Origin of the sequence: Burkholderia paludis (assembly GCF_000732615.1) — a bacterium.
GTDB classification, from domain to species: Bacteria; Pseudomonadota; Gammaproteobacteria; order Burkholderiales; family Burkholderiaceae; genus Burkholderia; species Burkholderia paludis.
On sequence record NZ_JPGL01000043.1, the window covers coordinates 1 to 86641 of the forward strand.

The 86641-nt window shown below is 67.9% G+C and carries 78 protein-coding genes, 1 pseudogene and 1 riboswitch; of the genes and pseudogenes, 32 read left to right on the forward strand and 47 right to left on the reverse strand.

Going from position 1 to position 86641, the window contains the following annotated elements; translation table 11 throughout:
* Positions 1 to 142 precede the first annotated feature (142 nt).
* The 4 genes from GQ56_RS0124025 (at position 143) to GQ56_RS0124040 (ending at position 4224) form a co-directional block, all read left to right on the forward strand.
* Positions 143 to 1210 (forward strand): LacI family DNA-binding transcriptional regulator, encoded by a 1068-nt coding sequence (locus GQ56_RS0124025; protein ID WP_031401063.1) that lies wholly within the window; start codon positions 143 to 145, stop codon positions 1208 to 1210.
* A 245-nt stretch (positions 1211 to 1455) separates the two neighbouring features.
* Complete coding sequence (locus GQ56_RS0124030; RefSeq protein ID WP_031401064.1) at positions 1456 to 2283, forward strand: TIM barrel protein; 828 nt, start codon at positions 1456 to 1458, stop codon at positions 2281 to 2283.
* A gap of 68 nt (positions 2284 to 2351) precedes the next feature.
* On the forward strand, positions 2352 to 3338 hold the full coding sequence (gene iolG / locus GQ56_RS0124035; RefSeq protein WP_031401065.1) for an inositol 2-dehydrogenase: 987 nt from the start codon (positions 2352 to 2354) through the stop codon (positions 3336 to 3338).
* A 199-nt stretch (positions 3339 to 3537) separates the two neighbouring features.
* The gene (locus GQ56_RS0124040; RefSeq protein WP_031401066.1) at positions 3538 to 4224 is read left to right on the forward strand and encodes an HAD family hydrolase; all 687 of its coding nucleotides are present in this window, start codon (positions 3538 to 3540) and stop codon (positions 4222 to 4224) included.
* Positions 4225 to 4322: 98 nt separating this feature from the next.
* Here the strand turns inward: GQ56_RS0124040 and GQ56_RS0124045 are convergent, their stop codons facing one another.
* The 4 genes from GQ56_RS0124045 to GQ56_RS0124060 all read right to left on the reverse strand — a co-directional run bounded on the left by GQ56_RS0124045 (position 4323) and on the right by GQ56_RS0124060 (position 7975).
* Positions 4323 to 4547: a hypothetical protein gene (locus GQ56_RS0124045; protein WP_031401067.1), complete on the reverse strand. Its 225-nt coding sequence runs from the start codon at positions 4545 to 4547 to the stop codon at positions 4323 to 4325.
* A gap of 164 nt (positions 4548 to 4711) precedes the next feature.
* On the reverse strand, positions 4712 to 5425 hold the full coding sequence (ribB, locus tag GQ56_RS0124050; protein ID WP_031401068.1) for a 3,4-dihydroxy-2-butanone-4-phosphate synthase: 714 nt from the start codon (positions 5423 to 5425) through the stop codon (positions 4712 to 4714).
* 118 nt (positions 5426 to 5543) lie between these two features.
* Positions 5544 to 5692: riboswitch (FMN riboswitch) on the reverse strand.
* A 184-nt stretch (positions 5693 to 5876) separates the two neighbouring features.
* Positions 5877 to 6563 carry a helix-turn-helix domain-containing protein gene (locus GQ56_RS0124055; protein ID WP_031401069.1) on the reverse strand — a complete coding sequence of 229 codons (687 nt, stop codon included), beginning with the start codon at positions 6561 to 6563 and terminating at the stop codon, positions 5877 to 5879.
* A 236-nt stretch (positions 6564 to 6799) separates the two neighbouring features.
* Positions 6800 to 7975: an MFS transporter gene (locus tag GQ56_RS0124060; protein ID WP_031401070.1), complete on the reverse strand. Its 1176-nt coding sequence runs from the start codon at positions 7973 to 7975 to the stop codon at positions 6800 to 6802.
* A gap of 143 nt (positions 7976 to 8118) precedes the next feature.
* On the opposite strand from GQ56_RS0124060, the gene GQ56_RS0124065 reads away from it, so the two are divergent.
* The 8 genes from GQ56_RS0124065 (at position 8119) to lnt (ending at position 16389) form a co-directional block, all read left to right on the forward strand.
* Entirely contained in the window at positions 8119 to 9051 is a 933-nt protein-coding gene (locus GQ56_RS0124065) for a LysR family transcriptional regulator (protein WP_031401071.1), read from the forward strand.
* A gap of 213 nt (positions 9052 to 9264) precedes the next feature.
* Positions 9265 to 10638, forward strand: coding sequence for a tRNA (N6-isopentenyl adenosine(37)-C2)-methylthiotransferase MiaB (gene miaB, locus GQ56_RS0124070; protein WP_031401072.1), 1374 nt, complete (start codon positions 9265 to 9267; stop codon positions 10636 to 10638).
* Positions 10639 to 10663: 25 nt separating this feature from the next.
* Positions 10664 to 11710, forward strand: coding sequence for a PhoH family protein (locus GQ56_RS0124075; protein ID WP_031401073.1), 1047 nt, complete (start codon positions 10664 to 10666; stop codon positions 11708 to 11710).
* A 136-nt stretch (positions 11711 to 11846) separates the two neighbouring features.
* A complete protein-coding gene (gene ybeY, locus GQ56_RS0124080; protein ID WP_031401074.1) occupies positions 11847 to 12623 on the forward strand; it encodes an rRNA maturation RNase YbeY in 777 nt (258 codons plus the stop codon).
* A 12-nt stretch (positions 12624 to 12635) separates the two neighbouring features.
* A complete protein-coding gene (locus GQ56_RS0124085; RefSeq protein ID WP_031401075.1) occupies positions 12636 to 13268 on the forward strand; it encodes a gamma-glutamylcyclotransferase in 633 nt (210 codons plus the stop codon).
* 70 nt (positions 13269 to 13338) lie between these two features.
* Positions 13339 to 13488, forward strand: coding sequence for a hypothetical protein (locus GQ56_RS46080; protein ID WP_162836107.1), 150 nt, complete (start codon positions 13339 to 13341; stop codon positions 13486 to 13488).
* A 305-nt stretch (positions 13489 to 13793) separates the two neighbouring features.
* Positions 13794 to 14681 carry an HlyC/CorC family transporter gene (locus GQ56_RS0124095; RefSeq protein ID WP_031401076.1) on the forward strand — a complete coding sequence of 296 codons (888 nt, stop codon included), beginning with the start codon at positions 13794 to 13796 and terminating at the stop codon, positions 14679 to 14681.
* Positions 14682 to 14733: 52 nt separating this feature from the next.
* Positions 14734 to 16389 carry an apolipoprotein N-acyltransferase gene (gene lnt, locus GQ56_RS0124100; protein ID WP_031401077.1) on the forward strand — a complete coding sequence of 552 codons (1656 nt, stop codon included), beginning with the start codon at positions 14734 to 14736 and terminating at the stop codon, positions 16387 to 16389.
* Between the two features lie 203 nt (positions 16390 to 16592).
* Here lnt and GQ56_RS0124105 read toward each other — a convergent pair whose 3' ends face one another.
* Positions 16593 to 18233 (reverse strand): tetratricopeptide repeat protein, encoded by a 1641-nt coding sequence (locus GQ56_RS0124105; protein ID WP_031401078.1) that lies wholly within the window; start codon positions 18231 to 18233, stop codon positions 16593 to 16595.
* Between the two features lie 317 nt (positions 18234 to 18550).
* Between GQ56_RS0124105 and glyQ the strand changes: the two genes are divergently transcribed.
* From glyQ to GQ56_RS0124130, 5 genes are read left to right on the forward strand one after another with little or no spacing between them, the layout of a single operon-like run.
* Complete coding sequence (glyQ, locus tag GQ56_RS0124110; RefSeq protein ID WP_075123003.1) at positions 18551 to 19555, forward strand: glycine--tRNA ligase subunit alpha; 1005 nt, start codon at positions 18551 to 18553, stop codon at positions 19553 to 19555.
* Between the two features lie 22 nt (positions 19556 to 19577).
* Complete coding sequence (gene glyS, locus GQ56_RS0124115; RefSeq protein WP_031401080.1) at positions 19578 to 21677, forward strand: glycine--tRNA ligase subunit beta; 2100 nt, start codon at positions 19578 to 19580, stop codon at positions 21675 to 21677.
* A gap of 10 nt (positions 21678 to 21687) precedes the next feature.
* On the forward strand, positions 21688 to 22251 hold the full coding sequence (gene gmhB / locus GQ56_RS0124120; RefSeq protein ID WP_031401081.1) for a D-glycero-beta-D-manno-heptose 1,7-bisphosphate 7-phosphatase: 564 nt from the start codon (positions 21688 to 21690) through the stop codon (positions 22249 to 22251).
* A 43-nt stretch (positions 22252 to 22294) separates the two neighbouring features.
* A complete protein-coding gene (locus GQ56_RS0124125) occupies positions 22295 to 23059 on the forward strand; it encodes a lysophospholipid acyltransferase family protein (RefSeq protein ID WP_031401082.1) in 765 nt (254 codons plus the stop codon).
* 46 nt (positions 23060 to 23105) lie between these two features.
* The gene (locus GQ56_RS0124130) at positions 23106 to 23993 is read left to right on the forward strand and encodes a M48 family metallopeptidase (RefSeq protein ID WP_031401083.1); all 888 of its coding nucleotides are present in this window, start codon (positions 23106 to 23108) and stop codon (positions 23991 to 23993) included.
* A 101-nt stretch (positions 23994 to 24094) separates the two neighbouring features.
* On the opposite strand, the gene gloA is transcribed toward GQ56_RS0124130, so the two are convergent.
* Entirely contained in the window at positions 24095 to 24484 is a 390-nt protein-coding gene (gene gloA, locus GQ56_RS0124135; protein ID WP_031401084.1) for a lactoylglutathione lyase, read from the reverse strand.
* A gap of 326 nt (positions 24485 to 24810) precedes the next feature.
* Here gloA and GQ56_RS0124140 point away from each other — a divergent pair, with 326 nt between their 5' ends.
* The gene (locus GQ56_RS0124140; protein WP_031401085.1) at positions 24811 to 25746 is read left to right on the forward strand and encodes a DMT family transporter; all 936 of its coding nucleotides are present in this window, start codon (positions 24811 to 24813) and stop codon (positions 25744 to 25746) included.
* 76 nt (positions 25747 to 25822) lie between these two features.
* Here GQ56_RS0124140 and rsmA read toward each other — a convergent pair whose 3' ends face one another.
* Genes rsmA through GQ56_RS0124160 form a run of 4 tightly spaced genes read right to left on the reverse strand, consistent with a single transcriptional unit; the run spans position 25823 to position 31471 of the window.
* A complete protein-coding gene (gene rsmA, locus GQ56_RS0124145; RefSeq protein WP_031401086.1) occupies positions 25823 to 26650 on the reverse strand; it encodes a 16S rRNA (adenine(1518)-N(6)/adenine(1519)-N(6))-dimethyltransferase RsmA in 828 nt (275 codons plus the stop codon).
* A gap of 49 nt (positions 26651 to 26699) precedes the next feature.
* Positions 26700 to 27689 carry a 4-hydroxythreonine-4-phosphate dehydrogenase PdxA gene (gene pdxA, locus GQ56_RS0124150; protein ID WP_031401087.1) on the reverse strand — a complete coding sequence of 330 codons (990 nt, stop codon included), beginning with the start codon at positions 27687 to 27689 and terminating at the stop codon, positions 26700 to 26702.
* Positions 27690 to 27700: 11 nt separating this feature from the next.
* Positions 27701 to 29059 carry a peptidylprolyl isomerase gene (locus GQ56_RS0124155; RefSeq protein WP_031401088.1) on the reverse strand — a complete coding sequence of 453 codons (1359 nt, stop codon included), beginning with the start codon at positions 29057 to 29059 and terminating at the stop codon, positions 27701 to 27703.
* 51 nt (positions 29060 to 29110) lie between these two features.
* Positions 29111 to 31471: an LPS-assembly protein LptD gene (locus GQ56_RS0124160; protein WP_031401089.1), complete on the reverse strand. Its 2361-nt coding sequence runs from the start codon at positions 31469 to 31471 to the stop codon at positions 29111 to 29113.
* A 225-nt stretch (positions 31472 to 31696) separates the two neighbouring features.
* Between GQ56_RS0124160 and GQ56_RS0124165 the strand changes: the two genes are divergently transcribed.
* Together GQ56_RS0124165 and murU are read left to right on the forward strand one after the other, a co-directional pair.
* Complete coding sequence (locus GQ56_RS0124165) at positions 31697 to 32746, forward strand: aminoglycoside phosphotransferase family protein (protein ID WP_031401090.1); 1050 nt, start codon at positions 31697 to 31699, stop codon at positions 32744 to 32746.
* A gap of 31 nt (positions 32747 to 32777) precedes the next feature.
* Positions 32778 to 33497 carry an N-acetylmuramate alpha-1-phosphate uridylyltransferase MurU gene (gene murU, locus GQ56_RS0124170; RefSeq protein WP_031401091.1) on the forward strand — a complete coding sequence of 240 codons (720 nt, stop codon included), beginning with the start codon at positions 32778 to 32780 and terminating at the stop codon, positions 33495 to 33497.
* A 118-nt stretch (positions 33498 to 33615) separates the two neighbouring features.
* Here murU and GQ56_RS0124175 read toward each other — a convergent pair whose 3' ends face one another.
* Entirely contained in the window at positions 33616 to 35487 is a 1872-nt protein-coding gene (locus GQ56_RS0124175) for an ABCB family ABC transporter ATP-binding protein/permease (RefSeq protein WP_031401092.1), read from the reverse strand.
* A gap of 175 nt (positions 35488 to 35662) precedes the next feature.
* Between GQ56_RS0124175 and GQ56_RS0124180 the strand changes: the two genes are divergently transcribed.
* Positions 35663 to 36058 (forward strand): acyl-CoA thioesterase, encoded by a 396-nt coding sequence (locus tag GQ56_RS0124180; protein WP_031401093.1) that lies wholly within the window; start codon positions 35663 to 35665, stop codon positions 36056 to 36058.
* Positions 36059 to 36085: 27 nt separating this feature from the next.
* Here GQ56_RS0124180 and GQ56_RS0124185 read toward each other — a convergent pair whose 3' ends face one another.
* Positions 36086 to 36568: a nitrate reductase associated protein gene (locus tag GQ56_RS0124185; protein ID WP_031401094.1), complete on the reverse strand. Its 483-nt coding sequence runs from the start codon at positions 36566 to 36568 to the stop codon at positions 36086 to 36088.
* A gap of 145 nt (positions 36569 to 36713) precedes the next feature.
* Here GQ56_RS0124185 and fdhD point away from each other — a divergent pair, with 145 nt between their 5' ends.
* Positions 36714 to 37526, forward strand: a complete 813-nt coding sequence (gene fdhD / locus GQ56_RS0124190; protein ID WP_407638602.1) for a formate dehydrogenase accessory sulfurtransferase FdhD — start codon at positions 36714 to 36716, stop codon at positions 37524 to 37526.
* 45 nt (positions 37527 to 37571) lie between these two features.
* Here fdhD and GQ56_RS0124195 read toward each other — a convergent pair whose 3' ends face one another.
* The 18 genes from GQ56_RS0124195 to GQ56_RS0124280 form a co-directional block, all read right to left on the reverse strand.
* Entirely contained in the window at positions 37572 to 38339 is a 768-nt protein-coding gene (locus GQ56_RS0124195; protein ID WP_031401096.1) for an enoyl-CoA hydratase, read from the reverse strand.
* Positions 38340 to 38431: 92 nt separating this feature from the next.
* On the reverse strand, positions 38432 to 39631 hold the full coding sequence (locus GQ56_RS0124200; RefSeq protein ID WP_031401097.1) for an acetyl-CoA C-acyltransferase: 1200 nt from the start codon (positions 39629 to 39631) through the stop codon (positions 38432 to 38434).
* 70 nt (positions 39632 to 39701) lie between these two features.
* Positions 39702 to 42137 (reverse strand): 3-hydroxyacyl-CoA dehydrogenase/enoyl-CoA hydratase family protein, encoded by a 2436-nt coding sequence (locus GQ56_RS0124205; protein ID WP_031401098.1) that lies wholly within the window; start codon positions 42135 to 42137, stop codon positions 39702 to 39704.
* A gap of 113 nt (positions 42138 to 42250) precedes the next feature.
* The gene (locus GQ56_RS0124210; RefSeq protein ID WP_031401099.1) at positions 42251 to 44038 is read right to left on the reverse strand and encodes an acyl-CoA dehydrogenase C-terminal domain-containing protein; all 1788 of its coding nucleotides are present in this window, start codon (positions 44036 to 44038) and stop codon (positions 42251 to 42253) included.
* Positions 44039 to 44096: 58 nt separating this feature from the next.
* Positions 44097 to 44696, reverse strand: coding sequence for a TetR/AcrR family transcriptional regulator (locus tag GQ56_RS0124215; RefSeq protein ID WP_031401100.1), 600 nt, complete (start codon positions 44694 to 44696; stop codon positions 44097 to 44099).
* A gap of 200 nt (positions 44697 to 44896) precedes the next feature.
* The gene (gene clsB, locus GQ56_RS0124220) at positions 44897 to 46171 is read right to left on the reverse strand and encodes a cardiolipin synthase ClsB (RefSeq protein ID WP_031401101.1); all 1275 of its coding nucleotides are present in this window, start codon (positions 46169 to 46171) and stop codon (positions 44897 to 44899) included.
* The gene (gene nudB / locus GQ56_RS0124225) at positions 46168 to 46662 is read right to left on the reverse strand and encodes a dihydroneopterin triphosphate diphosphatase (RefSeq protein ID WP_031401102.1); all 495 of its coding nucleotides are present in this window, start codon (positions 46660 to 46662) and stop codon (positions 46168 to 46170) included. Before nudB ends, clsB begins: the two co-directional genes overlap by 4 nt.
* Positions 46663 to 46822: 160 nt before the next feature.
* Positions 46823 to 48625: an aspartate--tRNA ligase gene (gene aspS, locus GQ56_RS0124230; protein WP_031401103.1), complete on the reverse strand. Its 1803-nt coding sequence runs from the start codon at positions 48623 to 48625 to the stop codon at positions 46823 to 46825.
* Positions 48626 to 48692: 67 nt separating this feature from the next.
* Complete coding sequence (locus GQ56_RS0124235) at positions 48693 to 49343, reverse strand: DUF502 domain-containing protein (protein ID WP_011353157.1); 651 nt, start codon at positions 49341 to 49343, stop codon at positions 48693 to 48695.
* Positions 49344 to 49404: 61 nt separating this feature from the next.
* The gene (locus tag GQ56_RS0124240; RefSeq protein ID WP_031401104.1) at positions 49405 to 49752 is read right to left on the reverse strand and encodes an FmdB family zinc ribbon protein; all 348 of its coding nucleotides are present in this window, start codon (positions 49750 to 49752) and stop codon (positions 49405 to 49407) included.
* A gap of 95 nt (positions 49753 to 49847) precedes the next feature.
* Positions 49848 to 50474 carry a methyltransferase domain-containing protein gene (locus GQ56_RS0124245; protein ID WP_031401105.1) on the reverse strand — a complete coding sequence of 209 codons (627 nt, stop codon included), beginning with the start codon at positions 50472 to 50474 and terminating at the stop codon, positions 49848 to 49850.
* Positions 50475 to 50491: 17 nt separating this feature from the next.
* Positions 50492 to 52069 (reverse strand): ubiquinone biosynthesis regulatory protein kinase UbiB, encoded by a 1578-nt coding sequence (gene ubiB / locus GQ56_RS0124250; RefSeq protein ID WP_031401106.1) that lies wholly within the window; start codon positions 52067 to 52069, stop codon positions 50492 to 50494.
* A 12-nt stretch (positions 52070 to 52081) separates the two neighbouring features.
* The gene (locus GQ56_RS0124255; protein ID WP_031401107.1) at positions 52082 to 52708 is read right to left on the reverse strand and encodes a ubiquinone biosynthesis accessory factor UbiJ; all 627 of its coding nucleotides are present in this window, start codon (positions 52706 to 52708) and stop codon (positions 52082 to 52084) included.
* Between the two features lie 164 nt (positions 52709 to 52872).
* Positions 52873 to 53904 carry a Tim44 domain-containing protein gene (locus GQ56_RS0124260; RefSeq protein ID WP_031401108.1) on the reverse strand — a complete coding sequence of 344 codons (1032 nt, stop codon included), beginning with the start codon at positions 53902 to 53904 and terminating at the stop codon, positions 52873 to 52875.
* Positions 53905 to 53945: 41 nt separating this feature from the next.
* The gene (gene ubiE, locus GQ56_RS0124265) at positions 53946 to 54677 is read right to left on the reverse strand and encodes a bifunctional demethylmenaquinone methyltransferase/2-methoxy-6-polyprenyl-1,4-benzoquinol methylase UbiE (RefSeq protein WP_031401109.1); all 732 of its coding nucleotides are present in this window, start codon (positions 54675 to 54677) and stop codon (positions 53946 to 53948) included.
* Positions 54678 to 54729: 52 nt separating this feature from the next.
* Complete coding sequence (locus GQ56_RS0124270; protein ID WP_031401110.1) at positions 54730 to 55143, reverse strand: gamma-butyrobetaine hydroxylase-like domain-containing protein; 414 nt, start codon at positions 55141 to 55143, stop codon at positions 54730 to 54732.
* Entirely contained in the window at positions 55140 to 55583 is a 444-nt protein-coding gene (locus GQ56_RS0124275) for an HIT family protein (protein ID WP_031401111.1), read from the reverse strand. The genes GQ56_RS0124270 and GQ56_RS0124275 overlap by 4 nt, the downstream gene beginning before the upstream one ends.
* Before the next feature lie 85 nt (positions 55584 to 55668).
* Positions 55669 to 59694 (reverse strand): DUF3683 domain-containing protein, encoded by a 4026-nt coding sequence (locus tag GQ56_RS0124280; protein WP_031401112.1) that lies wholly within the window; start codon positions 59692 to 59694, stop codon positions 55669 to 55671.
* A gap of 575 nt (positions 59695 to 60269) precedes the next feature.
* Here GQ56_RS0124280 and ilvA point away from each other — a divergent pair.
* Complete coding sequence (gene ilvA, locus GQ56_RS0124285) at positions 60270 to 61793, forward strand: threonine ammonia-lyase, biosynthetic (RefSeq protein WP_031401113.1); 1524 nt, start codon at positions 60270 to 60272, stop codon at positions 61791 to 61793.
* Between the two features lie 10 nt (positions 61794 to 61803).
* Positions 61804 to 62628: an NADPH-dependent 7-cyano-7-deazaguanine reductase QueF gene (gene queF / locus GQ56_RS0124290; RefSeq protein WP_031401114.1), complete on the forward strand. Its 825-nt coding sequence runs from the start codon at positions 61804 to 61806 to the stop codon at positions 62626 to 62628.
* Between the two features lie 132 nt (positions 62629 to 62760).
* Here the strand turns inward: queF and GQ56_RS44640 are convergent, their stop codons facing one another.
* The 6 genes from GQ56_RS44640 to GQ56_RS0124310 form a co-directional block, all read right to left on the reverse strand.
* Positions 62761 to 63018, reverse strand: a complete 258-nt coding sequence (locus GQ56_RS44640; protein ID WP_152601837.1) for a hypothetical protein — start codon at positions 63016 to 63018, stop codon at positions 62761 to 62763.
* A gap of 173 nt (positions 63019 to 63191) precedes the next feature.
* Complete coding sequence (locus tag GQ56_RS41805) at positions 63192 to 63794, reverse strand: peptidoglycan recognition protein family protein (protein WP_075123005.1); 603 nt, start codon at positions 63792 to 63794, stop codon at positions 63192 to 63194.
* Between the two features lie 240 nt (positions 63795 to 64034).
* Entirely contained in the window at positions 64035 to 64229 is a 195-nt protein-coding gene (locus GQ56_RS46640) for a DUF1493 family protein (protein ID WP_235212749.1), read from the reverse strand.
* Between the two features lie 304 nt (positions 64230 to 64533).
* The gene (locus tag GQ56_RS0124300; RefSeq protein WP_006751946.1) at positions 64534 to 64920 is read right to left on the reverse strand and encodes a RidA family protein; all 387 of its coding nucleotides are present in this window, start codon (positions 64918 to 64920) and stop codon (positions 64534 to 64536) included.
* Between the two features lie 124 nt (positions 64921 to 65044).
* Positions 65045 to 66526: an N-acyl-D-amino-acid deacylase family protein gene (locus GQ56_RS0124305; protein ID WP_031401115.1), complete on the reverse strand. Its 1482-nt coding sequence runs from the start codon at positions 66524 to 66526 to the stop codon at positions 65045 to 65047.
* A gap of 2 nt (positions 66527 to 66528) precedes the next feature.
* On the reverse strand, positions 66529 to 67467 hold the full coding sequence (locus tag GQ56_RS0124310; RefSeq protein ID WP_031401116.1) for a MurR/RpiR family transcriptional regulator: 939 nt from the start codon (positions 67465 to 67467) through the stop codon (positions 66529 to 66531).
* 119 nt (positions 67468 to 67586) lie between these two features.
* Here GQ56_RS0124310 and GQ56_RS0124315 point away from each other — a divergent pair, with 119 nt between their 5' ends.
* Together GQ56_RS0124315 and GQ56_RS0124320 are read left to right on the forward strand one after the other, a co-directional pair.
* Positions 67587 to 68867, forward strand: a complete 1281-nt coding sequence (locus GQ56_RS0124315; protein WP_031401117.1) for an amino acid deaminase — start codon at positions 67587 to 67589, stop codon at positions 68865 to 68867.
* Between the two features lie 154 nt (positions 68868 to 69021).
* Positions 69022 to 69603, forward strand: a complete 582-nt coding sequence (locus tag GQ56_RS0124320) for a DJ-1/PfpI family protein (RefSeq protein WP_031401118.1) — start codon at positions 69022 to 69024, stop codon at positions 69601 to 69603.
* Between the two features lie 60 nt (positions 69604 to 69663).
* Here GQ56_RS0124320 and GQ56_RS0124325 read toward each other — a convergent pair whose 3' ends face one another.
* Together GQ56_RS0124325 and GQ56_RS0124330 are read right to left on the reverse strand one after the other, a co-directional pair.
* Positions 69664 to 70110 carry a MarR family winged helix-turn-helix transcriptional regulator gene (locus tag GQ56_RS0124325; RefSeq protein ID WP_031401119.1) on the reverse strand — a complete coding sequence of 149 codons (447 nt, stop codon included), beginning with the start codon at positions 70108 to 70110 and terminating at the stop codon, positions 69664 to 69666.
* 43 nt (positions 70111 to 70153) lie between these two features.
* Positions 70154 to 71749 carry an MDR family MFS transporter gene (locus tag GQ56_RS0124330; protein ID WP_031401120.1) on the reverse strand — a complete coding sequence of 532 codons (1596 nt, stop codon included), beginning with the start codon at positions 71747 to 71749 and terminating at the stop codon, positions 70154 to 70156.
* Between the two features lie 95 nt (positions 71750 to 71844).
* Here GQ56_RS0124330 and GQ56_RS0124335 point away from each other — a divergent pair, with 95 nt between their 5' ends.
* Positions 71845 to 72687 carry an EcsC family protein gene (locus tag GQ56_RS0124335; protein ID WP_031401121.1) on the forward strand — a complete coding sequence of 281 codons (843 nt, stop codon included), beginning with the start codon at positions 71845 to 71847 and terminating at the stop codon, positions 72685 to 72687.
* Here GQ56_RS0124335 and GQ56_RS0124340 read toward each other — a convergent pair.
* Both GQ56_RS0124340 and GQ56_RS0124345 read right to left on the reverse strand, forming a co-directional pair.
* Complete coding sequence (locus tag GQ56_RS0124340) at positions 72657 to 73619, reverse strand: alpha/beta hydrolase (RefSeq protein ID WP_031401122.1); 963 nt, start codon at positions 73617 to 73619, stop codon at positions 72657 to 72659. The two genes, GQ56_RS0124335 and GQ56_RS0124340, sit on opposite strands and share 31 nt — an antisense overlap.
* 89 nt (positions 73620 to 73708) lie before the next feature.
* Positions 73709 to 74143, reverse strand: coding sequence for a CHRD domain-containing protein (locus GQ56_RS0124345; protein WP_031401123.1), 435 nt, complete (start codon positions 74141 to 74143; stop codon positions 73709 to 73711).
* Between the two features lie 598 nt (positions 74144 to 74741).
* Between GQ56_RS0124345 and GQ56_RS0124350 the strand changes: the two genes are divergently transcribed.
* Entirely contained in the window at positions 74742 to 75707 is a 966-nt protein-coding gene (locus tag GQ56_RS0124350) for a hypothetical protein (RefSeq protein ID WP_152601839.1), read from the forward strand.
* Positions 75708 to 75728: 21 nt separating this feature from the next.
* Here the strand turns inward: GQ56_RS0124350 and GQ56_RS0124355 are convergent, their stop codons facing one another.
* The 3 genes from GQ56_RS0124355 to GQ56_RS0124365 all read right to left on the reverse strand — a co-directional run bounded on the left by GQ56_RS0124355 (position 75729) and on the right by GQ56_RS0124365 (position 79235).
* Positions 75729 to 76502 carry a class II aldolase/adducin family protein gene (locus GQ56_RS0124355; RefSeq protein WP_031401125.1) on the reverse strand — a complete coding sequence of 258 codons (774 nt, stop codon included), beginning with the start codon at positions 76500 to 76502 and terminating at the stop codon, positions 75729 to 75731.
* 147 nt (positions 76503 to 76649) lie between these two features.
* Positions 76650 to 78275 carry a phospholipase D family protein gene (locus GQ56_RS0124360; RefSeq protein WP_031401126.1) on the reverse strand — a complete coding sequence of 542 codons (1626 nt, stop codon included), beginning with the start codon at positions 78273 to 78275 and terminating at the stop codon, positions 76650 to 76652.
* A gap of 243 nt (positions 78276 to 78518) precedes the next feature.
* Positions 78519 to 79235 carry a FadR/GntR family transcriptional regulator gene (locus GQ56_RS0124365; RefSeq protein WP_031401127.1) on the reverse strand — a complete coding sequence of 239 codons (717 nt, stop codon included), beginning with the start codon at positions 79233 to 79235 and terminating at the stop codon, positions 78519 to 78521.
* A 128-nt stretch (positions 79236 to 79363) separates the two neighbouring features.
* On the opposite strand from GQ56_RS0124365, the gene GQ56_RS0124370 reads away from it, so the two are divergent.
* Genes GQ56_RS0124370 through GQ56_RS0124385 form a run of 4 tightly spaced genes read left to right on the forward strand, consistent with a single transcriptional unit; the run spans position 79364 to position 84097 of the window.
* A complete protein-coding gene (locus GQ56_RS0124370) occupies positions 79364 to 80155 on the forward strand; it encodes a (Fe-S)-binding protein (RefSeq protein ID WP_031401128.1) in 792 nt (263 codons plus the stop codon).
* Positions 80152 to 80892 carry a LutC/YkgG family protein gene (locus GQ56_RS0124375; RefSeq protein ID WP_031401129.1) on the forward strand — a complete coding sequence of 247 codons (741 nt, stop codon included), beginning with the start codon at positions 80152 to 80154 and terminating at the stop codon, positions 80890 to 80892. Before GQ56_RS0124370 ends, GQ56_RS0124375 begins: the two co-directional genes overlap by 4 nt.
* The gene (locus GQ56_RS0124380; RefSeq protein ID WP_031401130.1) at positions 80889 to 82334 is read left to right on the forward strand and encodes a LutB/LldF family L-lactate oxidation iron-sulfur protein; all 1446 of its coding nucleotides are present in this window, start codon (positions 80889 to 80891) and stop codon (positions 82332 to 82334) included. Before GQ56_RS0124375 ends, GQ56_RS0124380 begins: the two co-directional genes overlap by 4 nt.
* 56 nt (positions 82335 to 82390) lie before the next feature.
* Positions 82391 to 84097: a lactate permease LctP family transporter gene (locus GQ56_RS0124385; protein WP_031401131.1), complete on the forward strand. Its 1707-nt coding sequence runs from the start codon at positions 82391 to 82393 to the stop codon at positions 84095 to 84097.
* Between the two features lie 103 nt (positions 84098 to 84200).
* On the opposite strand, the gene loiP is transcribed toward GQ56_RS0124385, so the two are convergent.
* The 4 genes and pseudogenes from loiP to GQ56_RS41810 all read right to left on the reverse strand — a co-directional run.
* On the reverse strand, positions 84201 to 84962 hold the full coding sequence (loiP, locus tag GQ56_RS0124390; protein ID WP_031401132.1) for a metalloprotease LoiP: 762 nt from the start codon (positions 84960 to 84962) through the stop codon (positions 84201 to 84203).
* Positions 84963 to 85246: 284 nt separating this feature from the next.
* On the reverse strand, positions 85247 to 85429 hold the full coding sequence (locus tag GQ56_RS0124395) for a hypothetical protein (protein ID WP_031401133.1): 183 nt from the start codon (positions 85427 to 85429) through the stop codon (positions 85247 to 85249).
* A 108-nt stretch (positions 85430 to 85537) separates the two neighbouring features.
* On the reverse strand, positions 85538 to 86281 hold the full coding sequence (phbB, locus tag GQ56_RS0124400) for an acetoacetyl-CoA reductase (RefSeq protein WP_031401134.1): 744 nt from the start codon (positions 86279 to 86281) through the stop codon (positions 85538 to 85540).
* Positions 86282 to 86485: 204 nt separating this feature from the next.
* Positions 86486 to 86641: pseudogene (locus tag GQ56_RS41810) on the reverse strand (acetyl-CoA C-acetyltransferase); the annotation flags it as partial.

Here is an 86641-nt window from a genome sequence, read left to right on the forward strand (position 1 = left end):
CCCGCCCGCCCCGTCGTTGACGAAATCGCAGCGCGGCGCCAGCATACCGCCAGCCCTCGCCCCATCACGGCAACGCCCGCGTGTCGCACGAACGCCGGGGAACCCGCACGGGCGCCGACCTTGGCAGACAGGAGACGAGACGATGGCCGCCGACACCGGACCTCGCCGACGCAAACGCACCGCGCGCTTCGTCGAGATCGCGCAACTCGCGGGCGTCAGCACCGCGACGGTCGATCGCGTGCTGAACGAGCGCGGCAGCGTATCGGCGCACGCGCGCGAACGCGTCGTCGCGGCCGCGCAAAAGCTCGGCGTGCCGCGCCACCTGCCCGATGTCAGGCACGGACTGATTCACGTCGACGTGCTGCTCCCCGACACCGACACGCCGTTCTACCGGCGGCTGCAACAGGCGCTGCAACGCGCGGTGCAGATGCTCGACCGGCGCGTCGTGGTGCACCGGGCCATCCTCCCCGCCGCCGACGACGCGCGGCTCGCCGCGTTGATCGAACGCCCGGCCTACCGGCGCGCGGCGCTGATCGTCACGGCCGGCGACACGCCGCGCGTGCGCGAGGCGCTCGCCGGCGCGATCGCGCGCGGCGAATCGGTCGTGACGATGGTCTCCGACATCGGCGGGATCGCGCGCGCGCACTATGCCGGCATCGACAACGAACGCGCGGGCCGCACCGCCGGCTACTGCATCGGCCGCCTCGCGAAACGGGCCGGCCGCGTGCTGCTGCTCGGCGGCCGGATGGGCTATCGCGTCCACCAGGACCGGATCGCCGGCTGTCGTGCCGAACTGGCGCGCGCGTTTCCCGAACTGGCCTGCGACGACCGGGCGGCCGAAACGTTCGACGAGGACGACCGTGCATACGAGATCGTCGCGAAGGCCCTGCGCGCGCCCGGCGACGTGGTCGGCCTCTACAACAGCGGCGGCGGCTCGGCCGGCATCGAGGCCGCGCTGCACCGCTTCGGCGCGGCCGGCCGGGTGGTCTGGGTCGGTCACGAAATGCTCGACCAGCATCGCGCGTACATCGAGGCGGGCACGATGGACATCGCGATCGACCAGGATCCCGACGGACAGGCCATCTCCGCGTTGCAGCACCTGATGCACGCATGCGGCATGGTCGAACCGCCGCCACCGGTCGAGCCGGTCGAGTTTCGCGTGTTCTGCTCGGCGAACGTGAGGACGAGCCCTTACCTGCAACCGGTGTGAACGCCCGCGGGGCCGGCGGCGGGACGCGGCCGGTTCGCATCGGCGTCGCGGGCCGCGTTGCCGATTTTTCGTCAACGCAGCGCATGCGGTTGGCGCGGCGCCGTCTTACATTGGCGGCCATGCGCCGTGACGAGCGGACAGAAGGCCGGACCGATTGCCGCAAGCACCCGCACGCGGCGGCGGCACCCGGTCGCGGCGGCCGCTCGCCCGCCGTCCCGGCGTCGAACCCCGACCGAGGCCCCGTGATGACCCCACCCCTGACGTTTTCGCTGAACCGGACGAGCACCCCGCGCCTGCCGCTCGACCGCCATGTCGCACTGTGCCGGCGCCTCGGCATCGGCGCGATCGAGATCCGCAACGATCTCGACGGCGTCGAGATCGCCGACGGCACGCCCGCCGCCGCCGTACGCTCGACGGCCGAAGCCGGCGGCGTGGCGATCCTGACGATCAACGCGCTGCAACGCTTCGAGCAGTGGAACGCCGACCGTGCGCACGAGGCGACCGCGCTGGCCGACTACGCGGCGCAATGCGGCGCGCACGCGCTCGTGCTGTGCCCGACCAACAGCCGCGGCGACACGCGCGGCGCGGACGTGCGTCACACGGATCTCGTGACGGCGCTGAAGGCGCTCAAGCCGATCCTCGCAACCCGCGGCCTGCTCGGTTTCATCGAGCCGCTGGGCTTCGCGGAATGCGCGCTGCGTCGCAAGTCGGACGCGGTGAAAGGCATCTACGACGCGGCGGGCGAACAGGTCTTCAGGCTCGTGCACGACACGTTCCACCATCACCTGTCGGGCGAAGACATTTTCTTCCCGAACCTGACCGGCCTCGTGCATCTCTCCGGGGTCGAGCAGGACGACCTGCCGGTCGACCGGATGCGCGACGGCCATCGCGTGCTGGTCGGCGCCGCCGACCGGCTCGGCAACATCCGGCAGTTGCGCGAACTGCTCGCGCGCGGCTACCGCGGCGCACTCTCGTTCGAACCGTTCGCAAACGAAATCGCCGAAGCCGACGACATCGAGGACCGGCTGCGGGCGAGCATCGACTACGTGCGCGGCGCGCTGGCGAATCAATGACCCGGGCCGGGCGCGTGGCCGCCCAAAGCCGCGCCGACCGCCAACGACAGGATCGACAGGAGAACGGAATGATCGGATTCGCATTGTTCGGCGCCGGACGGATCGGCAGGATCCACGCGGCCAATCTCGCGCACCATCCGGGCGCGACACTCCGGTACGTGGTCGACCGGCATGCGCCGTCGGCCGACGCGCTGGCGCACGCGCACGGCGCGCACGTCGCCGACGTCGAGCGCGCGCTCGGCGACCCGGCCGTGCAGGCAGTCGTCATCGCGTCGAGCACCGACACGCATGCGGACCTCATCGTCGCGGCTGCGAATGCCGGCAAGAACATATTCTGCGAGAAGCCGGTCGACCTGGGCGTCGAGCGCGCACGCGCGTGCGCGGACGTCGTCCGTCGCATCGGCATCACCTGCATGATCGGCTTCCAGCGCCGCTTCGACCCGACGTTCGCCACGCTGAAGGCGCGCGTCGAACGCGGCGAGATCGGCGCGCCGGAAATGCTGGTCGTCACGAGCCGCGACCCGGGCGCACCGCCCGCCGATTACCTGCGCAGTTCGGGCGGCATCTTCAAGGACATGCTGATCCACGATTTCGACGTGTTCCGCTGGATTCTCGGCGACGAAGCGCAGACGCTGCACGCGACCGGCAGTTGCCTGACCGATCCGGCCGTACTCGCCGCGGGCGACATCGATTCGGCCGCCGTGACGATCCGCACGCGGCACGGGCTGCTGTGCCAGATCAATACGTCGCGGCGCGCCGCCTACGGCTACGACCAGCGTTTCGAACTGCTCGGCAGCGGCGGGATGCTGCAGGCCGGCAACGTGCGGCCGACCGAGGTGAGCGCGTGGCTCCCGGGCGGCATCGCGACGGACGCGCCGGAGCCGTTCTTCCTCGAGCGCTACCGGCAGGCCTACGCAGCCGAGATCGCACACTTCGTCGACGCGCTGCGCGACGGCTCGCCGGTCCGCACGACGATCGACGACGGGCTGGCCGCGCTCGAACTGGCCGAGGCCGCGCTGACGTCGTGGAAAACGGGGCGCGTGATCGTGCTGTAATGCAAGCGGCGCGGCCGCCCGACTCGCCGGCAAGGCCCCGCCCGATCGGCAGCCTGCCCGGATCCGGCGCGGCGACCGCGCGGCCACGCCGTGATGCGGCCGGTCGGGAAAATTTGCCGGACCGTCACGCGGCACGCGCGTGAAAGCACGTATGATGGCGAATTGATCTGCGTCGCCGATCTCCCGCTTTTTCACCACCATGCTCGATCACCTCATCTGCGACTGCGACGGCGTGCTCGTCGACAGCGAAGTCATCGCCGACCGCGTGCTGCTCGACACGCTGTCCGCCACGTTCCCGAACCTCGATTTCGAGGCCGCCGCGAAATCGGCGTTCGGTCAGCAGACATCTCGCTTCCTCGACGGCATCGAATCCCGCTTCGGCATCGAGATGCCGGCCAACTTCATCGAGACGATCGAGCACAACATCGAGGTCGCGCTCGCGCAATCGCTCGCGCCGATCAGCGGCGTGCGCGACGCACTGCTGAAGGTCAGCCTGCCGGCGGCCGTCGTGTCGAACAGCCGGCTCGTGCGCGTGCGCAATTCGCTGAAGCGCGCGTCGCTCACCGAGATCTTCGGCGAGCGCGTGTTCAGTTCCGAACAGGTTGCACGACCGAAGCCCTACCCCGACGTCTACCTGCATGCGGCGCAATCGCTCGGCGTCGCGCCGGCGCGCTGCGTCGTCGTCGAGGACAGCGTGTCGGGGCTGAATGCCGCGCGCTCGGCGGGAATGAAGACGATCGCGTTCGTCGGCGCGAGCCACATTCCCGACAACTACGCGGATGCGCTGCGTGCGATGGGCATCACGCGAATCATGCGCAAAATGGACGAGCTGCCGGCGCTCGTCGAAGCCGGCATGCGCGGCGAATTCGGCGACGTGCAGTCGTAAACGTCAGGCGACGGCACACCGTTGAACGACGTGCCGTCGCGAACGCAAGCCGGCCGGTCAATCGCCGAACGCGACCAGCCGGGCCGGGCTATCTGCGCTTAACGCAGCCACTCTCGCGGGATCCCGGACGTGCTGCTGCTTTCCGGGTAAAAGTAGATGAAATAGCGGCGGCGCGTACCTTCGACGACCGGCCCGGCCGGCCATGCGGCGTCCTTGCCGGCCGCGGTTGCCGGATCGGGATTGTTCGCAGCCGCCTGGGCCAGGTTCGGGACACCTGCCCCGCCGCCGACGCATGCGCGTTCCGTTGCGTTGATTGTTCGCATGATTTTCCTACCTCTGTTGACTCGTGATCGACACCCGCGCGTGACTGCCGCGGGCTCCGGTGCAAGCGCAGCGGTACCGCTGCCAAGCCCGGCCGAGTATAGGTAGCGCTCCGGAAGCCGAATATCGCCGATTCTCCAGATTTGCGGCCCGCCCGGCACCGCGTCTACGCGTCGCTCAAGCAGCCCTCGCGCGCAGCCGCCAGCGCCTCGCGAAACTCGACCAGCTCCGCGATCGTCAGCATCGGCAGCCCGTGCCGTTTCGCAAAACGCTCGACGTCGTCGCCGCGCGTCATCGTGCCGTCCGGATTCATCAGCTCGCACAGCACGCCGGCCGGCTTCAGGCCGGCAAGGATCGACAGGTCGACCGTGCCTTCCGTGTGACCGCGACGCGCCAGCACGCCGCCCGGTTGCGCCCGCAACGGAAACACGTGCCCGGGGCGCACGATGTCGTGCGGCTTCGCGCCGTCGGCGATCGCCGCGCGGATGGTCGTCACGCGATCGGCCGCCGAAACGCCCGTATGCACGCCTTCGCGCGCCTCGATCGAGACGGTGAACGCGGTGCCGTTGCGGCTCTCGTTGGTCTGCACCATCGGCGGCAGGTCGAGCGCGCGCACCGTGTCGTCGGTCAGGCACAGGCACACGATGCCGCTGCACTCGCGGATCAGCAGCGCCATCGTCTCGGGCGTGATGCGCTCGGCGGCGACGATCAGGTCGGCCTCGTTCTCGCGGTCGTGATCGTCCTGCAGCACGACGGCGCGACCCTCGCGCATCGCGTCGAGCGCGGCGGCGATGCGCGGCGGCACCGGTTCGGAATCCAGCAACGGGAGATCGGCAAAGGCGTCGGCGGGAGCCGACGAAGAAACGGACATCAAGGACATGTGAAACGCTCCTCGCAAATACGATTTGGGCGAAAAACGTTTCAGGGCATTGCAAACAGACAGAACGGCAACCCGCTTCGCACGCATCGCGAAGCGGCCCTGGCGGACATGGCTATCTGCACATCTTCTCTCATCCGGACTGTGACCGTCGGCTCTGGCATTCGACCAGATCTGCTGACCCCGCGCGGTGGCGCGGGCGCTCGCGGGCTCGCCGGCTTACGCCAGCCTACCGCCGGTGGGGAATTTCGCCCCGCCCTGAAGACGCACTGTTTGCCGGACGGGGACGCCCCGTCATCGGCGGGCCAAGCATACATCAGCTGCGCACGCGGCGCAGCAGACCACACATAAAACCTTACTGACGACTCCGTCTAACGGCATCGTCCGAATGGCCGACGGCCGCGTCGCGTCTCCGCCCGGGACAGGCGGCAACCGCCGTGCGCGGCCGCGTCGTTCAGCCGGCCGCGTGCGCGGCCGCGTCGGGCACGAGCCAGCGCGGCGGCACCTCGGGGCTCACCGTCACGCGGAACGCGCGCGCTTCGCTGTCGCCCGGGTTGCGCAGGTTGTACGGCTGGTCGGCGTCGAACACGATCGCGTCGCCGGTCGCGAGCAACTGGCGGCGGTCGTGCACGCTGACTTCGAGCGTGCCCTCGCTCACGACGAGGTTGACGGTCGTGCCCGGCGCGCGGCGCGTGCCGGGCTCCGTATGCAGCGGTGCGATCCGCAGCTCGTGGAATTCGGCCGCGGCCGGCTCGCCTTCGGGGTACAGCGCACGGGCCGAGAAGCGGCCGTTCGAGCTGACGACGCGCGACGCGCGCTCCGCCGCCAGATGCTCGAAGCCGTTCACCGCATGGCGGCGCAGAAACGCGGCAACCGACACTTTCAGCGCCGCGGCGATCTTGCAGAGCACCTTGATCGACGGCACGCTGCGCGCCGACTCGATCTGCGCGAGCATCGCGCGCGACACGCCGGACAGCCGCGCGAGCGCATCGAGCGACAATTGCCGTTCGGCGCGCAACCGCGCGAGATTCACGCCGACGACCTGTTCGAGAAGATCGAGCGACGCGGACGTCCGCGCTTCGGCGGCATTGCCGGACTCGAAAGAGGACACATCGCGCACCAGCGCCAGGGGTGAAGACATAGCATTGCCTCCGGGCCGCCACGCGGCCCTGCGTAGGGGGTAAGCCGGGATCGGAATCGGGTTGCGCCTGCAACGGCGCGTATCGAGACGCTATCACCCGGCCTGGCACGGGCAAACGAAGTTATCTTCACACCGTTATCAGCATCGCGGAGGAATGCGTTTCTCGCGAGCCTGTTCCCGCCGCTATCGCGTCGCCGTCGCGCCCGTGCGGCGGCGCCCCGTCGGCGGCGTGCCGCTCACCTCACGGCCGGCGCGGCGCCCCGCGCCGGGGCCCGCGCATCGAGCCGCATCGCGAACCACGTGACGACGAGCGCGGCGAACGTCACCGCGACGGCGACCCACGGCAGCGCATCGAGCGCGAAGCCGTGCGCGAGTGCAAGGCCGCCGAGCCACGCGCCGCCTGCGTTGCCGACGTTGAATGCGCCGATATTCAGCGTCGAGGCCAGATGCGGCGCGCTCGCGGCCTTCTCGACCACGCGCGCCTGCAGCGGCGGCACCGTCGCGAACGCGGCGATCCCCCACACGAACACGGTGACGGCCGCCGCGACCGGCAGGTGGCTCGTCTTCGCGAACACGGCCATCACGGCCATCAGCGCGACCAGGATCGCGATCAGCGACGGCATCAGCGCGCGGTCGGCCAGCCTGCCGCCGAGCGTGTTGCCGACGGTCAGGCCCGCGCCGAACAGCACCAGGATCAGCGCGACCGAGCGCGGCGAATACCCCGAAACGGTCTCGAGAATCGGCGCGATGTAGGTGAACACGACGAACACGCCGCCGAAGCCGAGCACGGTCATCAGCAGCGCGAGCCACACCTGCGGCTCCCTCAGCACGCGCACTTCGCGACCGAGGCCGACCGGCCCGCTGTCGTGGCGGTTCGGCACCAGCGCGGCAACGCCGCCGAGCGCCAGCACGCCGAGCGCGGCGACGATCCAGAACGACGCGCGCCAGCCGAGCAGCTGGCCGACGAACGTGCCGAACGGCACGCCGAGCACGTTCGCCAGCGTGAGCCCCGTGAACATCAGCGCGATCGCGCTCGCGCGCTTGTCGGCCGGCACGAGCGACGCCGCGACCACCGCGCCGATCCCGAAGAACGATCCGTGCGCGAACGACGTGACCACCCGCGCGACCATCAGCGTCGCGTAGCCGGACGCGGTCGCGCACAGGACGTTGCCGACGATGAAGATCGCCATCAGCAGCTGCAGCGCGGCCTTGCGCGGCATGCGGCTGGTCAGGACCGCGAGAAGCGGCGCCCCGGCCGCCACGCCGAGCGCGTAGCCGGTAACCAGCAGGCCGGCGGACGGCAGCGACACGGCGAGGTCGTGCGCGACTTCGGGCAGCAGGCCCATGATGACGAATTCGGTGGTGCCGATGGCGAAGGCGCTGATCGCTAGCGCCAGTAACGGGATGGGCATGACGTTCTCCAGAGGGCGGCGGTGCGGCGCCCGATCGGTGCCGCACCGCACAAGAAGCGGGATGTGCGCATTGTCCCGAAGACGCCCATATTTGATAATTGGCTCGGTATTTGAACCATTTTCAAAAAATTCTGGAAAATCGCATGGACCGACTGGGCGATATCCGGCTGTTCGTCGAGGCGGCCGAACTGGGCAGCCTGTCGGCCGCCGGGCGCAAGCTGAACCTCACGCCGGCCGCGGCGAGCGCGCGCCTCGCGAAACTCGAGGCGGCCGTCGCGACCCGGCTGTTCGACCGGTCGACCCGGCAGTTGCGGCTCACCGACGAGGGCCGCCTGTACCTGAACGGATGCCGGCAGGCGCTGCAGGCGCTCGACGATGCAAACGCCCTGCTGCAGGCCGGCCGCAATGTCGTCGGCGGCCGCGTGCGGCTGTCGGCGACGTCCGATTTCGGCCGCCGCCGGCTGCTCGACTGGCTCGACGAATTCACCGTGCGCTACCCGGACGTCACCTTCTCGCTGACGGCGTCCGACTCGACGGTGAATCTCTGGCAGGACGAGATCGATCTGGCAATCCGCTTCGCCGCGCCGCCCGACGGCGCGCTGATCGCCCGCCGGCTCGCCGCGGACCGGCGCGTGCCGTGCGCGGCGCCGTCGTTCCTCGCCCGCCACGGCGCGCCGCGCGACCCGCACGATCTGGCCCGCTTTCCATGCAACGTGATCACGGTCGCGTCCGGGCCGATGAACACGTGGCGCTTTACGCGCGGCGGCGACACGCAGACCTGCACGGTGCCGCTCGCCACCGCGTTCGAGACCAACGACGGCGGCCTCGCCCGCGAGTGGGCGCTGCGCGGGCACGGCATCGTGCTGAACTCGATCTGGGACGTCGCCGACGACCTGCGCGCCGGACGCCTCAAGGTCCTGCTGCCCGACTGGCGGCACCAGGGCGCGCCGCTGCATGCGATCTACCCCGGCAAGCGTTACATGGCGCCGCGCGTGCGTGTGCTGCTCGACTTTCTCGTCGAACGCTTCGCACGCGAGGAAGCCGCGCTCGACGACCTGCTGAACACGTGCCGTTGACGGCCTGCCCTTGCCATTCAGGGGTCCGAACCCGACAGACGGCGTCGCGCGGCCGCAACCCGCTGCCCGTCCGGGGCGGCGTGAAAAGCTATAATGGAAGGCTTTCCCGACGGCCTTTCATGCGTGCCGCGCGCGATCCGCGTGCCGCGCACGGCCGTCCCGATTCACCCTTGACGACGCCCCCAGGTCAACCACTGCGAACGGCGAATCCCCATGACCAAGAAAGTTTACGTAAAGACCTTCGGCTGCCAGATGAACGAGTACGACTCGGACAAGATGGTGGACGTGCTGAATGCGGCCGAAGGCCTCGAAAAGACCGATACGCCGGAAGACGCGGACATCATCCTGTTCAACACGTGCTCGGTGCGTGAAAAGGCGCAGGAAAAGGTGTTCTCCGATCTCGGCCGCGTGCGCGAGCTGAAGGAAGCGAAGCCCGGCCTGCTGATCGGCGTCGGAGGCTGCGTCGCGAGCCAGGAAGGCGCGTCGATCGTATCGCGCGCGCCGTACGTCGACCTGGTGTTCGGCCCGCAGACGCTGCACCGCCTGCCGCAGATGATCGACGCGCGCCGCGAGAGCGGGCGCGCGCAGGTCGACATCTCGTTCCCCGAAATCGAGAAGTTCGACCATCTGCCGCCCGCGCGCGTCGAGGGGCCGAGCGCGTTCGTCTCGATCATGGAAGGCTGCTCGAAGTACTGCAGCTACTGCGTGGTGCCGTACACGCGCGGCGACGAGGTATCGCGCCCGCTCGACGACGTGCTGACCGAAGTGGCCGGCCTTGCCGACCAGGGCGTGCGCGAAGTCACGCTGCTCGGCCAGAACGTGAACGCCTATCGCGGCGCGCTGGCCGCGGGCTCGGCCGAGATCGCCGATTTCGCGACGCTGATCGAATACGTCGCCGACATCCCCGGCATCGAACGGATCCGCTACACGACGTCGCATCCGAAGGAGTTCACACAGCGCCTGATCGACACCTACGCGAAGGTGCCGAAGCTCGTGAGCCACCTGCACCTGCCCGTCCAGCACGGCTCCGACCGCATCCTGATGGCGATGAAGCGCGGCTACACGGTGCTCGAATACAAGTCGGTGATCCGCAAGCTGCGCGCGATCCGCCCCGACCTGTCGCTGTCGACCGACATGATCGTCGGCTTCCCCGGCGAGACCGAGGACGATTTCGACAAGATGATGGCGCTCGTCCACGAGATGAGCTACGACACGAGCTTCTCGTTCATCTACAGCCCGCGCCCCGGCACGCCGGCCGCGAACCTGCACGACGACACGCCGCGCGAAGTGAAGCTCAAACGCCTGCAACATCTGCAGGCGACCATCGAGGAAAACGTCGCGCGCATCAGCCAGTCGATGGTCGGGAAGGTCGAGCGGATCCTCGTCGAGGGCCCGTCGCGCAAGGACCCGAACGAACTCGCGGGCCGCACCGAGAACAACCGGGTCGTGAATTTCCCGGCGCCGCTTGCGTCGCACCCGCGCCTGATCGGCCAGATGATCGACGTGAAGATCAACCATGCGTACCCGCACTCGCTGCGCGGCGAGCTCGTGCTCGTGAGCGACGACGCGAGCGCGGCCACGCACTGACGTTCCACTGGAGCCCGACGCCACTTTGAAGCCGACCCAAGCACTGGAATTCGTCGCGCCGCGCGACGACAATGCACGCCTCGCCAACCTCTGCGGCCCGCTCGACGAGAACCTGCGGCAGATCGAACAGGCGCTCGACGTCACGCTCGCGCGCCGCGGCCACCGGATCGCGATCCGCGGGCGCGGCGCCAAGCTCGCGCTCGCCGCACTCGAGAACTTCTACAACCGCGCGCGCGATGCGCTGTCGGTCGACGACATCCAGCTCGCGCTCGTCGAGGTGCGCCACACGGCCGGCAACGGTCGCCAGGACACGATCGACGTACGCTTTCGCGGCGACCCCGACCATCCGTTCGACGACCCCGTCGTGCAGCTCGACGACGAGGCGCCGGACGAAGAGCCCGCGCCGAAGCTCTACACGCGGCGCGCCGACCTGCGCGGCCGCACGCCGGCGCAGCGCGAATACCTGAAGCAGATCCTGTCGCACGACGTGACGTTCGGCATCGGGCCGGCCGGCACCGGCAAGACCTACCTCGCGGTGGCATGCGCGGTCGACGCGCTCGAGCGCGACCAGGTCAAGCGGATCGTGCTGACGCGCCCGGCCGTCGAGGCCGGCGAGCGGCTCGGCTTCCTGCCGGGCGACCTCGCGCAGAAGGTCGATCCTTACCTGCGGCCGCTGTACGACGCGCTGTACGACCTGCTCGGCTTCGACAAGACGGCGAAGATGTTCGAGCGCCAGATGATCGAGATCGCGCCGCTCGCGTACATGCGCGGCCGCACGCTGAACCACGCGTTCATCATCCTCGACGAGGCGCAGAACACCACGCCCGAGCAGATGAAGATGTTCCTCACGCGGATCGGTTTCGGCTCGAAGGCGGTCGTGACCGGCGACACGAGCCAGGTCGACCTGCCGCGCGGCCACAAGAGCGGCCTCGTCGAGGCGCAGCAGGTGCTCGGCGGCGTGCGCGGCATCGCGCTCACGCGTTTCACGAGCGCGGACGTCGTGCGCCATCCGCTCGTCGCGCGCATCGTCGAGGCGTACGACGAGTTCCACGCGCAGCATCAGGACGGCTGACCGGCCGCGCCCGCGCCGCGACGGCCTGCCGGCCCGGCCCGCCAGACGGCGCGCCGGGCTTTTTTTCGCCTGCGCGCATTCGGGTGCGATCGGCCGTTTGGTGTATCCTCATCGCGTTCCAATCGCCGCTCGCGTCATGAAATCCTCCCGTTCCCGCAAGTCGGGGCGCGCCCAGTCCGCCGCGCCCGCCTCCCCCCGCCTCTCCCTGTTCGATGCGAAGGGCAAGGCCCGCACCGTCGACGCGCAAGGGCTGCGGATCGACTTTCCGGACGGCCGCAGCCTGATGTTCGACCTGTCGGGCAGCTCGGGCGACGCGGCCGTCGCGATCGTCGCGCAGCACAACGACCCGACGATGCGCGCGAAGCTTGCGCTGCAGCCCGAGCACTACGACAGCGTGACGCTGCACGTGGGCGCCGAGCTCGCGCCGCGCGAAGACGAACTCGAAGACGCACTGCGCGAGCCGGAGCTCGACCTGTCCGTACAGTACGGCGACGAAATCACGAGCGACGTGCGCAAGACGCTGCCCAAGCGCAAGCTGATCGCCGAATGGATCGAGCCGGCGCTGTTCGCCAGCGCGCAGCTCACCGTGCGCTTCGTCGGCGCGGACGAGGGCCGCACGCTGAACGCCGGCTACCGTCACAAGGATTACCCGACCAACGTGCTGACCTTCGCGTACGACACGGCGCCCGACGGCACCGTGATCGGCGACCTCGTGCTGTGCTGCCCCGTGGTCGAGCAGGAAGCGCACGACCAGGGCAAGCCGCTCCCGGCCCATTACGCGCACCTGCTGGTACACGGCGCGCTGCACGCGCAGGGCTACGACCACGAGACGAGCGACGAGGACGCGGCCGAAATGGAAGCGCTCGAAGTCGACATCCTCGCGAAGCTGGGCTTCCCGAACCCCTACCGGTAAGGGGTCCGCACGATGCGCAACGTCGCGACGCTCCCGCCCGCCTACCCGCCGTCGATCGGCGCCGGGCGACTGCTGACGGAAGACGAACTCGCGGCCTCGCTCGCGCACACGATGCGCGACTGGGACGGCCGCCAGGATCTCTGGCTGTTCGGCTATGGCTCGCTGATCTGGAACCCGGGCTTGCCGACCGTCGCCGCCGTGCGCGGCAAGGTGCATGGCTACCATCGCGGGCTCTGCCTGTGGTCGCGCGTGAACCGCGGCACGCCCGAACGCCCGGGCCTCGTGTTCGCGCTCGATCGCGGCGGCTCGTGCTCGGGCATCGCGTTCCGGCTCGCCGGCCCGACCGCGCAACCGCATCTCGAAACCTTGTGGAAGCGCGAGATGCCGATGGGCTCGTACCGGCCCGCGTGGCTGCCGTGTTCGCTGGAAAGCGGCGAGCGCGTGAACGCGCTCGCGTTCGTGATGCGCCGCGACGCACCGACCTACACTGGCAAGCTGTCCGACCCCGTCGTGAAGGAAGTGTTCGGCTGCGCGGCCGGCCGCTACGGCACGACGCTCGACTACGTGAGCCGCACGGTCGACGCGCTGCGCGAGAGCGGCATCCCCGATCGCGCACTCGAAGGGCTGCTCGCCCGATGCCGCTGACCCGACACGGCGCCCGGCCCGCCGCCGCGCGATGCCGCGCCACGCCCCTTTTCGAACGAGGACACTGTCGATGAAACCGTCACGCTGGTCGCGTTGCAAGGTCGCCGTACTGATCGTCGCCGCGAGCGTCGCGCTGTCCGGTTGCGGGATCTTCGGCTGCGGCGGCGGCGCGACCAACGGCGCGGCCGCCGGCGGCTGCTCGGCCGGCATGCGGTTCTGAGCCGCGGCCCGGCGGCGACGCCGGCTTCGGCATGCGGCAGATTGCCGCCGGCAGCGACCGCGCGATCCGCCCGCCCCACGCCGCACCGTGCCGCCGCCGCTTTTTGGCGCCGCTGCCCCGCCGGCCCTTTATGAGATAGGATGGATGCGAGGACGATGCCGCGCCAGGCGCGGCCGTCCGCGAGCGGGGCCCGCGCGAGCGCCCGTCCTGGCCGTGCGGCCGGGGCGACACGGTCGTGTCGTGCCCATGGTGTATCCTTGCCTACTCCGTGACAGCGCGCTCCGGCATGACCCGGGCGCACCACCATGAACGATTCGTATCCCAGTCGTAAGCCAACCGACAAACCGCAAGAAAAGCGCTCGCTGCTCGAGCGCCTGACCGACTTCATCTCGCCCGAACCCGAATCTCGGGCCGAGCTGCTGGAAATCCTCCAGGACGCCCACGAGCGCAACCTGATCGACGCCGATTCGCTGTCGATGATCGAAGGCGTGTTCCAGGTATCCGACCTGTGCGCACGCGACATCATGGTGCCGCGCGCACAGATGGACGCGATCAACATCGCCGACAAGCCCGAGGATTTCATTCCGTTCGTCCTGGAAAAAGCGCACTCGCGCTACCCGGTGTACGAGGACAACCGCGACAACGTGATCGGCGTGCTGCTCGCGAAGGATCTGCTGCGCTTCTATGCCGAAGAGGAATTCGACGTGCGCGGGATGCTGCGCCCGGCCGTGTTCATTCCGGAATCGAAGCGCCTGAACGTGCTGCTGCACGACTTCCGCGTGAACCGCAACCACCTTGCGATCGTCGTCGACGAATACGGCGGCGTCGCGGGCCTGATCACGATCGAGGACGTGCTCGAGCAGATCGTCGGCGACATCGAGGACGAATACGACTTCGACGAGGAAGCCGGCAACATCATCTCGGGGCCGGACGGCCGCTACCGCGTGCGCGCGCTCACCGAGATCGAACAGTTCAACGAGACGTTCGGCACCGATTTCCCCGACGACGAGGTCGACACGATCGGCGGGCTGATCACCCATCATTTCGGCCGCGTCCCGCATCGCGGCGAGAAGCTGCAGCTCGGCAACCTCGTGTTCGAGATCCAGCGCGGCGATGCACGCCAGGTCCACGTACTGCTGGTGCGCCGCAACCCGCTCACGAGCCGTCGCGCCGAAGCCTCGCACGAGGACTGACCGCCGCGCGCCAGCCGCGCCTCCTTCAACCGCTCGCCCACTTCCGCTTCACATGGACGATCCGATCCTGTCCCGCCCGGCTGGCGGCCTCCTCGCGCCGCCGCCCGGCCGCGCGCTGCCGCGCTGGCACTACCCGGCCGCGCTGCTCGCCGGCGCGGCCAATACGCTCAGCTTCGCACCGACCCCGCACGGCGGCTGGTTGCAGCTCGTCGTGTTCGTCTGGTTTTTCGCGCAGCTCACGCGCACCGCGAGCTGGCGCAGCGCCGCGCTCACCGGCGGCGCGTTCGGCTTCGGCAACTTCATCAGCGGCATCTGGTGGCTCTACATCAGCATGCACGTGTACGGCGAGATGGCCGCGCCGCTCGCGGGCGGCGCGCTCGTGCTGTTCTCGCTGTACCTGTCGCTGTATCCGGCGTTCTCCGCCGGGCTGTGGTCGTTCTGCGCGGGCCACGCGTGGCATCGCCGCACGCCCGACCCGCGGCCGTTCACGCCGACCTGGCACGGCGCATTCGCGTTCGCGAGCGCGTGGGCCCTCGGCGAATGGCTGCGTGGCACCGTGTTCACCGGCTTCCCGTGGCTCGCGAGCGGCTATCCGCAGGTCGACGGCCCGTTCGCGGGCTTCGCGCCGGTCGCCGGCGTATACGGCATTGCGTGGGTGCTCGCACTGTTCGCCGCGCTCGTCGTGCAGGCATTCGCCGCCGCCCGGCCGTCGCCGCTCGCCGAGCCGCGCGCCGGCAATGCGCGCGTGCGCATCGCCGCACCCGCCGCCATCGCGGTCGCGCTCGTCGCGGCCGGCCTCGGGCTGTCGCAGGTCGCGTGGACCGTGCCCGCGAACGCGCCGCTCACCGTGCGGCTGCTGCAGGGCAACGTGAAGCAGGACATCAAGTTCGAGGAAGCCGGCATCGACGCAGCGATCAAGATGTACACGCAGATGATCGTCGAGAAGCCGGCCGACCTGATCGTGACGCCCGAGACCGCGATCGCGGTGATGATCCAGGAACTGCCCGAACCGTTCGCCGTCGCGATCCGCAAGTTCAGCGACACGACCGGCTCGGCCGTGCTGTTCGGCGCGGTCGGCGCCTCAGTGACCGAGGACGGGCACTACGTCGACTATACGAACAGCCTGTACGGCGTGACGCCGAATTCGCGCGACATCTATCACTACGACAAGCACCACCTCGTGCCCTTCGGCGAATTCATCCCGTGGGGCTTCCGGTGGTTCGTCGACCTGATGAAGATGCCGCTCGGCGACTTCGCGCGCGGCGCGCCGGTGCAGAAGCCGTTCCTGGTACACAACCAGCCGGTGATGGCCGACATCTGCTACGAGGATCTGTTCGGCGAGGAAATCGCCGCAACGATCCGCGACAATCCGCAGCCGCCCGGCGTGCTCGTCAACGTGACGAACCTCGCGTGGTTCGGCGACACGATCGCGCTCGACCAGCACCTGCAGATCGCGCGGATGCGCTCGCTCGAAACGGGCCGGCCGATGCTGCGCTCGACCAACACCGGGATGACGGCCGCGATCGACGCGCACGGGCGCGTGCTCGGCCAGCTGAAGCCGTTCACGATCGGCTCGCTCGACGTGCGGATCGAAGGCACGAGCGGCTTCACGCCGTACGTGACGAGCGGCAACAACATCGTGCTCGCTGTGTCGTTGGTGCTGCTCGCGTTCGGGTTCGCGTTCGGGCCGAGGCTGCGCCGGCGGTGATGCCGGTTCGCGGACACGGGGCGTGCATGCCGGCATGCACGCCACCAGGTCGAACGCACCGCGAACGACAGGCATCCTTGCTACGAGACGAAGAACGGCCGACCGCCCTCGATTCGATCGGGTAAGGATCCGGCACTGCCATGCACCGCAGGCGCCCGGGGAAAGCAATCGCAGCGAGCCCGATCGACGCGACGGATGACCGCTCAGCCCCGCGGCTGCGCATGCCCGGCCAGCAGGCTCCGCAAATCGCGGCTCACGCCCGCCATCACCGGCTCCCATGCGCCGAACGTCGGCTGCCGGTACAGCGTCGCGGTCGGATACCACGGGCTGTCCTTGCGTTCGAGCAACCACGGCCAGTGCGGATTCACGTCGAGCAGCACCCACGTGCGCGCGCCGAGCGCGCCCGCCAGATGCGCGACCGACGTGCACACGGTGATCACGAGATCCAGTGCACCGATATACGCAGCCGTGTCGTCGAAGCTCGTCAATTCCGCGGTGAAATCCTCGATCGCGAAGCCGGCCGCGCGCGCCTCCGCGACATCCGCGTGCGCACCCGGCTGCAGCGAATGGAACGCGACGCCGTCGAGCCCGCGAAACGCGTCGGCGTAGCGCTCGAGCCCGACGCGCCGGAACGGGTTGCGCTGGTGCCCCACGCTGCCCGTCCACACGAGCCCGACCTTCAGACGCCTGTCGCCCGCGAGCCGCGCGCGCCACGCGTCGCGCGCCTCCGGATCGGCCCGCAGGTACGGCACCGACGACGCGAGCGTCGACATTTCCATGCCGAGCATCAGCGGCAGGCCGATCAGCGGCACCTCGTAATCGAACGCCGGCAGCACGTCGACGCCGCCGCCCGCGCCGAACACGTCCGCGTGCGCGCCGAGGCTGCGCTGCATCAGCGCGCCGACCGCCGGGAACGTATTCCACACCAGCCGGCCGCCCTCGCGATGTACGCGTTCGGCGAGCGGCTCGACGAACCGGCAGAACTGCAGCACGTCGCCGAGCCCCTGCTCGCCCCACACGAGCAGCGTCTTGCCGGCGAGCGGCTCGCCCTGCCAGCGCGGGCCCGGCAGCACCGGCCGGCGGCCGCGCAACTCGCCCGCGCCGTCCCAGCGCGCCTCGTGGCCGCGCCAGCCGGCCGCGTAGTTGCCGCGCACGAGCTGGATGATCGCCAGGTTGAAGCGGAACGACGCGTCGTCGGGCGCCAGTTCGCACGCGCGCGCCGCGTAGCGCTCGGCGTCGTCCCAGCGTTGTGCCTCCTTCATCGCCATCGCGGCGTTGTTCATCGCCAGCGCGTTGTCGGGTGCGAGCTCGACGAGCCGGGCGGCGCACGCGAGCGCGCCGTCCAGGTCCTGCGTCGCGATCCGCGCGACGACGAGGTTGGTCCATGCCTGCACGTCGCTCGGATCGGCGTCTACCGCCGCATCGAGCAGCGCGATCTCCTCCGCGCGAGGGCTGCCCGACAGCCGCAGCGCGATCGCGAGGTTGTTGCGCAGCGACGGCCGGTCGGCATCGAGCGCCAGCGCCGCGCGATACGGTGCGACGGCATCCGCGTGACGCCCGGCCATCTGCAGTGCGTAGCCGTGATTGAAGTACGCCGCGGCGCCCGGCTGCACGCGCACCGCGCATTCGGCGAGCGCGATCGCATCGGCCGTGCGCTGCCGCGCGACGAGCGCGCCGGTAAGCTGCGTGAGCGCGTCGGCGTCGGTCGCATGCAGATGCGCGGCGGCGGCAAGCCACAGATCGTGCGCGGCGTGCTCGCCGCGCGCCTGCGCGTCGGCCGCCTGCCCGAGCAGCGCGAGAAAGGGGGGCAGCAGCGGAATGAGGATGTCGTTCGGATCGTCCATGCGGTCGGCAGCGGCAAGCGTTGGCGCGGCACGCGTCGTGTGCCGCAATATGCGCATCTTAACGCCCGCGCGAAGCGGCGGGCACGCGTGCCGCGGCGCGCATCGCGCGGCCGTACGATATGCGCCGGCCGCCCCTGCGCGGGCCGCCGGAACGGTGCCGGCGGTGCACCCGCCCGCGTTCCGGCGCATCCGGTCGCCGATCCGGTAAAATTACGCGTTTCAGCACACTAACAAGCCGCGCCGCCGCGCGAGCCGACCCTCCGGGCCCCGCCCGGAGCGCCGCCCGCAACGGAGCGCCAGCGCCACGAAGGCTCTTCATGCTTACGTTTCAGCAAATCATCCTGACGCTGCAGTCCTACTGGGACAAGCAGGGTTGCGCTCTGCTCCAGCCCATCGACATGGAAGTCGGCGCGGGCACGTCGCACGTCCACACGTTCCTGCGCGCGGTCGGTCCCGAGCCGTGGCGCGCCGCGTACGTCCAGCCGTCGCGCCGCCCGAAGGACGGCCGCTACGGCGAGAACCCGAACCGCCTGCAGCACTACTACCAGTACCAGGTCGTGCTCAAGCCGGCGCCGGAAAACATCCTCGACCTGTACCTCGGCTCGCTCGAGGCGCTCGGCTTCGACCTGAAGCAGAACGACGTGCGCTTCGTCGAGGACGACTGGGAAAACCCGACGCTCGGCGCGTGGGGCCTTGGCTGGGAAGTGTGGCTGAACGGGATGGAAGTCACGCAGTTCACGTATTTCCAGGAAGTCGGCGGCCTCGAATGCAAGCCGGTGCTCGGCGAGATCACGTACGGCCTCGAGCGCCTGGCGATGTACCTGCAGAAGGTCGAGAACGTGTACGACCTCGTGTGGACCGAGTGGGAGGAACAGGGCCCGAACGGCCCCGAGCTGCGCCGCCTGTCGTACGGCGACGTATACCACCAGAACGAGGTCGAGCAGTCGACCTACAACTTCGAGCACGCGAACGTCGACCTGCTGTTCACGTTCTTCAACAGCTACGAAGCCGAAGCGAAGAAGATGATCGACGCAAAGCTCGCGCTGCCCGCGTACGAGCTCGTGCTGAAGGCCGGCCACACGTTCAACCTGCTCGACGCGCGCGGCGCGATCTCGGTGACCGAGCGGGCGGCGTACATCGGCCGCATCCGCGCACTGTCGCGCCTCGTCGCGCAGGCTTACTACGACTCGCGCGAGAAGCTCGGCTTCCCGATGCTCGGCAACCCGCCGGGCGTGCCGGGCCTCACCACCGACGCCCAGGACGCCGCGCAGCCGGCATGGGCGCCGCCGCTCAAGGTCGAACGCAAGATCGATCAGGACTGACGAGACGAGATTCATTCCAACCATGACGCACAATCATCCCGCCCCCCTGCTCGTCGAACTGCTGACCGAAGAGCTGCCGCCGAAGGCCCTCGCGCGCCTCGGCGACGCATTCGCCGAAGGTCTCGCGCAACGCCTCGCGGCGCGCGACCTCGTCGAAGGCGAACTCGTGTTCGAACGCTACGCCACGCCGCGCCGCCTCGCGGTCGTCGTGCAGAACGTCCGCGCCGTCGCACCCGACAGGCAGGTCCGAGAAAAAGTCCTGCCCGTGTCGGTCGCGCTCGACGCCGAAGGCAAGCCGACGGCCCCGCTCGCGAAGAAGCTCGCGGCGCTCGGCCACCCGAACCTGTCGATCGCCGATCTCGAGCGCGCGCAGGACGGCAAGGCCGAAGCGTTCTTCATCAACTATTCGGCGGCCGGCGCCACGCTCGCCGAAGGCCTGCAGGCGGCGCTCGACGAAGCGCTCGCGAAGCTGCCGATCCCGAAATTCATGACGTACCAGCGCCCGGACGGCTCCGACGTGAAGTTCGTGCGCCCGGTACACCGCCTGACGGTGCTGCACGACGATCGCGTCGTGCCGGTCACCGCGTTCGGCGTCGACGCCGGCGACACCACGCTCGGCCACCGCTTCCTGTCCGACGGCCTCGTCGCGATCCAGCATGCGCGCGCGTACGCCGACACGCTGCGCGACAAGGGCCGCGTGATCGCGCACTTCGCCGATCGCCGCGAAACGATCCGCACGCAGCTGAACGAGCACGCGAACGGCGACACCGTCGTGATGCCCGAAGCGCTGCTCGACGAAGTGACGTCGCTGGTCGAATGGCCGGTCGTCTATCCGTGCCGTTTCGAGGACGAATTCCTGCAGGTCCCGCAGGAATGCCTGATCCTCACGATGCAGACGAACCAGAAGTATTTCGCGCTGACCGACGTCGCCGGCAAGCTGCGCTCGCGCTTCCTGATCGTGTCGAACATCGAGACGAAGACGCCGGGCGAGATCATCGAAGGCAACGAGCGCGTCGTGCGCCCGCGCCTCGCCGACGCGAAGTTCTTCTTCGAGCAGGACAAGAAGAAGCCGCTCGCCGACCGCGTGCCGCAGCTCGCGAACGTCGTGTATCACAACAAGCTCGGTTCGGCGCTCGCACGCGTCGAGCGCCTCGAGGCGCTGGCCGGTGAAATCGCGCCCGCGATCGGCGCCGACGCCGTGCACGCGAAGCGCGCCGCGCGTCTCGCGAAGGCCGACCTGCTGACCGACATGGTCGGCGAGTTCCCCGAGCTGCAGGGCACGATGGGCACGTACTACGCGCGCCACGACGGCGAAGCCGACGACGTCGCGCTCGCCTGCGCCGAACACTACCAGCCGCGCTTCTCCGGCGACGCGCTGCCGACCACGCCCGTCTCGACCGCCGTCGCGCTCGCCGACAAGCTCGAGACGATCGTCGGCATCTGGGGCATCGGCCTCGCGCCGACCGGCGAGAAGGATCCGTTCGCGCTGCGCCGCCACGCGCTCGGCGTGCTGCGCCTGCTGCTCGAGAAGCAGTTGCCGCTCGATCTCGTGTCGCTGCTGCGCACGGCCCACGCCCGCTTCGAAGGCGTGCCGGGCGTGGCCGAGTCGACCGATGCGATCCTCGCGTTCTTCATGGATCGCCTGCGCGGCCTGCTGCGCGAGCGCGGCTACTCGGCCGGCGAAATCGACGCGGTGCTGAGCCTGAACCCGACGCGCGTCGACGATCTCGTCGCGCGTCTCGACGCGGTGCGCGAGTTCGCGCGCCTCGCGGAAGCCGAGGCGCTCGCGGCCGCGAACAAGCGGATATCGAACATCCTGAAGAAGTCGGAAGGCGGCGCGAACGGCACGGTGCAGCCGACGCTGCTCGTCGAGGCCGCCGAGAAGGCGCTGCACGAACAGCTCGAGGCCGTGACGCCGCACGTGCAGTCGCAGCTCGCGGCACGCGCCTACACGGGCGCGCTGTCGGCGCTCGCCGCGCTGCGCGCGCCGGTCGACACGTTCTTCAACGACGTGATGGTCAACGCGGAAGATCCTGCGCTGCGTGCGAACCGTCTCGCGTTGCTGTCCGCGCTTCATCAGCAGATGAACTGCGTCGCCGACATCTCGAAGCTCGCCGCATAAGGGCCGCACGATGCCGACCAGCCCCAACCGCAAGCTCGTCGTCCTCGACCGGGACGGCGTGATCAACGTCGATTCGGATGCGTTCGTCAAGACGCCCGACGAATGGATCGCGCTGCCCGGCGCCCTCGAGGCGATCGCCCGGCTCAATCACGCGGGCTACCGCGTGGTTGTCGCGACCAACCAGTCCGGCATCGGTCGCGGGCTGTTCGACATGGCCACGCTCAACGAGATGCATCTGAAGATGCATCGCGCGGCGGCCGCGGTCGGCGCGCGCATCGACGCCGTGTTCTTCTGCCCGCACACGGCCGAGGATCACTGCGACTGCCGCAAGCCGAAACCCGGCATGATGCAGATGATCGCGGAGCGCTTCGAACTCGATCCCGATCACACGCCGGTCGTCGGCGATTCGCTGCGCGACCTGCAGGCCGGCGTCGCGGTCGGCTTCCGGCCGCACCTCGTGCTGACCGGCAAGGGCAAGAAGACGCTCGCCGCCGGCAACCTGCCGCCCGGCACGAAGGTCCACGACGATCTGCGCGCCTTCGCGCTCGATTTCCTTTCACACGATTACGAGTGATGCAGCCGCCGCGCGCATCCTCCCTCACGCCAGACCCACGCCGATGCGCTTCGTTCGCTCCCTGCTGCTGCTGATCTACTTCATCGCGTACACGGTGCCGTACGCCACCGCGTGCTTCATCGCATTCCCGTTCATGCGCCCCGACGCCCGCTACTGGATGGCGGCCGGCTGGTGCAAGTCGACGCTGTGGGTCGTGCGCTGGCTGAACGGCATCCGTTACCGGATCGAAGGGTTCGAGAACCTGCCCGACGGTCCGGCCGTGCTGCTGTCGAAGCACCAGTCCGCGTGGGAGACGCTCGCGTTTCCGGCGCTGATGCCGAAGCCGCTCTGCTACGTGTTCAAGCGCGAGCTGCTGTACGTGCCGTTCTTCGGCTGGGCGCTCGGGCTGCTGCACATGGTCAACATCAACCGCAAGGAAGGCAAGAACGCGTTCAATTCGGTGATCCGCCAGGGCAAGAAGCGCCTGTCGGAAGGCGCATGGATGATCATGTTCCCGGAAGGCACGCGCACGCCGGTCGGCAAGCAGGGCAAGTACAAGACTGGCGGCGCGCGCTTCGCGATCGAAACCGGCGCGCCCGTCGTGCCGATCGCGCACAATGCGGGCAGGGTATGGCCGCGCAACTCGTTCACGAAATTCCCGGGCGTCGTCACCGTGTCGATCGGCAAGCCGATCCCCGTCGACGGCATGACGCCCGATGCATTGAACTCGCAGGTCGAAGCATGGATCGAAGCGGAAATGCGCCGGATCGATCCGGATTCGTATCGCCCGGCGGGCAATGCCGGCACGCGCGATGCCGCGCGTGTCTGAATCCCGCAGGTTGCCGCCGTTGCGTACGACAAAAAGAAGCGAACTGATGAAACAGCGTCCGCGGCCACGGCCAGCCGTCGTGGCCCTCGATCATCGCCAGATGGACCTGCCGCTCTTCGACGGGCCGGCCGCCGCGCCGTCGGCGCCCGCCACGCCGCCGGCGCCGCCCGACGCGTCGCCCGCCGCCCCCCTCGATCCCGGTCCGGCGCCCGACCGCTCCCGAGTGCGCACGTTCGCACTCGACAGCCGTGTGCTCGAATACCGCCTGAAGCGCTCGGCGCGCCGCACGATCGGCTTCACGATCGACGGCAGCGGGCTGTCGATCACCGCGCCGCGCTGGGTCACGCTCGCCGACATCGAAGCCGCGATCGCCGAGAAGCAGCGCTGGATCTTCGCGAAGCTCGCGGAATGGAAGACGCGCACTGAGCAGCGCGCGCTGCCGCAGATCGACTGGCGCGACGGCGCGCAGCTCCCGTATCTCGGCAAGACGGTGACGATCGCGCTCGGCGCGGGCGCCGTCGCGTTCGATGCCGACGCGCTGCGGCTGTCGCTGCCGCTGCCCGTGCAGGCCGACATGCAGCAGATCAAGGATCGCGTGCAGGGCTGGTTGCAGGGCGAGGCGAAACGCATCTTCGGCGAACGCCTTGCGGTCTATGCGGAAAAGCTCGGCGTCACGTATTCGATGTATGCGCTGTCGTCGGCCGCGACGCGCTGGGGCAGTTGCTCGAGCGACGGCAAGATCCGCCTGAACTGGCGGCTGATCCATTTCCCGATGTCGATCATCGACTACGTCGTCGCGCACGAACTGTCGCACCTGCGCGAGATGAACCACAGCCCGGCGTTCTGGCAGACCGTCGAATCGATCTTCCCCGAGTTTCGCGAGGCGCGGCACACGCTCAAGCATCACCCGCCCGAGCTGCTGCCGTCGTTGTGACGCGCGCGGCCGCACCGTAAACGCGGACGGGCGGTGCAGGTCGCCCCGCACCGCCCGTCCGTGCCGCCGCGGCACGCCGCCACGGCCCGTTCATCCCGCGCTCAGTGCGCCTTCTTCTGGATGAACTCGATCTTGTAGCCGTCAGGATCCTCGACGAACGCGATCACGGTCGTACCGTGCTTCATCGGGCCCGCTTCTCGCGTGACCTTGCCGCCCTGCGCCTTGATCTTCTCGCAGGCCGCGTAGGCATCCTCGACCGCCACTGCCAGATGGCCGAAACCGTTGCCGAGATCGTAGGACGGCGTATCCCAGTTATGGGTCAGCTCGATCACGGTGCCCGTGCTTTCGTCTTCGTAGCCGACGAATGCGAGCGTGAACTTGCCTTCCGGATAATCCTCGCGACGCAGCAGCTTCATGCCGAGCAATTCGGTGTAGAACTTGATCGAGCGGTCGAGATCGCCGACTCGCAGCATCGTATGCAGCAAACGCATGTGTTGTACTCCTGTGGGGACTTTCCAGAACCGGAAACTCTACCAGAGTCGGGGGAACTCCGCCGGAGGCGCCCGGCCGATGCGGCGGATCGGATCGAGCCGCACCGGCGCGAGCCCGGCGACCGGAAACAGCGCGATCCGGCTTGCCCGGCCGCCCCGCCGATCGGGTAACATCCTTCCACCTCGCACCAAAAGCGGGCATGTCATCCGCCCCGAACGCGACCCTCCACTCTCCGATACCGCCACCCTGCCGTGCGAAACCGTCGATTCGAGCGCGCCGTCCTTCCGGTCTCCCCGCCATCGTACCGAACCGGCGAGGCCCGCCGATGAGCACGCTCGCCGCCGCCCCCGCGCGCCGCGCGCCCGACATGCGCGCCGCCGGCCTGATGCTGCTGCTGTGCGCGATCTGGGGCTTCCAGCAAGTCGCCATCAAGAGCACGAACGCGGCGATCGCGCCGATGTTCCAGGCCGGGCTGCGTTCGGCGATCGCCGCGGTACTGCTGTGGGGCTGGGCCCGCACGCGCGGCACGCCGCTGTTCCAGGCGGACGGTACGTTCGGCGCGGGCCTCGCGGCCGGCGCGCTGTTCGCCGGCGAATTCATCTGCGTGTTTTTCGGGCTGACGCTGACGAGCGCGTCGCACATGGCGATCTTCCTGTACACCGCGCCGTGCTTCACCGCGCTCGGCCTGCACCTGTTCGCACCGGGCGAACGGCTGCAGCGCATGCAATGGGCCGGCATCGGCCTCGCGTTCGCCGGGATCGCGCTCGCGTTCGCGGACGGCTTCCTGAAGCCGCGCGCGCCGGGCGCGTCCGTGCTCGCGGGGCTGGCGGGCGACGCGCTCGGGATACTCGGCGGCGCGATGTGGGCCGCGACGACCGTCGTCGTGCGCTCGACGGCGCTCGCGCGGGCGAGCGCAAGCAAGACGCTGTTCTACCAGCTCGCGGTGTCGGCGGTCGTGCTGATCGCGCTCGCCGCGCTGTCCGGCCAGATGTCGTTCGCACGCGTCACGCCGCTCGCGCTGGCGAGCCTCGCATACCAGTCGGCGATCGTCGCGTTCGTGAGCTACCTGTCGTGGTTCTGGCTGCTGACGCGCTACAGCGCGTCGCGGCTGTCCGTCTTCACGTTCCTGTCGCCGCTGTTCGGCGTCGCATTCGGCGTGCTGCTCCTCGGCGAATCGGTCGGCTGGCGCTTCCTGTCGGCCGCCGCGCTCGTGCTAGCCGGCATCGCGCTCGTCAACGCACCGCCACGCAGGCGGGCGTGACGGCGCGCACGCAACAAAAAGGCTGCCTCGTCGGGCAGCCTCTTCGACACGAGCGGCGCGGCGCATGCCGCGCGCGTCATCCGGCCTTGCGCACCGTCGCGAGCGCCTGCGCCACGCCCACGTATTCGGCCACGCTCACGTCTTCCGCCCGGCGCGCGAGATCGAAGCCGAGCGCGTCGAAATCGATCGTCTCGCGATAGTCGCCGAGCGTGTTGCGCAACATCTTGCGACGCTGCGAGAAGGCCGCGGTGACGATTTCGCCGAGCAAGGCGGGATCGACGTCCGGCAGTTCGTGCGGCTCGTACGGAATCATCCGGACGATCGCCGAATCGACCTTCGGCGGCGGCTGGAACGATTCCGGCGGCACGTCGAGCATCTTTTCCATCACGTAGCGGTACTGCAGCATCACCGACAGACGCGAGAACGCCTTCGTGCCCGGCTCCGCGACCATCCGCTCGACGACCTCGTTCTGCAGCATGAAATGCTGGTCGATGACCGCATCGGCGAACGTCATCAGGTGAAACAGCAGCGGGCTGGAGATGTTGTACGGCAGGTTGCCGACGATCCGCAGCGACGGCTTGTCGCCGGGCGCCGCGAGCGACCGGAAGTCGAACGCGAGCGCGTCGCCCGCGTGCAGCTCGAGCAGCGCGCCGAAACGCTGCTGCAGGCGCCCGATCAGGTCGCGGTCGAGCTCGACCGCGTGCAGCGGCGACTCGGGCGTCGCGAGGCGCTCGATCAGCGGCTCGGTCAGCGCGCCGAGACCGGGGCCGATCTCGACCATGCGCTGGCCGCGCGCGGGACCGATCGTCGAGACGATCGAGTCGATCACGCCGTGATCGACGAGGAAGTTCTGCCCGAAGCGCTTGCGCGCGAAGTGGCCTTGGTGCTGTCTGCTGTTCGACATCGACTGAGTAAAACGAAAAATGCGACGAATGAGGTGAAGCCGGGCCGCGTCAGGCCCTGCGGCGGTGGCGCGCCATCGTGACGGCCGTGTCGAGCGCGGCGATCATGCTGCCCGGATCGGCGCGGCCCGTACCGGCCAGATCGAGCGCGGTGCCGTGATCGACCGACGTACGGATGATCGGCAGCCCGAGCGTCACGTTGATGCCCTCGCCGAACGTCGCATACTTCAGCACGGGCAGGCCCTGGTCATGGAACATCGCGAGCACGCAATCGGCGTCGGCGAGGTGGCGCGGCTGGAACAGCGTGTCGGCCGGATACGGGCCGCGCGCGTCGATGCCCTGCGCTTTCGCGCGGGCCAGCGCCGGCGAGATCACGTCGATCTCCTCGCGGCCGAGATAACCGTTCTCGCCCGCATGCGGATTCAAGCCAGTCACGAGAATGCGTGGTGCCGCAAGGCCGAAGTCGCGCCGCAGGTCGCGATCGATGATCGCGAGCGTCTCGACGAGCCCGTCGACCGTCAGCGCGGCCGACACGTCCTTCAGCGGCAGGTGCGTGGTCGCGAGCGCGACGCGCAGCGGCCGCTCGCCGGTGCCCGCCAGCATCATCACGACACGCGGCGTATGCGTGCGCTCCGCCAGGTATTCGGTATGGCCGGTGAACGGCACGCCCGCATCGTTGATCGTGCTCTTCTGCAGCGGCGCGGTCACGATCGCGTCGTAGCGGCCTGCCAGCGCGCCGTCGATCGCTGCGTCGAGCAGCTCGAGCACGTACCGGCCGTTCGCCACGTCCAGCTCGCCCGCCCGCGCAGGCATCGCGAGCGCGCGATGCACGATCGACACCGGCCCGCCGCCGGCCAGCGCGGCCCGGTCGGCACCGACGGCCGCCGCCCGTGCGTCGAGCAGCGCCGCGTCGCCGAGCACGGTGAAATGCGCGTCGGGCCAGCGCTGCGCGGCGTCACGCAGCGCCAGCACGGTCAGTTCCGGGCCGACCCCTGCGGGTTCGCCGGTCGTGATCGCGATCTGCAGCGCGGGCGTGGTCATCCGATGCTCGCTCAGTTCGCCGGGCCGATGCCGCCGATCTTGTACTGCACGTACGACGAATCGCGCAGCTCGCGCAGCCAGTCGGCATAAGCCTGCTCGGCCTTGCGCTGGCCGATCGCCTGACGCGCGATATCCATCTGCTGCTGCACCGAGCCTTCCGCCTCGCGGCGGTCCAGCACCTGGATCAGGTGGTAGCCGTACTCGGTACGAATCGGCTGGCTGATCTGGCCGTCCTGCAGGTTGTTCATCGCGCGCTCGAATTCCGGCACGGTCTCGCCCGGGCTGATCCAGCCGAGATCGCCGCCCTGCGACGCCGAACCGTCCTGCGAGTAGGTGCGCGCGAACTTCGCGAAATCGCCGCCGGCCTCGACCTGGTTGCGGATGTCGAGCAGTTGCTGGCGCGCCTGGCCTTCCGACTTGCCCTCGCCCACGCGCAGCAGGATATGGCGCACGTGCGTCTGGACGATCTTCGGCGCCGCGGCGCTCGCGCCCTGGCTCTGGCGACGGTCGACGAGACGCACGATCTCGAAACCGTCCGGCACGCGGATCAGCGTCGGGTTGACCTCGCCCGGACGCAGCGTCGAGGCGGCGCTGACGACGTCGGCCGGCAGCGCGCTCGGCGCCTTGAAGCCGAGGTCGCCGCCCTTCTTCGCGTCGCTCGCCTCCGAATTGTTCTTCGCGAGCTTTTCGAAATCGGCGCCCGACTTCGCCTGCTGCAGCAGCGCCTCGGCCTTCTTCTGCGCGACGTCGATATCGGCCTGCGGCGCGTTGGTCGGCGCCTTGATGAAGATGTGCTGGAAGCGCAGATCCTGCTGCTGCGACGCGTTCGGCCCGCGCTGGCTCGCGATGTAGTTCGCGACCTCGGCGTCCGACACGGTGATCTTGCCGTCGACCTCGCGCTCGCGCAGCTTCGACAGCATCAACTCGGTACGCGCGTCGCTCGTGAAGATGCTCCAGGGCACGCCCTGCGCCTCGAGACGCGAGCGATACTGATCGAGCGTCATCCCGTTCGCCTGCGCGAGACGCTGCAGCGTGGACTGCACGGTCGCGTCGTCGACGCGAATCCCGTCGTCCTTGGCCTTCTGCACCTGGATACGCTCGAGCACCATCTGGTTCAGCACCTGCGCGCGCAGCTGGTCATCCGGCGGCACCGGTGCGTTCTGCTGCTTCAGCCGGCGCGCGATCAGGCCCGCGCGCTGGTCGAGTTCGCGGCTCGTGATCACGTCGTTGTTGACGACAGCGACGACTTCGTCGGCAAGCTGCGCGCCTTGCGAACCAAGCGCCTGCGCCGCGGCCGGCGCGGCGGCGAGCAGCGCAGCGGACGCGGCAAGGCTGGACACGACTGCCGCGAAACGAAGGGTTTTCTTCATTGCCACTGGAACTCCATTGAAATCGTGCTGACCGGTACAAACACGCCGGCGTTACTCGTAGTTGCTGAAGCGGGACATCGGCGGCGGCGGCGGCGGCAGCGGCGTATAGCCCGGCACCCCGGCGCGGAACGCTGACACGAGGCCGTTGTCGACCGTCGACAAGCCCTTGAGCGTCAGCTGCATCATGAATCGCGTCGACGAGCTCTGCTGTCCCGACGAATTCACGCCGTTCGCGGCCCGCTGCACGCCGACCCCGAGCGCCCAGCAATCCGCGTCGTATTGTAAGCCGAGCAGACCGTCGACCACGCGATCGCCGGCCAGATCGTAATTGAAGCGGCCGATCGCATACAGGCGGCGCGTGAGCGGCCATTGCGCCGAGATCAGGAACTGGTTGATCGGCTGGCCGTCGAGCGTGGTGTTCGCGCGCGTATAGCGGTAGCCGACGTTGATCACCTGGCGCTCGCCCGGGCTGTAGCCGAAACCGACGCTCGACTTCACGAGCTGGTTGTTGTTCTGGTTGTACTGGAACGCCGTCTCGGACATGAAGCCCGAGCCGAACTTCAGCGCTGCGCCGACGATCAGGTCCGAGTGGCGTGCCAGCGCTGCGGGCTGCGTGGAATTGAACGTGACGCGCTGATCGGCGAAGTAGTACTGCTGCGCGATCACGAACCGTGCGCGCTCGTCGCCGGTGCCCGGATCGATGAAGCGCGACGTCAGGCCGGCCGTGATCCGGTTCGCGTCGGCGATCCGGTCGTTGCCGACGAACGTGTTCGGCTGGTAGATCTCCGCGAGCCCGAAGTCCGATTCAGCGGTGTCGAACAGCGGTGCGTTCGACTGGTCGCGATACGGCGTGTACACGTAGTACAGGCGCGGCTCGAGGGTCTGGATGAAATCCTGGCCGAACAGGCGCACCGAGCGATCAAAGATCAGCCCCGAGTCGAAGCTCACGGTCGGGATCGACTCGGTGAAACGCTTCGGGCTGTTCGGCGTGGTCGACGACATGTAGTTCAGGTCGTACGACGCAAAGTGATACTGGATCTTCGGCACGACGAAGTAGCCGGGGCCGTATACGCCGTAAGCGATGTACGGATTGAATACGACCCGGTCGCCTTGGGTCATATCGGCCGTCGTGATGCGGAACCGCGAATAGTCGGCTTCCGCGCCGAAATCGAAACCGCCGACGTTGTACTTCGTGTACTTCACGTTCAACTGCGGCTCGCGGCTGTACGGCGCGGTCGACGGCGGCAGCGTCTGCCAGTGCTGGTAGCGCGCGAGTACCGACCACGGGCCGTTGTTGTACGTGAGGCCCGCTTCCTGCTGGTACAGCGCCTGCGTGCCGTTGATGAACTGGTTCGTCGAGCCGAGGTCCTCGGGATACGTGTTGTCCGAGACCTTGTTGTAGTAGACGTAGCCGCCGAAACCGCCGCCGAAGTTCTGCTGGTGCTGCCAGTAGATCGCATAGCGGCTACGGTGCGCAAGCCGGTCGTCCGGCAGGTAATTGGCCGTAAACGTGCCCGAATACGTCGGCGACAGGTAGCGGAACGTCGCCTCGGCCATCACGCCGCGCCGCGAGATGATGCGCGGCGTGAGCGTCAGGTCGCGGTTCGGCGCGATGTTGAAGTAGTACGGCAGCGTCAGCTCGAAGCCGTTGCTCGAGTTCATCGAGAACGTCGGCGGCAGCAGGCCGCTGCGCCGCTCGCCCGACAGCGGGAACGTCATCCACGGGCTCGCGAAGATCGGCACGCCCTGGAAGAACAGCACGCTGTTGCGCACGGTGCCTTCGTCGGCGCCCGTATCGAAGTCGAAGCGGCTGCCCTTGATGTACCACGCGGGGTTCGTCGCGCACTGGCACGCCGTATAGGTGCCATTGATGAACACCGAGCGCTCGTCGTCGACCATGTCGACCCGCTCCGCGCTGCCCGATCCGCCCGTCATGTTGAAGTGGTACTTCGGCGCCGTCATGAAGCCCTGGTTGGCCTCGATCTTCAGGTGCGCCTCGGGGCCCGCGAACGCCGTGCCGGAATTGATCACCCTGACCTGGCCGTACGCATTGGCCATGTCGGTATCCTGATCGTAGTGGATCGCATCGGCCTTCACGACGGTTTCGCCGCGCCGCAGCTCGGCGGAGCCTTTCGCGGCCATGTCCTGCTCGGCCGTGCCGCTCGTGTGGTCGGCGATCACGAAGGCGGCCGGCTTCTCGCCGTCCTTCAGCGGATGATCCTCGAGCTGGGGTGCGAGACGCAGATCCCACGGCGAGTCGAGCGGTTGCGGCTGCGCGGCCGCGCCCGACAGCTGCGCGTACGACACCGCCGGCACGAGGCCGGGCACGGCCAGCAGCGCGAGCGCGAGCCGCCGTTTGCGCGGCGCCCCGTCACCGGGGAAAACATTCGGGAATAGCGGTTTGGGCGGCATCTATCGTTTGGCGAATCGCCCCTTGTCAACCGCGCCGTCGCGGCACATTCGCGCGCGACGGGCCGCGCCGTCGCACCGCGACTGCGGCTGAGCGCAAACCGGGGAGGCGATCTCGGGCGCCGGCGCGACAGGCGGCGAGCCTGCACGGCGGAAAGCTGACGCAGGGCGCGTCAAAAAAGTCGTGGGGTATTATATGGCAAGACGTTCCCCCCTCCGCCGAGTTTCATGACGCCCCCATCCGCCGCATCCCAGCCCGACGCCCGCCTCGAAGCGCTCACCAAGTGGCTGCACCCGCTCGCCGAGCGCTACGCGCTCGACCTGTCGACCCTCGCGCCCGCGTCGTCGGACGCCAGTTTCCGCCGATATTTCCGCGTGGCATCGGCCACCAGCGCCGGCGGCACGCTGATCGCCGTCGACGCGCCGCCGCCCGAGAAGTGCCGCGAATTCGTCCAGGTCGCGCAGTTGCTTGCCGCGGCCGGCGATCACGTGCCGGACGTGCTGGCCCACGATTTCGACGCGGGTTTCATGCTCGTGACCGATCTCGGCCGCACGTCGTACATCTCGGTGCTCGATCCGGCCGCCCCGGCCGACGCACGGCCGCTGATGCGCGACGCGCTCGACGCGCTGATCCGCTTCCAGCTCACGTCGAGGCCCGACGTGCTGCCGCCGTTCGACGAAGCGTTCCTGCGCCGCGAAATGGAGCTGCTGCCCGAATGGTTCATCGGCCGCCACCTCGGCAAACCCGTCACCGACGCGATACGCGGCACGCTCGACCGCACGTTCGCGCTGCTGGTCGCCAGCGCGCAGGCGCAGCCGCAGGGTTTCATGCTGCGCGACTTCATGCCGCGCAACCTGATGGTCTGCGAGCCGAACCCGGGCGTGCTCGACTTCCAGGACGCCGTCTACGGGCCGCTGACGTACGACGTCGTGTCGCTGCTGCGCGACGCCTTCATCACCTGGGACGAAGCGTTCGAACTCGACTTGTTCGCGTACTACTGGGAAAAGGCGAAAAAGGCCGGCCTGCCGGTCGACCCCGATTTCGGCGAGTTCTACCGCCAGCTCGAATGGATCGGGCTGCAGCGCCACATCAAGGTCCTCGGCCTGTTCGCGCGCATCCATTACCGCGACGGCAAGCCGCACTACCTGAACGACCTGCCGCGCTTCTGCGCGTATGCGCGCAAGGTTGCGCTGCGCTACCGCCCGCTCGTGCCATTCGCGAAGCTGCTCGACGAACTCGAGGGCAAGGCGGCGGCCGACGTCGGTTATACATTCTGATCGCCCCGACCCTCCTGAAACCCGGCCGAACATGAGCAACACCCTGACCACGGCGATGATCTTCGCCGCCGGGCGCGGCGAACGGATGCGCCCGCTGACCGACACCCGCCCGAAGCCGCTGCTCGAAGCAGGCGGCAAGCCGCTGATCGTGTGGCAGATCGAAGCGCTCGCGCGCGCGGGCATCGAGACGATCGTGATCAACCACGCGTGGCTCGGCGAACAGATCGAGGCCGCGCTCGGCGACGGTTCGCGCTGGGGCGTGCGGCTCGCGTACTCGGCCGAGGGCGAGGCGCTGGAAACGGCGGGCGGCATCGCGCAGGCGCTGCCGCTGCTGGCGCGCGACGGCCAGCCCGCCGTGTTCGCGGCGGTCAGCGGCGACGTCTATTGCGCGTTCGACTACCGTACGCTCGCGCCGCGCGCCGCCCGGATGGCCGCGCTCGACGCGCCGGCGATGCACCTCGTGATGGTGCCCAACCCGCCGTTCCACCCCGCCGGCGACTTCGCGCTCGGCAACGACGGCCGCCTCGCGCTCGACGGCGCCGCGCGCTTCACGTTCGGCAACATCGGCCTGTACGACACACGGATGTTCCGCGATCTCGCGGCCGGCACGCGGCGCCCGCTGACGCCGTACTATCGCGCCGCGATCGAGGCCGGCCGCGCGAGCGGCGAACTGTACGAAGGCATCTGGGAGAACGTCGGCACGCCCGCGCAGCTCGGCGAGCTCGACGCGCGGCTGCGCGCCGCGGGCTGACCGGACGACCGGACGATTCATCGAACGACGAGCGCCCGGCAACGCGCCGGCGCACCTTCCGCGCGCCGTTCCCGCCGACCGCCTTGCCGCTGCGTTCAGCGCGGCGCGGCAGCGCCGCTCATGCGGCCTCGGCCGCTTCCCCGCCCGCCGCCGCGCGCTGCTGCTGCAGCGCCCACATCTGCGCATACAGGCCGCCGGCCCGCACCAGCTCGTCGTGCGTACCGCGCTCGACGATCCGCCCGTGGTCCATCACGAGGATCTGCTGCGCGTGCACGACCGTCGACAGCCGGTGCGCGATCACGAGCGTCGTGCGATGCCGCGCGATCTGGTCGAGTTCGTGCTGGATCGCGCGCTCCGAGCGCGAATCGAGCGCCGACGTCGCTTCGTCGAACAGCAGCACCGGCGGATCCTTCAGCAGCGTGCGCGCGATCGCGACGCGCTGCTTCTCGCCGCCCGACAGCTTCAGCCCGCGCTCGCCGACCGGCGTGTCATAGCCTTTCGGCAAGCTTTCGATGAAATCGTGGATGTGCGCGGCGCGCGCGGCCGCGATCACCTCGTCGCGGCTCGCGGTGGGCCGGCCGTACGCGATGTTGTAGTAGATCGAGTCGTTGAACAGCACGGTGTCCTGCGGCACGATCCCGATCGACGCGCGCAGCGAATCCTGCGTGACGTCGCGGATGTCCTGCCCGTCGATCCGGATCGTGCCGCCGGCCTGCCGGTCGAGATCGTAGAAGCGGAACAGCAGCCGCGACAGCGTCGACTTCCCGGAGCCGCTATGGCCGACCACCGCGGTCGTCGTGCCCGCGTCGATCGTGAACGTCACGTCGTGCAGGATCGGCCGCGCCGGCTCGTACGCGAAGTTCACATGCTCGAAGCGCACCTGCGCACCGGCCACCTCGAGCGGCCGCGCATCGGGGCGGTCGGCCACTTCCTTCGCGGCCGACAGCAACCCGAACATCCGGTCCATGTCGGTCAGGCTCTGCTTCAGTTCGCGATAGACGACGCCGAGAAAGTTCAACGGAATGTAGAGCTGCAGCATGAACGTGTTGATCAGCACGAGATCGCCGAGCGTCAGCTTGCCCGCGAGCACGCCCTGCGTCGCGCGCCACAGGATGAACACGAGCCCCGTGCCGATGATCGCCTGCTGGCCGAAGTTCAGCACCGACAGCGAGTTCTGCGAGCGGATCGCGGCCTTGCGGTAGCGCTTCAGGTTCTCGTCGTAGCGCTGCGCTTCCCACGCCTCGTTGCCGAAATACTTCACCGTCTCGTAGTTGATCAGCGAATCGATCGCCCGCGAGTTCGCACGCGAATCGAGCTCGTTCATCGTGCGGCGGAAATGCGTGCGCCAGTTGGTGACCTTCACCGTGAACACGATGTACGTGATCAGCGCCGCGAACGTCACGTAAGCGTAATAGGCCTCGTACTTGACCACGAAGAAGCCGAGCACGAGCCCGACCTCGACGAGCGTCGGCAGGATGCTGTACAGCGAATACGAGATCAGTTGCTGGATGCCGCGCGTGCCGCGCTCGATGTCGCGCGACATGCCGCCCGTCTGGCGCTCCAGATGAAACCGCAGCGACAGTCCGTGCAGGTGCCGGAACACCTGCAGCGCGAGCCGGCGCACCGCGCTCTCGGTGACCTTCGAGAACAGGATCTCGCGCAGCTCGGTAAACAGCGACGTCGACAGCCGCACGAACGCATAGGCGACGACCAGCAGCCCCACCCCGCCCGCGAGCACGATGCCGGCCGACTGTTCGGCACGGCCGAGCGCGGTGATCTGCTGGACGTAGGACAGGTGGTCGACGATGCGCTTCATCACGATCGGCACGCCGAGGTTCGCGACCTTCGCCGCGATCAGGCAGCCGAGCGCGAGCGCGACGCGCCATTTGTAGGTGGTCAGGTACGGCAGCAGCGACCGGATGGTCTGCCAGTCGTTGCGGGGCCCGGTCGAAGCCTGTGCAGGCTCGCCGGAAGCGGGAAATCGGCGCATGGGGGGAAGGGTCGGCGGCGCCGCCGGGCGCATGCATCGGCGGCCGGCTCGCTCACTTTCTCGTACAATTTGCGAACGTTGTATTGTCGCAGAAGCCGCTTCGCGCCGCTGCCGGCGCTTCCGCCGGCCAGCCTGCGCGCGGCGGCGTATTGATTACAGGATGAAAGCCCCCGCCATGACCGATTCGACCCTCGAACTCCCGCAAAAGCAACCCGCCCTGCGCGTCGTCCCGCAGCCGCATGACGCGAACGTCCACGGCGACGTGTTCGGCGGCTGGATCATGTCGCAGGTCGACATCGCCGGCTCGATTCCCGCGAGCCAGCGCGCGAACGGCCGCGTGGCGACGGTCGCGGTCAACTCGTTCCTGTTCAAGCAGCCGGTGTTCGTCGGCGATCTCCTGAGTTTCTACGCGACCATCACGCGCACCGGCAACACGTCGATCACGGTCGACGTCGAGGTGTACGCGCAACGCATGCGCCTGATGGGCGAAATCGTCAAGGTTACCGAAGCGACGCTCACCTACGTCGCGACCGGCCAGGATCGCAAGCCGCGCCAGCTGCCGCCGCTCTGACCGGCGGGCGACGCGGCCGGCCGCCCGTCAGTGCGTGGCGGTCAGCCCGAACTCCCGCATCGCGGGCAGGAAATCGTGATTCAGTTTCGGCTTGCGCGACAGCTTCACCAGCACATAGCGCTGGAACGGCGCGAGCCGCCGCCATTGCGCAAGCTCGGGCGCGGTCAGCCCGGCCAGCGCGCTCTGCTGCACGAGCGACTCCGGCACCGTATCGACGGCGCGCCAGGTCGGCCGCTCGTCCGGCTGGAACCATGACGGTTCCAGATCGGCGTGCGTGCGCAGCATTTCGAACAGCGCATGATCGAAGTTGGGCTCGATCGTGGTGTCGTCGTCGGCCGGAAAGCGCGCGAGCAGCTTGCGGTCCTCGAGCGGCAGCAGTTGCCACTGCTCGAGCGAGATCCGCAGACCGAAACGGTCGAGATTGAAACGCACGATCATCGGGATATAGGTGAAGTTTTCCGACGATTCGTGTTCGAAATCGAATAGCAGTGGAGTGTCGCTGAGTCCCATGGTCGTTACCTGATGTGGCGGATGCCGGCGCGGCCGGCTTGCCTGAGGTATTTTAGAACCTGTGCGCGCAGGCGGCGGACCCGATTGTCGCCGGCCGCGCGTCGAATCAACGGGAGTACTCGTGAATCCGACCGAATCCGGTGCAATGCACGACGAACCGCGCGGCGCGGTCGAACTGTCCGTGCGCCGCACGCGCGGCGGCACCGTCGAGACCGCGTACGACTACGTGGGCCAGGAATGGCCCGTCGCGCTCGTCTTCAACGGCATCTCGCACGCGGTGATGATGTGTACGCCGTGCGACCTCGAGGCGTTCGCGGTCGGTTTCGCGATCTCGGAAGGCATCGTCGCGCGCGGCAGCGACATCAAGGACATCGAGGTGATCCTGCACGCCGACGCGCCGCTGCCGCACGCGGAAGTCCATCTGGAAGTCGTCCAGCAGGCGTTCGCCGCGCTGAAGGACCGCCGCCGCGCGCTCGCGGGACGCACCGGCTGCGGCGTATGCGGGATCGAAAGCATCGACCTGCTCGACCTCGCGCCCGAACGCGTGCCCGATACGGGCTTTCTCGCGCGCCTCGCGCCCGACGCGCTCGCGCGCGCCGCGCGCACGCTGCCGGCCCATCAGGCGCTCACGCAGCTCACGGGCGGCCTGCATGCGGCCGCATGGTGCGATGCAACCGGCGCGATCCGGACGGCCTTCGAGGACGTCGGCCGCCACAACGCGCTGGACAAGCTGATCGGCTCGCTCGTGCTGTCTCGCGCCGACGCGACCGACGGCTTCGTATTCCTGTCGAGCCGCGCGAGCTACGAGCTCGTGCGCAAGGCCGCCCGCGTCGGCATCCCGCTGGTCGCGACGATCTCCGCACCGTCGTCGCTCGCGATCGACATCGCGAAGGCGGCCGGCCTGCGGCTCGTCAGCTTCTGCCGCGAGACCGGCCACGTCGACTACGGCACGGCCTGAGCGTGCCTCGCGCCGGCGGCCCTGCCGCCGGCACGCGCCGCTCCGTCAGTCGAACTGACGGAAATCCGGCTTGCGCTTCTCGAAGAACGCCGTCATCGCCTCGCGCGCTTCCGGCGCGCGCAGCATCGCGGAGAAGTGACGCGCCTCCTCGGCCATCCGCGCGGGCGTTGCCGCACCGCCCGTATCCTTCAGCAGTGCCTTCGTCACGCGCAGCGACGACGCCGGCAGCGCCGCGAGCTTCGCCGCCTGCTTCGCCGCGAACGCATCGAGCTCCGCGGCCGGCAGCACCCGGTTGACGATGCCGATGCGGTGCGCTTCCAGCGCATCGAACGCCTCGCCGAGCAACAGCTTCTCGGCCGCGACCTGATGGCCGGCCAGGCGCGGCAGCAACACGCTCGACGCCGCTTCCGGGCACAGCCCGAGCTGCACGAACGGCAGCGAGAACATCGCGGTATCGGCCGCGTAGACCAGATCGCAGTGCAGCAGCATCGTCACGCCGACGCCGACCGCGACGCCCGGCACCGCCGCCACGATCGGCTTCTGCGCGCCGCTGATCCGCGCGAGAAACTGGAATACCGGCGCGTTGTCGTCCTTCGGCGGCGACTTCAGGAAATCCTCGAGATCGTTCCCCGAGCTGAAATTGCCGTCGCTGCCGCGCAGCAGGATCACGCGGACCGCCTTGTCTTCCTGGGCTTCGGCGAGCGCATCGGCCATCGTCTGGTACATCGCCGCCGTCAGCGCATTCTTCTTCGCCGGGCGCGCGATCGTGATCGTCAACACGCCGTCGGCGCGTTCCACTTGAATTTCGGCCACAACCGTCTCCTTTGAGTGTCCCCTACCGGAATGAAAAAACGGTGCGCGAGCTCGTGGCCCGCACACCGTCGTCGCTTTTCGTCGCGTCCCGCTTACAGGCGTTCGATGATGCCCGCGGCGCCCATGCCGGTGCCGACGCACATCGTGACCATCCCGTACTTCAGGTTGCGGCGGCGCAGGCCGTGCACGACGGTCGCCGCGCGGATCGCACCGGTCGCGCCGAGCGGGTGACCGAGCGCGATCGCGCCGCCCATCGGGTTGACCTTCGACGGGTCGAGGCCGAGATCGCGGATCACCGCCAGCGATTGCGCGGCGAACGCCTCGTTCAGTTCGATCCAGTCGAGATCGTCCTGCTTCAGGCCCGCGGCCTTCAGCGCGGCCGGAATCGCTTCCTTCGGGCCGATCCCCATGATTTCCGGCGGCACGCCGCGCACCGCGAAGCTCACGAAGCGCGCGAGCGGCGTCAGGTTGAATTCCTTGAGCACCTTCTCCGACACGACGAGCAGCGCACCCGCGCCGTCCGACGTCTGCGAGCTGTTGCCGGCCGTGACCGAGCCCTTGTTCGCGAACACCGTGCGCAGCTTCGCAAGGCCTTCGATCGACGTATCCGCTCGCGGACCTTCGTCGAGCGCGATCTCGCGCGTCTTCACGTCGATTTCGCCGGTCGCGAGGTTCGGGAAACGCTCGGTGAGCGTGTACGCGGCGATCTCGTCGTTGAATTCGCCGGCCTGTTGCGCGGCCAGCGCCTTGCGGTGCGACTCGACCGAGAACGCGTCCTGGTCTTCACGGCTCACCTTCCACTGGTCGGCGACCCGCTCGGCCGTCAGGCCCATCCCGTACGCGATGCCGAAATCCTCGCTGCGATCGAAGATGTGCGGCGACATCGACGGCTTGTTGCCCATCATCGGCACCATGCTCATCGATTCGCAACCGCCCGCGAACAACGCGTCCGACTCGCCGACACGGATACGGTCGGCCGCCATCGCCAGCGCCGTGATGCCCGACGCGCAGAAGCGGTTGACCGTCACGCCGCCGACCGTCTGCGGCAGGCCCGCGAGCAGCGCGCCCATGCGCGCGACGTTCAGACCCTGCTCGGCTTCCGGAATCGCACAGCCGATGATCGCGTCCTCGATCACCTTCGTGTCGAGGCCGGGCACCTGCGCGACCGCCGACCTGATCGCGTGGACCAGCAGCTCGTCCGGGCGCGTATTCTTGAAGACACCGCGCGGGGCCTTGCCGATCGGCGTGCGGCTGGCGGCGACGATGTATGCGTCTTGCAGTTGTTTGCTCATTTCAGACTCCTGTCGGCCCGGGCCGCCGCTTCAGCGCCGCCCCGGGCCCCATACAAAGTTATCCGCTCGCTCAGTTGCGCACCGGTTTGCCGGTCTGCAACATGCCCATGATCCGCTCCTGCGTCTTCTGCGTGCCGAGCAGCTCGACGAACGCACGACGCTCCAGCGCGAGCAGCCACTGCTCGTCGACCAGGCTGCCGGCTTCGACGTCGCCGCCGCACACGGCCTCGGCGATGCGGCTCGCGATCAGGTAGTCGTGGTCGCTGATGAAGCGGCCGTCGCGCATGTTGACGAGCGATGCCTTGATCGTCGCGATCGCCGAACGGCCCGCCACCGGCACGTCCTTCGCGCGCAGCGGTGCGCGGTAGCCGGTCGCAGCCAGCGCACGCGCCTCCTTCTTCGCGGTGTCGAGCAGTTCGAACACGTTGAAGACGATCGTGTCGGACGGCTTCACGTAGCCCATCGCACGCGCATCGTGCGCGGACGCCGAGACCTTCGCCATCGCCGCGTTCTCGAACGACTTCGTGACGAACTTCAGGATGTCGGTGGTCGCGTTCGCGGCCGTGGCGGCGTCCGCCGCGCGCAGCGCCGCTTCCTTCAGGCCGCCGCCTGCCGGCACGAGGCCGACGCCCACTTCGACGAGGCCGATGTAGCTCTCGACGTGCACGACGCGCTTCGCGCTGTGCAGCATCAGTTCGCACCCGCCGCCGAGCGCGATGCCCGACACGGCTGCGACCACCGGCACGTTCGCGTACTTCACGCGCAGCATGCCTTCCTGGAACTTCTTCACGAACGGCTCGATACCCTTCGCACCGCCCATCATGAACGCGGGCATCGCCTCTTCGAGGTTCGCGCCGGCCGAGAACGGGCCGCCCGGCGTGCCGAGCTTCAGCGACGTCGGCTGCCAGATCACCACGCCCTTGTAGTCCTTCTCCGCGACTTCGATCGCCTGCACCAGGCCGTCGATCACGCTCGGTCCGATCGTGTTCATCTTCGACTTGAACGACACGATCACGACGTCGTCCTCACCCGCACGGTCGTCGACCCATGCGCGCACGGCGTCGGTCTCGAACAGCGTCTTGCCGTACGTCTTCGGATCGGCGCCGGCTTCGCCGAGCAGCGGCGCGCGGAACACCTGCTTGCCGTAGACCGCGAGGTCCGAACGCGGCACGAAACGCTTCGCCGCCGGCGCCCACGAGCCTTCGGCCGTGTGCACGCCGCCCTTCTCGGCAACCGCGCCCTCGAGCACCCACGACGGCAGCGGCACGTTCGCGAGCGCCTTGCCGGCCGCGATGTCTTCCTGCACCCACTCGGCGACCTGCTTCCAGCCGGCGGCCTGCCAGCCTTCGAACGGGCCTTCGTTCCAGCCGAAGCCCCAGCGGATCGCGAGGTCGACGTCGCGCGCGTTGTCCGCGATCGACTCGAGATGCACGCCGATGTAGTGGAACACGTCGCGGAAGATCGACCACAGGAACTGCGCGTGCGGATGGTCCGTTTCACGCAGCAGCTTCAGGCGTTCGGCCGGCGGACGCTTCAGGATGCGGCCGACGGTTTCGTCCGCCTTCGCGCCCGAATCCACATAGGTGCCCGTCTTCGCGTCGAGCACCTTGATCGCCTTGCCTTCCTTCTTGTAGAAACCACCGCCCGTCTTCTGGCCGAGCGCGCCCTGCTTCACCAGTTCGGCAAGCACGGCGGGCGTCTGGTAGACCGGGAAGAACGGATCGTCGGCGAGATTGTCCTGCATCGTCTTGATCACGTGCGCCATCGTGTCGAGGCCGACCACGTCCGCGGTGCGGAACGTCGCCGACTTCGCACGGCCCAGGCGGCTGCCCGTCAGGTCGTCGACTTCGTCGAAGCGCAGGCCGAACTTCGCGGCCTCGGTGATCACCGCGAGGATCGAGAAGATGCCGACGCGGTTCGCGATGAAGTTCGGCGTGTCCTTCGCGCGCACGACGCCCTTGCCGACGATGCTGGTCAGGAACGTCTCGAGCTGGTCGAGGATGTCCGGGCGCGTATGCCCGGTCGGAATCAGTTCGACCAGGTGCATGTAGCGCGGCGGGTTGAAGAAGTGCACGCCGCAGAAACGCGCCTTCAGCTCGTCCGAGAAACCTTCGGACAGCTTCGTGATCGACAGGCCCGACGTGTTGGTCGCGAAGATCGCGTTCGGCGCGATGTGCGGTGCGACCTTCTTGTACAGGTCGTGCTTCCAGTCCATCCGCTCGGCGATCGCCTCGATCACGACGTCGCATTCGGCGAGCTTCGCGATGTCGTCTTCGTAGTTTGCCGCTTCGAGGTACTTCGCGTCGTCCTTCACGCCGAACGGCGCGGGCGACAGCTTCTTCAGGTTCTCGATCGCCTTCAGCGCGATCGCGTTTTTCGGGCCTTCCTTGGCCGGCAGGTCGAACAGCAGCACCGGCACGCGTGCGTTGATGAGGTGCGCGGCGATCTGCGCGCCCATCACGCCGGCGCCCAGCACGGCGACCTTGCGAATCAGGAAATTGCTCACGGGATGTCTCCGGATAGTGTCGTGCAGCGCGGGAGGTAAGGGCTGCACGGCGAAGTGAGTACCAGGAACCGTTGGGCTCGGGCGGCGCGCGGCGCACGCCGCCCGAACGCGCGTCAGAACAGCGATTCGTCGACTTCCATCAGCGTCTTCGAACCGGCGCGCGCGGCGCGGATCGTCGATGCCGTCTCGGGCAGCAGGCGTGCGAAGTAGAAGCGGGCCGTCGCGAGCTTCGACTTGTAGAACGGATCGCCCGACGCTTCGTTGTCGAGTGCGAGGCGTGCCATGCGCGCCCAGAAGTACGAGAACACCAGGTGGCCGACGGTGCGCAGGTACGGCACGGCGGCGGCGCCGACTTCGTCCGGGTTCTGCATCGCCTTCATGCCGATTTCCATCGTCAGCTTCTGCACCTTGTCGCCGATGTCGGCGAGCGGGTTGATGAACTCGGCCATCTCCGGCTTCACGCCTTCGGCTTCGGCGAATTCCGTGACGAGCTTGCCGAACTTCTTCAGCTTCGCGCCCATGTCGCCGAGCACCTTGCGGCCCAGCAGGTCGAGCGACTGGATCGAGTTCGTGCCTTCGTAGATCATGTTGATCCGCGCGTCGCGCACGTACTGCTCCATGCCCCACTCGGAGATGAAGCCGTGGCCGCCGTAGATCTGCATCGCGTGGTTGGTCGACTCGAACGCGTTGTCGGTCAGGAAGGCCTTGATGATCGGCGTGAGCAGCGCGACGAGGTCGGCCGCTTCCTTGCGCACCGCTTCGTCACCGTGCGACAGCTCCTTGTCGATCTGCAGCGCGGACCAGTACGTGAACGCGCGCGCGCCCTCGGCATAGGCCTTCTGCGTGAGCAGCATGCGACGCACGTCCGGGTGCACGATGATCGGGTCGGCCGGCTTGTCCGGTGCCTTCGGGCCCGTCAGCGAGCGCATCTGCAGGCGCTCCTTCGCGTACGTAAGCGAGTTCTGGTAGGCGACTTCCGTGAGGCCGAGGCCCTGCATGCCGACGCCGAGGCGCGCGGCATTCATCATCACGAACATCGCGTTGAGACCCTTGTTCGGCTCACCGACCATCCAGCCCTTCGCGCCGTCGAGGTTCATCACGCACGTCGAGTTGCCGTGGATGCCCATCTTGTGCTCGATCGAGCCGCACTTGATGCCGTTGCGCTCGCCCGGCTCGCCCGCTGCATCGGGGACGAATTTCGGCACGATGAACAGCGAGATCCCCTTCGTGCCCTGCGGCGCGTCCGGCAGGCGCGCGAGCACGAGGTGGATGATGTTCTTCGACATGTCGTGCTCGCCGCTCGAGATGAAGATCTTCGTGCCGCTGATCGAGTACGAGCCGTCGCCGTTCGGTTCGGCCTTGGTGCGCAGGATGCCGAGGTCGGTGCCGCAGTGCGGCTCGGTCAGGCACATCGTGCCCGTCCATTCGCCCGACACGAGCTTCGGCAGGTATTGCTTCTGGAGTTCCGGCGCGCCGTGCGCGTGCAGGCATTCGTAGGCGCCGTGCGACAGGCCCGGATACATCGTCCATGCCTGGTTCGCCGAGTTCAGCATTTCGTAGAGCGCGTTGTTCACGAACGCGGGCAGGCCCTGGCCGCCGTAGTCCGGATCGCAGCCCAGTGCCGGCCAGCCGGCCTCGACGTATTGCCGGTAGGCCTCCTTGAAGCCGGTCGGGGTCTTCACGACGCCGTCGCCTTCATACGTGCAGCCTTCGCGGTCGCCGACCTGGTTCAGCGGGAACAGTACCTCGGAGCAGAACTTGCCCGCTTCCTCGAGGACCTGGTTGATCGTGTCGGCGTCGAGGTCCGCATGCTTGGGCATTTGCTTGACTTCGGCTTCGACGTTCAGAAGCTCGTGCAACACGAATTGCATGTCGCGCAGCGGCGCGGCGTACTGTCCCATGACTCTCTCCAAAGGTGGGCAAAACGGCTCGAGCTCCTGGCGGGCGGGTCACGCGCCGCTAACGGCTCTCGCTCTGATACGAAACAATCGTCTTTTCCAGCGCGGCCCACGTGAGGCGCACGGCGTCCGGCGAATGCAGGAAGCGGGCGTCGTGATGCAGGCCGAGCGTGAAGCTGTACAACTCGAAGAGCATCAGGTCCGGATCGGTATCCGCACGCAGATGGCCTTCTTCCTTCGCCTGCGAAATGGCACGCAGCATCGCGGCACGCCAGGCCGTCACGCTCGCGATCAACTGCTCGCGCACGGGGCTGTCAGGCCGGTCGTCGTATTCGACGGCGCCGCTGATGTAGATGCATCCCGTCGTCACCTCCTGGATGCGCTTCTCCGTCCAGCGGGACAGCATCGCCCGGAGGCGCGGCAAGCCGCGCGGCTCGCGCAGGCTCGGAAAGAACACCTCGTTTTCGAAACGATGGTGATACTCGCGGACGACCTCGACCTGCAGGTCCTCGCGCGATCCGAAGTGCGCGAACACGCCGCTCTTGCTCATCTGCATGCGCTCGGCCAGCAGACCGATCGTCAGCCCCTCCAGCCCGTCACGGCTGGCGAGATCCAAAGCAGCTTCAAGTATCGCGGCACGCGTCTGTTCGCCTTTTCGCATAGCTATTTCTGTAACCGTTCGGGGGTTCGAATAAAATCGAACGGCCGTACTATTATTGAGTGCGGCCGCTCGCGAAACAAGGAAATTATTAGAAACCGGTGTCTAACCGAGCCGCTATTTTGCGCGATTCCGGCGGGACCGGAGCGGCTTTTCCGCACGAACGTGCGGACAGATTTTTTGAAGCGAGTGCTGAGTCGGTATCAGTCGTAACCGCCGACCGTCAGCGCCTTCATCACGACGCGATATGCCGTATAGGCGAGCCAGTTCAGCATGCGCTCGATGCGCGGGCGCGCGGCGAAGCGGGCGGGGTCGATCTCCCGGCCGTCGGCGAACGCCGCCGCGATCGCGTCGCGCAACTCGTTCGTGACCGCATCGTAGCGCACCAGCACGACGTTCGCCTCATTGTTCAGCATCAGGCTCAGCGCGTCCAGATTCGACGAGCCGACCGTCGCCCAGTTGTCGTCGATCACGGCCACCTTGCCGTGCAGCATCGTCCTGTCGTACTCGGCCACGCGCACGCCCGCGCGCAGCAGCGCGTGATAGAGGAACGGCACGGCCGTATCGAGCGCGGCGAATTCGTTGCGGCCGATCAGGATCCGCACGTCGACGCCGCGCCGCGCCGCGCCCGTCAGCGCGCGCCGCAGCTTGCGGCCCGGCATGAAGTACGGATTCGCGAGCAGGATCCGCTGGCGCGCCTGGCCGATCGCGGCGAGATAGGCCTTCTCGATCGCGCGGCGGTTCACGACGTTGTCGCGCGCGACGAATGCCACGCTGGGCTCGGTCACGACACGCAGCGCGCCGGCCTTGATCCAGCGATGGCTGCGCATCCAGCGCCGGAACATGTCGGGAAACGCCTCGCCGCCGTGCAGGCCGGCCGCGTACTGCGCATACGGCTTGTGCCCGAACCGGATCCGGTGCCACTGCAGCTCGAACGCCGCGCGCACGTCGGACACCGCGGGCCCCGACATCTCGACCGCGAAGTCCCAGCGCGGAAACGGCAGCGTCGTGCCGTTCTGCGCATAGTCGTCGACGAGATTGATGCCGCCGCAGAACGCGGTTGCATGGTCGATCACCGCGAGCTTGCGGTGCGTGCGCGAGAAGCCGAAGCGGCCGAACAGGAAGCGGTTGTAGATGGCGTGCTCGACGCCGGCTCCCTCCCACGTGTCGAACAGCGGCAGGCGCGCGGTGCCGATGCCGTCGGTGATCACGCGCACGCGCACACCGCGCTGCGCCGCGCGGATCAACGCGTCCGACACCGGCCGGCCAGCCGCGTCGTCACAGAAGATGTAGGTTTCGAGCATCACCTGCTCGCGGGCCGCGTCGATCCGTTCGATCAATGCGCGGAAGAATTCGCCGCCGCCCTCGCACAGCCGCACGGTATTGCCCGACGTGAAGGCGAGCCGCGACGCCGAGCCGCGTTCCTGCAGGAACATCTGCCGCAATTGCGCAAAGCGCTTGCGGGCTTCCGCCGTCATGCGGACGAGCCGTGCGGCGCGCGCGCGAGTGCCGTGCGCACCGGCAGTTGCAGGATCGCCTCGGCGTTCGACGGCGAGAAGCAGCGCGCGGCCGCCTCGCGAAACGGCAGCCACGCATGATCGACATGCTCGCGCGGCGACAGCGTCACGTCGACGCGACGCGGCACGCACAGGCCGAACCAGTGTTCGGTGTTGCGCGTGACGCCCGGTGCATAGCGGTGCAGGTATTGCGGATAGATCGCGTATTCGATCCGGTGGCGCCAGTCGACGAGCGCCGCGGCGGGCAGGTCCGGCGTGCCGACCGCGATGCCGGTTTCCTCGGCCACTTCGCGCGCGGCGGTCACCGCGAGCGGCTCGTCGATAGCGTCCTTCGATCCGGTCACCGATTGCCAGAAGTCGGGCTGGTCGGCACGCTTGATCACGAGCACATCGAGGTCGGGCGTGTAGATCACGACGAGAACGGATTCGGGGATTTTCGGCGGCTTCGTCATCTTGGTTTCATGCGGCACGGGGCCGCGCGCGGGGCATCTGCGCCGAACGTGCGGCAAGTGCTGCGACTGTACCGCAAAAAACGAAAAAGGCGCATCGCAGCGCCTTTTTCATGTGCGTCGTGTGCGCGTCGCCGCACACACGGCCGGGGGTGCCGGCGCGTTACGCCTTCGGCTGCTCCGGCTGACGCAGACGGATGTGCAGTTCGCGCAGCTGACGCTCGTCGACCGGGCTCGGCGCCTGCGTGAGCAGATCCTGCGCACGCTGCGTCTTCGGGAACGCGATCACGTCGCGGATCGAGTCGGCGCCGGCCATCATCGTGACGATGCGGTCGAGGCCGAATGCGATGCCGCCGTGCGGCGGCGCGCCGTACTGCAGCGCGTCCAGCAGGAAGCCGAATTTCAGTTGCGCTTCTTCCGCACCGATCTTCAGCGCGCGGAACACCTTGCTCTGCACTTCCTCGCGATGGATACGCACCGAGCCGCCGCCGATTTCCCAGCCGTTCAGCACCATGTCGTAGGCCTTCGCGAGGCAACGACCCGGATCGGTCTCGAGGTACTCGAGGTGCTCGTCCTTCGGGCTCGTGAACGGGTGGTGCGCTGCGACGTAGCGCGCATCCTCGTCGTCGTACTCGAACATCGGGAAGTCGACGACCCACAGCGGCTTCCAGCCGGCCTGGACCAGACCGTTCGCCTTGCCGAATTCCGAATGACCGATCTTCAGGCGCAGCGCGCCGAGGCTGTCGTTGACGACCTTCGCGCGATCGGCCGCGAAGAAGATGATGTCGCCGTCTTCCGCACCGGTGCGCTCGAGGATCGCCGCGATCGACGCGTCGTGCAGGTTCTTGACGATCGGGCTCTGCAGGCCGTCACGGCCCTTCGCCTTCTCGTTGACCTTGATCCATGCGAGGCCCTTCGCGCCGTAGATGCGCACGAATTCCGTGTAGCCGTCGATGTCGCCGCGCGTCAGCTCGCCGCCCTTCGGCACGCGCAGCGCCGCGACGCGGCCGTCCTTCGCATTGGCCGGCGTGCTGAACACCTTGAAGTCGACGTCCTTCATCGCGTCGGTCAGCTCGGTGAATTCGAGCTGCACGCGCAGGTCGGGCTTGTCCGAACCGAAACGCGCCATCGCTTCCGAGTACGGCATCACCGGGAACGTCGCATCGAGCTCGACGTCGATCGTCGTCTTGAAGATATGACGGATCATGTCCTCGAACAGGTCACGGATTTCCTGCTCGCCGAGGAACGACGTTTCGCAGTCGATCTGCGTGAATTCCGGCTGACGGTCGGCCCGGAGGTCTTCGTCGCGGAAGCACTTGGTGATCTGGTAGTAGCGGTCGAAGTTCGCGACCATCAGCAGCTGCTTGAACAGCTGCGGCGACTGCGGCAGCGCGAAGAACTGGCCCGCGTTCACGCGCGACGGCACGAGATAGTCGCGCGCGCCTTCCGGCGTGCTCTTCGTCAGCATCGGCGTTTCGATGTCGATGAAGCCCTGCTCGTCGAGGTACTTGCGCGCCTCGATCGCGACGCGGTAACGCAGGCGCAGGTTGTGCTGCATCTGCGGGCGGCGCAGGTCGAGCACGCGGTGCGTGAGACGCGTCGTTTCCGACAGGTTGTCGTCGTCGAGCTGGAACGGCGGCGTGACCGATGCGTTCAGCACGTTCAGTTCGTGGCACAGCACCTCGATCTTGCCGCTCTTCAGGCCGGCGTTGACCGTGCCTTCCGGACGGTTGCGCACGAGGCCCTTGATCTGCACGCAGAACTCGTTGCGCACGCCTTCGGCGGTAGCGAACATTTCCGCGCGATCCGGGTCGCACACCACCTGCACGAGGCCTTCACGATCGCGCAGGTCGATGAAGATCACACCGCCGTGATCGCGGCGGCGCTGCACCCAGCCGCACAGCGACACGGTTTGGCCCAGCAGGTGTTCGGTCACGAGACCGCAGTATTCAGTACGCATCGACATGATGTTTGCTTTCGTTCGGTTTGATCAACGGGCGCCGCAACGCGCGGCCCGGGCGATGATTCGTTACTTACAGCGGCGGCTCGACGGGGCGGCGGGCAGGCGCAGGAGCCGGCGCCGGGGGCGCCACCACGCCCATCGAGACGATGTACTTGAGCGCGGCATCGACCGACATGTCGAGTTCGATGACTTCGCTCTTGGGCAGCATCAGGAAGAAGCCCGACGTCGGGTTCGGCGTCGTCGGAATGTAGACGCTCACATACTCTTCCGTCAGATGATTGAGCACGTCGCCGCCCGGCGTACCGGTCAGAAACGCGATCGTATACGAGCCGCGACGCGGATATTCGATCAGCAGCGCCTTGCGGAACGCATTGCCGCTGCTCGACAGCAGCGTGTCCGACACCTGCTTGACGCTGGTGTAGATCGGCCCGACCACCGGGATGTGGCGCACGACCGCATTCCACCACGTGACGAGCTTCTGGCCGATGAAGTTCCGCGTGGCCAGCCCGACGACGAAGATGAACGCGAGCGTCAGCACCGCGCCGATCCCCGGCAGGTGGAAGCCGAGCATCCGCTCGGGCTGCCACGATTCGGGCAGCAGCAGCAGCGTCTGGTCCATCGTCCCGATGATGAGACCCAGCACCCACAGCGTGATCGCAAGCGGGACGAGAACCAGCAGGCCGGTCAGAAACACCGATTTCAGGGTCGTCTTTTTCATCATCTGCCGTCAATGAACCGCGCCGGCGGCGCGGGTTGGTCGCGGCCCGGCCGGGCCGCGACGGTCAACTGCCGGCGGCGGGCGCTGCAGCCGGGGCGGGCGCGGCGCTCGTCGTCGTGCTTTCGGAACTGCTCGTTGCAGCCGGCGCGGCCGCTGCGGGCGACGCGTCCGCCGCGCCTGCCGGCGCCGCGTCGCCTGCCGCCGTCGCCGGGGCGCTGGTGCCGCCCGAGCCGCCCCGAAAATCGGTGACATACCACCCCGAGCCCTTCAGCTGAAAGCCCGCAGCGGTGACCTGCTTGCGAAACGCGTCCTTCCCGCACTCCGGGCACTGGGACAGCGGCGCGTCGCTCATCTTCTGGAGCACGTCCTTCGCGAAACCACACGCTTCGCATCGATAGGCGTAGATCGGCATGATATTTTTCCCGCGGAAACTGGAAACGGCTTGCAAAACCTTGAATTATAGCCGAAACCCCGGCGCGCTCCGGCAATGGCCGCGACGCCCGCGCATCAGCGGCGGCGCCACGTGAGCCAGCGCTCGTGCCCTTCGAACACCGGCAGAGAATCGGTCACAGGCAGATCCTCGATCAGCTCGAAATGCGGCGCGAGCAGCGCATCGAGTTCGGCCCGCTCGATTCCGAACGGCGGCCCCTTCGGTTTCGCCATCAGGAAGAAGTAGCCGGCCAGCCATCCGCCCGCGGGCAGCAGCTCGGCCATGCGCGCAGCGTAGTCGGCGCGCATCGCGGGCGGCAGCGCGCACAGGAACGCGCGCTCGTACACCCACTGCACGTCGAACGGCGGCCGGTACGCAAAGAAATCGGCCTGCTCGACCACGCCGGCTTGCGCGCCGAGCTGCGCCTTCGCGACGGCCACCGCCTGCGCGGCGAAATCGATCGCGCGCACGGGCCAGCCCGCCTGCGCGAGCCACCCGGCCTCCTGCGCGCTGCCGCAGCCCGGAATCAGCACCGCGCACGGCGCGCGCCGGTGCGCAAACGCGCGGAAGCCCTCGGGCACGCCGCCGAACTCCCAAGGCGTCACGCCGCGCTCGAAGCGCTCGTCCCAGAACGACGCGTCGCCGGGGTCGCGCGTCGTGAAATCGGCGGCCGACGGTGCGGCCGGGTGCTTCGGATCGGACATCGCCCCGCTCCTGTCGGTCATGTGCCGTATGCAAGCACGATCAGCACGCGCGCGACGAGCGCGCCGACGCCAACGGCGAGGCCGAAGATCAGCAACGCCTGCAGCAGGCGGTTCGTCCGTTTCTGCTCGACCAGGATCTGGCGCATCAGGTCCTCGCTCGCCGCGCGCGGCGCGTCGTGGCGCGCCGCTATCGCGTGATGGATCAGGCGCGGCAACTGCGGCAGCGTCTTGCTCCACTGCGGCGCCTCGACCTTGAAGCGCTCGTACCAGCCGCGCAGGCCGATCTGCTCGGTCATCCAGCGCTCGAGGTAGGGCTTCGCGGTCTTCCACAGATCGAGTTCGGGGTCGAGCGAGCGGCCGAGACCCTCGACGTTCAGCATCGTCTTCTGCAGCAGCACGAGTTGCGGCTGAATCTCGACGTTGAAGCGGCGCGACGTCGAGAACAGGCGCATCAGCACCTGGCCGAGCGAGATGTCCTTCAGCGCACGGTCGAAATACGGCTCGCACACCGCGCGAATCGCGCTTTCGAGTTCCTCGACGCGCGTCTCGGGCGGTACCCAGCCCGATTCGAGGTGGAGCGTCGCGACACGATGGTAGTCGCGCTTGAAGAACGCGAGGAAGTTCTGCGCGAGGTAGTTCTTGTCGAAATCGGACAGCGCGCCGACGATCCCGAAATCGAGTGCGATGTAGCGGCCGAACGTGTTCGGGTCGAGGCTCACCTGGATGTTGCCGGGATGCATGTCCGCGTGGAAGAAGCCGTCGCGGAACACCTGCGTGAAGAAGATCTCGACGCCTTCGCGCGCGAGCTTCTTGATGTCGACGCCGGCCGAGCGCAGCGTCTCGACCTGGCTGATCGGCACGCCGGTCATGCGCTCCATCACGAGCACCTGCGACGTCGAGAAATCCCAGAACATCTCGGGCACGAGCAGCAGGTCGAGGCCCGCGAAGTTGCGGCGCAGCTGGCTGCCGTTGGCGGCCTCGCGCATCAGGTCGAGCTCGTCGTGCAGGTACTTGTCGAATTCGGCCACGACCTCGCGTGGCTTCAGGCGCCGGCCGTCGGCCCACATCCGCTCAGTCCACGTCGCGATGTCGCGCATCAGCGCGAGATCGGAGTCGATCACCGGCAGCATGTTCGGGCGCAGCACCTTGACCGCGACGGCCTTGCCCGCGTGCGGGCCCTGCTTGAGCTTCGCGAAATGCACCTGCGCGATCGACGCGCTCGCGATCGGCTCGCGCTCGAATTCGTCGAACAGCTCGTCGACCGGTGCGCCGAGCGATTTCTCGATGATCCCGATCGCCACGGCCGATTCGAACGGCGGCACCTGGTCCTGAAGCTTCGCGAGTTCGTTCGCGAAATCGACCGACAGCAGGTCGCGGCGCGTCGACAGCACCTGGCCGAACTTCACGAAGATCGGGCCGAGGCTTTCGAGCGCGTGGCGCAACCGCACGGCCGGCGGATCGGAAAAACGGCGGCCGATCGTCGTGATGCGCAGCAGCAGCTTCACGCGCCGGTCGTCGATCCGGGACAGCATCACTTCGTCGAGACCAAAGCGGATGACGGTGTAGACAATCTTGATGAAACGGAAAATGCGCATGCCCTGCGGCCCTCAGTGCGCGCCGCGCGAGCCGGAGCCCGCGCGCGCGCCGATTTTTTGTTCGAGTCGCTCGACCCGCTTTTCGACCCGCGCGAGCGCATCGCGCGCGCGCGCCAGTTCGGCGTCGAAGCCGCCGAGCGACGCGCGCCGGACGACTTGCGGGTTCTCGTCGAGCCAGTATTCGACGACGGAATCGAGCACGTTGCGGCCGGTACGTCGCGCGCGCGCGCCGGCATCGCGCACGACGGTCGCGATCCGGTATGCCGCCGCGTCGCCCACCAGCTTCGCGAGATCTTCTTCGGGTTCCCAGCGCAAATGCTCGGCCAGCTTTGCGATCTGCGTCGCGAACTCGGCGTCGCCCTCGATCTTCACGTGCTTCATCACCGCCGCCTGGCCGCCCTGCAGAAACGCGGCGACCGTGTCGCCCGCAAGCGCGATCGACACGTCGACCTGTTGCGCGTCATGCGCGTCGACGGCCGCGAGATAGCCGTCGGGCTGCACCAGCAGCGTGAGCGTAACGGGAGGCACGTCGATCCGGGCAGTCTTGCCCGCATAGGGAATCAGGCGGTCGCGCGCCCACGATTCGCGGGCGAGCAGGTGATTGACGGCAGCAGCAAAAGGCTTGGCGGCAAAGGTCATCGGGCTGGGAAAGAAAAAACCCGCACAGGCCGGGCGCCCACGCGGGTTTCTATTGTAACGTCGGATCGTCGGTAGACCGTGCCTGACCGTACACCCGGGTGGCAAGCTGTCGCAGTGCGGCGGCCGTCGCCCGGGTGAGCGGCGGCGCGAACCGCCGCTTACGCTCAGTGCGTGCTGATCTGCTGGATGCCCGCGAGCAGCCAGCCCTGACTGCCCGACTTCGACAGGTTCCACACTTCGTCGAACGGCGCGGCCGACGCATTCGCCGATTCGCGGATCAGGCCGTGGAAACGTACGCTCGCCGACTGCTCGATGCCGCGGTCCTCGATCGCGACCAGTTCCGCTTCGAGCTGCACGACGTCGGTCTGGTTCGATTCGGCGCCGCGCGAATCGAGGTCGATCTTGATCTCGGCGAACATTTCGGGCGTCGTGAACTCGCGGATGTCGGTCAGGTTGCCCTGGTCCCATGCGGCCTGCAGGCGCACGAAATACACCTTCGCGCTGCGCAGGAACGCCTCGGTGTCGAAGCCGGCCGGCACCTGGAGCGGCGCTGCCGCAGCAGCAGCCGCGCCGGCGGCAGCGGCACCGCCGCCGAACACGCCTTGCGCCTCGTTCGCGTAGCTGCTGCCGCTGCCCGCGTAGTTGCCGCCGGTGCCGCCCTGCTGGAGCGACGAGCCTTGCGAATAGCTGCCCGACGACGATGCCGAGCCGCCGACCGAGTAAGCCGGCTCCTGCGGACGACGGCGATTCATGAACTTGCGGACCAGCCAGATGCCGACCATCGCGAGCAGCGCGATCACGATGATGTTCGACATCATGCCGGCGAACGCCTCGCCGAGGCCGAAGTGCGACAGCAGCGCCGCGATGCCGAGACCGGCCGCGAGGCCGGCGATCGGCCCGAGCCAGCGCGAGCGGTTGGGCTGAGCGGCCGGTGCGGGTGCGGCCGGATTCGCACGCTGCGCCTGCGACGGCGCGGCCTGCTGCATCGGCTGCTGCGCGGGCGGCGTGGCCTGGCGCTGCGTAACCGTGGAATTCTGGCGGCCGATGCTGCGCCCGCCGCCCACGCGCTTGGCTTCGGCGTCGAGCGATGCGAACGTGCCGGCCGTGAGCAGGCCGACCATCAGCAACGTGCCGACCCGTCGAGCCCACGGCTTCGACGGCTTGCTACGGTTGAACAACGAACGCGTTTCGGACATCAGCTTCTCCAGATGTAAGACAAATGTATGGAAAGAACCCCTTAGTACTTGGTTCCGAGGTGTAAAGCTACCACGCCACCTGACAAATTGTAATATTTGACGGCGTCGAGGCCCGCTTGTTCCATCATCGTCTTCAGCGTGTCCTGATCGGGGTGCATCCGGATAGATTCAGCAAGATACCGGTAACTTTCAGCATCTTTCGCGAACTTGTCGCCAAGCCACGGTAATACTTTGAAAGAATACAGATCGTACGCTTTTTTCAGCGGATCCCAGACTTTCGAGAATTCCAGCACCATCACGCGGCCGCCGGGCTTCGTCACGCGGCGCATTTCGGCCAGCGCGGCATCCTTGTGCGTCATGTTGCGCAGCCCGAACGCAACCGTGACGATGTCGAAGTAGTTGTCCGGAAAGGGAATTTTCTCGGCGTCGCACAGCAGCGACGGCGTCACGATCCCCTTGTCGATCAGCCGGTCGCGGCCGACGCGCAGCATCGATTCGTTGATGTCCGTGTGCCAGACCTCGCCCGTCGGCCCGGCCGCCTTCGCGAACGACCGGGTCAGGTCGCCGGTGCCGGCCGCGATGTCGAGCACCTTGAAGCCGGGGCGCACGTTCGCCTGCGCGATCGTGAACGCCTTCCACGCGCGGTGCATGCCCGCCGACATCAGGTCGTTCATCAGATCGTAGTTGCTCGCGACCGAATGGAACACCCCCGCCACTTTCTTCGCTTTTTCGTTTTCCTCGACGCTTTCGAAGCCGAAGTGGGTTTTGCTCATCGCGTTGATCCTCAGTAAATGGCAAGACGGCGCCGAACGGGCGCCGTCGATTTCAGTGGCAGTGGCCGTGCGACGCACTCGCCGCCGGCATCGGGGCGTCACGCTCGACGCCCGCCGCCTTCAATTTGTCGAAATAGTCGCGCCACAGCGCGTCCTGCTGCGTCGCCAGCTCGAACAGCAGGTCCCACGAATAGATGCCGGTCGAATGACCGTCGGAAAACGTTGGCTGCAGCGCGTAGTTGCCCACGCCCTCGAGCGCGGTGATCGTCACCTCGCGCTTGCCCGTCTGCAGCGTCTCCTGGTCGGGCCCGTGGCCGCGCACCTCGGCCGACGGCGAATAGACGCGCATCAGCTCGAACGGAATCCGGTAGCTGTCGCCGTTCGGGTACTGCAATTCGAGCACGCGCGACACCGCGTGCACGACGACGCCGGACGGAATCGGCGTCGTGGAAGTCAAACCGCTCATGGCTGCCTCGAATCGGTCAGGCGTTGAATTTCCTCGCGCACCGCATTGTGCAGCAGCGAGGCCTGCGCGGCGCGCGAGCGCAGCAGCGCCTCGGACACGCTGCGCTGGCGGGGCGCCCACACGGGCTGCGGAAAATGGGCGTCGTTCGAGAAGCGCGGAATCACGTGCCAGTGCACATGCGGCACCATGTTGCCGAGGCTCGCGAGATTCACCTTGTTCGGCTGCATCACGCGGCGCACGGCCCGCTCGACCGCATACACCACGCGCATCAGGTGTTCCCGCTCAGGCTCGCCGAGATCGGAGAATTCGGCCACGTGCGCGCCCCAGATCACCCGGCAGAAGCCAGGGTACTCGTGCTCGCCCGTCGCCAGGACGACACGCAGCGCGTCGTCCTGCCAGAGCACCTCGCCGCCGTCTTCACGGCAAAACACGCATTCCATCGTCGCTCCCATGTGGACGGGCGCCGGCGCGATTGCGCCGGCGCCCGCTCATCCCCAGCCCGGTCGGGCGGTCGTCATGCCCGCATTAGACCAGCACGCGCTCGATCCCGCCATGGTTCGCACGTGCGACATAGTCGGCCATCCAGTTCTCGCCGAGCACCTGGCGCGCGATCTCGACCACGATGTAGTCGGCCTCGAGGTTCGCGTCCTCGCCGTAGCGCGACAGGCCCTGCAGGCACGACGGGCAGCTCGTCAGGATCTTCACGTCCGGGCCGTTCGCGGCCGCGGCAACCGGCGCCGGCGCGTTGCCGGCCACGACCGGGATGCTGCGCAGCTTCGCGGCCCCCTTGCGGATCTCCTCTTCCTTGCGGAAGCGAACCTGCGTCGATATGTCCGGGCGCGTGACCGCGAGCGTGCCCGATTCGCCGCAGCAGCGCTCGTTCTTCTCGATCTTGTAGCCGTCCTTCTCCGCGCCCATCAGCTCGTTGACGAGCTTGACCGGGTCGATCGTCTTGATCGGCGTGTGGCACGGGTCGTGATACATGTAGCGCGTGCCCGTCACGCCATCGAGCTTCATCCCTTTCTCGAGCAGGAACTCGTGGATGTCGATGATCCGGCAGCCCGGGAAGATCTTGTCGAATTCATAGCCGGCGAGCTGGTCGTAGCAGGTACCGCACGACACGACCACCGTCTTGATGTCGAGGTAGTTCAGCGTGTTCGCGACCCGGTGGAACAGCACGCGGTTGTCGGTGACGATCTTCTCGGCCTTGTCGTACTGGCCCGAGCCGCGCTGCGGATAACCGCAGCACAGGTAGCCCGGCGGCAACACGGTCTGCACGCCGGCTTCCCACAGCATCGCCTGCGTCGCGAGGCCGACCTGCGAGAACAGGCGCTCGGAGCCGCAGCCCGGGAAGTAGAACACCGCCTCCGAATCGACGGTCGTCGATTTCGGGTTGCGGATGATCGGCACGATCTTGTTGTCCTCGATGTCGAGCAGCGCGCGCGCCGTCTTCTTCGGCAGGTTGCCCGGCATCTTCTTGTTGACGAAGTGGATCACCTGCTCGACCACGGGCGGCTTGCCGACCGTCGCCGGCGGGTGCTGCGTCTGCTTCGTCACGACCTTCTTCAGCATGTCGTTCGCGAAGCGCTGCACCTTGTAGCCGACGCCCATCATCGCGCCGCGCGCGAGGTTGATCGTCTGCGGGTTGGTCGCGTTCAGGAAGAACATGCCCGCCGCATTGCCGGCGTTGAACTTCTTCTTGCCCATCTTGCGCAACAGGTTGCGCATGTTCATCGTGACGTCGCCGAAGTCGATCTTCACCGGGCACGGCGTCGCGCACTTGTGGCACACCGTGCAGTGGTCGGCCACGTCGTTGAACTCGTCCCAGTGCTTGATCGACACGCCGCGGCGCGTCTGCTCCTCGTACAGGAACGCCTCGACCAGCAGCGAGGTCGCGAGGATCTTGTTGCGCGGGCTGTACAGCAGGTTCGCGCGCGGCACGTGGGTCGCGCACACCGGTTTGCACTTGCCGCAGCGCAGGCAGTCCTTCACCGAATCGGCGATCGCGCCGATGTCGGACTGCTTCATGATCAGCGATTCGTAGCCCATCAGGCCGAAGCTGGGCGTGTACGCGTTGCGAAGATCCGCGCCGTCGAGCAGCTTGCCCTTGTTGAAGCGGCCGTTCGGGTCGACACGGCGCTTGTACGCGCGGAATTCGGCGATCTCGTCGTCGGTCAGGAACTCGAGCTTCGTGATGCCGATGCCGTGCTCGCCGGAAATCACGCCGTCGAGCGAGCGCGCGAGCGTCATGATGCGCGCCACCGCCGCGTGCGCGTCCTGCAGCATCTCGTAGTTGTCGGAGTTGACCGGCAGGTTGGTGTGGACGTTGCCGTCGCCCGCGTGCATGTGCAGCGCGACGAACACGCGGCCGCGCAGCACGCGCTTGTGGATTGCCTGCGCCTCGTCGAGGATCTGCTTGAACGCGCCGCCGTTGAAGATCGCGCGCAGCTCCGCGCGGATCTCCTGCTTCCACGAGATGCGGACCGTGCGGTCCTGCGCGATGTGGAACACGGTCGCGCCCGGCTGCTCGTCGGCGCGGTCGGCGAATTTCTCGGCGAGCGCCTCGTAGCCGAGCTGGACGAGGTAGTGCTGCGCCTCGCGCAGCGGCTGGTCGAGCCGGTCGCGCACGAATTCCCAGCGCGCGCGCACGCGCTTGAGCAATTCCAGCGCCTGCTGCACGCGATCCTCGAGCAGCTCGGCGCTCGGGATCTCGTTCGCGTCGTCGGTCTTGCCGAGCGGCAGGTTGCCGCCGCGGAAGAACGCTTCGAGCGCGTCGACGAGCTGCAGCTTGTTCTTCAGCGACAGCTCGATGTTGATCCGCTCGATGCCGTCGGTGTACTCGCCCATCCGGTTCAGCGGGATGACGACGTCCTCGTTGATCTTGAACGCGTTCGTGTGCTTCGCGATCGCGGCCGTGCGGCTGCGATCGAGCCAGAAGCGCTTGCGCGCCTCCGCGCTGACCGCGACGAAGCCTTCGCCGCTCTTGCCGTTCGCCATCCGGATCACTTCGGAGGTGGCCTGCGCCACCGCGTCGGCATCGTCGCCGACGATGTCGCCGATCAGCACCATCTTCGGGAACGCGTTGCGCTTGCTCTTGGTCGCGTAGCCGACCGCGCGCAGGTAGCGCTCGTCGAGGTGCTCGAGGCCCGCGAGGATCGCGCCGCCCTGCTTCGACGTTTCGAACAGGTAATCCTTGATCTCGACGATGCTCGGGATCGCCTCGCGCGCCTGGCCGAAGAACTCGAGGCAGACGGTGCGCGTGTGCGCGGGCATCTTGTGCAGCACCCAGCGCGCGGACGTGATCAGCCCGTCGCAGCCTTCCTTCTGCACGCCCGGCAGGCCGGCGAGGAACTTGTCGGTCACGTCCTTGCCGAGCCCTTCCTTGCGGAACCGGCGGCCTTCGATCTCGAGCATCTCGGTGCGCAGCAGCTTCTCGCCCGGCGCGCACGCGCCGTCGAACCACTTCAGCTCGAAACGCGCGACCGCGATGTCGTGGATCTTGCCCTGATTGTGCTCGTGGCGCGTGACTTCGAGCCAGTTGCCGTCCGGATCGACCATCCGCCACCAGGCCAGGTTGTCCAGCGCGGTGCCCCACAGCACGGCCTTCTTGCCGCCCGCGTTCATCGCGACGTTGCCGCCGATGCACGACGCGTCGAGCGAGGTCGGATCGACCGCGAACACGTAGCCGGCCGCTTCGGCCGCCTCGGTCACGCGGCGCGTGACGACGCCCGCGCCGGAGAAGATCGTCGGCACCTTGTGCGCGACGCCGGGCAGCTCGGTCAGCTCGACCGCGCCGAGCTGTTCGAGCTTCTCGGTATTGATCACCGCGGAAAACGGCGTCAGCGGCACCGCGCCGCCCGTGTAGCCGGTACCGCCGCCACGCGGGATCACGGTCAGGCCGAGTTCGAAGCAGGCCTTGATCAGCGCCGCGATCTCGGCTTCGGTATCGGGCGTCAGCACGACGAAAGGATATTCGACGCGCCAGTCGGTTGCGTCGGTCACGTGCGACACGCGCGACAGCCCGTCGAAGCGGATGTTGTCCTTCTGCGTGCAGCGGCCGAGCGCCTTGGTCGCGCGGCGGCGCAGGTCGGCCATCTTCTCGAATTCGTCGGCGAAATCGTCGACCGCGCGCTGCGCGGCGGTTTCGAGCATCTCGACGCGCAGCGCGCGCTCGCGACCCGCGTCGTCCCGATGTTCGGACAGATCGGTGTTGCGGCGCTTGCCGATCTCGGTCAGGCGGTGATTCAGCGCCTCGATCAGCAGCGCGCGGCGCTTCGGGTTGTCGAGCAGGTCGTCCTGCAGGTACGGATTGCGGCGCACGACCCAGATGTCGCCGAGCACTTCATACAGCATCCGTGCCGAGCGTCCCGTACGGCGCTCGGCGCGCAATTCGTCGAGCACCGACCACGCCTCCGCGCCGAGCAGGCGGATCACGATCTCGCGATCGGAAAAGGACGTGTAGTTGTAGGGAATCTCGCGCAAGCGGGGCGCGGGGTCGGCGGCGACGGCGGCGGCCGCGCCATGCGGATCGAAAACTTGTGGTGCGTTCATGTTCGGACGACTCGGAAGGCCGATACACCGTGCACGGGCGTCGGCAAGCGCGTGGGCGCAATCTTGGGGAAATCTGTTCTGTTACCAGGCGCTCGGCTGTCCTTCTTGGGGCCGGAGCGGGCGACTCGCCCCTCCTGGCCGGCGACAGGGCCTGGCGGCACTCGGAACCATCAGCACGATCGCGCGCGGCGCGCATGCCGTTCCGCCGCGGGGGTGGCTGCGCGCGGCGTCGGCTTCAACTGGGCGATCCGAGGGTGCCTCTGCATCTTCCGATCCTTGATTCAAAACGGAATTCTAACCCATGATCGGGCCATGCGTGGCACGTCGGACAGGTCGTGGGGCTATCGCCGCGAGCCGCGCCAGGCCTGGTTCGGCGCGGTTTCGTACGGCCATTCGCCGGCCGGCCGGTCGGTAACCGCGCGGTTAAACCGGTAAAAAAGGGCCGCCCGGCGGGCCGGCGCCCCGCTCGCGCGGCCCCGCGGCCGCGCGAGCGGGCATGCCGGTTGCGTGCGGACGGACCCTTGGCGCTATCATTGATCCTTTACCGTCTGCTTCCGCACTGCACGCGAGCGCCCATGGCATCCCACGATTACCTGAAGAAAATCCTTACCGCGCGCGTCTACGACGTCGCGATCGAGACGGAACTCGAACCCGCCCGCAACCTGTCGGCCCGGCTGCGCAATGCCGTGTACCTGAAGCGCGAGGACAACCAGCCGGTGTTCTCGTTCAAGCTGCGCGGCGCGTACAACAAGATGGCGCACATTCCGGCCGACGCGCTCGCGCGCGGCGTGATCACGGCGTCGGCCGGCAACCACGCGCAAGGAGTTGCGTTCTCGGCGGCCCGGATGGGCGTCAAGGCCGTGATCGTCGTGCCGGTCACGACGCCGCAGGTGAAGGTCGATGCGGTGCGCGCGCACGGCGGCCCGAGCGTCGAGGTGATCCAGGCGGGCGAATCGTACAGCGACGCGTACGCGCACGCGGTCAAGGTGCAGGAATCGCGCGGCCTCACGTTCGTCCACCCGTTCGACGATCCGTACGTGATCGCCGGCCAGGGCACGATCGCCATGGAGATCCTGCGCCAGCACCAGGGCCCGATCCACGCGATCTTCGTGCCGATCGGCGGCGGCGGGCTCGCGTCCGGCGTGGCCGCATACGTGAAGGCGGTACGGCCGGAGATCAAGGTGATCGGCGTGCAGGCCGAGGATTCGTGCGCGATGGCGCAATCGCTGGAAGCCGGCAAGCGCGTCGAACTGAGCGAAGTCGGCCTGTTCGCGGACGGCACCGCCGTGAAGCTGGTCGGCGAGGAAACCTTCCGGCTCTGCAGCGAGTACCTCGACGGCGTCGTGACGGTCAACACCGACGCCCTGTGCGCGGCGATCAAGGACGTCTTCCAGGACACGCGCAGCGTGCTCGAGCCGTCCGGCGCGCTTGCGGTCGCGGGCGCGAAGCTCTACGCGGAACGCGACGGGATCGAAAACCAGACGCTCGTCGCGGTCACGTCCGGCGCGAACATGAACTTCGACCGGATGCGCTTCGTCGCCGAACGCGCGGAAGTGGGCGAGGCGCGCGAAGCCGTGTTCGCCGTCACGATCCCCGAGGAGCGCGGCAGCTTCAAGCGCTTCTGCTCGCTCGTCGGCGATCGCAACGTCACCGAGTTCAACTACCGGATCGCCGATGCGCAGGCCGCGCACATCTTCGTCGGCGTGCAGATCCGCCGCCGCGGCGAATCGGCCGAGATCGCCGCGAACTTCGAGTCGCACGGTTTCAGGACCGCCGACCTGACGCACGACGAGCTGTCGAAGGAACACATCCGCTACATGGTCGGCGGCCACTCGCCGCTCGCGCACGACGAGCGCCTGTTCCGCTTCGAATTCCCGGAACGGCCGGGCGCGCTGATGAAGTTCCTGTCGTCGATGGCGCCGGACTGGAACATCAGCCTGTTCCACTACCGCAACCAGGGCGCGGACTACAGCTCGATCCTCGTCGGGCTGCAGGTGCCGCAGGCCGATCGCGCCGAATTCGAACGCTTCCTCGCGGCACTCGGCTATCCGTATGTCGAGGAAAGCGCCAACCCGGCTTACCGCCTCTTCCTGTCGTAAAGGCGTACGCATGAATCCCGAACACTCCCCGCTCGGCAAGGCCACCGTCTACGCCGCGCAATACGACGCATCGCTGCTGTTCCCGATCCCGCGCGCCGGCGCGCGCGACCAGCTCGGCATCGCGGCGGCGCTGCCGTTCTTCGGCACCGACATCTGGAACGCCTACGAGCTGTCGTGGCTCAACGCGCGCGGCAAGCCGCAGATCGCGGTGGCGACCTTCTACGTGCCGGCCGAATCGCCGAACATCGTCGAATCGAAGTCGTTCAAGCTGTATCTCGGCTCGTTCGCGCAGACGAAGTTCGACTCGATCGACGCGGTGCGCGACACGCTGAAGCGCGACGTGTCGGCCGCGTGCGGCGCGACCGTGTCCGTGCAGCTCGTGTCGCCGCACGATTTCGGCAAGCTGGAGATGGACGAGCTCGACGGGCTGTCGCTCGACCGGCTCGACCTCGACACCGACGTGTACGAACCCGATCCGTCGCTGCTGTCGGCGGCCGAGGACGAAGCGCCGGTCGAGGAGACGCTCGTGTCCGACCTGCTGCGCTCGAACTGCCCGGTCACCGGCCAGCCCGACTGGGGCAGTGTGCAGATCCATTATGTCGGGCCGCAGATCGATCATGCCGGCCTGCTGCGCTACATCATCTCGTTCCGCAACCACACGGGCTTTCACGAGCAGTGCGTCGAGCGGATCTTCCTCGACATCCTGCATGCGTGCAAACCGGTGAAGCTCGCGGTGTATGCGCGCTACACGCGCCGCGGCGGGCTCGACATCAACCCGTTCCGCACCAACTACAACCAGCCGATGCCCGACAACGCGCGCAACGCGCGGCAGTGACGGCGATGGGTGGCCGCTGCCGTTCGCCATTGGCAACGCGCGGCCGCCACCCCGGACAGGACAGTAAACGAATGATTCGGGCGGGTATTTTGCGGCCCGCCAACACCGCATGCTTACGGAAGAAGCGTCTTTCTAATTCGGCGCGAACACATCGGCTCGGCACTTCGGACAGTACAGGTAGATAGTTCGACCATCGGGCATCGAAATGAAGCCGCGTCTTGCTTGGTCTATCTGCCATTTCGCCGTGCCGCCCTCCGCGAGACGCGCCTTGCCTTCGGCATAGCAATTCGCTGCGTCGAGATCATGGCCGTATGTCCGTTCCGTTACGCGGCTCGCACGCTTGAAAAATGCGCTGACATCGACCCGCCTGAGAACGAACGTACGACACATGTCTGCCGTTTCGTCCCCGCTGATGTCAGCCGACCACGCACCGTTCGTCACGATTTCGACTGACTCTGGCCCGACAACGGGTACTGCCCCGCCGGGCGCCCCCCTATCGGACAGTCTGCCCGCAACCGCACTGTGGCTGAGGAACAGCGCCGAAATTAGAACTGCAATCCGAATCACCATTGCACCCTCGCCGCCTCCGTCCGGTTCTTCCGCGATACTGTCGGGTGGCGAAAAACATCTGCCATCGGAACGTTCAGCGTTACCGAAAGTTCGTGAACGAGCCATCGAAGCGAGTCATTCTGCGCCTCCGGTGCCGCGACGTAGGTTCGTCGATCAGGGTTGGGTTCATTGAGCGGTAGAGCTTCACCGACCAATTCCACGCCGATGCTGTCTGTATTGGAAGGGTAACGATCCGGGACCGACTTGCGCATCTCCCGCTGGTTTTCGCCACGCGGGTCAAAACGGCGGAGTTGCTTCAGTTCGACTGGCGTGCAGCGCATTTCGGCAACACGGCGCGCCTTGATTCGGCCAACGTGCCAAGTCTGCTTCTTCAAAGACGCCGTCTGGTAAATCGTTCCATCTTTTTCGATCAAGAAATGCGCGCCGTTAGCAGACGCATTCTGATAGCTATTGAGCGCAGAAGCCGCCGTTTGTCCACCCGTTTGATGGACGATAATCCCGCTGATCCGCTGCATCGCACCGCGCTCGATCTGAACTTTTCGGGGCCGCACTACGTGCGGACTAACAACCATCCCGTTGAAATCAATCGACAGCATCCAATACCTCACGGTTTGATTACGTCATATCGCAGCAAGCTTTCCGCCGCCCCGGTCGTGCTCGACCGCTCGCCGGGCGTTTCACGATAGCCCGGCCAGTCGCCCGGCATTCCATTTCCGTTCGAGCGCCGCGCGGTAAAGTATCGCCAACGTGATCGATTCCCGTTTGAGATCGTGCGGTTTCTGAAGCGCCCATTTCCGGAACAACGAATAGAGCCCCGCCTCGCCCTCCATCAGGAATTACTGGTGAAAATCGAAGTCGCCGGAATCGATGGAAAAGCGCTCAAAAAAATCACCCATGAAATCACTGGCTTCGTTACCGGCCAGGTCAAGGTCCTCAAAAAGCCTCGTGGCAGCGGATAGCGGCATCGATTTGCCAAGCCCTATCTCAGATCTGACGAAGTCCTCGATCTCGCCCGAACGCACGTTTTCCATCAAAACACCTTGCCCAGTGGTTTGAAAGGCGGTTGTACCTGATGATCGTGCCACGTACCCGCGCCGATCGCTGTCGCAGCCCGCCAGACAAGCGTGTCACGTGGCGCCCGATTGGAAAAATTTCGTTACGCACTGCAAAACTCTGGCGTGGTTCATACCTCGCTTCAACCCGTTTTTATCTGAACACCCTCCGTCCATCCGCTCGCCGATCGCTCTCGTCCACACATCGACTCTCCCATAACGCAACGAGGCCGGCGCACACCAACGCGCCAGCCTCGTCACACCACAATTCGCCCTCGCCGCGTTACTTCGCCGGCGCCTTGTACGCGATGCAATCGACCTCGACCTTGCAGTCGATGACCATGCTCGACTGCACGCACGCGCGTGCCGGCGGATGCTCGCCGAAGTACGACACGAACACCTTGTTGAACGACGCGAAATCGCGCGCGTCGTCGAGCCACACGCCGCAGCGCACGACGTGCTCGAGGCCGTAGCCGGCTTCCTTCAGGATCGCGATCACGTTCTCGATCGTCTGCTTCGACTGCGTGACGATGCCGCCTTCGACGACCTCGCCATTCACCATCGGCGTCTGGCCCGACACGTACAACCAGCCGTCGGCCTCGACCGCGCGCGCGAACGGCATCACCTGGCCGCCCGTCCCCTTCGCTTCGCCTACGCCATATCGCTTCATCGTTTCACTCCTTGTGGGTCGACCGGAGCCGGCGCGTCCGCGCCGGCTCCGGCCCATGCAACGCACGGTTGCGGATGCGCGCACCGACGACGGCGCGCGCGGCAGATCGGAACAACAACCGCGCTCAGAACGCGGCGTCGGCACTCGCCGGCACGCGCTCGCCGCGCGCGACGAAGCCGCCGGCGCGCTCGCCGGTCGGCTGGCCGTTCTCGTAGGTCAGTACGCCGTTCACCCACACGGCGTCGATCCCGTGCGCGGGCTGCTGCGGCTTCTCGAAGGTCGCGGCGTCGATCACGCGCGCCGGGTCGAACAGCACGAGGTCCGCGTGGAAGCCCACATGCACCTCGCCGCGCCGTGCGATGCCATAGCGACGCGCGGACAGCGACGTCATCTTGCGGATCGCCTCCTCGAGCGGCAGCAGGTTCGTGTCGCGCACGTAGTGGCCGAGCACGCGCGGGAACGCGCCCCACAGCCGCGGGTGCGGCAGCGGATCGTTCGGCAGGCCGTCGGAGCCGACCATCGTCGCGGGATGCGACAGGATCCGGCGCACATCCTCCTCGGACATGTTGTGGTACACCGCGCCCGCCGGGCGGATGCGCTGCGCGGCTTCCTGCTCGGTCACGCCCCAGTCGGCCGCGATCGCCTTCAGCAGCTTGCCCGCCACTTCCGGGTGCGGCTCCGACCACGTGATCGTGATGTCGATGTCGCCCGTCACCTGCTTCAGGTCGAGCGTCGACGAGCTGCGGCTGTACGGATAGCAGTCGCAGCCGACCGGCTGGTAGCGGCGCGCGCCTTCGAGCGACGCGAGCACTTCGGCGCTGCGCCCCCAGTTCGACGGGCCGGCGCACTTCAGGTGCGAGATCACGACCGGCACGCGCGCATGGCGGCCGACCTGGTAGGCCTCTTCCATCGCGTCGAGGATCGCGTCGAACTCGGTCCGCATGTGCGTCGTATACAGCGCGCCTGCGTTCGCGAGCGGCTCGGCGAGCGCCATCACCTCTTCGGTCGGCGCCGCGAACGCGGAGCCATACGCGAGGCCCGACGACAGGCCGAGCGCGCCGTTCGCGAGCGCCTCCTCGAGCTGTGCGCGCATCCCGGCGATCTCGCCGTCGGTCGCTGCGCGGTCGAGGCGGTCCATCTGGTTGTTGCGCAGCGCCGTATGGCCGACGAGCGCCGCGACGTTCACGGCCGGACGCGCGTCGTTCACGGCCGCGACGTAATCGGCGAAGGTCGGGTACTGGAACGCGCCGCGCTCGCCGAGCAGGTTCATCGGGTCGGGCGGATCGCCCGCGAGCGTCACCGGCGATGCGCTGATCCCGCAGTTGCCGACGATCACGGTCGTCACGCCCTGCGAGATCTTCGGCACCATCTGCGGCGCGCGGATCACGTGGGTATCGTCGTGCGTGTGCACGTCGACGAAGCCCGGCGCGAGCGCGCGCCCGTTCGCATCGACGACGTTCTCGGCAAGCCAGTTCGACAGGTTGCCGATCGCCGCGATCACGCCGTTGCGGATCGCGACGTCGCGCGTGACGGGCGGCGCGCCGGTACCGTCGTAAAGCTGCGCGCCGACGATCAGGGTATCGGCGGCTTCGGGATGCGAATGCATGGTCAGTCTCCTACCGGTTGACGGTCTCCGCCGCCGCGATGCGCATCGAGCGCGTGCTTGATGCGGCGCAGCGATTCTCGGCCCGCATCGCCGAGCCGCAATGCGACTCCGGTCACGAGCACGTCGATCGCCATCATCATCGCGTAGCGCGACGTCGACGGCTTGTAAATGAAATCGGTTTCGAACGCGACGACCGGGATCAGGTGGTCGGCCAGCTTCGCGAGCGGCGAGGCCGGCGCGGTGATCGCGATCAGCTTCGCGCCGTAGCGCTTCGCGAGCCGGCAGCTCTCGAGCAGCTCGGGCACGCGCCCGCTCACCGACAGCGCGACGACGACGGCGTCGCGCGACAGCGTCGCGGCCACCATGCGCTGCAGCACGCTGTCCTGGTAGCTCGCGACCGGCCGGCCGAAGCGCACGAGCCGGAAGCGCAGCTCGTCGGCAAGCGCGGTCGAGCCGCCGCCCTGCCCGTACACGTAGATCATCTTCGCGCCGGCGAGCAGGTCGGCCGCCGCGTCGAACGATGTGTTGCGCAGCAGCTGGTGGTTGTGCGCGAGCGCCAGGCGGATCTCGTCGTAGACCATCGACGCGGGGCTCGCATCCTGCGCGGGCGTATCGTCGGTGGGCACGAGAAAGCGCTGGCCGACCGCCGCCGCCTGCGCGACCAGCACCTTCAGTTCGCGCACGTCGCGGCAGCCGACGGCTTTCGCGAAACGCGTGACCGTCGCGACGCTGACCTCCGCGTCGCGCGCGAGCGCCCCGATGCTCGCATGCGCGGCGCGCGCCAGATCCGCGAGGATGAACGCGGCGACCTTGCGCTCGGCTTCGCGCAACTCGGGCGCGCATTCGGCGATCCGCGCGACGATGTCGAGGACCGGCGCGACCGCCGGAGCCGGATGGGGCTCGGTCGCGAGCGGAACGGTCGGAGTGGCGGACGTATTCATCTGTCGAAAAGGATGCGAAGCCTGATGTTACTAAATAACATCACCGCGCAGATGCTACTTTCTGTACCATCTGCGTGTCAACTTCAGTGCAATGCATAGTGATGATGGAGCGGGATGACATGAAAGTTACAAACTATCAGGAAGCGACGATCGACCCGTTCGGCAAGGGCCTCGGCAATCTGCCGAGCGCGAGCGTGCCGCTCGGCGAGGCAGGCCGGCTCGAGTGGAACCTGCTCGCGGAAGACGTCAGCCTGCCGGCCGCCGTGCTTTACGAGGACCGCATCGAACACAACCTGAACTGGATGCAGGAATTCGTCCGGAAGTACGGCGTGAAGTTCGCACCGCACGGCAAGACGACGATGGCGCCGCAACTGTTCCGCCGCCAGCTCGACGCCGGCGCCTGGGGCATCACGCTCGCCACCGCGCACCAGGCGCAGGCCGCGTATCACGGCGGCGTGCGGCGCGTGCTGCTCGCGAACCAGCTGGTCGGCCGCCAGAACATGACGATCATCGCCGGGCTGCTGTCCGATCCCGACTTCGAGTTCTTCTGTCTCGTCGATTCCGCCGACAGCGTCGACCAGCTCGGCCGCTTCTTCGGCGCCGCGAAGAAATCGCTGAACGTGCTGCTCGAGCTCGGCGTGCCGGGCGGCCGCGCGGGCGTGCGCGACGCCGCGCAGCGCGAGGCCGTGCTGGCCGCGATCGCGCGCTATCCGGACACGCTGAAGCTGGCCGGCATCGAACTCTACGAAGGCGTGCTGAAGGAGGAAGGCGAGATCCGCGCGTTCCTGCAGGAAGCCGTCGCGCTCACGCGCGAGCTGGCCGACGCGGGCCGCTTCGCGCGCACGCCGGCGATCCTGTCCGGCGCCGGCTCGGCGTGGTACGACGTGGTGGCCGAGGAATTCCGGAAGGCCTCCGACGCCGGCTTCGCGGAAGTCGTGCTGCGGCCGGGCTGCTATCTCACGCACGACGTCGGCATCTACAAGAAGGCGCAGACCGACGTGTTCGCGCGCAACCCGATCGCGCGCACGATGGGCGAAGGGCTGCTGCCCGCGCTGCAGCTGTGGGCGTACGTGCAGTCGGTGCCGGAAGCCGATCGTGCGATCGTGGCGCTCGGCAAGCGCGACGCGGCGTTCGACGCGGGGCTGCCCGAGCCGGCACGCCACTTCCGCCCGGGCCGCGACGATGCGCCGCGCGACGTCGCCGCGAGCGAAGGCTGGGCCGTCACCGGGATGATGGACCAGCACGCCTACCTGCAGATTCCGCCGGGCGCGGACGTGAAGGTCGGCGACATGGTCGCGTTCGACATCTCGCACCCGTGCCTGACGTTCGACAAGTGGCGCCAGCTGCTCGTGCTCGACCCGCAGTTCCGCGTGACGGAAGTCGTCGAAACGTTCTTCTGACGCACGCCGCGCCCACCGCCCCGCCGCTCGCGCGGGGCGACCGTCACGCACGCTTCAAGCGCCCGGAGTACACTGCGCTTTCGTCCTCGGGGCCCCTCGCGGCCGTTGCGCACGGCGCGAACGGGCCTTCAACGCTGCTTCACTGGAGAAAGCCATGGCCGCGAAGAAGATCCTGTTCCTGACCGGCGATTTCGCCGAAGACTACGAAACGATGGTGCCGTTCCAGGCGCTGCAGGCCGTCGGCCATCACGTCGATGCAGTCTGCCCGGGCAAGCGCGCGGGCGACAAGATCAAGACCGCGATCCACGATTTCGAGGGCGACCAGACCTACACCGAAAAGCCCGGCCACCAGTTCACGCTGAATGCGGCGTTCGACGACGTCGACGCATCGCGCTACGACGCGCTCGCCATCGCGGGCGGCCGCGCCCCCGAATACCTGCGACTCGATCCGAAGGTGATCTCGCTCGTGCGCGAGTTCGCCGAAGCCGGCAAGCCGATCGCCGCGATCTGCCACGCGGCGCAATTGCTCGCGGCCGCCGACGTGATCCGCGGCAAGCGCATCTCGGCCTACCCGGCCTGCGCGCCCGAAGTGAAGCTCGCGGGCGGCGAATATGCGGACATCCCGGTCGACGCGGCCGTGACCGACGCGCCGTTCGTCACCGCGCCCGCGTGGCCCGCGCATCCGGCCTGGCTCGCGCAGTTCCTCACGCTGCTGGGAACGCGCATCGAACTGTAAATCCGCGGGAAACCGATACGGGACGATACGGAGCAGGCGGCGGCGCCGACGCGCCGCGCGTCAGCGCGCGACCGGCTTCGAAGCGACGTCCGAGATCCGCGTTTCCAGCATCGCCAGCGCGCCCGACAACGCATTCAGCACGTCGTCCGGCAGTTGCGCCATCGTCTGTTCGAGAAACGCCTTGCGGCGCGGCAGGCACGCGTCGAATGCGACGCGGCCTTCGTCCGTCAGCGTCACGTTGGTCACGCGGTTGTCACGCGCGTCCGATTCGCGCTCGATCCAGCCGAGCGCGTCGAGCGACTTCAATTGGCGCGTGAGCGCGCCCGGATCGATGCGCAGCACTTCGACGAGCTTCTTCTGCGACGAATGCCCGCCCATCGTGTGCAGCGCGACCATGATGCGCCAGCGCGGCATCGGCTGCCCGACGTGCGCCTCGAAGGCGGTCATGAACGCGCGATACGTGCGTCCGAATTGCTGCAAGATCGCGACGCGGTCCTGTTCTTCCATGCGCTGAATTCGTTTCCGGTGAGTCGTTGAGTTGCCCGATCGGTCAGTCGGCCGCGACATGCGGTTCGATCTTGCGCCGCAGCGTGATCGGCGGCACACGGCGACACTGCCACACCGACACCACGGCGACGACGGCCGCCATCGCGACGCCCAGGTGAATCGCACCGACGAGCGATTCGCGGGCCGCTTCCAGCAGCAGCGCGCCATTATGCCCGGCACGCGTGAGCGCCTCGACGAGACCGCCCTGCGCCGCACGGTCGATCAGGATCTGCGGATCGGCGAGCTGCTCGTGCCACTGCATCGCGTGATCGGCCGTGAGCGCACTGCGCACGCCGCCCGAGTACATCTGGTTGACGAGCGTGCCGGTCAGCGCCGTGCCGATCATCCCGCCGACCATCCGCAGCGACTGCAGCAGCGCCGTCGCGATGCCGAGGTGCTCGCGGCCGGCCGCCTGCTGCGCGAACACGGTGAGGTTCGGCAGCACGAAGCCGAGCCCGATGCCGCCCGCGACCATCAGCGCCATCAGCATCCAGGCGGGCGTCGTGTGCGTCGACACGACGATGCCCGCGCACGCGATCGCGAACAGCACGAAGCCGACGTGCAGCATCGCATTCGGATTGCGGATCCGCGTGACCACACGGCCGTTCATGATGCTGCCGATCGTAATGAACACGACGAGCGGCGTGATCACGAGCCCCGCCTCCTTCGGCGACATGCCGAAGCCGCCCTGGAACAGCAGCGGCGCGTAGAACAGCAGCGAGAACATCGAGAAGCCGGCGAGGATCGCGAGCACGAACAGCGCCGACAGCGCGCGGTTGCCGAACATGTCGAACGGCAGAATCGGCTGCGCGCAGCGCTTCTCCCAGTGCCACAGGCCGATGCCGGCCGCGACCGCGATGACGAGCAGCAGCGACGCCCAGCTCGCGACACCGTACTTCGGCAGCCATTCGACGAAGAGTTGCAGCGCGCCGAGCGCCAGCGCGATCAGCAGCGCGCCCGGCCAGTCGAGCCGCATCTTGCGATCGTGCTCGACGTGGCGCAGGTGCGGCAGGTAGCGCCACACGAACAGCAGCGACAGCAGGCCGACCGGCAGGTTGACGTAGAACACCGAGCGCCAGCCGAACGACTGGGTCAGCACGCCGCCGAGCGACGGGCCGACCGCGTTCGCGATGCCGAACGCGGAGCTCATCAGCACCTGCCAGCGCAGCCGCACGACGGAATCGGGAAAGAGGTCGGGAATGCACGCGAACGCGGTGCCGACCAGCATCCCGCCGCCGATCCCCTGCAGCCCGCGCGCGAGCACGAGGGACAGCATGTCGTTGGCCATCCCGCATAGCACCGATGCACCGGTAAACACGATGATCGACACGATCACGAACGGCTTGCGGCCGTAATAGTCGCCGAGCCGGCCGAAGATCGGCACCGTGATCACGGAACTGAGCAGGTACGAGGTCGCGACCCACGCGTACAGGTCGAACCCCCGGAGCTCGGCGACGATGGTCGGCAGCGCGGTGCCGACGACCGTCTGGTCGAGCGCGACGAGCATGGTGACGAAAGAGATCCCGATCATCGCCAGCAGCGATTCGCGGAAGGGCAGGACTTGCCCGGTCGAATGGTGAGCGGCAGTATGGACGGCCATTTTTTGTTGATGCAACTTTTGACGTGTCAAACAATTTCAAAATTGTAGCATGGCGGAGTAATCTAGGCCGGCGACGGTCAATGCCAAGGAGAAAGATGGAACCGATTTCAATCACGCCCGCGACTGCGCTGTCGCAGGAGGATCGGGACGCGCTGCGGCGTGCGAAGCAGGTACTGGAAAGCCCGTCGCTGACGATGAAGCTGACGGGCATACTGGGCGCGCCGGTCGAGAAGATGATCGCGAAGCTGCCGGATTTCGCGACCGGCAAGATCAACGATGCGACGCAGCTCGCGCTGCGCAAGTGCCTGAACATCGCGCTGCGCACGCTCGGCAAGCCGCCGGCGCCGGATGCCGAGCCCGAGAAACCCAGCAACCTGCTGCACAAGCTCGCGGTCGCGACGACCGGTGCGGCGGGCGGCGCGTTCGGCTTTCTCGCGCTGCCGGTCGAGCTGCCGATAACGACCACGCTGATCTTCCGCTCGGTGTGCGACATCGCGCGCAGCGAGGGGGAAGACCTGACGTCGGTCGATACGCAGCTGCAATGCCTGGCCGTGCTCGGGATGGGCGGAAACCCGGACAAGCAGGAAGAGGACGCCGATCTCGGCTATTTCGTGCTGCGCGGCGCGCTTGCGCAGGCGATCTCGAAGGCGTCGTCCGACATCACGACGAAGGGTATCGCCGCGCACAGCTCGGCGGCCGTGTTCAAGCTCGTGCAGACGGTGGCGTCGCGCTTCTCGGTGCAGGTGACCGAGCAGATGGCCGCGAAGTCGATTCCGGCGATCGGGGCCGTGCTCGGTGCGACCGTCAACACGCTGTTCATCGACCACTTCCAGCAGATGGCGCACGGCCACTTCACCGTGCGACGGCTCGAGCGCCGGTACGGCCCGGCGGCCGTCAAGGCCGCCTATCAGGCAATCGACGCCTCGCCGGCGCGCTGAACCGCGCGTTCGACCGCAACGCGGCGCAGGAATGCGGCCGCGCGGTCGAGCGCGTCGCGCGCTTCGGGCACCATCGGTGCATACAGCTGCCATACGTGCGGCATGTCCGGCCACACCTCGATCTCCACCGCCACGCCGGCCGCCCTCGCCTTCTCGGCCACGCGACGCGAATCGTCGAGCAGCACCTCCGTGCTGCCGACCTGGATGTACAGCGGCGGCAGGCCCGCGAAATCCGCATAAAGCGGCGATGCGTACGGATTCGTCGCCGGCTCTTCGCCGAGATACAGCTTCGCGGCCTTCGGCAGCGCCGCGCCGGCGAACATCGGGTCGGCGCCGTCGTTGGTGCTCAGCGTCGCGCCGGTGGCCGCGAGATCGGTCCACGGCGAGAACAGGATCGCGCCGGCCGGCAGCGGCTCGCCGCGATCGCGCAGCGCGACGAGCGTCGCGAGTGCGAGGCCGCCGCCCGCCGAATCGCCGCCGAGCACGATCGATTCGGGCGGCGTGCCGAGCGCCAGCAATTGGCGGTACGCAGCCAGCGCATCGTCGAGCGCGGCCGGGAAACGGTTTTCAGGCGCGAGCCGGTAGTCGAGCGAGAACGAGCGCACGCCCGCGCGCTTCGTCAGGCCGAAGACGAGCGGCCGGTGGGTTCTCGTCGAACAGAAGTAATAGCCGCCGCCATGGAAGTACAGCAGCGTTCGGCCGGACTCGCGCGCCGCGCCCGCGTCGGCGCGCTCGAGCCATTCGCCGCGCAGCGGTGCGTCTCCCGCGCCGTAGCACTGGCGCAGCCGATAGCCCGACGGCGCACGGCGCGGCACGATCATCCGCAGGTCGGTAAAGCGCCGCGCGCGGGCGGGATCGAGCACCTCGCGCGTGGTCTCGGGACGGAACTGCCCGCGCAGCAGCCAGCAGGCGAACTTGCTTTGCCAACTCATCGGGCGCACTCCGGGATCACAGTGTGACGATGGTACGTGCGATCGTTCCCGCGCCGCTCGACAGGTGCCTCTATATCAAACGCCGTCGCTCAGTTCGCGGGCATCACCTGGCCGCGGATCTCGCCCGCCGGGTGCTCCTTCGTATGGACGTTGAAGTACCACTTGCCGCCCATCAGGTCGGTGACCTGCGCGTCGGTCAGCTCCTTCTCCCCCTTGATCGGGCTCGCCAGATCGTCCTTCGGAATCGGCACCTGCACGGCCGCGTTCTGGCCGACCGGCGCGGGCCCATGGAAATGCGCGGCGGTGGCCGGCCCCGTGAGGTGTTCGTATGTCACCGTCCATTGCAACATGTGCGTGGCCGTGTCGTAGGTGGCGTCGACAGCGCCCGAGCCCTTGGTCGCCGTCGGCGGCACTTCGCTCGACGGCTGCAGATTGGCGGACAGGCGCACCGTTTCGGCAGCGGCGCCGCCGGCGACCAGCACGCCCGCGAGTAACGCGACCTGGAGCAAACGCAGCTTGAGCATGGACTCTCCTTGTACGACGTTGTGCGCCGCCCGAACGGGGGCGCCATCCGTGATGGTAGTCGATCGCGGCCGATCCGGCAGGCCGTCGAACGGTCCTGCGGCGACACACGGCGCGCGGCCCGTCAGTCTGCGCCGGCGTGGAATGGACCTTTGCAGCCGGACGACTGAATCCGCGCGCGGCCTTTCGCTACACTTCGTCTCACAGTTGCTTGTTTCCTTCGTCCGAAGGAGTCTGCGAGTATTCACGCGGCCACCCGGCCGCGTTTTTTTTTGCATCGTCCGTCGCCCCGGCAAGCCTGCCCGCACACACCCTCGATCCGGATTTCCATTCCGGACAATACAAAGGATGCCGAATCGAATATCCGCTTGCGTGAACGTCGGCGGCGGCATCATTCCCGGGACGCAAACGATCCCGGGAATCGTTGCACTTCGATGACACAACCGGACTGTCGTGACAGTCACGACACGTAACCGGACGTTGTGCAAACATCCATCGACAGACCGCCGCGCTCACGAGAGAATAATCGGGTGCCATCGTGACTGGACCAAAAAAATCATGCCGACCTGTCACCCGAACCGCCCCTCCCGCATCCGGCCGATGCTGGCGGGCCTCTGCTCGATCGCCGCCCTTTACGCCGCACCGGTCCGCGCCCAGGAATTCTCGCTGCTCGCCGGCCCGCTCTGGGGCGGCGGCGATCGCACCTATGCCTGGGCGATGGACTATCAGGAAGGGTTGGGACGGTACGCCGCGGTCGGCTTTACCTGGTATAACGAGGGCCACATCCCGAACCATCATCGCGACGGCCAGTCGGTCCAGTTCTGGGGGCGCCTGCCGCTCGAGAACCGCCGCTTCGTGCTGTCGGCCGGCGTAGGCCCCTATCGTTACTTCGACACGGTGCCGGCGGTCGAGGGCCGCGGCTATTCGGATTCGCACGGCTGGGGCGTGCTGATGAGCGTGCGCGCCGCGTACTACACGTCGCATCGCTGGATCGCGCAGTTGCAGGTGAATCGCTCGCAGGTGTTCACCGGGCCCAATACGACCTCGGTGATGTTCGGCATCGGCTACCAGCTCGATGCGCCCGATACGCCGGGCCCGCGCGACACGCCGCTCGCGCGCACCGGCAAGGTCACGAACAACGAGATCACCGCGATGCTCGGCGAGACGATCCTCAACAGCCGCTCGTCGCCGTCGGCGCTCGGCGGCAGCCTCGAGTACCGGCGCGGCCTGACGCGCAGCATCGACTGGACCGCAACCTGGATGTACGAGGGCTCGAAACAGTCGATCCGCCGCAACGGGATCGCGTCCGAGCTGTGGCTCACGCGCGCGTTCCTGGACGACAAGGTCACGCTGGCGGCCGGTGCAGGCGCCTATTTCACGGTCGACCAGCGCAACCGGCGCGACCAGCCCGGGCCCGGCAACGGACGGTTCTCGGGCATCGTGTCGATCTCGGCCAGCTACCGCATTTCCGATCACTGGCTCACGCGCATCACGTGGAATCGCGTCGTCACACACTACAACCGCGATACCGACGTGATCCAGGCCGGCCTCGGCTACCGCTTCTAGCGGCGGCGCGGCCGCCCCGCGTCACGCGCGGTAGCCGGGATCGATGCGATCGACGATGCGCTGCAGTGCGTCGAACGCGTCCTGTCCCGCGCCATGCCTCGGATCGAAATTCAGCGAATCGCGCACGCACGCCTCGAGCACGGGCGGCGCGATCGGCAGCGCATCGCCGATCGCATGCGTGGCGACCTGCACCTCGCACGCACGGTTGAGCAGCCACATCAGCGAGAAGGTCTGCGCGAGCGTCGCGCCAATTGTGACCGGCCCGTGGTTGCGCAACAGCAGCACGGGCCGGCCGCCCGCGCTCTCGACGATGCGCCGCCCCTCCTCCAGATGCACGGTAATGCCCTCGAAGTCGTGATACGCGACCTTTCCGTACAACTGCGCCGAATAGAAATTCGAGAACGACAGCCCGTCGCGTGAACAGCACACGGCCATCGCGGGCGTTGTGTGCACGTGCATCACGCAGTGCGCGTCGGGCAACGCCGCATGGATCGCGCCGTGGAACGTGAAACCGGCCGGATTGACCGGCCAGTCGGAATGGCCGACCACGTTGCCGTCGATGTCGATCTTCACGAGGTTCGACGCGCACACCTCGCTGTAATGGAGCCCGAACGGGTTGATCAGGAAATGCCCGTCCTCGCCCGGCACGCGCAGCGAGATATGGTTGTAGATCAGCTCGGTCCAGCCGAGATGATCGAAGATCCGGTAGGCCGCCGCGAGCTGCACGCGCGCCTGCCATTCGGCTTCGGAGAAACGGGCAGGACGCGTGAACGGCTGGTTCGGTACACGTTGCATGGGGGAACTCCGGTTGCGGGTATGCGCGCCGCGCGTGGCGCTGCCGCCCGGCGGCAGCGTCGCACACGCCTTTATGGTTGCGCACACAACCATATCACCTTCCCTCCGCACCGGACACGCGGGTTTAGCCGGAGCGCGTTCGCTCCCTCAAAGCTGGTCGTCGACCGGCAGCAGCATGAAGACGCCGGTCATCAGGTTGCGCAGCAGTCCCGCGTGCGGATCGACGTGATAGGTAGCGGGCCGGCCGTCGTCGACGCCCGTCCACTCGAGTTCGGGCGCGCCGCCGCCCGCCGGCGCCGCGAGGCTGACGCGATAGCTTTCGTCCGGCTGCGTCGCACGCGCGAAGATCGTCGCGGCCTGCTGCGCGAGCGCCGGGCTGTGGATCACGAGCGCCAGTTCGGTGTTCAGGTGCGCGGACCGCGGATCGAGATTCAGCGAGCCGATCACGAGGATCTTCCGGTCGATCACGTACGCCTTTGCGTGCAGGCTGGCCCGCGAGCGCGATCCGAACAGACGCGGGCGCTGGCGGCCCGGCTGCGCCTTGAACTCGTACAGCTCGACGCCGCGCCGCAGCAACGGCACGCGGTACGGCCCGTAGCCGGCCTGCACGGCGACCGCGTCGGTCGCGGCGAGCGAATTGGTCAGGATCGCGACGCGCACGCCGCGCGCGGCCGCGTCGCCGAGGGTCTTCACGCCCGCATCGTGCGGCACGAAATACGGCGAGAAGGCAAGAAACTCCTGCTGCGCGCCGCGCGTCAGCTCGACGAGCCGCTGCATCGGCGGGCTCACGTACGCGTCGGTCGGCTGCGCGACCTTGTCGGGCGCATCGACCCTGAACTCGGCCGGCGCCCACACGAGCGCCAGCGCGTCGTGCGCGATCTGCTGCGCGAGCGGCGTCGCGTTCAGCGGCTTCGCGTTGTACGGATCGGCGTTCTTGCGCCAGTGCTCGCGCAGTTCGTCGCGCATCGCATCGAGATCCTTCGGATCGAACGACTGGTGATTCAGCTCGCGCAGCGGATAGCTGCTCGCACTCGACCAGTACGCGTCGAAGCTCGCCGAGATGTCGTACGTCACCGGGCCCGCGGCAAGCACGTCGAGATCGCGGAACTGCCGCGTCGGGCTCGCGCTGAAATACTCGTCGCCGAGATTGCGGCCGCCGACGATCGCGATCTGGTTGTCCGCGATCATCGCCTTGTTGTGCATCCGGCGTGTGAAGCTGTCGATGCGCGTGAAGAAGTGGGCCGTGCGCTCGACCATGCCTTTTTGCGACGCGCCGAACGGATTGAACACGCGGATCTCGATGTTAGGGTGCGTGTTCAGCGCGGCCATGACGCGATCGATGTCGCGGAAGTTCAGGTCGTCGACCAGCATCCGCACGCGCACGCCGCGATCGGCGGCGTAGAGCGCCGCGGCAAGCAGCAGCTTGCCCGTCGTGTCCTCGGTCGCGATGTAGTACTGCATGTCGAGCGTTTTCGTCGCAGCGCGCGCGAGTGCGATGCGCATCTGCAACGCCTCGGCGCCGTCGGGCAGCAGCCGGAAACCCGACTGGCCCGGGTGTGCTGCCTCGGGCGCGGCGAGCGCATCGCGCAGCGGCGTCGCGGTATCGGGCGGCAACGCGTGCGACACCGGGCGATCGAGCGAGGTGGCGGGCGGATGTGTCGCGCACGCGGCGGCGAGCGACAGCAGCACGCCGGCGGCCAGCGCGCGGGCCGCGCGACGGGCGGCGCCCCACGACAGCGCGGCCGGCGCGCGCCGGATCAGAGACGTGAGCACGGAAACTTCCTCGACTGGCGGAACACAGGGCCCGCGTGTGCTGCGGCGCGCGGCTGGCGCACGATTCCGGCCGATTCTAGTGGGCGCCCGACGCGCCGGTCAATCGCACGGGCCGCGCAGCCGGCCGACACCGCGCCCGAGATCGGCCCGCCCACGACCGCCTTCCACGCACCGCCCCCCAGCCGCGCCGCAAGCGCCCGCCGGACGGGCCGCGCACCGAAGTGGTCCGACCAATCTCAGGGCTCAGGGTTCGTCGCCGCTGCGCTCGAAATAGCTGCGCACGTAGTCGATATGCGTCTGCATCGCGGTGCGCGCCTCTTCGGGCCGTTGCGCGCAGATGGCCTCGCACACCACCCGGTGCTGCAGCAACAGCAGCTCGGACGCCTGCTCGTCCTGCGTCGTCATCCCCGCGACGTTGATCGAGATGTGCTCGCGCAGCATCCCGATCACGCTCGTGTGCAGGTGCAGGAACATCGTGTTGTGCGACGCGAGCGCGATCGCCTCGTGCAGCTTCGCGTCGGTCGCGGCTTCCACGGCGGCGGCGCCGTTCGCGTGCGCGGTTTCGAGCTCGCGCAGCAGCGCGCGGATCCGGCGCCGGTCGTTCGCGTCGGCGCGCAGCGCGGCGAAATACGCGGTCGCCCCCTCGAGCACGCGCCGGAATTCGAGGATGTCGTCGCGCAGCGCCGGGTGATCGGCCACCAGCTGGCCCCACGGCGACGCGATGCCCGCGCGCAACTGGTCCGTCACGTACACGCCCGCGCCGCGCCGGCTCTGCAGCAACCCGCGCGCGACGAGCCGCTGGGTCGCCTCGCGCACCGTGTTGCGGGCGACGCCGTACTGCTGCGCGAGGACGCGCTCGGCCGGCAGCCGCGCGCCGGCCGGCCAGGTGCCGTCGAGCAGCGCCGTCTCGATCCTGCGCATCACCACTTCGGTCCGGCCCCGTGCCGTCATCGCTGCCATCGTCGTCTCCGCTGCCGAATCCCTGCCGCGCCAATTGGCCCAACCAATTTGAGCTACGGCGCCGTCGCGGGAATTATGCAGCGAAATCGTCGCCCCGCAAGCCGGGGCCGTCGCCTCTGGAGCGAGACATGAACGAAAGGCAGTACCCCACCGCCCTCCCCGCGCACGTCTATCTGTTCGCGACCTGCCTGGTCGACCTGTTCGTCCCCGAAGCCGGGCTCGACGCGGTCCGCCTGCTGGAACGCGAAGGCCTGACCGTCCACTATCCGCGCGGCCAGAGCTGCTGCGGCCAGCCGGCCTACAGCAGCGGCAACCCCGACGAAGCGCGCCGCGTCGCGGCCGCGCAGCTCGACCTGTTCGCCGACGCATGGCCCGTGATCGTACCGTCCGGCTCGTGCGCGGGCATGATCCGGCACCATTGGCCGGCGCTGTTCGCCGACGATCCCGTCAACGGCCCGAAGGCCCGCGCGATCGCGGCGCGTACCTACGAACTCGCCGAATTCCTCGTCCACGTGCTCGACGTGCAACTCGACGCGGCAACCGGGCCCGACGAGCGCGTCGTGTTGCACACGTCGTGCGCGGCGCGGCGCGAGATGGGCACGCGCGGGCACGGCGTCGCGCTCGTCGATGCGCTGCCGGGCGTCACGCGCATCGAGCACGAACGCGAATCCGAATGCTGCGGCTTCGGCGGGACGTTCTCGCTGAAACACCCCGACATCTCCGGCGCGATGGTGCGCGACAAGGTCGCGTCGGCCTGCGCGACGGGGTGCGACCGGCTCGTGTCCGCCGATTGCGGCTGCCTGCTCAACATCGGCCACGCGGCCGAGAAAGCCGGCGCGCCGCTGCCGGTCGAGCATCTCGCCAGTTTCCTGTGGCGGCGCACGGCCGGCGCCGCGTCGTTGCGCGGAGACAAGCAATGAGCGCACGCGCCGCGATTCTCGCGCGCCTGCGCGCAGCCGCCCCGGGCGTCGCGGCGACGGCCGCCGCCGCGCTCGACGGTCGCATCGATACCCACTACGACAGGCGCCGCGCGCCGGCCCAGCCCGATCCGCAGGCGCTCGTCCAGGCGATGCAGGCCGCGCTCACCGCGTCGCACGCGGAGGTCTGGTGCGCGAGCGCCGACACATGGCCCGCGCAGCTCGCGGCACGTCTGGCCGACGCCGGCGTGCACCGCCTGCTGCTCGACCCGGCCCGCACCGAATCCGCCGCGCTCGCCCGCGCGCTGCCCGGCACGGTCGCACCCGTTCCGTTCGACCGCCCGATCGAAGCGTGGAAGACCGAACTGTTCGACACGATCGATGCGGGCTTCACCGTCGCCCGCTCGGGCATCGCGGCCACCGGCACCCTCGTGCTCGCGCCCGACGCCGGCACGCCGCGCACCGTGTCGCTGGTGCCGCCGCTGCACGTCGCGCTCGTTCACGCGAACACGCTGCATGCCGACCTGCACGCGGCCGCGCACGCGGAGCGCTGGCATGCCGGCATGCCGACCAACCTCGTGCTGGTGTCGGGACCGTCGAAGACATCCGACATCCAGCAGACGCTCGCCTATGGCGCACACGGCCCGCGCCGCCTGTGGGTCGTGATCGTCACCGGTCCGGCTGCCGATATGGCGGCCACCCACCCGGCCGCCACTGCCTGCGAGGATCTGCCGCGATGAACGATCACACACTGCAATTCGTCGCCCCCGGCGACTTCAAGGCCCGCGCGCGCGCCGCGCTCGACGATCCCGCGCTGCGCCGCAGTTTTCGCGGCGCGATGGACTTCCTGCAGGGCAAGCGCGCGACGCAGTTCCCCGACGACGCCGAGTTGCAGCAACTGCGCGATCTCGGCGAAGCCGTGCGGCAGCACGCGCTCGCGCAATTGCCGACGCTGCTCGAGCGGCTGGAGACAAAGCTCACCGAAGCCGGCGTGCACGTGCACTGGGCCGAGACGGCCGGCGACGCCAACGCGATCGTGCTCGGCATCGCGCAGGCGAAGAAGGCGCGCCGCGTGATCAAGGGCAAGTCGATGGCGAGCGAGGAAATCGAGCTGAACCATGCCCTCGCGGAGCATGGCGTCGACTGCATCGAGTCCGACATGGGCGAATTCATCGTGCAGCTCGCGGGCGAGAAGCCTTCGCACATCGTGATGCCGGCGATCCACAAGACGCGCGGCGACATCGCCGAGCTGTTCGAGGAACACATCCCCGGAACGCGCTATACGGAAGACGTCGACGAGCTGATCCAGACCGGCCGGCGCGCACTGCGCCGCGCATTCGCCGAAGCCGAGATCGGCCTTTCGGGCGTGAACTTCGCGGCGGCCGACACGGGCACGCTGTGGCTCGTGGAGAACGAGGGCAACGGCCGCCTGTCGACGACGGTGCCCGACACGCACGTCGCGATCATGGGTATCGAAAAGGTCGTCGAGAAGCTCGAGCACATCGTGCCGCTGTCGAGCCTGCTGACACGCTCCGCCACCGGCCAGGCGATCACGACCTACTTCAACCTGATCACGGGGCCGCGCCGCGACGGCGAACGCGACGGCCCGCGCGAACTGCATCTCGTGCTGCTCGACAACGGCCGCACGCAGGCGTACGCGGACGAGCAGCTGCGCGCGACGCTGCAGTGCATCCGCTGCGGCGCGTGCATGAACCACTGCCCCGTCTACACGCGCATCGGCGGCCACGCGTACGGAACGACCTACCCGGGACCGATCGGCAAGATCATCTCGCCGCACCTGCTCGGCCTCGATGCGACGGCCGACCTGCCGACCGCGTCGACGCTGTGCGGCGCATGCGGCGAGGTGTGCCCGGTACGGATCCCGATCCCACAACTGCTCGTGCGGCTGCGCACCGAGGCGAACCGCAAGCCCGACGAACCCGTCGCGCATCCGCTGCGCGGCCAGGGCGCGAACTACAACCGCGCGGAAGACCTCGTGTGGCGCTTCTGGTCGGGTGCGTTCGCGCATCCGCGCGCGTACCGCGCGTTCCGCTGGACCGCGACGCGCCTGCGCGCGCTGACGCCCGCGAAACAGATGGGCTGGACGCAACACCGCACGCCGCTCGAACCGGCGCCGCGCAGCCTGTCCGACCTGCTGCGCGCACGCGGCCAGCCCGAATAGCACCCGCTTTACCGACCGTACCCATAGAAATACAGACACAGATGGAGGAGACACCCATGCAGGTTTGGCATCAGATCTACACGCCGCTCGGCAGCCTCGGACTGTCGGCGCTCGTCGCCGCGATCCCGATCATCTTCTTTTTCGTCGCGCTCGCCGTCCTGCGGATGAAGGGCCATGTCGCGGCCGCGATCACGCTGCTGCTGTCGCTCGGCGTCGCGATCCTCGCGTACGGGATGCCCGTGCGGCAGGCGCTCGCGGCCGCCGGCTTCGGCTTCGCGTACGGCCTGTGGCCGATCGCGTGGATCATCGTCGCGGCCGTGTTCCTGTACAAGATCGTCGTGAAGACCGGCCAGTTCGACATCATCCGCGCGTCCGTGCTGTCGATCACCGACGACCAGCGCCTGCAGATGCTGCTGATCGGCTTCTCGTTCGGCGCGTTTCTAGAAGGCGCGGCCGGCTTCGGCGCGCCCGTCGCGATCACGGCCGCGCTGCTCGTCGGCCTCGGTTTCAAGCCGCTGCACGCGGCCGGGCTGTGCCTGATCGCGAACACCGCGCCGGTCGCGTTCGGCGCGATGGGCATCCCGATCATCGTCGCCGGACAGGTGACGGGCATCGATCCGTTCCACATCGGCGCGATGGCCGGCCGCCAGTTGCCGCTGCTGTCGCTCGCGGTGCCGTTCTGGCTCGTGTTCATGATGGACGGGCTGCGCGGCGTGCGCCAGACGTGGCCGGCCGCGCTCGTGGCGGGCGGCAGCTTCGCACTCACCCAGTACTTCACGTCGAACCATATCGGGCCCGAGCTGCCGGACATCACGTCGTCGCTCGTCAGCCTCGTCGCGCTCGCCGCCTTCCTGAAAGTCTGGCAGCCGCGCACCGCCGCGCGGACGGCCGGCGGCATCGTCGCGACGGGCGGCGGCGCGGCGCTGGCCGGATTCAGCGGCGGGAGCCACGGCTACGGCGCGCACCGGAGCCGCCAGGCGTCTCCGTACACGCTCGCGCAAACCGTGCGCGCATGGTCGCCGTTCCTGATCCTGACGGCCGTCGTCACCCTGTGGAGCATCGCGCCGTTCAAGGCGCTGTTCGCCGCGCACGGCGCGCTCGCATCGACCGTGCTGAAGTTCCATGTGGCGGGGCTCGACCAGCTCGTCGTGAAGACCGCGCCGATCGCCGCGACGCCGAAGGCGCTCGACGCCGTGCTGAAGATCGATCTCCTGTCGGCCGTGGGCAGCGCAATCCTCGTGACCGCGCTGATCTCGATGGCGCTGCTGCGGATGAAGCCGCGCGACGCGCTCGTTACGTTCGGCGAGACCCTGAAGGAGCTGACGCGCCCGATCCTGTCGATCGGCCTCGTGCTCGCGTTCGCATTCGTCGCGAACTATTCGGGGATGTCGTCGACGCTCGCGCTGATGCTGGCCGCGACCGGCGCCGCGTTTCCGTTCTTCTCGCCGTTCCTCGGCTGGCTCGGCGTGTTCCTGACCGGCTCGGACACGTCGTCGAATGCGCTCTTCTGCTCATTGCAGCAGGCCACGGCCCACCAGCTCGGCATACCCGAGACGCTCGCGGTCGCCGCGAACACGACGGGCGGCGTGACCGCGAAGATGATCTCGCCGCAGTCGATCGCGGTTGCCTGCGCGGCGACGGGCCTCGTCGGCAAGGAATCGGAGCTGTTCCGCTTCACGGTGCGGCACAGCCTGCTGTTCGCGGTCGTCGTCGGAGCGATCACGCTGGTGCAGGCGTATTTGCTGCCGGGAATGGTGCCGTAAAGCGGCGCACCGGCCGGAAAAACAAAACCCCGCGCCTTTTGCCGACGCGGGGTTTTTCTTTTCGGGTACCGATCGCGGCGCCGGCCGGCGGTCGGCCGCGCGATCAGCTGCCCTTCGCGATGCGATCCTCGATGTGCTGCGCACGGCTCGCCGACGACGGGTGCGAGCTCATCATCGAGCTCTGGCCGCCGTCGAGCTTCGCGAGCTTCTGGAATGCGGTGACGAGGCCTTTCTGGTTCATGCCCTTCTGCTTCATCAGGTCGAACGAGTAGTCGTCGGCCGCGCTTTCCTGCGTCTGCGAGAACTGCGCGTTGATGAACTTCTCGGTGATGTCGCCGAGTTGCGAGCTCGTCAGCGCCGCCACGCCCGGCGATGCCGCGCCGGCCGCGGTACGCGCCGCGCTGACCGCGTAGGCCGTCTGCATCGCCTTCTTCGAGTGCCCCAGCGCCACGTGGCCCATTTCATGGCCGATCACGCCGCGCAGCTCGTCGTCGTTCATCATGTCCATCAGGCCGCTGTACACGCGCACGCAGCCGTTGCCCATCGCCCACGCGTTGACGTCCTTGGTCATGTAGACCTTGTAGTTGATCGTCTGGCCGTTCAGCGTCATGTCGCCGAAGCCCTTCATCACCTTCGTCAGGCGCTTCGAATACGCGCTGTTCGCCGGCGCGATCTTCGATTCGGCGTCGCTGGCCTTGCACGAGTCGTTCGACAGCGCGGCGATGTCGGCATCCGACAGCGTCGCCGCCTTGTACAGGCTCGTCCCTGCCGACGTCAGGCTGTTTGCGTCAAGGCTCTGCACCCCGCCGCATGCGCTCAGCAGAAACGCCATGCCACATGCGGCCGCCGCTTTCTTGAATTGCATTCCGGATCCCTCGATAGTTGTATTTAGGAGCGGCGATTTTGCATAATCCGGCAGAAAATTACCAGATGTTTACATCGCATGACACCTTCATTACACATCGATGTGATACGAGATAACGGAAGAAAGCGGAATTAACAACTGAAGCCCCATCAATTGCGGCAGAGCGCGCCCGCCGATCGGAACGGCAAGCAGGTGGGACGCTCAAGCCGGCGTCGCGCTGCGCTGCGGCGATCGCGTGTCGTCATGCAGCGGGGGAACGCCTCACGGCCGCGATGGCCTGGCCGTCAACGCACACCCCGCACGCGCGCGAAACGCTTGCCGTATGCGACGAGCCAGCAATCGCGATGATCGAAGTCCCGCAGCAGCCGCGCGCGGCGCCGTTCGAGCCAGTAGAGCGAGATCGCCGTCGTCAGCGCAACGGCCAGTGCCGCGCCGCCGATCGCGAGCCCTATCCAGGTGTCGCCCATGCCTTCTCCGGATTGCGAGACCGCGGCGGTGCGCCCGCGCCGCCGCGGCACTGAAACCAGCGGTACGCGGCCCGTCGTGCGCGCGAGCGCCTTCCGGGCCACCGCGCGTCAGTGCATATGCTGACCGCCGTTGATCGCGATGTTGGAGCCCGTCACGAATCCGGCCTCCTCCGAGCACAGATAGGCGACGAGCGCCGCGACTTCCTCGGGCTTGCCGAGCCGGCCCGCAGGAATCTGCGGGAGGATCTTCGTGTCGAGAATGTCCTGCGGGATCGCCGTGACCATCTTCGTCGCGAGGTAGCCCGGCGATACCGTGTTCACCGTCACGCCCTTGCGCGCGATCTCGAGCGCGAGCGACTTCGTGAAGCCGTGCATGCCGGCCTTCGCGGCCGCGTAGTTGGTCTGGCCGACCGATCCCTTCGAGCCGTTCACCGACGAGATGTTGACGATACGGCCCCAGCCGCGCTCGACCATGCCTTCACAGACCGGCTTCGTCATGTTGAACACGGAATCGAGGTTCGTGCGGATCACCGCGTCCCAGTTGACCTTGTCGAGCTTGCGCAGCGTCATGTCGCGCGTGATGCCCGCGTTGTTCACGAGAATGTCGATCGGGCCGACGTCCCGCACGATCTTCTCGACGCATTGCTGGCACGAATCGTGATCGGCCACGTCCACCGGGTACGCATGGAACTCGCGGCCGGCCGCGTGCATCTCGGTCAGCCAGCGATCGGCGCCGGTGTTGTTCGGCGAATACGTGACGACTACCCGGTAGCCCGCGTCGTTCAACCTGATGCTGACCGCTTCGCCGAGGCCGCCCATTCCACCGGTCACAACTGCAATTCGCTTAGTCATCCTGTTTATTACCGACAAAAAAGTAATCGATGAATGCGGGGCGGCGGCGTCGCACATGCTGCCGCCCCACCGCTTCGATGCGCAGCCGCCCGCGTCGCGGGCGCGGCACGCACCGGAACTTCGCGCCTGTTGTTGGTTGCTTGTCGTGCGCGAAAACCGCTTCGCCCGCCGGTGGCGCCGGCAAGCCGGGGCGGTCGAACCCCGTCAGACGCGCTCGACCGCGAGCGCGACCCCCATCCCGCCGCCGATGCACAGCGACGCCAGCCCGCGCTTCGCATCGCGTCTGACCATCTCGTGCAGCAGCGTCACCAGGATCCGGCAGCCCGACGCGCCGATCGGGTGACCGATCGCGATCGCCCC

Bases quoted from the DNA above. Each gene is read 5' to 3' on its own strand.
- GQ56_RS0124025 (WP_031401063.1), top strand. From the start codon at position 143: ATGGCCGCCGACACCGGACCTCGCCGACGCAAACGCACCGCGCGCTTC.
- GQ56_RS0124030 (WP_031401064.1), top strand. From the start codon at position 1,456: ATGACCCCACCCCTGACGTTTTCGCTGAACCGGACGAGCACCCCGCGC.
- iolG (WP_031401065.1), top strand. From the start codon at position 2,352: ATGATCGGATTCGCATTGTTCGGCGCCGGACGGATCGGCAGGATCCAC.
- GQ56_RS0124040 (WP_031401066.1), top strand. From the start codon at position 3,538: ATGCTCGATCACCTCATCTGCGACTGCGACGGCGTGCTCGTCGACAGC.
- GQ56_RS0124045 (WP_031401067.1), bottom strand. From the start codon at position 4,547: ATGCGAACAATCAACGCAACGGAACGCGCATGCGTCGGCGGCGGGGCA.
- ribB (WP_031401068.1), bottom strand. From the start codon at position 5,425: ATGTCCTTGATGTCCGTTTCTTCGTCGGCTCCCGCCGACGCCTTTGCC.
- GQ56_RS0124055 (WP_031401069.1), bottom strand. From the start codon at position 6,563: ATGTCTTCACCCCTGGCGCTGGTGCGCGATGTGTCCTCTTTCGAGTCC.
- GQ56_RS0124060 (WP_031401070.1), bottom strand. From the start codon at position 7,975: ATGCCCATCCCGTTACTGGCGCTAGCGATCAGCGCCTTCGCCATCGGC.
- GQ56_RS0124065 (WP_031401071.1), top strand. From the start codon at position 8,119: ATGGACCGACTGGGCGATATCCGGCTGTTCGTCGAGGCGGCCGAACTG.
- miaB (WP_031401072.1), top strand. From the start codon at position 9,265: ATGACCAAGAAAGTTTACGTAAAGACCTTCGGCTGCCAGATGAACGAG.
- ybeY (WP_031401074.1), top strand. From the start codon at position 11,847: ATGAAATCCTCCCGTTCCCGCAAGTCGGGGCGCGCCCAGTCCGCCGCG.
- GQ56_RS0124085 (WP_031401075.1), top strand. From the start codon at position 12,636: ATGCGCAACGTCGCGACGCTCCCGCCCGCCTACCCGCCGTCGATCGGC.
- GQ56_RS46080 (WP_162836107.1), top strand. From the start codon at position 13,339: ATGAAACCGTCACGCTGGTCGCGTTGCAAGGTCGCCGTACTGATCGTC.
- GQ56_RS0124095 (WP_031401076.1), top strand. From the start codon at position 13,794: ATGAACGATTCGTATCCCAGTCGTAAGCCAACCGACAAACCGCAAGAA.
- lnt (WP_031401077.1), top strand. From the start codon at position 14,734: ATGGACGATCCGATCCTGTCCCGCCCGGCTGGCGGCCTCCTCGCGCCG.
- GQ56_RS0124105 (WP_031401078.1), bottom strand. From the start codon at position 18,233: ATGGACGATCCGAACGACATCCTCATTCCGCTGCTGCCCCCCTTTCTC.
- glyQ (WP_075123003.1), top strand. From the start codon at position 18,551: ATGCTTACGTTTCAGCAAATCATCCTGACGCTGCAGTCCTACTGGGAC.
- glyS (WP_031401080.1), top strand. From the start codon at position 19,578: ATGACGCACAATCATCCCGCCCCCCTGCTCGTCGAACTGCTGACCGAA.
- gmhB (WP_031401081.1), top strand. From the start codon at position 21,688: ATGCCGACCAGCCCCAACCGCAAGCTCGTCGTCCTCGACCGGGACGGC.
- GQ56_RS0124125 (WP_031401082.1), top strand. From the start codon at position 22,295: ATGCGCTTCGTTCGCTCCCTGCTGCTGCTGATCTACTTCATCGCGTAC.
- GQ56_RS0124130 (WP_031401083.1), top strand. From the start codon at position 23,106: ATGAAACAGCGTCCGCGGCCACGGCCAGCCGTCGTGGCCCTCGATCAT.
- gloA (WP_031401084.1), bottom strand. From the start codon at position 24,484: ATGCGTTTGCTGCATACGATGCTGCGAGTCGGCGATCTCGACCGCTCG.
- GQ56_RS0124140 (WP_031401085.1), top strand. From the start codon at position 24,811: ATGAGCACGCTCGCCGCCGCCCCCGCGCGCCGCGCGCCCGACATGCGC.
- rsmA (WP_031401086.1), bottom strand. From the start codon at position 26,650: ATGTCGAACAGCAGACAGCACCAAGGCCACTTCGCGCGCAAGCGCTTC.
- pdxA (WP_031401087.1), bottom strand. From the start codon at position 27,689: ATGACCACGCCCGCGCTGCAGATCGCGATCACGACCGGCGAACCCGCA.
- GQ56_RS0124155 (WP_031401088.1), bottom strand. From the start codon at position 29,059: ATGAAGAAAACCCTTCGTTTCGCGGCAGTCGTGTCCAGCCTTGCCGCG.
- GQ56_RS0124160 (WP_031401089.1), bottom strand. From the start codon at position 31,471: ATGCCGCCCAAACCGCTATTCCCGAATGTTTTCCCCGGTGACGGGGCG.
- GQ56_RS0124165 (WP_031401090.1), top strand. From the start codon at position 31,697: ATGACGCCCCCATCCGCCGCATCCCAGCCCGACGCCCGCCTCGAAGCG.
- murU (WP_031401091.1), top strand. From the start codon at position 32,778: ATGAGCAACACCCTGACCACGGCGATGATCTTCGCCGCCGGGCGCGGC.
- GQ56_RS0124175 (WP_031401092.1), bottom strand. From the start codon at position 35,487: ATGCGCCGATTTCCCGCTTCCGGCGAGCCTGCACAGGCTTCGACCGGG.
- GQ56_RS0124180 (WP_031401093.1), top strand. From the start codon at position 35,663: ATGACCGATTCGACCCTCGAACTCCCGCAAAAGCAACCCGCCCTGCGC.
- GQ56_RS0124185 (WP_031401094.1), bottom strand. From the start codon at position 36,568: ATGGGACTCAGCGACACTCCACTGCTATTCGATTTCGAACACGAATCG.
- fdhD (WP_407638602.1), top strand. From the start codon at position 36,714: ATGCACGACGAACCGCGCGGCGCGGTCGAACTGTCCGTGCGCCGCACG.
- GQ56_RS0124200 (WP_031401097.1), bottom strand. From the start codon at position 39,631: ATGAGCAAACAACTGCAAGACGCATACATCGTCGCCGCCAGCCGCACG.
- GQ56_RS0124210 (WP_031401099.1), bottom strand. From the start codon at position 44,038: ATGGGACAGTACGCCGCGCCGCTGCGCGACATGCAATTCGTGTTGCAC.
- GQ56_RS0124215 (WP_031401100.1), bottom strand. From the start codon at position 44,696: ATGCGAAAAGGCGAACAGACGCGTGCCGCGATACTTGAAGCTGCTTTG.
- clsB (WP_031401101.1), bottom strand. From the start codon at position 46,171: ATGACGGCGGAAGCCCGCAAGCGCTTTGCGCAATTGCGGCAGATGTTC.
- nudB (WP_031401102.1), bottom strand. From the start codon at position 46,662: ATGACGAAGCCGCCGAAAATCCCCGAATCCGTTCTCGTCGTGATCTAC.
- aspS (WP_031401103.1), bottom strand. From the start codon at position 48,625: ATGTCGATGCGTACTGAATACTGCGGTCTCGTGACCGAACACCTGCTG.
- GQ56_RS0124235 (WP_011353157.1), bottom strand. From the start codon at position 49,343: ATGATGAAAAAGACGACCCTGAAATCGGTGTTTCTGACCGGCCTGCTG.
- GQ56_RS0124240 (WP_031401104.1), bottom strand. From the start codon at position 49,752: ATGCCGATCTACGCCTATCGATGCGAAGCGTGTGGTTTCGCGAAGGAC.
- GQ56_RS0124245 (WP_031401105.1), bottom strand. From the start codon at position 50,474: ATGTCCGATCCGAAGCACCCGGCCGCACCGTCGGCCGCCGATTTCACG.
- ubiB (WP_031401106.1), bottom strand. From the start codon at position 52,069: ATGCGCATTTTCCGTTTCATCAAGATTGTCTACACCGTCATCCGCTTT.
- GQ56_RS0124255 (WP_031401107.1), bottom strand. From the start codon at position 52,708: ATGACCTTTGCCGCCAAGCCTTTTGCTGCTGCCGTCAATCACCTGCTC.
- GQ56_RS0124260 (WP_031401108.1), bottom strand. From the start codon at position 53,904: ATGTCCGAAACGCGTTCGTTGTTCAACCGTAGCAAGCCGTCGAAGCCG.
- ubiE (WP_031401109.1), bottom strand. From the start codon at position 54,677: ATGAGCAAAACCCACTTCGGCTTCGAAAGCGTCGAGGAAAACGAAAAA.
- GQ56_RS0124270 (WP_031401110.1), bottom strand. From the start codon at position 55,143: ATGAGCGGTTTGACTTCCACGACGCCGATTCCGTCCGGCGTCGTCGTG.
- GQ56_RS0124275 (WP_031401111.1), bottom strand. From the start codon at position 55,583: ATGGAATGCGTGTTTTGCCGTGAAGACGGCGGCGAGGTGCTCTGGCAG.
- GQ56_RS0124280 (WP_031401112.1), bottom strand. From the start codon at position 59,694: ATGAACGCACCACAAGTTTTCGATCCGCATGGCGCGGCCGCCGCCGTC.
- ilvA (WP_031401113.1), top strand. From the start codon at position 60,270: ATGGCATCCCACGATTACCTGAAGAAAATCCTTACCGCGCGCGTCTAC.
- queF (WP_031401114.1), top strand. From the start codon at position 61,804: ATGAATCCCGAACACTCCCCGCTCGGCAAGGCCACCGTCTACGCCGCG.
- GQ56_RS44640 (WP_152601837.1), bottom strand. From the start codon at position 63,018: ATGTGTCGTACGTTCGTTCTCAGGCGGGTCGATGTCAGCGCATTTTTC.
- GQ56_RS41805 (WP_075123005.1), bottom strand. From the start codon at position 63,794: ATGCTGTCGATTGATTTCAACGGGATGGTTGTTAGTCCGCACGTAGTG.
- GQ56_RS46640 (WP_235212749.1), bottom strand. From the start codon at position 64,229: ATGGAAAACGTGCGTTCGGGCGAGATCGAGGACTTCGTCAGATCTGAG.
- GQ56_RS0124300 (WP_006751946.1), bottom strand. From the start codon at position 64,920: ATGAAGCGATATGGCGTAGGCGAAGCGAAGGGGACGGGCGGCCAGGTG.
- GQ56_RS0124305 (WP_031401115.1), bottom strand. From the start codon at position 66,526: ATGCATTCGCATCCCGAAGCCGCCGATACCCTGATCGTCGGCGCGCAG.
- GQ56_RS0124310 (WP_031401116.1), bottom strand. From the start codon at position 67,467: ATGAATACGTCCGCCACTCCGACCGTTCCGCTCGCGACCGAGCCCCAT.
- GQ56_RS0124315 (WP_031401117.1), top strand. From the start codon at position 67,587: ATGAAAGTTACAAACTATCAGGAAGCGACGATCGACCCGTTCGGCAAG.
- GQ56_RS0124320 (WP_031401118.1), top strand. From the start codon at position 69,022: ATGGCCGCGAAGAAGATCCTGTTCCTGACCGGCGATTTCGCCGAAGAC.
- GQ56_RS0124325 (WP_031401119.1), bottom strand. From the start codon at position 70,110: ATGGAAGAACAGGACCGCGTCGCGATCTTGCAGCAATTCGGACGCACG.
- GQ56_RS0124330 (WP_031401120.1), bottom strand. From the start codon at position 71,749: ATGGCCGTCCATACTGCCGCTCACCATTCGACCGGGCAAGTCCTGCCC.
- GQ56_RS0124335 (WP_031401121.1), top strand. From the start codon at position 71,845: ATGGAACCGATTTCAATCACGCCCGCGACTGCGCTGTCGCAGGAGGAT.
- GQ56_RS0124340 (WP_031401122.1), bottom strand. From the start codon at position 73,619: ATGAGTTGGCAAAGCAAGTTCGCCTGCTGGCTGCTGCGCGGGCAGTTC.
- GQ56_RS0124345 (WP_031401123.1), bottom strand. From the start codon at position 74,143: ATGCTCAAGCTGCGTTTGCTCCAGGTCGCGTTACTCGCGGGCGTGCTG.
- GQ56_RS0124350 (WP_152601839.1), top strand. From the start codon at position 74,742: ATGCTGGCGGGCCTCTGCTCGATCGCCGCCCTTTACGCCGCACCGGTC.
- GQ56_RS0124355 (WP_031401125.1), bottom strand. From the start codon at position 76,502: ATGCAACGTGTACCGAACCAGCCGTTCACGCGTCCTGCCCGTTTCTCC.
- GQ56_RS0124365 (WP_031401127.1), bottom strand. From the start codon at position 79,235: ATGGCAGCGATGACGGCACGGGGCCGGACCGAAGTGGTGATGCGCAGG.
- GQ56_RS0124370 (WP_031401128.1), top strand. From the start codon at position 79,364: ATGAACGAAAGGCAGTACCCCACCGCCCTCCCCGCGCACGTCTATCTG.
- GQ56_RS0124375 (WP_031401129.1), top strand. From the start codon at position 80,152: ATGAGCGCACGCGCCGCGATTCTCGCGCGCCTGCGCGCAGCCGCCCCG.
- GQ56_RS0124380 (WP_031401130.1), top strand. From the start codon at position 80,889: ATGAACGATCACACACTGCAATTCGTCGCCCCCGGCGACTTCAAGGCC.
- GQ56_RS0124385 (WP_031401131.1), top strand. From the start codon at position 82,391: ATGCAGGTTTGGCATCAGATCTACACGCCGCTCGGCAGCCTCGGACTG.
- loiP (WP_031401132.1), bottom strand. From the start codon at position 84,962: ATGCAATTCAAGAAAGCGGCGGCCGCATGTGGCATGGCGTTTCTGCTG.
- GQ56_RS0124395 (WP_031401133.1), bottom strand. From the start codon at position 85,429: ATGGGCGACACCTGGATAGGGCTCGCGATCGGCGGCGCGGCACTGGCC.
- phbB (WP_031401134.1), bottom strand. From the start codon at position 86,281: ATGACTAAGCGAATTGCAGTTGTGACCGGTGGAATGGGCGGCCTCGGC.